The sequence below is a fragment of the Pseudoalteromonas sp. 4NS20-0020 genome (genome assembly GCF_057554385.1).
The window spans coordinates 346,029-461,371 of the sequence record NZ_BAAJMI010000005.1; the positions used below are offsets into that span (position 1 = coordinate 346,029).

A 115,343-nucleotide genomic window follows, 5' to 3' on the forward strand; every position below is an offset into this window, starting at 1 on the left:
TGATACAATTTCACAACAATGTTTACCTAAGCATGTTGCTATCATCATGGACGGGAACGGGCGTTGGGCGCAAGCTAGAAATAGGCCTCGTGTGTATGGGCACAAAAAAGGCGTGGACGCTGTTCGTCAATCTGTTCAGTTTTGTACTAAATTAGGCGTACAATCGTTAACCTTATTTGCATTTAGCAGTGAAAACTGGCGCCGCCCTGAAGACGAAGTAAATACGTTAATGGAGCTTTTTTTGTTTGTATTAACAAAAGAGGTTAAAAAGCTTCACAAAAACAATGTAAAACTAACCATCATTGGAGATCTATCTCGGTTTTCTGAAGGGTTGCAAAACAAAGTACATAGTGCGCAGCAACTGACAGAAAATAACACAGGGTTGTGTTTAAATGTGGCTGCCAATTATGGTGGCCGTTGGGATATGGCAAACGCGGCTAAACAACTCGCAATGCAAGTTGCAAGCGGTGACATAGACGCACAAGATATTACTGAAGAGCGTATTGCGCAGCATATGAGCATGGCCGATCAACCTGAACCCGATTTACTTATTCGAACGGGGGGCGATGTTCGCATTAGTAACTTTTTACTATGGCAAGCAGCTTACGCAGAACTTTACTTTACCGAAACACTTTGGCCTGATTTTAATGAAGCAGCATTTGCTGAGGCCATTGCGTGTTACGTTGCTAGAGAGCGACGATTTGGTTGTACGGGCGAACAAATAAAACAATTACTCGCTCAAACCTAAATAGATTAAGGGTCACAATTTTGTTAAAACAACGCATTTTAACCTCGCTAGTGTTAGCACCCGCAGCGCTCGCCTTGGTTTTTTATACACCATTGACGTTATTTAGTTACTTTGCCGCCGCCATCGTTTTAATAGGCGCTTGGGAGTGGTCAGCTTTTATGGGGCTATGCGACAAAATAAAAAGAGGCGCCTTTGTTGTGCTTGTTGCAGCTTTACTCGCTGTGCTCAATTTACACTGGCCGATAGAGTCGCTTTGGCAAAATGGTCAGCTAGTGGGCGATGCTAATTATTTATTTACTTTGGCGTTTGCATGGTGGATTGTTGCTAGTTACTTAGTATGGCGTTATCCAGCCATGGCAAAAGCGTGGAATGAAGGGCTAGTAATGCGTGGCATTGCAGGGCTTCTGACGTTAGTGCCGTTATGGCTTGCGCTCAATACGCTTCGTAGTGCGCAATACCTTGAATCTACTCACTTTGGCTCTATGCTGATTTTGGTTGTATTAGGTATTGTATGGAGCGCTGATATTGGTGCGTATTTTACAGGTAAAAGTTTTGGTAAACACAAGCTTATGCCAAAAGTAAGTCCAAATAAAACAATTGAAGGCCTTGCCGGTGGTATTGTTGCATCAGTATTATTTGTTATGGCGTTTTGTCATTTTACCGACGTGGATTTAGCCGTATGGCCGATTTACGCCATTATGACGGCATTTATAGCGCTATTTTCGGCAATTGGCGATTTACTTGAAAGTATGTTTAAACGTGAAGCAGGCCTTAAAGACAGTGGCAAATGCTTACCTGGGCATGGCGGTATTTTAGATCGCATTGACAGCTTAACAGCAGCCGCGCCTATGTTTGTAATGTGTTATGCATGGACTTTAAGTTTATGAGTCATAAGCAGCAGCTAGTTATTTTAGGTGCTACGGGGTCAATTGGTTTAAGTACACTTGATGTTGTAGCAAAAAACAGTGATTTGTTTGATGTATTTGCTTTAACAGCGGGTCAAAATGCAAAAAAAATGGCTGAGCTTTGTATTAAGCATTCACCCCTTTATGCTGTCATGGCAACACAAAGTGCAGCGGAAGAACTGTCATTGCATTTAAAGGGTACAGCGTGCCAAACTCTGATTATGCATTCACAACAGGCAATGAGTGATTTATGTGCGCACCCTGATGTAGATATAGTTATGTCTGCCATTGTTGGAGCCGCAGGCTTGTTACCTACACTCAGTGCGGTTGAAGCAGGTAAAAAAGTGTTGCTTGCGAATAAAGAATCGCTGGTTATGTCGGGCCAATTGTTCATTGATAAAGTTAAAAAGCACAAAGCAACGTTACTGCCAATCGACAGCGAACATAACGCTATTTTTCAGTGTCTACCTCACTCACTACAAAATGCTCAAAGCGATAAAAACCTGCAAGATAATGGTGTCAGTAAAATCTTACTTACCGGTTCAGGCGGTCCATTTTTAACGCGTGATATACGTACCTTAAAAGATGTGACCGTTAGTGAAGCGGTAGCTCATCCTAATTGGTCTATGGGTCAAAAAATCTCAGTAGACTCCGCAACTATGATGAACAAAGGCCTTGAGTTTATTGAAGCCAAGTGGCTATTTAACTGTAATAGCGATGATATTGACGTTGTTATTCATCCTCAAAGCATTATTCACTCAATGGTTCAGTATCATGATGGCTCAATTTTAGCGCAAATGGGTAACCCTGATATGCGTACGCCTATTGCCCATGCATTAGCGTTCCCAAAACGAATTGACGCAGGTGTTAAATCGCTTAATTTTTCTGATATTTGTGATTTTTCGTTCACCAAACCTGACTTTACCCGTTACCCTAATTTGCAACTTGCTATTGATGCATGTTCGGCGGGGCAGGGGGCAACAACGACCGTTAATGCTGCAAATGAGATAGCTGTTGCTGCATTTTTAAAAGGTAAAATTGGTTTTACAGATATTTATAAAATTAATGCACAAACCTTAGAGTCGGCTCAATACACCAACGTACAGAGTTTAGATGAAATATTGCAATGCGATGAGCTTGCACGTCTCAGCGCAACTCAGTTTATAAATAAAGTGGCTCATTAGTATGTTTGATTTTATTTGGAATCTTGGCTCATTTATTTTGGCATTAGGCATTTTAGTTACTGTGCATGAGTATGGCCATTTTTGGGTAGCACGAAAGGCCGGTGTTAAGGTGCTACGCTTTTCTATTGGTTTTGGTAAGCCCTTAATTAAATGGCACGATAAATACAATACAGAATATGTCATAGCAGCTATTCCACTAGGTGGATATGTCAAAATGCTTGATGAGCGTGTGGACGATGTTCCACCAAATCAGCGACATTTATCGTTTAACTCAAAGTCAGTACAGGCACGTATTGCCATTGTTGCAGCTGGGCCTATGGCAAATTTTTTGTTTGCTATTTTTGCGTTAGCGGTGATGTACATGGTGGGTGTGCAATCGGTAAAACCAGTCGTAGGCAGTATTACTGAAGGGAGCCGAGCAGAGCAAGCCGGGCTGATGCCAAGCCAACACATTATTAAAATTGGTGATGATAATATAACCACGTGGCAAGACGCGACGTTTGCTTTTATGTCGCGATTAGGTGAAGAGCGCGTAGAGATTACAGTTCGCGATGAAAACTTACAAACACGAGTCAAAACGCTCAATATTGATGGTTGGAAGCTCGACCAACAAGATGTTCCTCCACTAACCTCTTTGGGTATTGTCCCCTTTAGGCCACAAGCCACATTAACGGTTGCAGCGGTGACTAAAAATTCGGCAGCGGAACAAGCAAATTTGCAAGTTAACGATACTATTTTGGCTGTAAACGGTGAAACTATAAGCAATTGGCCGCAATTAGTTAATGTAATTACGCAATCGGCTAACAAATCTTTACAATTTAGTGTAAAAAGACAAGATAGTATAAAAAGCATAACAGTGACCCCACAAGGGCGTGTTGGCAACAATGGTATAGAACAAGGTTTTTTAGGTGTAGCACCTGTTGTTCAGCAATGGCCAGAGGGGTATGTACAATCCCGAAGTTTTGGACCGCTAGATAGTATTGTTCGCGGTACAAAAGAAACTTGGCGGTTGATTACGCTGAGTTTTGACATGATTGCTAATTTAATTACGGGTCAGGTTTCGGTTAAAAACTTAAGTGGTCCTGTTGGTATTGCAGTGGGAGCAGGGACTAGCGTAAGCTATGGTTTAGTTGCTTTTTTAAGCTTTTTAGCCCTGATAAGCGTTAACTTGGGCGTATTTAATTTATTACCTCTGCCAGTGCTTGATGGTGGACACTTAATGTATTACATAATTGAACTTTTTCGTAAAAAGCCGGTCTCTGAAAAGACACAAGAATTTGGTTTTAAAGTGGGAGCGTTGCTACTCATTTTTCTAACATGTTTCGCTTTGTTCAATGATGTATCGCGTTTGTAATTACAGCGCAACATTTACTAATTAGAACACGATTGTAACGCACCCGTATTTTAGGTGTTAAGCGGTAATACAGTTGTAAAGGATAAAGATAATAAAATGGCTATAAAAAAACATTTGGCAGTTTCAAGTTTATTGGGTGCAAGCTTTGCCGCCCTAGGCCAAACTTCCTTTATTGTTGAAGACTTGAAAGTTGAAGGCTTACAACGCGTAGCACTTGGTGCTGCATTGACTCATATTCCTATTAACGTAGGCGATAATGTAGATGACTACACAATTTCAAAAACAATAAAGTCACTTTATCGTTCTGGTCACTTCGACAACATCAAAGCATTACGTGATGGCAACAACGTTATTTTTAAAGTAACAGAGCGCCCAACAATTAGCTTTATTGAGTTTGAAGGCAATAAAGATATCAAAGATGAGCAACTTAACGAGTCGCTTGATCAACAAGATATTCGCCAAGGCGAACCATTAGATAAAACCGTAATTGATAATATTGAAAAAGGCTTAGTAGAGTTTTTCCATAGTATTGGTAAATACAATGCAACGGTTGATATCAGCGTTACTAAATTGCCACGTAACCGCGTAAAACTTAAATTGGAGTTTGATGAAGGTGATGCCGCGTCTATCCGCCAAATTAACTTAGTGGGTAATGAACTTTTTTCTAACGAGGAATTATTAAAACTTGCTGAGTCTCAGCAAGATTTACCTTGGTGGCAATTTATGGGTAGCGATCGCTACCAAAAACAAACCATTGAAGGTGATTTAGAAAAAATCCGCAGCTTTTATTTAGACCGTGGTTACTTACGTTTTAATATTGATTCGACGCAGGTATCGGTAAGCCCAGAGCGTGAATCTGTATATGTTACGGCCAACCTTACCGAAGGCGTTAAATACAAGGTTAAAGGCTTTGATTTTATTGGTGACTTACTCGGTCGTGAAGATTTAATTAAAAGCGTTATCCCACTCAGAGCTGGTGAGCTTTACAATGGTTCTGTTGTAACATCTTCAGAAGAGTTCATTAAAAGTTATTTAGCACGTTTTGGTTATGCAAATGCTGAAGTGCGCACAATTCCTGAAATTGATGACGAAAAGCAAGAAGTTCAGTTAACTTTATCCGTTAACCCAGGTAAGCGTGTTTATGTTCGTCGTATAATTGTTGGTGGTAACCAAAACACCGCTGACGAAGTATTGCGCCGCGAAATGACGCAGCTAGAAGGTGCATGGTTATCAAACCAAAACCTCGAACGTTCAAAGCTACAAATTCAACGTTTACCTTATATGGAAACTGTTGATTTTAATGTAGTCCCCGTGCCAGGTGTAGACGATCAAGTTGACGTAGATTTCACAGTAAAAGAACAATCTGCCGGTAGCTTTAATGCTGGCCTTGCTTATGGTTCATACCTAGGTCTACAGTTTAATATTGGTGTGACTGAATCTAACTTCTTAGGAACAGGTAACCAAATTGGTTTAAATTTAAATACTTCTACTGGCTCTGAAAGTGTCAGTTTATCGTATACCGACCCTTATTTTACACCAGATGGTGTTTCACAAGGCAGCAGTATTTTTTACCGAAACTACGACGCAAGTAAGTTTAGTCTTGTAGATTACAAATCAAAAAGTTATGGTTTAGGTACAAATATTGGTTTTCCGATTGATGCAATCAACCGGGTTAATTTTGGTGTTCGTTGGATAAAAGAAGAGCTGTCAGATATTGCCGAGTACGAGCAAACGCGTGTATTACGTGAGACATTTTTTGACCCTGAAAACCCTGATGCAGGCTTTGACTTTACCAAATATGAATTAAGTGTTGGTTGGTCACGTATAACGGTTAACCGTGGTTTATTCCCGACAGCGGGTTCACGCCAAACGTTAAATTTAACGGGAACTACACCAAACTCAGATTTAACTTACTTCAAGCTTAATTACGATTCACGCTTTTATTGGCCAATATCTAACGATCACCGCTGGGTTTTCTCAGCTCGTGCGGCGCTCGGTTATGGTAATGGTTATGGGTCAACAAATGGATACGATCAAACGCTTCCATTCCAAGAGTTCTTCCGTATTACGGAAATGGAACTACGTGGCTTTGACCGTAATACAATATTGCCACAAGCTGTGTCACGTATTGCAACGACGATTCCTGGGACACTAAACCCAGATGGTTCTACCTCAGGTCCTATCAATAGTGCGTCAGAGTTTGACCAGTTAATACCACAAGGTCGAATTGGTGGTAACGCCAAAGCGGTGGCGGGTATGGAGTTGATTGTTCCTACACCGTTTTTGGATGAAGAAAACACAAGTTCAGTGCGTACCAGTTTCTTTGTTGATGCTGCAAACGTATGGGACACAGAGTTTAGCGTAGACCGTTATCAAAACTTACTCGTAGATCAACGCAATAAGCTGGATGATTATTCAGATCCTATGCGTTTTAGAGTATCGACCGGTTTATCATTACAGTGGATCTCTCCAATGGGTCCAATGCTGATTAGTTTTGCGTATCCATTGCAAAAAGAAGAAGATGACGATACGAAGACCATCAGTTTTAATATTAGTAACACTTTCTAAAGGAGTTTTTTATGACTAAATTATTTAAATCAACGGCAGTGGCTGTTTTAGCAACGTTAATGATGGGTACTTCTGCTAGCGCTCTTGCGCATAAAGTAGGTGTTGTAGATATGCAAGAAATCTACAAGCAAATTCCTCAAATGGCTAAAATTGAGCAGTCACTACAAAGCGAGTTTGCTGAGCGTCGCCAAGAGCTTGAAAAGTTACAAGGTGATATTCGCTTTGAAGCTGAGAAGTTTAAGCGTGAGAGCACAACGATGAGCCAAGCTCAAAAAGATGCACTTCGTGATAAAATTCAAGGTATGCAAAAAAACCTTGCTGAAGTAGGTCGTCCTTTAGAGCAAGAAATCAAAGCTCGTCAAAACCAAGAGCTTGCAAAAGTTCAGGGCTTAATTATTAAAACAATTGAAGAGATTGCTAAAGACGGTGACTTTGATGAAGTTAAAGTAAAAGACACTACAATTTACTTCAACCCTAAAGAAGTAACAGACCTCTCATCTAAAGTAGTAACAGCTGTTAGCAAGAAATAATCACTCTATGCAAAATTATACGCTTTCGCAAATTGCGGAACTTCTAGGCGCCGAACTTCAGGGTGATGGCGCTTTAGAAATAACAAAAATAGCGACACTTGCAAATGCCCGTACTGGGCATATTGCATTTTTAGCGAACTCAAAATATCGTGTTCAACTTGAAGCCACTCAAGCCAGTGCTGTTATCGTTAACCAAGCAGATGCCGCGCATTTTAATGGTAATAAAGTGATTGTTTCAAATCCGTATGTCAGTTACGCAAAGCTTGCGCAATTTATGGATACAACACCACGTTCTGCCTCTTTGGGTATTCATCCAAGTGCAATAATTCACCCTAGTGCAAATATAAGTAAAAGTGCTGCTATAGGCGCTAATGCAGTTATAGAGGCTGGTGCAGTTGTTGGTGATAACGCGCAAATTGGTCCGAACAGTTTTATCGGAGAACGTGTTAAAATAGGTGCCGGGACAAAGCTTTGGCCTAGTGTGACTATTTACCATGACGTTGAAATTGGATCGGATTGTTTGTTCCAGGCAAATAGTGTTGTTGGTAGCGATGGGTTCGGTTATGCAAATGAGCGTGGGCAGTGGCTTAAAATTCCTCAGCTAGGCTCTGTGATCATAGGCGATAAAGTAGAAATAGGCGCCAGCACTACAATTGACCGGGGCGCACTTGATAATACAATTATTCATAGCAATGTGATTATTGATAATCAATGTCAAATAGCACACAACGTTGAAGTTAACTCGGGCACAGCAATTGCTGGCTGCTCTGTTCTTGCAGGTAGTGTTACCATAGGTAAAAACTGCCAAATTGGTGGTATGACTGCAATTAATGGTCACATGTCAGTATGTGATGGTGTTATAATTACGGGTATGAGCATGGTGACAAAATCAATCACCGAGCCCGGTATTTATTCATCAGGTATGCCCCATACAACTAACAAAGAATGGCGTAAATCAATTGCTCACTTGCGTAATCTATCAGACATGAAGTCTCGTTTGAAAGCGCTTGAAGCACTGGCTAAGTCATAAACGTTGAACACATAAAAGGATGCTATTTTGGCAAACGAATTAAATAGCCTTGATATTCAAGAAATCTTAGCTTTATTACCACACCGTTACCCGATGCTTTTAATTGATCGTGTTATTGATTTTACTCCGGGTAAGACATTGCATGCCATTAAAAATGTATCTATAAACGAGCCTATTTTTACTGGCCATTTTCCAAACCAGCCTATTTTCCCTGGTGTGCTAATATTAGAAGCTATGGCACAAGCTACAGGTCTTCTTGGTTTTAAAACAGTTGAAAATCGCAGCGAAGACGAGCTTTACTTATTTGCAGCAGTAGACAACGCTCGTTTTAAGCAACCGGTTGTGCCTGGTGATACATTGCATTTGCATGTAGAGTTTTTAAAAGAGCGCCGCAATATATGGAAGTTTGCTGCAGAGGCTAAAGTTGACGGCAAAGTAGTATGTAGTGCCGAAATTATGTGTGCGAGAAGAGAGTTTTAATAGTGATCCATTCTACAGCAATAATCGAACCTGGCGCTAAACTAGGCAACAATGTCTCAGTTGGTCCATATAGTTATATAGGCAATGATGTTGTTATCGGTGATAACTGTATTATTGAATCTCACGTTGTTGTTAAAGGACCGTCGACCATTGGTTCTGGAAATCATATTTTTCAATTTGCGTCTGTCGGTGAAGCTTGTCAAGACAAAAAATACAACAACGAACCCACTACATTAATCATTGGTGACAATAATGTTATCCGTGAGTGTGCAACCATTCACCGTGGTACCATTCAAGACCAAGGCGTAACAAAAATTGGTAGTAATAACTTATTTATGGCTTATACCCACGTGGCACATGATGCAGTGATAGGCGATAACGTAATTTTTGCTAATAATGCCAGTGTTGCAGGCCATGTTCATGTTGCTGATTGGGTTATTTTAGGTGGTAATTCAGGGGTTCATCAATTTTGTAAAATAGGGGCTCATGCGTTTATTGGCATGTACTCTGGTGTTAACAAAGATGTTCCACCATTTGTGACCACGATTGGTATGCCAGCAGGCCCTGCTGCAATCAATAAAGAAGGTATGAAACGCCGAGGCTTTGAAAGCGATGAAATAATGGCTGTTCGCCGAGCGTATAAAGCGTTTTATCGTAAGAGTTTAGGTGTTGATGAAGCAATTGAATCACTAAGTGAAGATGCGGCTAAATACCCTGCAGTACAAACTATGATAGATTTTGTTAAAAGCTCTGAGCGCGGGATCGTAAGATAAGCACTTTTTGTTTTTAAATAAACCACCTTAGAGAAATCGACGGTGGTTTTTTATTGCTTTTAAAATATTTTAATTCAGTATGCACTCAGCGAGGTAAGGTTAACCTTTGCGAAAATTTACTATATTTAAAGCACCGCTATGTTTCTTACGAAGTTAATTTTACCCCTCAGTTTTTTGTCTATCTTGGTTGCGTGTAGTAGCCAACCTGTCGTTACCACAGCTAATGGAGAGCGTACTCAGTTAGGGAAAGCCTCTTATTACGCTAATAAATACCATGGCCGCACAACGGCAAATGGCGAAACCTATAATCAAAACGCTGCCACTGCTGCACATTTAGAGTTAGATTTTGGTACTAAGGTAAAGGTAACTAACTTAGCTAACAATAAATCGGTAATCGTAAGAATAAACGATAGGGGCCCGTACGTTAGAGGGCGGGTTATTGATTTATCGTTAGGTATGTTTAAAAAAATAGCCGACCCTAAAGTCGGCGTTATTGATGTCTCAATCAGCGTATTAAAAACGGGTGGTTAGCGACACATACTCCTGATGTTTTTCGCTAAGCTCTTTGTGGCTACCTTGCGCTACAAGTTTGCCATTTTCTAGCCAAATAATGTTATCCATTTGCGCTAGAAGAGCAGGGTCGTGGGTAATTGTAAGTACGCTTGCGTCACTCATTACGTGCATAATGGCGTTCATTACGGTTTGCTTAGATTGGTTATCTAGCCCTTCAGTGGGTTCATCAAGTACTAAAATAGCTGGGTTTTGTAATAAAGCCTGCGCAATCGCTATACGCCTTGATTGTCCTTGGGATACGCTTCTGCCGCCTGTCCCTAAACGTGTTTTTAAACCCTCTTGTAGCTCATTAAACCAAGGCTCTAGCTGTGCAAGGTTAATGGCTTCAAGCATTTCTTCTTTTGTAGCGCTTGGCTTTGCATAACGCAAGTTTTCACTTAATGTACCATCAAAAATATGATGTTGCTGCGCTAATATATTTATAACGTTTGCTCGGCTGTCACTGCTAAGTGAGTGAAGGTCTTGCGCGTTATTATGGTCACCCAATGTAATACTACCTTGCTGAAGTGGCCATAAACCGGTTAGCAAATTAACTAAGGTGGTTTTACCGCTCCCGCTTCGACCTACAATGGCTACTTTTTGCCGCGATTTAAGCATAAAACTGACATTATTTAATGCGTTATGCTCATCGTATTTATAGCTAATGTTATTAAGCGTTAGCGCAATATTATTTTTATCAAACTGAGTATCAATTAAAGCGCTACAATTATTGCTCTGATCAGATGTTTTATCTTGGAGGGTAAATAACCGCTCTGCGGCTTTTAGTACATTAGGCAGCTCTATAAATGCATTGGGCAGTAGTAATACGCTTTCAAAGCTTGCTAATACAAAAAGCGTTAACATGGCAAGTTCTACGTTAACCATGGAATTAGTATAAACCAATGGGGCTATCGTCACTATGCTAGCTAACATGGCCATTTGTACTATTAGTAGAGTCAGTCCATCTGCATTTGCTAACGCCTTATGACGAACAAATAATTGTTGGTTGTACTGCTCGTTTAATCTATCGCATTTATTTAACTGCTCAGTACGGGCTTGATAAATACTAAGCTCTCTGAGGCCTGTTAAGGTATCTGATAATTCGGCCCGTAACTGTGCACTAAGGTGTGTTTCTTTGTGACTATTTTTTGTAAGTGAAGCACTTAAAAGCGCAGGTATGACAACGCCAATTAATAAAATTCCCATAAAGCAAATGAGTGCTACATTTGCATTATAAGCAGACATGAAAAGCAAAATGATTGGCACGCTTAACAAAGCAACCATCATGGGCATTAACACGTTCAAATAAAATTTATCGAGTGCGTCAACATCGTTCTGTAGTCGATTCAGTAAATCAGCGCTGCGGCTCATGGCTAAATCAACATTGTTGAGCTTACTGAGTGTTGCAAACATATTTACGCGAATTTCACTCAACAATAAAAAAGTCGCATTATGAGTAACTAAGCGCTCAGCATAACGAGAAGCCGTTCTTACGATAGCTAAAAAACGTATTGTGCCAGCGGGTGTAAAATAGTTCATTTGCACGCCAGCAATACCTGCAGCTGCCATAGATGCTAAAAACCAGCCTGAAATAGCCAGTAGGCCAACGTTCGCAAGCACCGTAATTGTTGCTAACAGCGTACCCAGTAGCATGGCTTTATAATGAGGGCGGCAGAGCTTTATCAATCTAATAAAGTTACTCATCGGAACCTCCTTGCTTAGCGGCATTTAGCAAATTATAAAACACGCCATGTTGAGTGCTTAGTTTTTCAAAGCTACCTTGCTCAGTGGCCTTACCCTGGTCCATTACAATAATATTGTCGGCGTGTTTTACAGTGTTTAATCTGTGTGCGATTACCAGTACTAAATTGTTTTTAGCGTACATATTAATGGCGTGTTGAATGTGTTGCTCTGTTTGGCTATCAAGGTGCGCTGTTGGCTCATCAAGCATTAATATAGGGGCGTTTTTTAAAAATGCCCGAGCAAGTGCAATACGTTGCTTTTGCCCTCCAGAGAGTCCTTCACCTTGCTCTCCTATTAACGTATCAAACCCAGAGGGTAGGGTATTTATAAACTCAAGGGCGCCTGCTTGTTGCGCTGCTTGCTCTAGCTCTTGCTGTGATGCGTCTGGTTTGGCTAATTTTATATTAGCGCCAATGCTATCGAAAAATAGTGTTGGGTTTTGTGGTATCCACGCAACTTGATTCTGTAGTTGGGTAATATCGTTTGCTGCTAATGGCAATCCGTTAATATAAATACAAGGTATTACTTGGGGGTGAAAACCCAGCAGGCAATCAAATAAAGTACTTTTCCCTGAGCCACTGTTACCCACAACTGCCACCAAGCCTTTTTTTGGTAGGCTTAAGGTGACATCGTGAATGCCTTCGTTACTGTCAGGGTAAATGTAGGTTAAATTTTTAATGTTTATTGAATCAATAGTATCAGACGTGGTGTATTCGGTTGTATTGTTAACTAGTTCAGTATCTTGATAGGGTAAGGGGGCATTTAAAATAGTCACCATGTCAGCAGCGGCGCTAATACCTTGCAAGCGAGCATGATAATGGCTTCCTAATTGACGAAGCGGTAAATAAAACTCGGGAGCTAAAAGCAGCACAACAAAGCCAGTAGAAAAATCAAGTGTGCCAAAAAAAAGCCTAAAACCAATAATTACAGCCACTAAAGCCACACTGATTGTAGCTAAAAACTCTAAGGCAAAAGATGATAAAAACGCAATTTTTAACACACCAAGCGTGGTATGCCTAAAGTCATCAGAAATTTTAGCTATTTGTTTTAATTCGGTTTGCGTTGCATTAAATAGTTTTAGCTGGGTTAATCCCTGTACTCTGTCAAAAAAGTAATTACCAAGAACAGCAAGTTGTTGCCAACGCTTTTGATTTAACGCTTCTGCTTTTGATCCAACTAAAATCATAAAAAAAGGGATAAGCGGAGCTGTTAATAAAAATATTAATCCCGCTTTATAATCGGTCGGAAAAATAACAACCAAGATTGCTAGTGGAATAAGGGCACTGTAAGCAACACCAGGCAGGTATTTAGCGTAATAGTCGTGAAGTTCTTCTACACCATTATGCAATGTATTTAAAGTTGCACCTTGACCGTGTTGCTCAATATAACTAGGGCCCAGCAAGCTTAATTTAGTTAACAGTGTTTGGCGCATAGCCGACTTTATTTTAAGGGCAGCAAAAGCACTTAGCCTTTCACTTAGCGCTAAAAAAATAGCGCGAAGCAAAACAATACCTGCTAATGGCCACAGCAAGTGAGTGACTTCACTTAAGCTACTACCTTCAAACATTACGTTATGAATAGCCTGAGCGAGTAAATATGCTCCGGCAATCATTAAAATAGCGTTAAAAGTACCCAGTGCAATACTGAGCTTTAACCATAATGAGGCAGGTTTACTTTGTGTTTTTAAAAAAGCGCGCAGTGTTTGTTGCTGCGCGCGATTTGGTCGGGGGTTAGTCGTCATTGTTGGTCGAGTTAGCCTCGTTCAATAAATCATGCATCGGTTGTTCATCATCAGCAATGCTGTTTTTATTTTGATGAAATTCGTACCACATTACATTTATTACCCCTAAGGTACAGGCTAAAAGTACACCTAAAATCCAAGCAAAATACCACATAGTTCAGTCTCCTTAGTAGCTGCCGTGAGTGTTAGTTTCAATTTCTTCTACGGTTACTCTGCGCCACATTTTTACATAACACCACGTGGTGTAGGCTAAAATTAATGGTACAAAAATGGCCACGGCTACAAGCATAATGTTAAGCGTTTTATGGCTCGAAACGGCATCCCAAATTGTTAAGCTAATATTTGGGTTGTTAATTGATGGCATAATAAATGGGAATAATGAAACGCCCGCCGTCATAATGACACCTACTAACATAAGTGCAGTCGAAATAAGCCCTAACGCTGGTTTATTGAGCTTTGAAAATACTAATGCACTCAATGCCATAGCAAACGCTAGAACAGGGAAGGTTACTGTCCATGCGCGCTCAGTGTAATTATTTAGCCAAGCGCCTTTTGCTGTGGTAACTACTTTAGCGAGCGGATCAGCATGGCCTTGAGTATCGCCCATAGACACAATTTGGTAGCCGCTTAAATTAGCCACCCAAAATCCGGCCGCGGCAAATAAAACAATAAATGCAATCAATGCATAACGTCCGTATTGGCCAGAGCGTTCTGCAACCGCATCTGCTGTGCGAAGTTGTAACCACATACCTGCATGTGCAATAAGCATAGCTATACTAATTAAACCAGCGAGGAGTGCAAATGGGTTTAACAAGCCAAAAAACGAACCTTGGTAACTTACACGTAATAAATTATCAATATTGAATGGTACACCTAAAAACAAGTTACCAAATGCTACACCAAATACTAAAGCCGGAATTGCGCTACCTGCAAATAATCCCCAATCCCAGTTATTACGCCAGCGCTTAGAATCAATTTTAGAGCGGTAATCAAAACCAAGAGGTCTAAAAAAGAGTGCAAATAGCACCAGCATCATGGCAAAGTAAAACCCCGAAAAAGCGGCCGCATACACCATTGGCCAAGCCGCAAATAATGCTCCGCCTGCGGTGATAAACCAAACTTGGTTACCATCCCAGTGTGCGCCAATTGTATTAATTACAGTGCGTCGTTCTAAATCTGTTTTACCAACTAGGCGAAGGAGCATAGCAACCCCCATGTCCATACCATCGGTAATTGCAAAGCCGATTAAAAGCACACCAATGATCAACCACCACAACATTTTTAATGTTTCATAATCAAAAATCATGATTATTCTCCTTTTGCTTGTGTGTTGTTTGGCAGCTCAAAATGGTATTTACCAGTATGTAATGAGCTTGGGCCTTTTTTAATAAAATGAATCATTAACCAGCCTTCAACAATGGCAAGGCCAGTGTAAAAAATGATGAAGCCCGTTAAGCTAATTAAAATGTCATTGACCGTTAATGACGACGTGGCTAAAAAAGTCGGTAGTATTTCAGAAATAGCCCAAGGTTGGCGTCCATATTCTGCAACGATCCAGCCAAATTCAATCGCAATCCATGGCAATGGAATACTTAACACTGTAGCCCAAAGTAACCAGCGTTTTTGCTCAATAATACGGTGTGCATTGTAGTAAAATGCTAATACAAACACAGCAAGCATAGCGACACCACACGCAACCATAATCCTAAACGACCAAAACATGGGGCCTACTTTTGGGAATGAATCTTTCACTGCTTTTTGAATTTGCTCTTCTGTGGCATCAACAACATCAGATGTATATCGTTTAAGCAACAAACCGTAGCCTAAGTCATCTTTTACTGCGTCAAATTTAGCAATGTTTTCAGGCGTATCTTCGCCGTTTCTTAGTTTAGTAAGATAGCCATAGGCAATCATGCCGTTACGAATACGTATTTCATGTTTTTTCTCTAAATCAGAAATACCCGTAACTTTTTCGTCAAATGAGCGTGTAGCAATAATGCCCAGTGCATAGGGTATTTTTACAGCGGCATGGGTTACTTGCTCTTCAGAGTCAGGAAAACCAAATGCAGTAAACGCAGCGGGCGCTTCTTCTGTGTGCCACTCGGCTTCAATAGTTGCTAATTTTACTTTTTGAATTTCGCCTACTTCATAGCCTGATTCATCACCAAGTAAAATAACACATAAAATTGAGGCTAAACCAAACCCTGAAGCCACTGAAAATGAACGTTTGGCAAATGCTAAATCGCGACCTTTTAGTATGTACCAACTACTTATACCTAAAACAAACATAGACGCGGCGACATAGCCTGCAGATACCGTGTGAATAAACTTAACCTGTGCAACAGGGTTAAATACCAGCTCTGCAAAGCTGGTCATTTCCATTCGCATAGTTTGGTAGTTAAATTCAGCACCTACTGGGTTTTGCATCCAACCATTAGCAATTAATATCCATAATGCTGATAAGTTTGTACCCAGTGCCATTAAAAAGGTAGCGCCTAAATGCTGACGTTTAGAAAGTCTATCCCATCCTAAGAAGAACATACCCACAAAGGTTGATTCTAAAAAGAATGCCATTAACCCTTCAATAGCCAGAGGAGCACCAAATACATCACCCACATAATGTGAGTAATAAGACCAGTTAGTGCCAAATTCAAACTCCATAGTGAGGCCTGTGGCAACACCAATGGCAAAGTTAATACCAAATAACTTACCCCAAAACTTAGTCATATCACGATAAATTTCGCGACCAGTCATAACATAAACTGATTCCATAATAACTAAGATCCAAGTCATACCTATTGTTAACGGTACAAATATGAAGTGAAAGAGTGCGGTAACAGCAAACTGTAGTCGCGATAGATCCACAAAGGTTTCATCTATCATTTTATGCTCCTTGAATGTGACGGATTAACTGGGCAATGAGTTATTGGCAGAGTTAATGATTGAATGAACTTTCAGTAATTACTGAAAGTTTGCAATATTATTCACAATTGCACAATGCTTGTCAATATATATTAGTAAAACTTAATATATAATTTATATGCTACATCAGTATTAAAAATAAACAACAATAGAGATTATATTTACAGTTAAAAAACGAGTTATTTAAAGCGTTTAAACACATACCAAAACGCGGTAAACTAAACTCATGACGCCCGATTAAAATATGAACTAAAAAGCAAATGACGAAAGAAAAAAAACAACTACGAATAGGTATAGTGGCAGGCGAACTGTCGGGCGATATTTTAGGCGAAGGCCTAATAAAAGCATTAAAAGTACATTTTCCAGATGCCACTTTTGAGGGGATTGCAGGACCAAAAATGCAAGCTCAAGGTTGTAAAACTCTATACGATATGGATGAGCTGTCTGTAATGGGCTTGGTTGAAGTACTCGGGCGTTTACCGCGTTTACTGAAAATTCGTAAACAATTGGTTCAACATTTTATAGATAACCCACCCGATGTATTTATTGGAATAGACGCCCCTGATTTTAATCTTCGCGTTGAAAAACCTTTAAAAGATGCAGGCATTAAAACAGTTCAATACGTAAGCCCTTCAGTTTGGGCATGGCGAGAAAAACGTATTCATACTATTAGCGCAGCTACTAACTTAGTACTTGCACTATTGCCGTTTGAAAAAGAATTTTACGACAAGCATCAAGTACCGTGTACGTTTGTAGGGCACACATTAGCAGACGATATAGCGCTTGAGCACGACGATAGCCAAGCACGTGCAAAACTAGGCTTAAGTCTTGATGACAAAGTACTGGCATTATTGCCAGGTAGCCGAGGCTCCGAAGTGGGCTTACTGAGTGAAACCTATATAAAAACAGCGCAGCAACTTCAAGCTCAAAACCCAGACCTTAAAATTGTGGTTCCACTGGTAAACGAAAAGCGCAAAGCGCAGTTTACTGATATTTTAAATGCTACAGCGCCTAGCCTTAATGTTAGCTTGCTAGATGGGCAATCTAAATTAGCAATGCAAGCGGCAGATGCCATTTTACTTGCGTCTGGCACAGCCACACTCGAAGGCATGCTGTATAAAAAGCCAATGGTTGTTGGGTATAAAATAAAACCATTAAGCTACTGGATTTTTAAAACCCTGTTTACCTTTAACATTAAATATTTTTCGTTGCCAAATTTATTGGCCGATGAAGAATTAGTGCCTGAATTTTTACAAAGCGACTGTAATGTTAAAAACTTAACTCAAGCACTTACCCCAATGCTAGAAACAGACAATAGACAATTAAAAGCACGTTTTTTAGAAATTCATGAAAACATTAGATTAAATGCCAGCGAGCAAGCAGCCAATGCTGTGGCGGAGTTAATACATGCAAATTGAACGACCCAATGTAACCTTAATTGCCGGTGTTGATGAAGTAGGGCGAGGCCCGCTTGTTGGCGATGTTGTTACCGCAGCAGTAATACTTGACCCAACTAAACCAATAGCGGGTCTAGCCGACTCTAAAAAATTAACAGACAAAAAGCGCCAAGCATTAGCCACAGAGATAAAAGAAAACGCATTATGTTATGCCTATGGCCGTTGTAGTCCATCAGAAATTGATGACTTAAACATTTTACACGCTACCATGCTTGCTATGAGCCGCGCTGTGGAAGGGTTAAGCACACAGCCTGAGTTTGTATTTATAGATGGTAACCGTTTACCAAAACTCACTATGCCTGCTCAAGCGGTTGTTAAAGGCGATAGCCTGGTTGCCGAAATATCAGCAGCCTCTATTTTAGCCAAAGTAGCGCGTGATGATGAAATGCTTGAACTTGATAAACGCCACCCGCAATACGGGTTTGCAGGGCATAAAGGTTACCCAACTAAAGCGCACTTTGCAGCACTTGAGCAGTACGGCGCAATAGATGAACATCGTAAAAGTTTTAAACCCGTGCAGCGTGTACTTATGCAAGCGAAAGGCGAGGCAAAATAATGGCAGCACCTGATTTTGTACATTTAAGGGTCCACTCAGACTTTTCGATGGTTGATGGCTTAGCTAAAACCAAGCCAATAGTCGCTAAGGCGCAAGAGCTAGAAATGCCCGCGATTGCTATTACCGATCAAATGAACTTTTGTGGATTAGTACGCTTTTATGGCGCGACCCATAATGCGGGTATAAAGCCGATTGTGGGTGCTGACTTTTGGCTGCGCAGCCCTGAATTTCCGGATGAGCCATGTCGCATTACAATTTTAGCTAAAGATAATGTGGGTTATAAAAATATAACGCTATTAATTTCTGAGGCGTATCAGCGTGGTCATGTATTCCATCGTCCAGTAATTGACAGAGAATGGTTAGCTAATCATAAAGAAGGATTAATTATTCTCTCGGGCGCAAAAGACGGTGATTTAGGTAAGGCATTATTAAAAAATAATCCGGGCGTTATAGAAAGCGTAATTAGCTTTTACAAGCAGCACTTTAGCGACCATTACTATTTAGAGCTTGTACGAACTAACCGCCCGCTTGAAGAAGATTACCTGCACATGGCGGTAGAGCTTGCAGCTAAAGAGCAGCTGCCCGTTGTTGCAACCAACGAAGTGGTATTTCTAAAACCTGAAAATTTTGAAGCGCACGAAATTCGTGTAGCTATATTTGATGGCTACACACTTGATGACAAACGCCGTCCAAAACGTTTCTCAGAAGAACAATACCTAAAAACGCCTGAGCAAATGGCTGAGCTATTTAGCGATATACCTGAAGCACTGCAAAATACGGTAGAAATAGCTAAGCGCTGTAATGTGACTGTAAAGTTAGGCGAATACTTTTTACCAGATTATCCAACAGGCTCTCTTAATATTGATGAGTTTTTGGTTAAAGTGTCAGAAGATGGCCTTGAAGAACGACTCCAGTTTTTGTTCCCTGACGAAGAAGATAGAAAAGTAAAACGTGTTGAGTACGATGAACGTTTAGCCGTAGAGCTTGGCGTAATCAACCAAATGGGTTTTCCGGGTTACTTCTTAATCGTAATGGAGTTTATTCAGTGGAGTAAAGATAACAATATTCCGGTTGGACCTGGTCGTGGTTCAGGTGCAGGTTCGTTAGTTGCGTACGCACTTAAAATTACCGATTTGGATCCGCTTGAGTTCGACTTGCTTTTTGAGCGATTTTTGAATCCAGAACGTGTATCAATGCCCGATTTCGACGTCGATTTTTGTATGGACAGACGCGACGAAGTAATTGATCACGTATCGGCATTGTATGGGCGTGATGCGGTATCACAAATTATTACTTTTGGTACTATGGCCGCAAAAGCGGTAATACGCGATGTAGGTCGTGTACTTGGTCATCCTTATGGTTTTGTTGATCGTATTTCGAAACTGATCCCAGGCGATCCGGGGATGACCCTTGCCAAAGCCTTTGAAGTAGAGCCGCGTTTGCAAGAAGCTTACGATGGTGACTCAGAGGTAAAAGATTTAATCGATATGTGTCGCATCCTAGAAGGGTGTACGCGTAATGCCGGTAAACATGCCGGTGGTGTTGTAATATCGCCGACCACCATTACCGACTTTGCTGCACTTTATTGTGACGATGAAGGTAAATTTCCGGTAACACAGTTTGATAAAAACGACGTAGAAACCGCGGGCCTTGTTAAGTTCGATTTCTTGGGTTTACGTACTTTGACCATTTTGCAGTGGGCAGTGGATATGACCAACGTGCGTATGCAGCGCGAAGGCAAAGACCCTGTTGATATAAACACTATTCCACTGGATGATAAAAAAAGCATAGAGCTATTACTGCGCGCCGAAACAACCGCGGTGTTTCAGCTAGAATCGCGCGGCATGAAAGATTTAGTACGCCGCCTTAAGCCCGATTGCTTTGAAGATATGATTGCATTAGTAGCCTTGTTCCGCCCAGGTCCATTGCAATCAGGCATGGTAGATAACTTTATCGACCGAAAACTGGGTAGAGAGGAAATTTCATACCCAGATGCGCAGTACCAACACGAAAGCTTAAAACCAATACTTGACCCCACTTACGGCATTATTTTGTATCAAGAACAAGTAATGCAAATAGCGCAGGTACTCGCAGGCTATACGCTGGGTGGTGCAGATATGTTACGCCGTGCAATGGGTAAGAAAAAACCTGAAGAAATGGCAAAGCAGCGTTCAACGTTTGAAGATGGCGCGCGTAATAATGGTATTGATGGCGAACTGGCGATAAAAATCTTCGACTTGGTAGAAAAATTCGCAGGTTATGGTTTTAATAAATCTCACTCAGCAGCGTATGCACTGGTTTCGTACCAAACGCTGTGGATGAAAACGCACCACCCAGCTGAGTTTATGGCTGCGGTAATGTCGGCCGATATGGATAACACCGACAAAATAGTAATTTTGGTAGATGAATGTGAAAACATGAAACTTACCTTATTACCGCCCGATGTAAACGCCGGTGAATTTAAGTTTACGGTAAACCTGCAAGGCGAAATTGTGTATGGTATTGGCGCAATTAAAGGTGTAGGTGAAGCGCCAGTAGACGCTATTTTAGAAGCGCGCGCAAAGGGCGGCCCGTTTAAGGATTTATTTGATTTTTGTGCTCGCGTTGACTTAAAACGTCTCAATAAACGTGTCACCGAAAAATTAATTTATGCCGGTGCACTTGATAAGCTTGGGCCAGAAAAAAACCAAGCAGGGCGTGCAACATTACTGGCAAGTTTAAAAGACGCTATGCGCGCGGCCGATCAGCACAACAAGGCAGAGCAACTTGGACAAAGCGATTTATTTGGTTTATTGGCTACTGAACCAGACGAAGTAGAGCAAGCCTTCATTAAGGCCACAGGTCTGACCGACAATGAATGGCTTGAAGGTGAAAAAGATACCCTAGGCCTTTATTTAACTGGGCATCCGATAAATCAGTATCGCAAGGAGCTTAGGTATTACACCAGCGGAAAGCTGGTGGATTTACAACCAACTAATCGTGATGTACTCTCTACTGCCGCTGGTCTAGTTATTTCAGCGCGGACCTTAATTAATAAAAAAGGCAACCGTTGGGGCTTAATAACTTTAGATGACAAGAGCGCCCGTATTGATGTACGCTTGTTTCCAGAACAGTTTGAAATGTACCAAGAAATGCTTCAAGTTAACAATATCTTGGTAATATCTGGACAGGTCAGCTTTGATAACTTCTCCGGTGGCATTACAATGACCGCCAGAGAAATAAACACCATTGCTCAAGCGCGTGAAAAACGTATTAAAGCGATTAAAATGACGCTGAACATGGTGCAAATCGAGGCAGGTTTCTTCGATAAATTACAAAAAGTACTCGAACCTTATAAAATGGGAACGTGTCCGATCAAGGTTTATTACCAACGCCCAGATGCGTTGGCGCAATTAACCCTAGGGATCGAATGGTGTGTCACGCCGAGCGACGACTTGATTCACAAGTTATCACTCATGGCGGCACAAGATGTAGAACTAGAATTTAACTGATTAGGTAGTTTAGAGCATGAGCCTCAATTATCTTGATTTTGAGCTTCCGATTGCAGAATTAGAAGCAAAAATTGAAGAATTACAAAGCATAAGCCGCGCTGGCGAATTAGACCTTGAGCTAGAAGAGGAAGTCAGCAAATTAAAAGAAAAAAGTGCTAAGCAAAAAGAGGAAATTTTCTCAAACTTAGGCGCTTGGCAAGTATCGCAGTTAGCGCGTCATCCGTTGCGTCCTTATACTCGAGATTATATCGAGCGTATTTTCACGGAATTTGACGAGTTTGCAGGCGATCGTACTTTTGCTAACGATCCGGCTATTTTAGGCGGTGTTGCACGTTTAGATGGCGAACCAGTGATGGTTATTGGCCAACAAAAAGGTCGCGATACAGCTGAAAAAATTAAACGCAACTTTGGTATGCCAAAACCAGAAGGCTACCGTAAAGCACTTCGCTTAATGGAAATGGCTGAGCGTTTTAAAATGCCAATAATGACCTTTATCGATACGCCAGGTGCATACCCTGGTGTTGGCGCTGAAGAGCGTGGTCAGTCTGAAGCAATTGCACGTAACCTTAAAGTAATGGCGGCGCTTAAAGTGCCAACTATTTGTACGGTTATTGGTGAGGGCGGCTCAGGTGGTGCATTAGCGATTGGTGTTGGTGACAGAGTTAATATGTTGCAATACAGCACGTACTCGGTAATTTCGCCAGAAGGCTGTGCTTCAATTTTATGGAAAAGCGCCGATAAAGCACCACTTGCTGCAGAAGCTATGGGCGTGACCGCTGAGCGCGTTAAAGAGTTAGATTTAATCAACAACTTAGTTGATGAGCCTTTAGGTGGTGCACATCGTAATTACGATGCGATGGCGCGTAACTTAAAAACCCGTTTAAAACGTGATTTAGCAGACTTACAAGCGCTTTCGCTTGAAGACATGCTTGATCAACGTTACAAACGTTTAATGTCGTTTGGTTACTGCTAATAAAGTAGCTATTACATTAAATGTTAAAAAAAGCCGCTTATGCGGCTTTTTTGTTTTAAAATACTTCTAACACAAATTTTATAGCGTATTGCATGCAATCATCAGCCATTTATCAACACGTTAAACACGCTCTAGAGCACTTTTTTAAGCAACAACAGTTTAATTTTACTGTGGCGCTTTCGGGTGGGGTCGACTCAGTTGTATTGTTACATGTAATGCACGTGCTAAAGCAAGAAATGCCAAAGCTAAAGATAAGTGCAATATACGTTAATCATGGCTTAAGCGAATACGCTAATGACTGGCAGGCTTTTTGCCAAAACCTATGCGTTGAGCTAGATATACCGTTTAATACCGCGCAGGTAACAATAAGCCGGCAAACACGAACAAGCCTTGAAGCGCAGGCACGTGAGGCACGTTATAAAGCACTTGATGAACTAAGCGCACCGCAAAGTGTTATTTTATTAGGCCAGCATTTAAACGACCAAATAGAAACGTTTTTACTGCGTTTAAAGCGTGGCTCGGGCTTAAAAGGGTTAGGCGCAATGCAAGCAATGCGTGAACTACAAAGCGGGCGAATATGCTACAGGCCGCTTTTAAACATTACGCGCAGTGATATAGAGCACTTTGCCACAGCGTTTAATATTGCGCACATTACTGATGACTCAAATACCGATGAGCGTTTTGATCGTAACTTTTTGCGTGCACGTGTAGTGCCTGAACTGGCTATGCGGTTTAAAGGTTTTGAACAGTGTGCTGGGCGCAGCATTGAGTTATTGCAGCAACAACAAGCGCTACTTGATGAGTACACTCAAATTGATCTAAGCCAAAGTCTAAATGACCAGCAAGCATTGTGTATTAGCCAAATAATTCATTATAGCGACGTGCGCATAACAAATGTGGTTCGTGCGTGGCTTAGCTTATTTACCCAAGTAATGCCATCTCAAAAGCAATTGTCACAAATTATTAATCAGGCAATAAACGCTCAGGCCGATGCTAAAATTCAAATTGACTTAGTTGATGGGCAGGTTAGGCGCCACCAAGGGTATTTATACTTTGTAACTCAAAAAAACATTGTGAATGATGATGAGTTAATCACTCATGAACTCACTCTCAACGATGGCCGCGTATTAACAAAGCAAAGTGGTGTAGGAATAAGAGCACCGCATGCCAATGAGCAGGTTTCAGTAAGATTTAATTATAACAGCGCTCGTATAAAGCCTCTTAAAAAGCCCGGAAGTAATAGCGTTAAGCACTGGTTTAAGGACGCAAAAGTAGCGCCTTGGCTTCGAAGTCAAGTGCCGCTTATTTTTTATAATGATGAACTAGTACAAGTGGTTGGTTATTTTATAAGTGAAAAACATTATGATGAAAATGGTGTTTATTGGGAGTGTAAATAAATGAGTAAACAGCCACATGTTGGATTATCGCTAGTCAATAAAGCGCCACTAGGCATACTATTAACAGCCCTAATAGCGATAGTTGCTAATGTGTTGCTTGATTTGAACATTGTCACTTTAGCGTATGCTATTTTGGGCGGTGCTGTATCAGCGGCTATATTAATGGCTTATTGGTTAGGTAAAGGCGGCATATTTTTTATATTAGGGGTGAGTTTACCACTCGTTTTAGTGTTATTTACGCCTCTTGATACCGTCGCATCCTTAATAAATTTAGTGAGTGGTTACTTTTTAGGTTTTTGTGTGGCACTGACAATTTATAAATTTTTACCTGCAAAGTCTATTAAGTAATAGGGCAAGGGTTTACATAAAAAAGGCTTAGCGGGGGAAGCTAAGCCTTTTAAAAAAGCCTTATAATCAATATGCTTTAGCGCAGTTTCTGCCAGACGCTTTTGCTTTGTACAAGCCTTTATCTGCGCGAGAAAAGATTTCTATATCGCAGTCATTACTCATTGCTAAGGTATAGCCAATACTAACCGTAACTTCATGCTTTGACATTAAGCTAGATTGCTTTACAAATTGCATTATACGTTCAGATACAACCTGATTAGTTTTGAATTCAGGGTCTTCTATTAGTATTGCGAATTCATCGCCACCGAACCTAAATACGGTATCTGTAGCGCGTATACTTGAATTTAATACTGTTGCAAATTCTTTAAGAGTATCGTCGCCAATTTTGTGGCCAAACTTGTCATTTACCTGCTTAAAATTATCTAGATCAAGTAACATTAAGCTGAAAGGGCGCTGATAGCGGCGACAATTTTCGAGCTTTTGAGATAAAATGTCATTAAATTGACTACGGTTATTCAAACCCGTTAATGAGTCTTTTGTCGCCAATTTAAGTACGCGGCTATACATCATCGCATTACGTAGTGGGTACACTAGCGCAGAGTGAAGCGAGCGTAACTTGCTTTCAATTGCTTTGCCTAAAGGGTATTTACTAAAGTATATAAGTTGCCCTAAGTGCTCTCTTCCAATCGTTAAGTCAAAAATATAGGGCGTGCTATTAGTATCGCTTTCAGACGTTTGTGCAGTGCCAAGCGTTGATTGAAACTGCAATCCCGTAAAGTTTAAAAGCTTTTTTGTAAATTTTGCGTATATGGCCAATACATCTTCAATAACTAAACTAGTCTGGAGCTCAGCGACTAACTCGTGTGTTGCCGTTGTTTCATTATTTGGTGTGTGTTCAGCCGAAAACGGCAAAAAGTCGCCGCGACCAGAGACACGTTGCGTCAAAATATGGACATTTTCCATTAAATTCTCCCCCGAGAGTGTTGCTTTACAAGTATTAAGCGATTTTTGTGCCATATTTTAAAATTAGCTTAAAAACAATTGCTTGCTATAGTTAAACTACATCCCCTAGTTTAATTGAAGCCGGAGGCCAAATTTGCAAAGTACTAATGCTCAATTTTTTGGCTTACTTGTCGCTGCGGTTATTTTTGTGTGGTTTTTTAAGCGCATCGGTTTGCCGCCAATTTTGGCGTACCTAGCAACAGGTGTTTTAGCTGGCAGCCATGGCGTTGGATGGCTTGAACATACGCACGAAATAGACTTTGTTGCAGAGCTTGGTATTGTATTTTTGCTTTTTAGCTTAGGGCTTGAGTTTTCAATATCTCGGTTAATGGCCATGCGTAATATTGTATTTGGCTTAGGGTCACTGCAGGTGATTGTAACAAGCTTAGTGCTTATTATAATTTTGTACTGTTTAAACTTTAGTTTGCTTACCAGCTTTACTATTGGTTCGATTATGGCGCTGTCTTCAACAGCGGTAGTTGTTAAGTTGCTCAAAGAAAGTGGGGAACTTAATCAGCGCAGAGGGCAATTAGCAATCGGTGTATTGTTGTTTCAAGACATTGCCGTAGTCCCTTTACTTATTATTCTTCCTTTATTTGCCACAAGCGATTCACAAACAATTGGGTGGGCGTTAGCATTTTCTCTAACTAAAGGGGCTTTTGTTTGCGTATTACTGTGGGCTATTGGTAAATGGTTACTGCCTAAAGTATTCAGCGAAATAGCCTTAGTGCGCACTGATGAGTTATTTGTACTTACTACGCTACTAGTTGCTTTGTTTGCGGGTTTACTAACCTATATGTTTGGCTTATCAATGGCGCTAGGTGCATTTTTGGCCGGGATGATGCTTGGTGAAAGTCATTACAGGCACCAGCTTGAAGCCGATATACGGCCATTTCGCGATATCTTAATGGGGCTGTTTTTTGTTACCGTAGGCATGCAGCTCGATTTACTCTATGTGTTTAGCAATGGTCTTATTATTGTTGGCGCATTATTTGGATTATTGGTTTTAAAAATAGCTGTGGTTGCCATCAGTGCACAACTTATGGGTGAGCGAAAGCAGGACTCATTAGCGTGTGGCATTATGCTGTGGCAAATGGGTGAGTTTGGTTTTGTATTAATTGCCTTGGGTAGGCAGCATCAATTATTAACCAGCGAACACATTTCATTTTTAATTGCCCTTGGTGTGTTATCGATGGCGTTAACACCATTTTTAATTGAAAAAACACCCTATATTTTAAGGCGTTTAGGGTTATTAAATAGCCCAAGCATTGCATGGGAAGGCGAGCCACAAGTAAGTGCACTTTACACAAACCATGTAGTCATCTGTGGTTTTTCGAGGGTAGGGCAAACTATAGCGCGCTTTTTAAAGCCAGAAGCTATTGAATATGTTGCTGTTGAAAGTAACCCCATACTTGTTCAAGAAGGTAAGGCTGCAGGTGAGCCTGTAATATTTGGCCACGTTAAACAAAAAGATATTTTAAAGTGTGCGGGCGTAGAGCGAGCGCGGTTGGTGATTATTACATTTACCGAGTTTGAACAAACACAAATAGTGATAGATGCAATAAAGCAAATAGCTCCAGAGGTAAAAATACTTATACGTACCCGAGACGATAGCCAGCTTGAAAAACTACGAGAGCTTGGTGTCACTGAAGTTGTACCAGAAACGCTTGAAGCAAGTTTAATGATAGTCTCGCATGTTTTGTCTATGTCGGGTGTACCCATGAGCCGAATTATTAGGCGAGTGAGTGATGAGCGAAGAAATCGTTATCAATTTTTGCAAAGTTTTTTTACAGGTGAGCATATAAACAACGATGAAAGTAATTCAGATAAATTAGAGTATTTGCATGTGGTTGCTCTGCCCGATAAAGCACATGCGGTTAATAAAAGTATAAATGAGCTTAATTTAGTAAAGCGCAAGGTATCTATTAAGGCATTACGACGCCAAGATCGAGAAATAGATGCCCCTTCAGATCAAATTATCTTGCTTGCCAACGATATACTCGTTTTGCAAGGTAAACCAAGGCGTGTGGAACGCGTAGAACATTTTTTATTAGACGGCATTGAATAAATTAATCGAGCCCTAAAAAAGCTCTTATTTCAGGTAGCTTAGCCATGCCGTCTTGATACCCTATTTCCATTAAGTGCTGGGTGTAGCGTTTTTCAAATAATAAGTAACTCGTTAAACTTGATTGAGAGTGCTTTTTAACACCAATAGTACGCAATAATACTTTTATCGCCCATGGCATATCGTTGTAATACTGCGCTGCAATAACATTAAAGTTTTGTGAGGGGTTAATAACAAAGCTATCTATTTGCTTTAGCTCTTGGTGTTTATCTCGTGCAGGTAAAAGCCCCAAAGTGCGGTTTATTCTATCTAAGCGTTCTAAATCTGACTGCATGGTGTCGGTAAATACACTATCAAGTAAGTGTCCAGCTACAGCAGAAAGCCCAGGATAATGCGCAGTATATCCCGGTAGATGCGGCTCTTTAGGTTCATCTACACCAATGATAAATATTTTTTCGGCACCCAAATGTATTGAAGGGCTAAGTGGCGATAGTTGATGTATAGAACCATCACCAAAGTAGTGGTTATGAATATTCACGCTTGGGAACACCATTGGAATAGCACTTGATGCCATTAAATGCTCAACATTAATGCGTGTTGGGCGGCCTTCTCGTTTAGCTCTTTGCCAAGCTGTTTGTGTATTTGACTGAAAAAAAGCGACTGAATCACCTGTGGTATAGCTTGAGGCTGTAATCGAAAGCGCTTCTAAATAGTTTCGGTGTAAATTACGCTCTATGCGATGCAGGTCTAAAATTTCGTTAAGTAAACCACGTAAAGGGCGGTTGTTAAGCAAGCTTGCTGGTGGGTGGTTAATATGCTCTGATTGAAAGCTAGTTAAAATATTACGCGCAATATGGCCAAATACACTTAAAAAATCACTTTTATACACCATTGAGGTCGAAAAGTTTTTCCAAACCGATTCTAATTTTCGCACTGCTAAGTGCGCACAAGAGGCATAACAAGCCAAGGCTGCAGAGTTTATTGCGCCTGCAGACGTACCATTTATTATTCTAAAAGGAAGAGGTGCCGTACGTGGCATACTATGCGCTAGCGCTTTTAAAACACCTACTTGATACGCCGCTCGAGCACCACCACCAGTGAGTAATAAGGCTGTTTTAGGTTTTTTGGGATCTATTTGCTTAATTTTCATATTGGTGGTTAAACTGTTCAACGTCTTTACTTTATTTATTAACTGTAAGTCTTTAAGCTAGAAGAATCAAAGGTTAACTGTTTATAGAGTTATAACTGTATAATTTAATGCTGAATTCAGCATGTCTAACTTAAGATAACTATTGATTTAATAAAAAACTCGAACAGAATGAATTTAATCCACTTAGCCCACTCTAAGTGATACCGCATTTTTTTTTATGGAGTTCGTATGTCAGACTCACCAGATGTTCAAAAACGCTCAACAAACAGTAACTTACTTTTTGCCATTATTACGCTAATTGTTGTTGCTTGTGTGGTTGCATTTGTATTACTCAAACCAAGTGACGAACCGGTTGCGCGCATAGAAGCAACAGAGCCCGTTAAAGAGCGGCCAATAATGGAACTTAAGCCATTAAATGAACCAGATATAATTGAGCCAGAAGAGCCAACAACAGTTGAACAGCCCGCAGAGCTCGAAGTGCCAGCGCAGCGCATAGTTGAACCCGAATCAGAAGTAGCTACGCTACCTGCCTTAAACGATAGTGATACTATGGTTGTTGCCAAAATTGACGAGTACCTAAGTGACTCTGTGATGAGCCTATTAGTCACTGATGATGTTATTCGTCGAGGTGTTGTTTTTATTGACAACTTAGCTCAAGGCAAAGTAGCTAAAAAACATAATCCTGTTATTAAACCCCAAGAAAGCTTTAGTGTTACCGAAGGGGATATTTTAACAATTGATCCAAATAGTTATGAGCGTTACACACCGTATGTAAAAATTTTTACTAGCATAAGTGCAGCGCAAGTAGTCCGTATGTTTGAAGAGTACCAGCCACTTATTAACGATGCATACACTGAAATTGGTTATGGCGATGACGAGTTTAAACAAACATTGAACGACGCTATCGATTTACTACTTGATACTCCGGAGCCTGAAGGCGCCTTACCACTTTTACGTGACTCAGTAACTTATCAGTATGCGTTTTCAGAGTGGGAGCAACTTCCTGCTGCTCAAAAACAGCTTTTACGCATGGGTCCAGACAACATGAAAAAAGTAAAAGCAGCACTTCGTAATATAAAAGCGCAATTAGAGAGCAAATAACAGTCACAAATTAAATTTAAAAGCCGCGATTGTATATGAAGTATGCAATCGCACCTTCTTTTTTGATTATCCCTTGAATAACACAGTAAAAGTAGAGATAATCTCTTCCGCGCCAACCAAGGCCCTCAATGGTAGTCTTATTGGTCCTCTCGCAACACTAGCAGGCGAACCTGGTCAGGCCCGGAAGGGAGCAGCCACAGTTTGTGACGTGTGTGCCGAGATGTGGCTGGTAAGACTGCCACCCAAATTCCTCATTTGGGTGACTACAGCTAATCAATTTAAAAAACTTTAACCAAATACACACAAGTTTATTTTCTGATATTCCGTATATTTCTGCCATATAGACAACACTTAGATATTGCGCAATAATGAAATAATACGTTAACGTTAACGCTACACATGTTAAATCAGATGCCCAAGGGTTGTTGTAATGTCTCAAAGAAGTAAGTGGGCACTAGCTATTTTATTAGGGTTAATAGGCGGGTTGGTTAACCTTTTACCCCTGTATTTTTTCGATAGTTCTGAATTTTTATTTGGACAATTTTTTGTTTTATGCAGCTTAGTATTCACTGGACTGCGTTATTCCTGCCTTACGCTCGCAATTGTCTCAAGCTTTTTACTCTATAGGTGGGGGCACTGTTGGCCCAGCATAGTTTATTTGTTGGAGCTTTTATGGCTTTATATTTTTTGTTTAAGACGCTCTAAACCTATTTTACCCTTAGGTGCCGTATTTTGGTTTTTAGTTGGGCTGCCTATCATTTGGGGTATAGGCCAGTTTGTAATGGATTTAGCATCGCTAACGCTTATTGTTGCAGTGTTTAAATACCTGGTAAATGCATTAATAAGCTTAGCACTCGTTGATTTGATGAGCATATTTGTTCCCTTTGCTAGTCGTGCTTATCAAGGACGCCCACTAGCCCGTATTCTTAGCTATGTTGTCAGCGTCATTATTGTTTTGGTTGTCCTTATTACAAGTGTTTTTTTAGTGAACGATCATCATTCACGCATAGAGTATGAGGTAAATGCTCAGCTTGAAGAAAAAGCGAAATCAATTAGCACACAGTTGAATGACTATTTACAGTTTCATAAAAACGCGGTGGTAATGAGCAGTGATGCCATAGGTGGTGGAATTACTATACAACAACAGTTAACGCAGTTAATGGATTTATACCCAGGTTTTACTACAAGCTTATATGCAATGCCAAATGGCTATGTAGCTAAAAGTATTCCCAGCACATTATTAGAAGGACTTAGTGAAGAAAAGCGCTTTGTAAACGACCGCCCTTATTTCTCTCAAGCTAAACAGTATCCTCAAGGTTATAGCAGTGGTGTGTTTCAGGGGCGTGGCCTTGGTAATGAACCTATAGTTGCACTTTCTGCGCCTATTTACAGAAATGATGAGTTTTATGGTGTAGTGGAAGGGTCGTTAAAGCTTGAACGTTTAGAGCAATATATACCGAATTTGTTTAACCAAACTGGTGAGCTAATTATACTCGATGCTGAGCAAAGGATTGTTTTTAGCTCATTAGCACAATTTGACATTTTGGCTGACTTTAAAACTTTAGATTTTACGATAAGTAACTTGGGCGATAATCAACTGTTCCGTTCTGTTAATAATGAAGTATTTCATACCAATCAGTATGTTGATACTGTTAGTAAATGGCAGGTCATCACGTTTTACAATCGTAAGCACTTAACAAAGGTAGTAGCAAGTGCTTGGTTACCAACAATATTATTTAGTGCAGTGTTGATATTTTTAGTGGTGTTGTTTATACATCATTTGTCTAACTTATTAGTTCAGCCAATTATTGGTTTAACTAATTTAATGCATGGTTTTGATAAATCAGAAAAACAACATTTTAATACAGAGTCTAGTTGGTACGAAGTACTGCAGCTACAAGAGCAGTTTAAGATGCTGGGAAGTGCGTTAAGGGACTCAATAGAGAGCTTACAAGCGTCTAATATTAAAAATCAGGATCTAAATAAACAGTTAAGCCAATTTAACCAGCAATTGGAAGTTAAAGTGGCAGAGCAAACAGATGAGCTAACAAAAGCAGTTAAATCTGCTAATGAAGCTAATAAAGCTAAGTCACAGTTTTTGGCCAATATGAGTCATGAACTGCGCACGCCTATGAACGGCATCTTAGGTATGGGTGAGGTATTGCTTCGTGATACCACCCTTACCGATGAGCAGCGTGACCTTCTTGAAACACAACAAAAAAGCTCAAAAAATTTACTACAAATATTAAATGATATTTTAGATTTTTCTAAAATTGAAGCTAACGCTATGCAAATAAGCCCCCGTGCTACTTTGCTTGCTCCGTTTATAGAAAATATACACTCGTTATTCTCACCCATTATTCATTCTAACAATGTTGAGTTTATTATTCAGCGCAGCCCAGACTTACCCGATTGCTTAAATGTAGATGACTTACGTTTAAATCAAATAATTATTAACTTATTGTCAAATGCACAAAAGTTTACTCAGGCTGGGTTTGTGCGTTTATCGTTTGATTACAAAGATGAGCAACTGACGGTAAGTGTGTCTGATAGCGGAATTGGGATTGAAAAAGAGCAGCAACTATTACTTTTTAGTGAGTTTACCCAAGCAGATGCTAGCGTAGCTCGTAAGTATGGCGGTACAGGGCTTGGGCTGGCTATTTGCCAAGGTTTGATTAAAAAAATGGAGGGTGAAATAACCCTCAATAGCGTGCCAGGTTTGGGCAGTACGATTAAGTTTTCGATACATGCACCTGAAGCGAAAATTGTCGATTTAGCAAAACGTGTACAAGAGCAATCTTTACCAGATTTGATCAATAAGCATATTTTGCTAGTAGAAGACAATCCGATAAATCGCCAAGTAATTGCAAAAATGCTAGAGCCAACAGCTGTTACTATTACAATGGCAAACGACGGTTTAGAAGCGCTTAAAACATTAAAAAGTAATGTGTTTGATTTAATTTTAATGGACTGTCAAATGCCTAATATGGACGGTTATGAATGTACTATACGCATTCGCGAAAATGAAATAGGGGAAGATAAAAGGGTTCCAATTATCGCTATTACAGCCAATGCATATGAAGAAGATAAGCAGCGTTGTTTAGATGTAGGTATGGATGACTTTATTTCAAAACCGGTTAACTCTCAGGGGTTATATAGTGTTATTGCTAATAACCTTACAAAGATAGGTTAAGTATAATTGATAAAGGCCAGACAAAATATGGCCTTTATGAATGGCGCTTTAATTTTATATAAAATCGAGAGTAAGCAGTAACCTAGGGCTACTCATAGTTGTCGGGATAGGGGGTGAGCGATGCACTAAACCTGCGCCTTCGTTTTCATCCCAGTATTCGCCTTTAAGCAGTGCAACATCGCCTTCGGTTAGCTGGTTAATATTATTTAGGCTATTAAATAAGCCAGACTCCTCATCAGGCTTACCTAAATTACCAGTACCGAGCTTTGAGCGGTTTACATCGCTGTGATTTAACCACTGCGTAGCAACACCTTGATAGGTAGTAACTAGCCGGCACGGAATTTTGTCTACATGAAAACGCGGGCACATAGGTTTATCTAATATTTTTAGCCTTAAACCGGCGCGTTTTAAATCAAACAGGCAGCAAAACATTTCAACCAACAGTGCGATATCTTCACACAGAGCTTTAACTTCATCGCGGTTATTATCTTCTGGCTTAAGCGCTTTTATTAATTGATCAAACGCATCATCGGGCGATACCGCAAGTTCAAGTGGCTTTAAAGCATTTGCGCTAATGAGTGTATTAACTGCATTTGTTAATGTTTGCTCAAGGTCTCTTTGCCAAATAACAATGTTAGTGTCTTGGTTATAAATTTGTGGCAATACATTGGCGTCACACTCTTTAGCTGCTTTTCGGTACAGCGGTTCCGCAGGCTTTATTTGCGCAGTTATTGGGGCTAGGGCATTCATTACTCTTCCTCCCAAATAGGAAACGGGTCGTTATAGGTTCTCCAAAAGTCTTTACCTTTAAGTACGGCATCTTCCGGGAGAAGGCAGTCATCAAGCGCTTTAATCATGGCTTTTTTATCTAACGACTGACCAATAAAAACAAGCTCTTGGCGCATGTCACCAAAGGGCTCTACCCATTTACTGTTTATATCAGCAAGTAGTTCGGGCTCTGTGGGCCAGTCTTTTTTAGGTATTGCTTTATAAAACATGCCTGCAAACCCGTAATGCGCTATACCGCCAGCTTGGCTCCACTGCGCGCAAAATAAAGGACGTGTTGCGAGCCAAAAATAACCTTTAGAACGAATAAGCTTGCCAAATTGCTCGGTGTTGTGCAAAAAGTTATAAAACTTTTCAGGGTTAAATGGGCGGCGCGCAGTGTAATTAAAACTGCCAATACCATACTCTTCGGTTTCGGGAATATGTTCACCACGCATTTCTTTAAGCCAACCCGGTGCTTGTTGGGCACGTTCAAAATTAAATAAGCCGGTGTTTAGCACTTGGTTAATATTAATATGCCCGTTTGATATAGGAATAATGTTAGCTTGAGTGTTAAGCGTATTTAAAATAGCAGTAAGTTTATTTAATTCATTGTTTGTAATTAAATCAGTTTTACTAATTAAAATAACATCAGCAAATTCAACTTGGTCAACAAGTAAGTCGGCAACGCTTCGCTCGTCGTCTTTACCTAACGATTCGCCAGTATCTTGTAAGTCGTTTGCTTGTTCGTAGTCGTTTAAAAAGTTAACGGCGTCAACCACAGTTACCATGGTATCGAGGGTGGCAACATCACCAAGTGAAACCCCGTTTTCGTCGGCAAAGGTAAATGTTTCGGCAACTGGGAGGGGCTCAGATATACCTGTAGATTCAATGACGAGGTAATCAAAACGCCCATCATTGGCAAGCTTGCCCACTTCAATAAGTAAGTCTTCTCGTAGGGTGCAGCAAATACAACCGTTACTCATCTCGACCAGTTTTTCGTTACTGTGATTGAGCGATACACCACTTTTAATTGTTGCGGCATCGATATTTATATCGCTCATATCGTTAACTATTACGGCGACTTTTTTTCCTTGCCTGTTATTAAGAATATGGCTAAGTACAGTAGTTTTACCAGCCCCCAAAAAACCTGATATCACTGTGACGGGCAGTTTATTTATCATTTAATAATCTTACTAAATTGTATTTTTAGATATGTTATATTATATCAATATTGTATTCCAGTAATGCTAATTAATTTATTCAAAGCTGAGTTGCCAATTTAGTGTGTTGCTTGAATACTCTTCATTCGAAAAATAAGGATGAATATGAAATTATTTACATTGCATGTGGTAATGATAGTCGTTATCATTTGCGTTGCCTTGTAATCATCTTCTCTGGATCAACATGTTTAACCAAAAATATTTGGCGCTCAGTATTGCTGCGTCTTTTTCTGCTTTTTCTAATGTGGCATTTGCCGAGCAAAATAACGAAATTGAAACAATTGAAGTAACAGGCCGCGCTCAGCAGTTTTACCTAGAAACCGAAAGTAAAATTGGGACTAAAACGGATTTAGATCTTATTAAATTACCGCAATCTGCACAGGTATTAACCGAGCAGCTTATTATTGACCAAGCCGCGCGCGATATTACCGATTTATACCGTTCAATAGCCGGGGTAAGTGAGTATAGTTATTCAGGCGTTACTTTTCGTGGTTTTAGAGACGATGCCAATGTATTTTACGATGGCGTCCGCGGCGACCCGTATTCGGGCTTTGGTGTACCACAATTATTTAATGTAGCGCGTGTAGAAGTATTAAAAGGCCCAGCCTCTGCGTTATATGGTGGTGGTGAGCCAGGCGGTATGATCAACTATGTGACTAAAAAGCCTTCGTACACGCAAAGCAAAGAGCTAAAGCTAACGCTTGGCAATTACAACACACGTGGTGCATCACTTGATATGACCGGCGGTTTAACCGACACCGTGGCGTATCGTATAGGTGGTTATTACGAGGAGCAAGACAGCTTTCGTAATAATGCAGATTCAAAAAACAGTGAGTTTACCGCTGGTTTATTATTTGATTTAACAGATTCAACCACACTCACTACAAGTGTTGACTACATCAAGCAAGACTTAGGGGGTAACCGTTTACGTGGTGTACCGGTAGGTGATAACGGTAATTTTTTAGTTGACCCTAGATACAACGCAAACGAATCATTTGACTATCAAGACATGGAAGCGTTAGTGCTGCAAGGTAAGCTAAAGCATTACTTTAATGATGATTTTTCTGTAAGTAGCACACTTCGTTACATGGATAACGAGCGTGACCAAGCTTACCATGAGTCGCAAAACTGGGTAGATGCAAACGGTGATGGTGAAGCAAACATTGATGACGAAACTATTAAACGCGAATACCGTAAGCAATACCGCGCCAACGAAGAAACAAGCTTAACCACCGACTTTGTTTATAGCTTTGAGCAAGGCCAATTAGCACACCAAGTATTATTTGGCGGCGACTACCACATAGTTGATACCGAGTACGATTACTTACGTGCCCGTTATGAAGCAGACGGTGTGGCTAACTTAAACATATTTGACTTAAATTACGGCGAAACCGACCCACGTACTTATAACCTGACAGACATGAACCGCGATGGTGTTGAAACCGACCGTTTTGGTGTTTACGTACAAGATGTTGTAAGCATTAACGAGCAATGGACCGTGATTGCCGGCCTGCGCTATGACCATTTTAAAGAGCTAAACAAAGAAACCGGTTACAGTTACTCAGATAACGATGTAACACCGCGCGTGGCTGTTACATACCAACCTGTTGAAAACACATCGGTATACATAAATTACTCAGAAAGCTTTAACCCCGCATCATCAGGCGATCAAGAAGATGTAGAGGGCGAGGGCAATTTAACCCCAGAAACCGGTAAACAAACCGAAATTGGTATGAAAAACCAATGGTTAGATGGCAAAATTATGAGCACCTTTGCTATTTACCAAATTAATAAAGAAAACGTGGTAATGAGCAACCCTGACGACACTGGCGCGGGTGATGGCATTGCAGCACTTTTAAATATTGGTGAGGTAGAAAGCCGTGGGTTTGAAACAACGCTGGTGGGCGATTTAACCGAATACTGGACGCTCACTGCTAACTACGCCTATAACGATACGCTAGTTGTTGAGGGAGTAACGGGCGATACTATTTCAAGCACCTACGGTGATGGCTCTCGCTTTGCTAATGCGCCGCGCCATCAGGCTGGTTTATGGTCGCGTTTTGCGCTTGATAGCATCGACTCGTCTATAGCATTTGGCGCAAATTACGTAAGCGAGCAAATAAGCCAAGATGGCCAAAAAGTTAAACCATTTACCGTATTCGACATGAGCTGGACTACCCGCTTTGACGATGTGTTATTAAGTGTAAATATTAATAATCTATTCGATAAAAAATACGCAGTAAGTGGCTTTAGTGAGCGTAACGGTCACTTCCCGGGCAGCCCACGAGAATTAGTAGGCCAAGTAACCTATAAATTTTAAAGCAATTTAAGCGCGAGCTTATCTCGCGCTTAATTTTTATCGCTATTAAAATTAGCGGCTTCTTGCGCTGTGTTAATAGCTGTAATAGGAAAGGGGATCACAATACCTTCTTGGTTATAGCGTTTATGTAGCGCTTTAATAAAAGCAGATTTAACCCAAAACCGATTAAAGTATTCTTTTGCGCGCAGCATTACGGTAAAGTTAATGCTTGAGTTATCAAAGGTGTGATACACCACAAAGGTATTGTAATCATCAACGCCCCACTCATGGTCAATCAGTACTTGGCGCGCAACTTCAAGCGTTACTTGTTCTACAAATTCTAGGTCTGAGCTGTAATGAACGCTTACATCAACAGGTACACTCAGCTCTTTTTCGGGGTAAAAGTAATTAATAATACGCGATTTAGAAAGCTGACTATTAGGAATAATAATCATATTATTTGGCAGCATTTTAACCCACGTAGAGCGCCAACCAATTTTTTCTACAAAGCCTTGCTCCTTTGACTCAAGCTCAATAAAATCACCTACGCGTATGGGTTTATCTATAACGAGCTGTACGCCCGAAAAAAAGTTTTCAAGAGTGGGTTGCAGAGCAAGTGCCACCGCCAATGACGTAATACCAAGAGATGCAATAATAGGTGTAATTGAAATACCCAATGTGCCTAATAAAACCAACAACCCTACTGAAAACAATGTAACGCGAATAACCCCCTTAATAATACTTTGAGAATTGAATATAACGGCTGATTGTTTAGCGTAGTGATTAACCGTGCCAATAATAAAGTGATTTAAAAAGAAAATAAGCGCAAGTAAAGCTAATACAATATTGATGCTGTTGAACGGAATTCGCTTCGCTAACTCGGGGTCAATAACGAATGTATCGTGCTCCAAAATGGTGATTAGCACAATAAATGTGCAAAGTGTGAGTGGTTTAGATATTGAATCAAGAAGTAGGGTATCGAATGTAAAAGTGGTTTTTGATGTCCACTTTTTTAACCAATACATTATAAAAAAACGAATAAAAAACAAGAGTATAGTTATGAGTAAAAGGTAAGCTACTGTACTCAACCAAGGGGTGTTGTTAATAACGTCAAGCGTATTTTTGAACATAACTTAAACCTAATAAATATATTTATATTTATTACAGCAAGTTATGTACCTATGTTTAGAATAAAAAAGGTGTATTGCCGAGACAAGCTCGGCAATAGTGGATTATATTTTTTTGGCCAACCACATTCCACCCAGTACCGAGGCAAAAAACAGCCAAAACTCCATTTTGAGTGACACTAATTGAACCAAGCCAGGGCCTGGACATATACCACTCAATCCCCACCCTAAACCAAACAAAACAGAGCCCGTAATTAATCTACGATCTACATTTTTTAGATTACTCAGGCTAAATGTTTCACCAAAAAATGGGCTGTCTTTTTTAGAAACCCAAAACCACGCCAACATCATTATTCCCATGGCTACCGCCATTACAATAATTAAACTGCCATCCCAGTTCTCGCCAAAGGTTAAAAAGTTGAGTACTTTATCAGGGTTAGTCATTCCACTAATAATAAGGCCTAAGCCGAAAATAAAGCCTAAAAACACCGATGTAATTGCTTTCATGTTTTATCCAATTAAGTTAGCAGTGATAACGGCAACAAGCATAAACACACATGTTGAAACCCAAGAGCGAGTAGAAAAACGCGACATGCCACACACGCCATGCCCGCTTGTACAACCATTAGCAAGTGAAGTACCTACACCCACTAAAAGTCCCGCTACAATAATTAACCAAGAGGGTATATTTAAATCGCCCTCTAATAGTTCAGGTGCAATAAATGAGGTAGCAACGCCGGCAATTAGTAAGCCTGCAATAAAGCATACTTTCCATACATTATCGGGTTTTAATGGGGTGAACAACGATTTAACTAATCCTGAAATACCTGCTACTTTGCCAAATAAAACCAGTAATAGTGCGCAGGCTATACCTATTAAAGCACCGCCTAAAGCGGCTGAAATGGGCGTAAATTCGGTTACCATTTTAAATTCCCCAAACAATAGATACACCAACACCAGACTGCTGCATTTCAATTGATAATTGTTGATTAGGCGCTAAAAAGTTTGCACCCGATACTTTTTTAGCTGGCGAGTAAAAAGCCATAGCGTTTAATTGTACTTTTTCGCTAACTTCATGACTAAAACCTGTTGTAAAATGCCACTCTTGTACACCCGGCGCTAAAATATTAAATAACACCTCAGACGATGGAATAGGCTGTTGCGTGAATGAAACACCAAAGCGAATTTTTTGTTTTGCAGTGCGCTGCCACTGATAGCCTAATTTATATATATCCATATCTTCCCAGCCAAACCCTGCACCTGCGCTTGCACCTAAAGGTGCAGACATTAAGTTACTCATTGGATTGGCAATGCTTTTAACTTCACTGTAGTTTATTTTTTGCCAATCAAATACAACCTGGTTTGTAGGCGTTAACTTATAAGCGGCACCAATTTGAATCGAGCTTGGTAAATCAAAGCCACCGTTTTCTGCGAATAAACCTTTATAGCTATCAAACTCTTCCATAGACACCGATGAGCGGTAACTGGCACCCCAGCTAAACGATGTGCCTACGGTTTGAGTTATACCCACTTGTACACCTAAACCTGTGCTGGTGTCGGTGCCATTATTTGTAAGCGCTTGGGGCGATTGCGAAAAAGGCGCAAAGTTTCCAAGGCCTGTCGCTTTAAACTGTTGAACAACATAAATAGGTGAAACCCCCACTTTTGTTTGCTCATTTAACTGATAGTTAATAGTTGGGCTAATAAACATCTGCTTTAAATCAACGCCAGTCGTGCCAGCATAAAATGTGCCTTCGGGTTCTGACTCGGCGTTGTAGTCGGTGTTCATGCCGCCATTGCCGTAAACTAATAAGCCAATATTTATTTTGTCATTGAGCTGGTGGCCAATGGCAAATTCAGGAATAGCAAATAACGTGTTATCACTTTTTTGGGTTTTTGCTTCAAGATAAAGCGCATTAGGATAAAACGTACCTACAGATGAAGCTGTGTATTTTCTATCAGGTGAAAATAACTCTAACCCAACTGAAATTTCAGTGTCATTTACATTAAAGCTAGCAGGATTATTTGCACCCGACATCAACTCTTCCGATATCGCAACACCCGCACCCGCCATGCCTTTGTGGGTCATGCCATAACCATGAGTAAAATACCCATTGGTAGCAAGTACGTTAAAAGAACCTAGGGTAAAGGTTAGGGCCAAACCAGATACTAACTTATTTTTCATTTTGACAGACATACGTAGTTGGAAAAGGCGGACAATAGCTAATTTTCTATATTCAAAAAAGGAATTTAAATCGATTACTTATAGTAAAAAGGAATATTAAGGGTGGGTAGTGAATCCAATATTTAGCGCAGTAACTTCTTAATCCTTGCATACAACTGTTGAATCAATCATTTAACTAAAAAACACAAAGCGGTGAAAGGGTTCACCGCTTTTTATTTTGCTAATTACATAGACTCAAGTGTTTTACCACGGGTTTCAGTAATGTATTTAGCCACAAAAAATATGCTAATAAGTGCCGATAACGCATAAAAGCCGTACGCACCTGCAAGGCCAATATTAGCGAGCATAATAGGGAAGGTCATGGTAATGGCGAAGTTAGCAATCCACTGTGCGCTTGCCGCAACAGCAAGCGCTGCACCACGAATTCGGTTATTAAACATTTCGCCTAATAACACCCACACAACAGGGCCCCAACTTAAGCCAAAAAATACCACAAATAAGTTAGCCATTATAAGCGCAAACGTCCCCATGTTATCGCTAAGTGCAAGCTTGCCTGCTTCATCAAGGCCTGCGCTGCCAAATATATAAGTAAGCGCACTTAAACTAACAAACATGCCTACACTGCCTACAAGCAATAGTGGTTTACGGCCAATTTTGTCAACAAGGGCAATAGCAATAAAAGTCGATACAACATTCGTGGTGCCCGCTAATACATTTATAAATAACGATTGCGACTCGTCAAACCCAGCGGCTTGCCAAAGCTCAGAGCCGTAATAAAACACCACGTTAATACCTACAAATTGCTGAAATACGCTAAGCGCAACACCCGCCCATACAATAGGGTGTACCTTTTTACTGCCATCAATAAATAAATCACGAATACTTGGCTTTTTATCACTGTGCAAGGAGCGTTTAACATCGCTTATTTGGGTATCTAGGTTGTTGTTAGATATTTTACTAAATACCGTTTTTGCATCGTCTACTTTACCTTGCGCCACTAAATAACGAGGCGACTCAGGAATAAACAACACCCCCACTAAAAATAGTATTGCAGGCACCAGCTCAGCCCAAAACATCCAGCGCCAAGCGGCTATATCAAACATTAAAATATTTTGCGCGCTGCCTGCTGCATCAGCAATTAAATAGTTACTTAAAAACGCAGCAAACAAACCCAATACAATAGCGAGTTGTTGAAGTGTAGCTAAACGACCTCGAAGGGCTGGTGGCGCAATCTCTGCAATATAAGCTGGCGCCAGTACTGATGCAGCACCAATACCTAAACCACCAAATAAGCGATAAAAAATAAATTCAGCCGAGCTTTCGCTAATGCCCGAGCCAAAGGCACTAATAGCAAAAATAATCGCGGTGATGATCATAATTGCACGGCGTCCGAACTTATCCGCCAGCGGCCCTGCTGCAAGCGCACCCACGGCGCACCCTAATAATACCGATGCCACATTAAAGCCCGTAGCTACTCCACTGGAATTAAAGGCATTACCGAGCGCCGACACTGTGCCGTTAATAACGCCCGAGTCAAAACCAAATAAAAAGCCACCAATAGCAGCCACTGCCGATATAAAAATTACATAAAAAAGAGAGCATGTGCCCAATGTGTGCGCCGAGCTATGACTGCTCGGCGAGATAGGTGATGTCATAATTGTGTGTCCTGGTTTTTATTATTGTGTACTTTACTAAATTGAGACGTGTGGTGCAGCGTATTTTAGACGAATTTTATCAGGGCTAACTCTCTCATAATCAATATTAAAATTATTGTTTAATACTTCTAATAGTCCTTTAATATCGCCCGTTTTAAACATGCCAGCTACTTGTACTTGTTTGAGACGGTCATCTTCTGAAAGCTCAAAATCTATATTTGTATAGCGGCTGATTTCAGCCATTGCTTCAGCAAGTGATTCACCTCTAAATATTAAGCTACCTTTGCGCCAAGATAATCTAGCGGCTACATCCATAGGATCAACTTTTTCGACCGCTTTAGCAATTTTACCTTTAAAGCTTAAATCAAGTTTTTCTCCCTTTGACACCGAAGTTGAACTATTTGATAAATACTGTCCTTGTTTATTAGTCCCCAGGGAAAGGTTGGGTAACGATTCGGCTTTTTGCTCTGCAACAAGGACTTTGCCATCTGTCACAATGAGTTCTATTTGCTTTTGACCTACTTCTACATTAAATGCAGTACCAACAGCCTGAATAACTTTATCACCAGCGATAACACTTAAAGGACGCATTTTATCGTGAGCTACGTCTATATGAATTTCGCCACGCAGTAAATTTATTACGCGAGAGTGTTGGGTATACCTCACTTGAACGAAGCTATTTGTGTTTAAGGTGATTTTGCTTTTATCAGAAAGCAGTATGTCCTTACTTTCACCTACGTCGGTTTGAAAATTAAGTTGTTTAGCAACCACTGCTGACTGATTAACTGGGTAAAAAAATGAAAAGTTAAACGCTTCTTGAAAAAGGCTAAGTGCAACCGCTAATAAAATAGAAGCAGCAGTTGCACCCAACCACATAGGGAGACGTTTTTGTTTTACTGGTGTTTGTGGAAATAAATCTGACAAACGACTGAGGTCGTCCATTTTATCCCACAGCTTTGCTACCTCAAGTAACACTTCTACATTTTTATAAGATTGTGCTAACCATTGCTTTAGCGCTTGCTCTTCAGATTTAGTCAATCCACGATCAAGTTTAGCCAGCCACTCACTGGCTTCATCAAGGCGCGAATCGTCGCTAGTGTTTCGCTCGTTTATGTGATGAATATTAGTCATTCCTACCTCCTGCATTTAGCTGGGAAGAAGTATTTGGTTGCTCATAAACACTTTTTTTAGATTGACGCATAAATTGCGTACAACGTTTCATGCCTGTTGCTATATGTTTTTCCACGGTACTTTCACTAAGGTTTAATTGAGCAGCAATTTCTCGCTGCGAATAACCATACACTTTTTTTAATACAAACACTTTGCGGCACTGCACAGGTAAAAGCCGTATGGCTTCACAAAAATTAGAAAACTCACTATCGGTTAGTGCTTTTTCATACATTTCGTCTTGCTGATGCTCCGCTAAGAGTTGCTCTAACGCTTCCATGTTGTCGATCCCATCGACTAGGCGTATATTGGCTTGCTTTTGGTAATCGAGCGCTAAATTTCGCGCCGTTTTATAAATAAAAGATTTTGGTGAGCTTATGTTTTCAGTGTTTTTAATCTGACAAATTCGCACATAAGTTTCTTGCACTATATCTTCAATTTCATGTGGAGGCACTATGCGTGCAACTACATTTGAGAGACTTTTGCGCGAGGCCAAATAGACCTTATAAAAAAGTGTGTCTTTCGTCATTTAGTGTGTGTCTCGTGTGTGTGTTTACGGCAATTATTGTTATTGTTTTGCCACTACAAACTAAGACGAATGGTAAGAAAAAATCCGCCATTAAATTTAAAAAATAAATCAGCATTTTATTTTTTAAATTTAATGTTCATTAACCGCACGGGGCATAAAGCTTGTAATGTAAAGGCGAAGTGTACTACAGTTTTTTTCATTACAAATACCTCACCAGGTACTGATTATTCATTTTAAAAACTTTAACTTTTTAATTAATAAGTAAAAAATGGCAATTTGGACTGTATTTTTAATCGTTTAAAAATACAAGTAAACGCGCTAACAATAAAAATAATCAAGGCAAAAACAAATTAGCATGGCAAGTCAAAAAAATAATTTATTTAAAAAAAATAAAAAATATTTATGGAGGAAAATAAAAAGTCACTCGTCTTTGTTCAGTGTATGGCCAAAAACTATACACAAGGAATATGTGCATTTGCCGCTTTGTTTACCAATTTATGTGCTGGTTTTTAGCTTATTCACCACCGAGGTAAAAGCGAGCCCTGTAAACGATAAAGCAGTGTTTAATATTCCCAGACAAAGGGCCGATTTATCGCTAATAAATTTTGCCGAGCAAGCCGATATTACTTTGCTTTTTCCGCTGGATAAAATTCAGCAGTTACAAACAAATACTATTGCTGGCGAGTATTCAATAATAAACGCATTACAGATTTTACTCGATGGCACAGGGTTGCAACCGCATGTTAGCGAAGATGGGCAAATATCTATTTTAATAGATCCAAGCTTCGAGAGAACTGACAACATGGCTAACTATAAAAAAAATGGCGTGTCGAGTGCTGTACTAGCTGTACTAAGCACAATGACAACGCTCCCTGCAGTAGCAGAGACAGCAGCACAAGAACCAGAAATAATTGAAGTACGCGGAATTAGAGGCTCGCTTGGCCGAGCTATGGATGCCAAAAGAGAAGCGGGTGGCGTGGTTGACTCCATTTCAGCTGAAGATATTGGTAAATTTCCTGACACAAATTTAGCTGAGTCTTTACAGCGTATTACAGGGGTTTCAATAGACCGTTCAGGCGGTGAAGGGCAGCTCATTACAGTACGTGGGTTTGGCCCTCAGTTTAATACAGTGCTTGTAAATGGACGCCAAATGGCCTCTGAAAATCAAAGCCGTGCGTTTAGTTTTGATACCATTGCATCAGAGCTGGTTAAAAGCTTAGACGTATTTAAAACCTCAACAGCCACAAAGCAGTCAGGTGGTATTGGTTCAACAGTCAATGTAAATACAGCGCGCCCATTTGCTATTAATGGCTTTAAAGTTGCGGGCAGTGTTAAGGGTATTTACGATGAAAATAGTGAAGAAACCACACCTGAGATATCTGGGTTAATCAGCAATACGTTTAATGATGACACACTGGGTGTGTTATTTGCTGTTTCTCGCCAAGAGCGCGAAACACGCTTAAACCAGGCGCAGGTAGATGGCTGGTTAGAAAATGTAGGCGTCCCAAACCCGCAAACTCAAAGCGGGCAAGCATACACCGGTAATATTTTTTCGCCGCGTAACTATGATCATAAAGTTACTACAGAAACACGTACACGTACTAATGCAAATTTAGTTATACAGTATGCACCCTCAGATGATTTAGTCATAACAGCTGATGGGCTTTATTCTGATTTCGATGTAGAAGCAGACACCACGTCATACGGGCATTGGTTTACAGCGCCAAACATAGAAGGCTTTGGCGGAGCTGCAGGCCCAACCGTAGACGAAAATGGTACTGTGGTTGATTTATATCAAGAGGTAGGCCTTGCTACTGATATGCATGCTAAAAAGTTTGATCGCTTAACAAGCTCTAGCGCATTAGGTTTAAACTTTGATTGGCATGTAAACGATAATTTAAATATGAAATTTGATTTAAGCCACTCAAAGGCTGAGCGTGAGGCTAATAACGGTGGTGGCGATCAGCTGTCCTTGATTGGCTATGCTAACCGAGTTCGATTTGAAGTAGATGGCGGCATACTACCTTACGCAAGTGAGTTTGCCTCTGCTAATCCCAATATTTACAGCGGTCAGCAAGAGCTTGACGGTGTTGCCTATAACCCTGCTGTTACGCCCGATGGCGTATCAAACCATTTAGATACCGCCAATAGCCGAGCACATGTAATGCTACGCCGTGGTTGGGCTGTAGAAGATACCGTGGATCAATTTCGCTGGGATAACATTTGGTATAACGATGGCACCTCTGGCCTAGTTTCGGTCAAATTTGGCGCTATGTATTCAACAGAAACTAAAAACCTTGATCGTTGGGACAACGAAGGTGTTGGTATTCACTGTACTTTTTGTGGTTACCCGGATGATCCAAGTATGGATGGCTTAGCGCAATTCGTATTTGACGCAGGGGATGACTTTTTAGGTGATGTAAGCGGCAGCGGTCGAATGCCAACGTCATGGCTTGCACACGATGGCGAGGCAAACTTTGCTTACCTTGAGCAAATAGCTGCGGCGAATGGTCAGCCTATTAGTTTTGACGCAGTTAAACGTAATAAGTCGTTTGAGATCACTGAAGATACGTTCTCGTTTTATACAGAGTTCGACTTTGAAGCTGAACTTGCAGGCATGCCTTTATACGCAACAGCGGGCTTTAGATACGAAAGCACTGATGTAAAAGTAAAGGGCACAGATGAGCCGGTTAGTGCATTAACCATTTTAGATAAAACAGAAATGCTCGCTAACTTTGGCGCTGTAGAAAATATTTCAGCAAGTTCAGATTACGAAGCGATTTTGCCTAACTTTAGTGTAAAGCTTGAAATAAGTGATGAGATAATAGCACGTGCTGCGGTATCACAAACAATTACACGGCCAACGCTCGATAGTATGTCGCCTGTAACAGTAATTGAAACAACTCGTCAAGGCGGCAATTTAACATCAAGCTCTGGTAACCCTGCGCTTGAGCCATTTACCTCTGATAATTTAGATTTATCATTAGAGTGGTATTACGCTGATGCCAGTTATTTATCTGCGGGTTACTTTAGAAAAAATGTTGCTAACTTCATTATTAATACGACCGAAGACTTAACTTTTGAGTTGTCTGATGGCGGATTGTTAACTGACCCCTCTACAGGTAACGATGTAGATAACCCTGATGCTGCCGACTCTACGGCTGTATTCACTAATACATTGCCCAATAATAGCGAATCGGCGATTGTTGATGGCTGGGAAGTCGCCTTACAACATAGTTTTGATAGTGGCTTTGGCTTTATGGTTAATGCAACATTTGTAGACAGCGATGCAGAGTTAGACTCTGCAGATATAACTCAAGTTTTTGCATTAACAGGCTTAAGCGACTCTTATAATGTGGTTGGCTTTTATGAGAATGGGCCATTTCAAGCGCGTTTAGCTTATAACTGGCGCGATAGCTTTGTACAGTCACTAACACAGCTAAATGGCGATGGTGTAACCATTGTAGAAGATTACGCACAACTTGATGCTAGCGGCAGCTATGACATTACCGAAAATGTATCGGTATTTTTTGAAGGTATTAACTTAACCGAAGAATACGTGCACAAGCGTGGTCGTTTTTCTAATCAATTATTGTTGGTTGAAGATAGCGGACGACGTTTTGCGTTAGGTATTCGCGGTAGTTTTTAACTTTAATTAATAAAGTGGCTTTTACAATTAGTAATAGCCACTTTTTCAATATGCCTTTATAGGTAACAAGTATGAACCAGCAAAATAAAAAAATAAAAACAGTGGTTGTCGTTGGTGGTGGTATAGCGGGCTGGCTAACAGCCGGACGATTAGCGGCGCACCACAAAAGTAATACCCCGGATGGCCTTAATGTTGTTCTCGTTGAGTCTCCAAATGTACCAATTATAGGTGTTGGGGAAGGTACTTGGCCTACCATGCGCAGTACATTAATAGCACTTGGTATTAGCGAAACTGATTTTATACGCGAGTGTGAAGCAAGCTTTAAGCAAGGTGCAAAATTCGCCAAGTGGGTGGATGGGAGCAATGATGATTTTTATTACCACCCATTAGTTTTGCCACAGGGCTTTTCAAAAACAGATATGGCAGGGCATTGGTTAAATAATGCCGCTGAGTCCACGTCTTTTTCAAATGCAGTGTGTTACCAAGAAGCTATTTGTGAGCAAGGGCTTGCCCCTAAAACAATTCGCACCCCAGAATATGCTGCTATAGCTAATTATGCCTACCACTTAGACTCGGCAAAATTTGCCGTTTTTTTACAAAAACATTGCACGCAGGAACTTGGTGTTAAACATATTTTGGCTGATGTAACACAGGTTAATAATGCTAAAAATGGCGATATTGCAAGTGTTACTACAAAGCAACAAGGTAAAATTAGCGGTGATTTATTTGTTGATTGCACCGGCTTTTCATCATTGTTATTAGGCGAGCATTATAGGGTTCCTTTTATGCCTTGCGATGATGTGCTGTTTATCGATACCGCCTTAGCAGTGCAAGTCCCTTATGAGAATGAAGATGAGAGCATTGCATCCCACACAATCTCAACAGCGCAAGAAGCAGGTTGGATATGGGATATAGGGTTACAACACCGCCGTGGTGTAGGTTACGTGTATTCGAGTAAATATAGTAGCGAAGCTGAAGCACGAGAAAAGCTCAAAGCGTATGTTGGCGATAAAATAGAGTCGTTAACAATTAGAAAAATCCCTATTAAAAGCGGCCACCGCTCACACTTTTGGCAGAACAACTGTGTTGCGGTTGGGCTTTCAGCTGGTTTTTTAGAGCCGCTTGAAGCCTCTGCATTGGTATTAGTTGAAATGTCAGCACAGATGATAAGCGAACAACTCCCCCAGACCCGCGATATTATGGATATTACCGCCAAACGCTTTAACGAGACGTTTACCTATAGGTGGGAAAAAATAATCGACTTTTTAAAACTGCATTATATTTTATCAAACCGTGACGATAACGCATTTTGGCGTGATAACAGAGACCCAAAAACGATTCCTCAAAGCTTACAAGATCTAATGAAGTTGTGGCAATACCGCGCTCCTGCTGATCACGACTTTACAAGTAATAATGAGGTGTTTCCAGCGGCCAGTTATCAATATGTTTTATACGGCATGGGCTTTAAAAGTGATTACAGCACAACTGCCTATATGCTTAAAGACACTGTTTTCGCTAAAAGTCAGTTTGATAAAAATAAGAGCATGATAAACCAAGCAGTCACTAACTTACCTAGTAACCGAGAGCTACTTAATAAAATTAAGCACCATGGTTTTAGTGCTATCTAGTTTAAAAAATTACACATAAAAACAATAAAGAGACACGCATGGAAAATTTAGTCGCATTAGAGCAAAGTGCTCATCAGCATATAAAAATAGATACACAAAAAGCACAATCACACGCTAAAAATCTTAATATGATCCCCGTAGTTATGGCGGAGCTTAGCCAAATTGCCGTTCAGCAGCCTATAGTTTTTGCAAAAAACTCAGAAACAGGCGAGTTTACACTCAATGCTTTATTAGGCTTTGAGCAACATGAGAACTTGTTTTATCAGCAATCACAGTGGCAGGGCGTATATTTACCGCTTCAGTTACAGCGTCAGCCATTTTTTGTTGGTGATACGCATTCGCAGCAGACGCAATACCCTGTGTGTATTAATTTAAACAGCCCTGCAGTAGTTGATAACTCTGCGCAAAGCGAAAATAATTTAGAACCAATTTATACCCAAAGCGCAGAAGAAAGTGGCTATTTTAAACAAATAAAGCAGTGTTTAGGGCATTTACTACAAGGCGAAATAGACAATAAAAAGTTAATTGATGCGTTGTTAAAGTATGAACTACTACAGCCATTATCGCTTGAAGTAACGTTTGAAAATAACAAAAAAACAAAGTTAAACGGCCTATACACTATTAATCAAGAAAAGCTCTCACAACTTAATAGTGATCAAATTACGCTTTTACATCAAAGTGCTTTATTACCTGCCATTTATACAGTAATAACCTCACTTGGTCAGATATACCCATTAATAGAGCGTAAAAATGCGGTGCTTAATTTAGCCGATGATTGATTTTACACTTAACAAAAATATGGTGTTACACATACACACTGTAGGGGAGGAAAAAAACCCAATAATTGTTATTGATGATTTTGTTAATAATGTAGATGCGCTAATTAATTTTGCTGTGTTTTCTGAAAATACGAGGGAAACATTTTACGCACAAGAAAGTGATTTTTATCCAGGAGTAAGAAAAGCAGCACCGCTTAGTTATATAGAGCAGCTAAAAGCACTGTCGCCAATTATTAATTCACACTTTAATATGGTAGATAAAAGCGAGTTTGATGTAATACTTTCTGCCTTTTCAATTGCATGCACTGAACCTGATAAACTCAGGCCAATACAAATGCTTCCCCATTTTGACACACCTAATATGAAGCAACTTGCTATGGTGCATTTTTTATGTGATGAAACACATGGGGGTACTTCATTTTATAAACATAAAGCCCTGGGGTATGAACGCATAACAAAAGAGCGACTTATCCCTTATAGGCAAGCTATAAAGCAACAAGCCATGGCACAAAAGCTTCATAAAAACCCACATTATATAAATGGCAGCACAGCTTTGTTTGAGCAAATTTTCAGTGTAGAGGCAAAGCTAAATCGGGTTGTTATATATCCAAGCAACTTATTGCATTCTGGTAATATAAATGCGGCTAACGGTTATGATCGCGATCCAATTAATGGGCGTTTAACTATTAGTAGCTTTGTGGTTCTGTGCTGACTATTAATGTGTTGTTTGCAGCGGGTAGACGCTAATTCATATATCTTAAAGTTATAAAAGGGGATTTATTGCCACCTCTTTTATAAAATAAAACACTTTAAATTTACCTAAAATGTTAACAAAAAGATGACAAAGATAAAATAATATTCTACTGTAAGATTGGCTGTGTATTTTTTGTTCTTCTTAGAGTGAGTGTAAAAATTAAGCTCTACTAAGTTGTATGTTTTCGCAATAAATATACATTTGTAATTTACCTAATTATTTTAATTTATAGGGATAATTTATGAAAAACATTTTAGTTATTACATTAGCAGCAACAGTGCTTTTAGGCTGTTCAGCAACAAGCAATATTTCACTGAAAGAAAAAGACCAAGCATATGCAAAGTACTTGTCTGAAGAAAACTTAGCAGGTGAAGATAAAATCAATAGCTTTAGGTTTAAAGGTTGGAAACCACTTTCTGATAAATTCTTAATTATTTCAGCGGCACATAAAAAAGATTATTTGATTGAAACCCAGGGCACTTGCCATGACCTAAATGAATCTCATGGAATTGAGTTAAACCGCTTTTCTAATTTTGTTATACATAAGGAAGGGGATTCAATTTCTACCATTGAACAACCTACAAAAAAATGTTTTATAAAATCGATTTACCCACTTACTGCTGGCCAAACAGAGCATTTAGAAAGTATTGGAAATCCTATCCAAAGTTGAATTTAATAACAACAATAATAGTTGACCTTTTAAGGTCAACTATTATTTAAGAAACGTTGAATAAACGCATTTTTAGTTCTAGATTTAAAATCAAAGCCATGCCAGGTTAATGTTACACCTCGTAAATACCTAAATCATAAATTCTTCAAAGTACTCTTTTTGTAATTCTATAGTCAGTGCTTTAGGGCGAATACCTTGTACTAAGCTGTAAACTTCATCCTTTGTGTAACCTGCTGAATTTAAAATAAGCGCAGCAACCAACCCTGTGCGGCCAGTGCCGCCTTTGCAATGTATGGCAATGGTTTGTTTTTGCTGTATGGCTTGTAATATGTCTGTTTTGTGTGTGTTCCAGCTTGATATAAAAGGCTGTTTGGGTGCTTCGTCGTCATTTATAGGTAAATGGAACCAAGTTATATCGTGCTTTTGGCACTCACTATTAATTGTTTGTACGTTGTTTTTTTCAAGCTCCTTTTGCGGCATAAGCGAAAGTAGCATGTGAGTGCCAGCGGCTTTTAATGTAGCGATTGAATCTGCTAGGTTTTGTGTTTTTGTACCAGGGCAAGGCGTAAAAATAATATTTGCGCCGTTATTGAGTGATAAAACATCGTATGGGTGCGCGCTCATGGTAAGTCCTTTATTTTTAATAAATTTACTTTTATACGCTCACTATAGCGTGTTTTAGTTACAAGTTTAAGATTGAATAATAAGCACAAATGCTAGATACTGTTTTTATATACAGTTGTGGCGATGTTATGAAAAAAGAATTACCAGCAAAATACTATTTAGCGCATTTTAGAGAGCTTATTGAGTTTGTAACAAGTAAATGTATGCATTTACTTGAGCCTAAACATAGTGAATTTATTAGTAAAATTAACCAACTAGATGAGCAAAGCCAATGCATGTTGGCGCGTGTGTATTCGCGCAAGCCTTATTTAGTGCAGGCGCAATCGCTTAATTATGAAGAAATAACTTCGCCGCATCAGGCTATTTATACGCTAAAAACAGCGGGTATTTTATATGAGCCAAACGCACAGCATTACAAGCAGCTTATAGCGCATTTAACCAAGCCCATGCTGGTGGAGTTACTCAGTAATTACAGTGAGCAAGTAAGCTTTAAAAAAAGCGCAGCTAAAGGGGAGTTGTTCACTATTGCGTGCCAATTTTTTAGTGAGCGCGAAGATGATTTAGCCCCTTTATATAGCCAATATGTGATAAATAACCGTGAAGATTATTACGAGTATTTTGAGTTTTTATTTGCAGGGCGCTTAAGTAGTGGCGATGTAAACCATCAAAACCGCTTTGTTATGCGCGATTTAGGGTTAACCGCTACCCGCGAAGGGCACAGCGAGAGCTTGTCGCGCTTTAATACACTCTCTGAGGCGCAATCTAATTATGTTTTAAATCGTTACCGTTTAGCGTTTAAAAATATCGGCAAAACAGCCGGTAATACAAAAGATGAAACCCTTGATGACAAAACCCCTTACAACGAGCTTGCGCATTTAGTATTGGCGCAACCGGCGCATGGCGCACAAGCGCACGACATTAAAAATAAACTGCTAGTTAGGCTGTATAAACAACTTAAAATTACCGATAGCGAACTTGCCTTTAGCCTACTTGAAGGCTGCACCGATTACGCCGAAGCACAAGAAATTCAAATAAGAGAGCAATACCGCCTAGGTAATAAAGCGTGGGTTAAAGCGCAGCTAGAGCAAATTATAGAAAACCCGCTCACCGACGATTTACTGTACTTTGCTGATGACTTTTTAATGCGTAAGTTTAATAAACAAACGCGTTCGCGCTTAAGCACCATGCTGGCCGATACCCAGTGTGTGCTTGAAATTGACGAAATTTACCGAGGCGATGTAGAGCAAGGCGTAAATGAGCATTACAGTGCAAAAGGGTTAACGGTTTTTAATACCGAAAACACCTTATGGCAAAGCTTGTTTGGCTTAGTATTTTGGCACGAGTTATTTATTGAATCGCCTTACCCGCCGTGTAATGAATTTGATATTTACCCGCAAGTTTTACAGCTTGGTAATTTTTATGAAGCACAAAGCACGCAAATTGATGCACGTTTAAAAAGCTGTAACACTAATCAGGCGCTGCTTAATTTGGTATGTAAGCATGCCGCACAGTATTTTGAGCAGCCCAATGGTTTATTTAGATGGCGCAGCAATTTATTAGAGCCACTAGAGGCACTTATTTTAAACAGCCCGCTTGAAGCGTTAATTGCGCACTTAACGGCTATGAGCAAACACTATTTACAGCTAAAAGACGGCTACCCCGACTTAATGGTTATTAATAATGGCCAAGTACATTTTGAAGAGGTAAAAGCCCCAGGCGATAAGCTTAGGCGCAACCAATTAACCACCATTGATAATTTAAAAAATGTGGGTTTTACAGTACATATTGCTGCAGTTAAGTGGTTTGTAGACCCTAACCGTATTTACAGCGTGGTTGATATAGAAACCACGGGTGGCTCAAAAGGCGGTAACCGCATTACCGAAATTGGCATTGTTAAAGTGCAGCACGGTAAAGTAATTGATACCTGGACGACACTTATTAATCCGCAGCGCCATATCCCAAGCTTTATTACTAAATTGACCGGCATAAGCGATAGCATGGTTTACAACGCACCTGTATTTGCCGATATAGCCAAGCCTCTACTAGATAAACTTGCAGGCAGTATTTTTGTAGCCCATAACGTGAACTTTGATTACGGTTTTATTAAAAAAGAATGCGAGGTTGCAGGGCACTTTTTTAAAATGCCCAAAATGTGCACTGTGGTTGAATCGCGCAGAGCGTTTAAAGGCTTAAAGTCGTATTCGCTTGGTAACCTTAGCGCGCATTTTAATTTAAACTTAACCAGCCATCACCGCGCATTGGCCGATGCTACCGCCACTGCCGAGCTGTTATTGCTGATCCAAAACAGTGAAACGCTAACGCAGTAAACGAGTAATTCATATTTAAGCTCATGAAACTTAAGTAATTAAGTAACGTTATTATAATTTTTTAATTATTTTTGGAATAAAGTGTTTTTGTAAATCGTCTTCTTTATGTCAATCCGACAAACTAGAGGACAAAACAATGACTAAATTAAATAAAATTGTAAGCGTAATGATGTTAAGCGGTGTGTGTACTTTTACAGGTGCAGTGCACGCCGCTGATATTGAACTATCTCAGTCAACGTCGGCGCAGCAACAAACATCTACATCTATTGCGCTTTCACAAAACGGTTTAACAGCCAGTGGTAGCAACGAGTCAAACGTATCTAACGATACACAAGTAACGGCTGATGATTCGCAAAACACTGATTCAACGGCGAATAACACGCAAACTCCAGCGCAAGAAAGTAGCGAGGCCGCAGAGCCTGCAAATACATTAGTTGCATCTGCCAGCTCATCTTTAAATAATGTATTAAATGCATCGGCCTCGTCTTTAAATACCTCAGGCAATACCACAGTCAATACAGCGCTTGATGCAACAGCGCAGTTAACCTCATCGGCAGGTAATTTAACAACCGCTGTGAGCCAGTCGTCATTACTTTCTGTTACCTCTGAGCAAGGCGCTCAGCCAGACACTACCGACACACCAGCCGATGCCTCTTTACTTTCAAATGTGGGCAGTGCTACCGATTCAGTTACACAAGCTGATGCAACAAATGCGCTTAATGCGGGTGAGCTTACAAACCAATTAGCAATTACTAATACGGCTGCAAACTCAGTGAGCTCTGCACTGCAAATGGGTGATGCAATTAATACCAGTAATGAAGTAGTAAGCAATGTTCAGCAATCTTTAATTGCCAGTGTGCAAGACAGTACGGTTAGTAGTTTACAAAGCACAGTACAACAAAGTGTTAGCGGGCAGGTGAGTGCAGCGGTTACTGATCAAATTAGTAACGATGTAGCACTTAGCACCGCAAGTGAAGTAGTAACCAACATTACTAACGATTTAGACCTAGGCCTTTAATACGCCAAGTGCTTGCACAAATGCCGAATGGGGAAACCTATTCGGCCTGTTGGAGAATAAATATGAAAGCAGTTATAACCGCCACATTGTGTGTTTTTAGTGCCCAAGCGGTGCTTGCTCAAACCAGCCACGTTAAAACAGCAGGGCAAAATAAACCCTTTAAACGTAGCTTTGAGCTAAATGCAGATGCAGACGTTGGGGTATTAAGTAACTCGGCGCTCTCTGTTCAGGAGCTTGATGATATTTCGTCGCAAAGCGACAGCGGCATAAAAACCGCAGCCGGTGTTAGTGCAAAATGGCAAGTAACCAAAAGCACTAAATTAACCTCAAGCTATAAGTTTGAACAACAAGACTACGATGAATTTGATCAATACGATTTAGACCTGCATCAATATGGTTTAGATGGCAGCTATAGCTTTAATAGCCATGAGCTAGGGGTTCGTTACGATGGTGCAAAAGCAAATGTAGATGGCGAACCATTTTTACATTTTAATCAAGCCAGCGCCTACTATGGCCATTTTTTAAACCCGCATACGTATTTGCGTATGAGTGTAAAAACCAAAGCTAAACGTTTTGCTACTGCAAAAGCACGTAATGCCGACGGCGTAGGCGGCGATGTAGCGCTTTATCATTTTATAAATAACGGCCAAACCATGCTAATGGCAACGCTAAGTGCCGATAAAGAAAACGCCGACGACAACCAATACGACTTTAACGGCTACGGTTTTACTACTAAAGTTACGCACAAATTTACGGCCTTTAATATGGCTAACAAAGTGGGGGCAGGCTGGCGTTATCAAAATAAAGATTACGATGAGCAAACAACGGATGATTTTTTTGAGCAAATACCGTCACGAGATGAGCACCGAAATATCGTTAATGCGTTTTATAACCTAGCTTTATTTGAGCACGTAACACTCATAGCCGAGGCTGAATATGGCGATTATCAATCAAAGCTTAGTAGCAATACCTATACGCAATCGGTTTTATCGGCATCAGTTAAAGTGCACTTTTAGGTGGGTAAATGGCACCATAACCAAAGGTGGTGTCTTTGCCTTGCTCGCCTAAATCTTTGGCCAGCAATGTAAGCTCGTTAAGTGCTTTGGTTTTATTATTACCATGCTTTAACAATAAACAACTTAATGCCGCGCTTACATGCGGCGCCGCCATTGACGTACCCGACTCCCTACCAAATTTTCCATTGCCTTGGCTTGTAACAACATTTACACCAAGGGCTGCAAAGTCTATGTAATCGCCTTTATTTGACCATCTATAAATTTGGTTTTGTGAATCAATAGCACTTACCGCTATCACGCTTTTATACGCACCTGGGTATAACGGCTGCGACGCCGGCCCTTGGTTACCTGCAGCAGCTACAATTAACACGTTTTGTTTTATTGCTGCAGTAATACTTGCTTCTAAAACTGCGTTATTTGGCCCCGTTAGGCTCATATTTATTACGGGTATTTTATTACTGACTAGCCAGTTAAGTGCCTCTACTATGGCAAATAATGTAGCCCCTTGAGCATATTCAGATTGCCTATAAAACACCTCGGCACTGTAAAGCTTGGCACTGCCTAAAAGCGGGCTAAGTTTTGCGCTTTTACCTGTAATTAGCCCTGCAATGGCGGTGCCGTGTAAATTTGGCGAGCTTAACCCTTGTGGTAAAAAGCTTTGCGTAGTGATATTTGCACCTTCAAAAGCACTGTGTTTGGTATTAATGGCGCTGTCGATCATGCCTATTTTTACGCGTTGTGTGCAGTAGGGCGCAATAGGCTTATTTTGCGTTACTTTAATGGTAGGCTCGTCTATTTGTGCTTGGTAAATGTGGTTTCGGTCAAGTATTGCAGACTCATCTAAGTTAAGCGCTTTTAATAACTCACTTTTAGAATTAACACCTTGAGGGACGTTAAAGCGCACTAAGCTCATATTAAGTGCGTTGTAATTTTTTACCGATACAATAGTCACATTTTGCTGCTGTAGGGTATTAAGTTGTTGGCTATTTGCCATTAATAACCATTGGCGCTCTATTGCTCTAAAGCCGTTTTCTAGCTCTACTTCAACAAATGCGGTGTTTTGACTATTTATATTAATGTTAAGCACATTAGGTAAACTGCTAATTGGCTCACTAATTTGCGCTTTTAGTTCATCAATCGACACTTGTGGTACAGGCACCGGAAGCGGCAGGCGTTGTGCGCGCTCTATTGTTTGTTCAATACGCTGCTCTATTGGGTTTAACTGCCCAAGCACTTGATCGACTTTGACTATATTGGCAGAACTCGTTGCGCTAAATATGCAAAGCGAAGCGGCTATGATGTGTTTAACGCGGACTTTTTTCATGTTCATAGTGGGTTACTTTTATTAAATTTATTATGCTAGTTAGTTAACGTTTAACACATAAAAATATTTCATTATTCAAATTATTTTGATTATTTGGGAATAAATGTTTTTTTGAATCGTCTTCTTTATAAAAGGGGTAAAAATCAATGAACGAAACATTAAAAACCTTATTGCCCATGCTTAGGCGTTTTGCCTATTCGCTAACGGGTAGTAAAGCAGATGCAGACGATGTAGTGCAAATAACAATTGAAAAACTATTAGTAAAAGGCATTCCGGATGACGTTGAGCCTGCTAAATGGGCGTTTAAAATTTGCCGCAATGTGTGGATAGACGAATACCGCTCACGCAAGGTAAGGCAAAATACGGCCCAGGCCGATATATTACCAGAGCCAATTACAAGTAATGAGCACCAAACACTCGAAAACAAACAAATGCTTAAAAATGTAAATACCGCACTTGGGCAATTACCCGAAGAGCAACGCGCCATCGTATCGCTGGTGGCAGTGCAGGGTATGGCCTATAAAGACGTAGCACATACACTCGATATACCTATAGGCAGTGTAATGAGTAAATTATCACGAGCACGCAGTACACTTTATAACTTAATAAAACCCGACTTTAAAAAGGAGCAAGTATGAACATTAACGACGAAACACTTAGCGCCTTTTTAGACTCAGAGCTAAGCGAGCACGAAATGGAACAAGTGCGTAAAGCCCTTGAAACCGATGATGAACTAGTAATGCGACTTGCAGAGCTAAGCGAAGTAGACATGCGAGTAAAAGAGCACGCCACAAGTATTGATGACGCCCCCCTTAGTGACTCATTAGCTAAAACGGTTGCAAAGCTTGATACAGCAACGACAAAAAACACGTCGAATAGCAATATAGTGGCGTTAACGCCTTGGCAAAAGGCTAAGCACTCGGCTAATAAAAGCTTAGCAATAGCTGCAAGTGTTGCCGTGGTATTTGGTATTGCAATGACTAGTTATTTACAACCCAATGAGTCGCAAAATTTAGTAGCCAGTAGCATAGCCTCAGCCCTTAATACACAGCTAAGTAGTGGAGAGTATGAGCAAATTGATGGCTCAGTATTTAGCGCGCAGCTTAGTTTTAAAAATCAGCAAGGCGAGCTTTGTAGGCAGTATGCACTAAGTTCAAACAACACAACGCAAACAAGTATTGCATGTAAAACGCAAAGCGGTTGGCAAATTAAAGCGCAAACAGCCACGCAGCAAAGTAATAATGGCGCGCAATATCAAGCGGCGTCTAATAACAGTGAGTTAGATGCTGTTATAGACAGCATGATCAGCGGCGCACCACTAGATAGAGTGCAAGAGCAGCAAGCAATTAGCGCAAAGTGGCAGTTAAACAAATAATAATGTGTATAAAACGAGGTGAATTATGAAAACATCTATTTTAATTATCAGTATTTTACTTATGGCGGGTTGTGCATCTAAACCTGATTACCGCGCCGCGAATAATGGCTCACAAGGTTACAGCGAGCAAAAAATTAGTAACGATCAATACCGCGTAGAGTTTAAAAGTGTGTCAAACAACGTAGCAGATGCCGGTGACTATGCATTGTTACGCGCGGCTGAACTTACCCAAGCGCAAGGCTACGACTGGTTTGTTGTAACGAATAAAGAAACCTTTGTTGAGTCTAAATCGCAAGCACCCGCGTCAACTATTAGTGCATCACACAGTCAGCAATATGAGCGAAGCTGCGGTTTATTAACTTGCGAAACACGCGCACGCCCAACAAGCAGTGTAGGCGTGCAGGTGAGCAACAATGATAAACGCAAAGAAGTACACACCCTGATTGATATTAAAATGGGCAAAGGCATTAAACCCAGCGACAATAGCTATAGCGCACAAGACTTAATTGAAAACTTAAGCAAAAAAGCACAAAAGTAAGCGCTTTGTAAAAGCACTTAGCGTGTTTTAGCTAGGTGCTTTTTTCGCGGTAAAAATCCAGTAACCAGCATAGTGCCCACAATAACAAATAAAGCGCCTAGTAACGTGTTTGGCCCAATTTGCTCATCTAAAATTAAATGTCCCCAAAAAATGCCAAATAGCGGAATTAAAAACGTGACCGTTAAAGCTGAGGTTGGGCCTATATCTTCAATAAGTTTAAAAAATAAAATATAAGCAAGCGCTGTACACACTATGCCAAGGGCTAAAACGCCAAGTATAACGTTGGTGGTTGGTACTTCACGCATTGGCATAAAAAGTATAAGGGGCAGTACCATAAAACTCGCTGCCCACATTGAGCCGTGTGCGTTATCAAACGGTGCAAGCTTTGGCGCATTTTTTGTGTAATGGGATGCAATGGCATAACAAAATGAAGCGCTTAGCGCTGCTACAATAGCAATAAGTGACTGAGTATTTAGTATAAGATGGTTTTGCCCAACTAAAATTGCCACACCTACTAAACCCAACAGCAAGCCTAAAACCATACTCTTAGTTGGCTTGGTTTTACTCCAGATAATACCCACAACTGCGCCCCAAATAGGCGTTGTAGAATTTAAAATAGATAACGTAGATGCGCTGATAGTTTGCGCGGCATAAGCAAAAAGTAAAAAAGGCAGGGCGGAGTTAAGAGCGCCAATTATAAAAAAGTGCTTTTTGTGTTTAGTAAACGCCAAGCGACGTTTTAAATACAGCGCAACTATAAATAGTGTGAGTGCCGCAAAGCCTACTCTAAATTCTATTAAGACTGCGGGCCCTAAACTAGTGGCGGCCATGCGCATAAATAAAAATGACGCGCCCCAAATTGCAGCCAGAAAAAATAATCGAAGTAAACTTGCTAAGCTCATGATAATATTTTAATTATACGAATAGAGTTATAGAATAACAGGCTTTACGAAGAGTGTAAGCCAGATTCGGTACTCGCATATTAAAAATAATAAAGGATTAGTTATGGTTAGGTGTTTACTGGCTACAGTAATTTTGGCTGTGAGTTTATTGAGTGGGTGTGGGTCGACCCCAGTTACTTTATACAGCGATAATACAATGAAGAAAAAAGAATATAACGGTATTAAAGCCTATAAAAATGGGCTGTACGAGCAAGCTTTTAATAATTTAAAAGAGCCTGCAGCACTAGGGTATAAAAGCGCACAATACACCCTAGCGTTTATGTTTTTAAAAGGTCAATATTTAGACCAATCAACCAAACTTGGCATGGGGTGGTTAGGTGTAGCTGCAGAAGCTGGCGTTGAAAATTGGTCACATCAATATGATACTTTCTATGCCGCTGCAACATTAGAAGAGAAGCAGCAAATAGATGCAATTGTTGCGCTCTACATTGAGCAGTTTGGTGTTAAAGCTCAAAACATGACTTGCCGAAGGTCAACATCAGCTAGAAGAACATTTGGCGAAATTAAAATTGATTGCACTAAACGTGACGGAGCGGTCACTGTGTATGAAGTAGACACAGTTGAATAGAGCTAGTTGTTAACTAGCTTCTTTTCAAAGTCACTTTTCACTATATCGAGCGCTTTTAAGACTTCTTCAGGCTCTACGTCGTGTTGCTCCAGTATCATAATTAAATCAACAGCGAGCTTAATATGCGTTGGCGCTTCCTCAAGAGGGTTGGTCATTTAAATTTTTCTTTTTAGATATTTGACTAATAGCCACATCAATAGCGGTTTGAACACGTTCTTCCATGTGTATGCGTTCAGCTTGTGGTAAATAAAACGCCATATCTACGTCGTAACGAATGTAACGAGGTGGCAGTTGGTTTAACACGGTACAGCAAAAGTCGGCCATAACGTCGTCGTCATATTTTTCGTCTAGTTTTCGTTTTATGATTTCTTCAACAACAATTTTTTCGTAATAGTTATGTATATCGTCGTGTAATCGCATGTTCCTACCGCTTTGTTATGTTCCATTTAAGTAAGTCTATACTAAGGATTGTTATAAATCGATAGCCGCTTTAAATAGTTGTTTATGCACATTGATTAAGCTGTCTAAATTACGTTGGTAACCGCCGCCTAAACCACACATAAGGGGAATGTTATGTTGCTTACAAAAATCAAGAACAAAAAGATCTCGTTCATAAACACCTGTAATAGATACATTTAATAAACCTAGCTCATCTTTTGTGTAAATGTCTGCGCCCGCGTTGTACAGAATAATATCTGGCTGGTGGATACTTACACACAGCGCAAGTGCGTGTTTTAATGTGTCGATATACTCATCGTCGCCAGATTTAGCAGGTAAAGAAAAGTCGTAATCAGATTGCTGTTTTAAACGCGGAAAGTTTTGCTCGCAATGAATTGAGCAAGTAATGATATTTTTATGGCTTTGCTGATTAATAATCTGCGCTGTGCCGTCGCCTTGGTGCACGTCGCAATCAAAAATCAGCACAGTTTTGGCTTTATAAGTATTTAATAAGTGTGTGGCCGCTATGGCTAAATCGTTAAATATACAAAAACCACTGCCGTAATCGCTATGGGCATGGTGATAACCACCGCTTAAATTGCAGGTTAGTCCGCTTTTTAAAGCCTCTTCTGCTGCTTGAATACTCCCACCGACAGACAGCAATGTTCGTTCAACTAATTGAGCCGAATAAGGAAAGCCCATCTTTTTTATCGCTTTATCAGATAAGTTCCCAGTTAAAAAATTATTAATATATTGCTCGCTATGACATAAGGCTAATTGCGAGGGGCGTGCCTTGGCGGGCTGCTTGAATGCGGTTGGTAAAAAGCCTAAATGTTCTATTTCGGTTTTAAGCCGTTGATATTTTTGAATTGGAAAGCGGTGCTTTTCGGGCAAAGGCAAATTTGAATAAAGAGGGTGGTAGTATAGCTGCATGGACAAAGCCCTAACGGAGTTGCTGTTTTTCTACTTGTTGTATTTTGTCTTCAGTGGCTGAAATGGCTTTTCTGCATCGACCTAAACGTGCGTGAGTACTTAATATTTCAAGGTTAAGCTTTTGAGCTTTTGCTGGGGATGCATTTTCCATTTGCATTTTACGCTCTTCTATCATCAGCATTAAGCGGCGTTCAAACTCATGGTTTTGTTTTAACTCGTCGTAAAGTTCATGAGAAGACTGCATCACTTTTTTTACAGCTTGCTTATAAACAGCTTGTTTTGGGCGAGGTTTATAGCGGCTTTTATTTTCTTTTTCCCAAATTGGTGTTGATTTAATGACATTAAATACGGCCTGGACTTGCGATGCAATTCGCTCTAGCGCGTAGGTATAAGCATGGCGGTGATCGCTTGGTGGTAAGCTTGCTACTTCTTCTTCTATTTCGTTTACGTAATCAACAAGGTTCATGCTTTTAGTTTGAAATACAGCGCGGTCAAATAGACTAGGTTGTGCTTGCATATAACGGTTTTTAGCAAACAATTTAGCTCTGTCAAATTGCTCTGCTTGTTGCTTAAGCGAAGTAACTTGCTGTTGTAGTTTTTCTAATGCATTCACTTGCATGCTAAAAATAAGCCTCGTAAATGAGTTTTAATGCTAAAAGTATAACCATGGTATTAAATACAGGGCGTATAAATTTACTGCCAAACCTAATTGCAGAGTGCGCACCAAACCAGGCTCCTAACATAATAAAAAAGCCCATTGTTATACCAAGCAAAAAGTTTACATGCCCTAATGCTACAAAGGTTATAAGAGAAATAAAGTTAGACACAAAGTTCATAGAGCGGGCTAAACCGCAATTAAGAAGCAAGTTCATTTTATAAAGCATGCCGTTAGACGCGGTCCAAAATGTGCCGGTGCCTGGGCCTGCTAATCCATCAAAAAAACCGAGTGCTAGGCCTTGGACCCACTGCTTTACTTTCATTGCATTGTTGAGTTTTGGCAACTCATCACCTTGTGTGGTGCTCAAATTTCCAAATAAGCTGTAGCAGGCAACAATAATAATAATAATTGGTAGCAACTTATTTAAAAAGTCGATGCTTAAATAATCAACAATAACCGTACCAAGTAGCGCGCCTATTGCGGTTGCGATAATTGATGCCAACCAAAACTTGGGGCTAAAAAGGTTTTTTTTGTAATAGGTAAAACTTGCTGTTAACGAACCAAAGCTCGCAGCGAGTTTATTAGTACCTAATGTTAGGTGCGGTGGTAAACCAGCTGTAAGTAATGCGGGCACGGTTAACATGCCACCGCCACCGGCTATTGCATCTATAAAGCCTGCTGCCAATGCAACAGCACATAAAATTGCCCAAGTTGTCGGGTCGAGTGCGAGTTCAAACATTAATAGTCTATTTGTCTTTTAAATGGTGGAAGGGTGTCGAGCATGGCTTTACCGTAGCGTTTGGTTACTAAACGCCTATCAAGAATAGTAATACAGCCTTCGTCACTCTCTTTTCGCAGCAGTCTACCACAGCTTTGTACCAATTTCTTAGCAGCATCTGGGACTGTAATAGTTAAAAACGGATTACCGCCTTTGCTTTGCACAAATTCTGCTTGCGCTTCTTCTATTGGAGAGGTAGGCACAGCAAAAGGGATTTTTGTGATAATGAGGTTCTCTAAATATTTACCAGGTAAATCAAGACCTTCTGAAAGGCTTTGCGTACCAAATAAAATACTACCTTTACCGCTATCAATATTTTGGCTGTGTTTTTTAAGCAGTGCTTCTCTCGACATCTCACCTTGTACTAATAAGTTAAAACCTTTTGTTCTAAGAAACTTTGCTACATGGTCCATTTGCCAGTACGAGGCAAACAAGACTAAGTTTGCCTTTTTAGTACTTATATACTGTGGCAAAGTGGTTGCTAAGTGATCGCTAAAGTCTTTATCGGTAGGTTCAACTTTAGACACAGGGATGCGTAATGTTGCCTGTTTTGGGTAATCAAAGGGCGAGGGAACCTTTATAAATTTAACGCCTTCCTCTTTTGCTAAACCACTTTCATAAGCAAAATGGTCAAACGAACCAAGTGCACTTAATGTGGCAGAACATAAAACAGCGCCGGCGCACTCGTTCCAAAGTTTGTCTTTTAGGTAGTAGCCTACTTCAATGGGGCAGTCGCTTAAAAGGTGGTCATGATGACTTTTATATTCAAGGCGTTTTATCCAACGTGCGTGGGGTATGCCTTCTCCTTTGTTGGCATAACTAAACCATAATTTATTTAGTTGCTCTAAGCGATTAATGTAGTGACCGCTTTCAGCAAGAATAGGATCGGCAACATAAGGTTTTATGTCGCCGTCGCTCACATCTTGTGTAAGGGTGTCGTGCATTTTATTTAAACAACGCAGTGCATCTTGTGTGGCTTCGCTTATATCTTTTGCTTTGCTGTGTAGCGACTTGGGGATTTCACCGTGTTCAAAACGGTATGTGTCGTCTTTTGAATATTCAAAGTCAGCATTATCAAGAATATCTCTTACTACTTTTAGGTCTTTATTTGCATCGTTTATACTATCGCAAAGCTTAAAGTTTTGACCTATGGCTCTTTGTCCTACTAGCACTTTTGCCATTTTTCCGCTGAATTTAGTGAGCTTATCGAGCCATTCTATTGTGCCTTTAATGGTTGCTGCAGCAGACGAAAAGTCGCGTGTTATATGGGCTAAATGGTGTGCTTCATCAATTACATAAATAGTGTTGTCTGGTTCGGGTAAAATTTTACCACCGCCTAAATCTAAATCAGCCAGTAGCAAAGAGTGATTAATAACCAATACATCCATTTGCATGAGTTGTTGGCGAGCTAATTGAAATGGGCAAGTCAAATGCGCTTTCATTTGACGTTGGCAAGCATGCTTGTCGCAAGCAATTAAATTCCAAACTCTGTCGGGAATTGTATCTGCCCAGCTATCTCTATCGCCTTGCCATTTTTTATTTACGTAAGCATCGTACAGCCCTTGCAAGCATTTGCTTTCCATATCACTTAATGGAGAGGTAAGCGTTGGCATAAAGTCCATTTGAGTTTGGCTATCACCATTAACAGCATTATGTAGTTTATGGGCGCAAATATAACGGTGGCGTCCTTTAACTAAATCAAACTTAAAGTCGAGCCCAGAATGTGTTTTAAAAAAAGGCAGTTCTTTTGCGATTAATTGCTCTTGTAATGCCACGGTAGCCGTAGAAATTACTAGCTTCTTTTTTTGTGCCAATGCTAAAGGCAAGGCCCCCAAACAATAAGCAAGTGACTTACCGGTACCTGTGCCAGCTTCTATGACGCAAATTCGTTGTTTTTTGTGATACTCACCAGCCAATGTTTTTGCAATTTCTGCAACAAGGTAATTTTGACTGCTGCGCGGCCTATAATCATTCAGGTTTTTAGCCACATGCTGATGCACTTGCCTAATAGTTTTTTTTAGAGAGTCAGAAAGCATGGAATGATTTGCCTAAAGTATGTATATAATTACAGTGTGTATATTAAGTGGGATCGTGCATTGACACAAGCAATCTATCAGGGCTTTATTTTATCAAGGCAACAATATTCGTCTAAACATAGTGAGGGGATCACACTATGCTATTGGCTTGCATCCGATCACGGCCCAATTAAAGTTGTTATTGAAAATCAGCAAGCTGTGTTTTTTATTTCACAAGAACAACAGCAACATGCCCAGCAGTTATTAGATAGCGCACGTATAAGTGTTAATTTTAAAACAATTGAAATGAGTCACTTTAACGGCAAAGCCTGTGTTGCCTGCTATTTTAACAATACCAGCAGTCTTTATAAGGCACGAACATTATTTGAAAACACCATAACTATTTACGAGGGTGATATTCGCCACAGCGATCGCTTTTTAATGGAGCGCTTTATTAGAGGTGGTGTTTGGGTTACTGGAGATGTTAGTCAAAAAAACGGCTTTTTACTTATACAAAACGCAAAGTTGAAAGCAAATACAGATTACACACCCAAGCTTAAGTCGCTGTCATTAGATATTGAATGTGACGGGGAAGGCGTGCTGTTTTCAATAGGTCTTGTTGGTAATGGACTTGATTGCGTTTTAATGATTGGCGAACCACACAATCATAGTGAACAAATCAACATTGACTGGTGTTTAGATGAGCTTGAGTTACTTACAAAGTTACATATTTATTTAAGTAGTAATGATCCCGACATTATTATTGGGTGGAATGTAATAGAGTTTGATTTTACAGTACTTAATGCCCGTGCCGAAGCGCTTGGAATTTCCCTTAAATTGGGCAGAGATAGCCAACCAATTAATATCAATACGGGGCACTATACTCGCCTTACGTTGCCGGGAAGATGTGTTGTTGATGGAATTGACACTTTAAAAAATGCGACTTATCACTTTGATAATTACTCTTTAGGGAACATTGCCGAAAAAGTATTAGGTGAAGCCAAGCTAATTCAATCAGACAACCGGTTAGGCGAAATTATTCGTCAATTTAATGAAGATAAACTGACTCTAGCGGCTTACAACCGCCAAGACTGTATTCTAGTTAATCGTATTTTCACAAAATTAAATTTATATGAGTTTGCAATTGTTCGCACACAGTTAACAGGTCTAGAGCTTGAGCGAATGGGGGGCTCTGTAGCTGCTTTTACTAATTTATATTTACCCTTGCTGCACCGCAGTGGTTATGTAGCCCCTAATTTAGGGGACCATGGTTTGTCTTTTGACAGCCCTGGTGGTTACGTGATGGACTCATTGCCTGGGCTTTATAAAAATATTCTGGTTTTAGATTTTAAAAGTTTATACCCCTCTATTATGCGCACTTTTTGTATTGACCCTCTAGGATTAATAAAAGGGTTAAATGCCCCTAATGATGCAATACAAGGCTTTAATAATGCAGTGTTTTCTCGTAGTGAGCATCATTTACCAAAGCTAATTGAATACCTAACTAAAACCCGCCAAAACGCCAAAGACACCAACCAACCAATGTTATCGCAAGCAATTAAAATTATTATGAACAGCTTATATGGTGTACTTGGTTCCAAGGGATGTCGATTTTATGATCCTCGTTTATCAAGTTCTATTACACTGCGCGGCCATGAAATTATGCAAACGACGCGTAAATGGATGGAGGAGCTTGGGTACAGTGTTATTTATGGTGATACAGACTCAATTTTTGTAAAAGTGGATGAGAGCTTAACTGCCCAATGCTGCAATAAAATTGGTAATGAATTGATGACTCATATTAATCATCAGTGGGAGCGGCATATAGCGAAGCATTTTAATTTAAAAAGCTATTTAGAAATTGAATTTGAAACCCATTACAGTCCCTTTTTTATGCCTACAATTCGCGATAAAAAAACGGGCTCTAAAAAACGTTACGTTGGTAAAATAGTAAAAGGTGATGAATCTAAAATCGTCTTTAAAGGTATGGAAACCGTGAGAAGTGATTGGACTGAATTTGCCCAAGAGTTTCAAAAAGAGCTATTTGAGGCTTTGTTTGATTCACAGTTTGAAATTGCCCAACTTGACGAAATAGTAAAAGATTATACTAAGCGACTTTTTGCCGGTGAGTTTGATCAAAAGCTTGTTTACAAAAAACGCCTTGGTAGAAATCTAAACGATTACGAAAAAAATATTCCACCACATGTACAAGCGGTAAAAAAACACAAGGCAGAACATCCTGACTTTGAAGTAAGGCGCGGGCAAATTATAGAGTATGTTTATGCGATGTCAGGGGCAGAAATATTTAATGGAAAAAATGCACTTAATTACCCATTATACCAACAGAGACAGCTGGTTCCGATATCTGCAGCAATATTTGATGCCTTAGTGATAGATAATAAAAAAAACAACCTCGGTCAGCTTTTTCTGCCTGATTTTTAAGCTCTTTGCTTATTAAATTTGCGTTGAACTACAAAACTTACAAAAGTAAATATTTTAATTTGAAGTGAAAAAAGCAACAAACTGTTAATGCACTAAATTTAGATTGTGTATTTATTTGTTAATTAACAATAGTTTAAGATTTATTTTTTTTTGATGTAATTTACGTTTAGCTCTTTTTAGTAATTAATTATTAACGCAACGTTAATTCCTTGTTGACCTTGCTCTTTCACTAGTATTATCATTGAAGGCACAGTGATTGGGGTACTCAATACGTTTTGTACCGCTAGACTGAAAAAATTATAATTAATAAATGTATTCCTGGGAGAATCAAATGTTAAATAACAAAGTTTCAAAAGCAGTTCGCTTAGCGATCGCTTTTGGCGCAGCATCTACAGCTGCATTTTCAGCAAGTTCTTTTGCTGCAGAAGAAGATTCTGCAGAAAAAGTTGAGCGTATTGAAGTAACTGGTTCACGTATCAAACGTGTTGATATGGCTGGTGATTTACCAGTAACAGTTATCGACCGTACTGCAATCGAGCTTAGTGGTGAAACTTCAGTAGCTGATTTATTACGTAATACTACATTTAACAGTCTGGGTTCGTTCCGTCCGCAGTCTGGTAGTTCTGCTCAGGGCGCTACTACGGTAAGCTTACGTGGTTTAGGTTCTGACCGTTCTCTAGTTTTAGTAGATGGCCGTCGTTTACCTAAGTCAACTCTTACTGGTTCAAGCCAGGATTTGAACTCAATCCCAATGGCAGCTGTTGAGCGTGTTGAAATCCTTACTGATGGTGCTTCTGCACTTTACGGTTCAGATGCTATCGGTGGTGTAATTAACGTAATTTTACGTAAAGACTTTAATGGTGCAGAAGTTACTTTAGGTTCTGGCCGTATTGAGCATGAAGGCGGCGACCGTGAAAATGGTTCTGTACTTTTCGGTGCTTCTTCAGACAACTCTCGTGTACTTGCTGGTGCATCTTGGAGTGGTCGTGACATTGTTTACGCTCGTGACTTCCCATGGTACAGCCCAGGTGGTTCAGTTTATTCAAACAACTTCACAACATTCACAACTACAGATGGTGAAAGAGCAAGTAATTTTGATTTCTTCTCTCCAGAAGCTACATGTGAAGGCGTAGGTAATGAAAACTTCTACCGCATTGGCGCACGTTGTGGTTTTAACTTCGCAGCAGTATCTGCTGATGAAGCGTCAATCAAAAACCGCTCAGCTTTCGTTAAAGCTACATACGATGTGAACGATGACTGGAGTATTTACACAGACATCAACATCGCACAAACTAAATCATTTGGTCGTTACGCACCTGGTCTTGATACAACAGCTTACGATTCATCACCTGATACAGTATTTATCAGTGCAGATAGCCCTAACAACCCAACTAACCCTAACAGCCCAATCTACGATGCTTCTCTAGAAATGGAACAGCAAGGTCTAGATTTCTGGCATCGTTTTGCTGCGTTAGGTAATCGTGACAACAATTTATCTACAGAGCTTAAAGATATCGGTTTTGGCGCTAAAGGTATGATTGGTGATGTTTCTGTTGAAACAGGTGTTCGCAAAACAATTAACGAAAGCCATAACGTAGGTACAGGTTACATCCTTCGTAGTATTGCTCGTCAATACATCAACGACGGTACTTACATGCTTAACGACCCGTTCGGTGCATCTGAAGAAGTTAGAGGCGCAATGACGGTAACTACTTCACGTACAGGTAAGTTTAACCAAGAAGAGTTTTATGCAAATGCTGCGTTTGACCTTATGGAAACTGACGCTGGTGCAATTCAAGCATTCGTAGGTTTTGAATACCGTTCAGAAGATTATGCTGACGTATATGATTCACTTTCTGCAGCAGGCCAAGTAGGTGGTTCTTCAGGTAGCAGTGCAGGTGGTGCACGTTCAGTTCGTGGTTTATTCTTTGAAACATTAGTTCCAGTAACTGAAGAGTTTGAGCTTAACTTTGCCGGTCGTTACGATGATTACTCTGACTATGGTTCAGATTTCTCACCTAAAGTGTCAGCACGTTACAACCCAATTGATGACCTAGTACTTCGTGCATCATGGGGTAAAGGTTTCCGCGCTCCTTCATTACCAGACCTAACTCAACAGCCTTCTGAATCAGCTGATTCAGTTTCTGATGAAGCTACATGTTTGGCAATTGGTGAAGCTGCAAATTGTTCTTCACAAATCAATGCTACAGTTATTGCTAACCCTGACTTAGGTTCAGAGCAGTCTGATCAATACTCACTAGGTGTTGTTTACCAAGTAACAGATGCTATTTCTGTAGAACTTGATTACTACAACATTGAAATCACTAACCGAATCCGTGCTTTCGGAGCTCAAGCTATCATTGATGCACGTTTACGTGGTGACTCTGTGCCAGATGCGTTCACTGTATCTCGTTCACCAAACGGTGCGATTACTAGTCTTGTTCGCGGTTTTGGTAACGATGGTAGCTTAGAAACTTCAGGTATCGATTTTAAAGCTAACTCAATGTTTGAATTTGGTGATGCTGGTACTTTAAGAACTAACTTCAACCTATCTCATATTGTAGATTACAGCACAGATGGCGGTCGTAACTTCGTTGATGATCCAGGTGTACCGCAAATGCGTTTAAACCTATCTAACGTTTACTCTATTTCTGATTTTGATTTCACTTGGAATCTAAACCTTATTGATAGCCAGTGTGAAGACATTACTGCAGACGGTGAGTGTGAAGGTCACATTCCTTCATGGGTAACTCATGATTTACAAGTAGCGTACAACACACCTTGGAACGGTAAAGTGAGCTTCGGTGCACAAAATGCATTTGGCAAGCAGCCACCACTTTTCGGATACGATGGTCGTGACTACAACTTTAACCTTTACTCAGGTTTTGGTCGTACAATGTACTTAAACTTTAAACAGTCTTTCTAAGTTTTTAGTTTAGATATTACAAAGAGTGACTCTTGAGTCACTCTTTTTTTTGGAGAAAATAAAATGCACTGGGATCATTACTGGGACCTTACAAAAGCTTTATCTAGTTTTGGTGATGCAAATACAGCCCTAGGTTACCCAGAAGAAGTGTTAAACTTTTGGGATGACGTTGTATTAGAAAAAGGAGAAGGTGCTGTTTATCTTGATTTAGCAACCGGTAAGGGAGCTTTAGCAATCTGGCTACAATGCCTTTTAAAAAGAAAAAACTTATCTGGCTCGGTGTATGGCTGCGACTTAGCAAACATTGATGAGTTAAAAATTACCAGTGATGTTGACGAAATTAATAGTGCTATTAATAAAGTTAAGTTTCAGTTTAATACTTCATTAGAAAATCTACCTTATCCAAATGAGTATTTTGATATATTAGTTAGCCAATTCGGTTTTGAGTATTCTAATTGGTCACACTCTTTAAATGAGGCACGTAGAGTGCTTAATAAAGATGGTGAAATTATATTAATGATGCATCACCCTGATTCAGTTATAACCAACGATTGCAAAAGCGGTTTGAAAATACTTAATTGGATGTTGGAAAACAACATATTAAATGAACTTGAAAGCTTAGTAACTTTGAAGCTTCAAGGTCATATTGAGTTATTTCAGACACAAAATAAAGAAGTGATTCAAAAAATTCAGAGCTTAAATATATCCAATGATGAAGAAAAGCTCTGGTTTGCAGATATAATGTCTAAAGTATCAAAGATAATGCTAAATATTGATCAAACGAGTAAAACAAAATTAAATAGCTTACAAAATGCTTTAAGACAACAAATTGAAAGGTTATTAGATCAAACTTCTGTTGCATTTAGTGAAGATGAAATTTACGAAAAATTTGAAGCTGCAAAGCTTAAAAATATGAAAATGTCTATTGCAGCATTCAATGTAAATAATGAACTGTTTTGTTGGCAAATAAAAATTTCTCCAAAGGAAATGTAGCTTTAATTTAGTTAACAGTTTATATCAATTTTGCTTTTAAAAAAGTTGAGAGTTTTTTAGTTATTTTGTGTATTAATTTTAGTAATAGCAATTTCTTATTTTTTAAATCTTTATTCTTTGTCATAGTTATTTTAAATTAAAGTATCTATACTTATTTTGTTATGTTTATAAATTTAAAGAGATATAAATGAAAGAAGTTCGAGCTTTTATAAAGACTGCATCCTTAACTGAACTTGAAAAAGCACAACAATTAGTTACTGATGCAATTTCAAAATATACCCAACAGCAAAAAGCAAAACAGGAAGTTTTGGATCTTTTAAAAGAAAAAGGACTTACGTTAGAAGATTTACAAGACACATCCGCAGATAAGCGCACTAAAGTTAAAGCTAAATATCGCATTGAAGTTGATGGTGAAATCATTGAGTGGACTGGCCGTGGCCGCCGCCCAAAAGCGTTTGAAAATGTTGATTTACAAAAACACCTAGCTTAACAATATAAAAGAGAGGCGCAGCTTCTCTTTTTATTTCCTGTCAATAATTTAAATAAAGCTAAAAAACGTCATCCGTTATTAGATAAAGTATTCTTATTCAAATCCAATTATTTTCCCATGAGCTATAAACTTAGACCCTATCAGCAAGAGGCTGTTGAACGCACCGTTGTTCATTTTAGAAAAACCAATGATCCCGCAGTTATTGTGTTGCCAACAGGTGCAGGTAAAAGTTTAGTCATCGCTGAGCTTGCCCGTATAGCTAAACAAAAAATATTGGTCCTTGCTCATGTTAAAGAACTTGTAGAGCAAAATTCACAAAAATATAAAAGTTTTGGTTTAGAGGCGAGTATATTCTCCGCAGGTTTAAAAGAAAAATCTTTAACCCATCAAGTCACTTTTGCTAGTGTGCAGTCACTTTCACGTAATTTGGATAAACTCAATGAGCATTATTCTTTACTTATCATTGATGAATGCCACAGGGTGAATGGTGATAAAAAAAGCCAATACGGTAAAGTTATAAGTGCATTACAGTCGTATAACCCGCATTTAAAAATATTGGGTTTAACGGCTACGCCTTATCGTTTAGGCATGGGGTGGATATACCATCACCATTATCATGGTTTTGTTAAAGGTACTACAGAAAGCCCATTTAAATGCTGTATATTTGAATTACCGCTTAGGTACATGATTAAAAATAACTATTTAACCCCACCAAATGAAGTTGATGCTGCGATTAACCATTACGATTTTTCGTCTCTAGAGACGAATGTGTTTGGTCAATACACTGCCAATGATATGAACGCGCTTTTAAAAAGTAACGAGCGAGCAACTCAGGCTATTCTGAAACAAGTGATTGAATATAGCGAACAGCGCAAAGGTGTGATGGTTTTTGCGGCAACAGTTATGCACGCCCAAGAAATATTAAGCTACTTACCAGCAGCCCAAAGCGCGCTAATTACAGGCGATACGCCTAATATTGAACGCGATAAAATCATTTCTGCGTTTAAAAGTAAAACGTTAAAGTATTTGGTTAATGTTTCTGTGTTAACAACCGGCTTTGATGCGCCACATGTAGATTTTATTGCTATCTTGCGTCCTACAGAGTCTGTAAGCTTATACCAACAAATTGTAGGTCGGGGCTTACGATTATCAGAATCTAAAACCGATTGCTTAGTGATTGATTATGCCGGAAATGGTTTTAATTTATTTCACCCTGAAGTAGGGGATAAAAAAGGCGACAGCGATAATGAACCTGTACAAGTACTTTGTCCAGGTTGTGGGTTTGCTAATATATTTTGGGGTAAAACGAACTCTGCTGGCAAAGTTGTTGAGCATTTTGGTAGACGTTGCCAAGGGTTATTAGAAGATGATGAAGGTAGCAAAGAGCAGTGCGATTATCGTTTTAGATTTAAAGAGTGTGAGGAATGTGGTGCGCAAAACGATATTGCTGCTCGAAAATGCCACGACTGCGGCGCTATAATGGCTGATCCTGACGACAAGTTGCGTAATGCGCTAAACTTAAAAGATGCATTAGTGCTTCGTTGTAGTGGGCTAACAGTAACTCAACTTAAAGACGAGCTAATCAAAGTTACTTATTTTGACGAAGACGGCACTAGTTGTGATGAAGTTTATAACCTTGCCAGTAAAGGAGGTCAGTTTATCTTTAATAAACAATTTGGCAAACGGCTTGCGCATGGACAAAAACCAACAGACTTTAAAGCAGCAGAACAGGTAATTAAAGCGCAGTTAGACTTGGTGCCCCCTGACTTTGTGATTGCGCGAAAAAGTAAAAAATATGGTTGGAAAGTAGCAGATAAGCTATTTGGTTATAAGGGGAGTTTTAGAAAGGCAAATCAGTTAAGTCGTTAAACTTAACTGATTTTTAATATATTAAGCGGCGTCTTCGTCCATTAATCCCCAGCCGTCACCGTAACCGTTATAGCCATTCGCTATACTTTCTAGGTACTGTTCAGCTTGGCCTAGTAATGTGTGCTCTGGTACCATTTGTACATGAGTGATTACTTCCCAAACGCCAGTGTCTTTGCATTTTTCGACGTCAGCGGTTTGTACTAATGCATCAGAAACAATATCTTTAGCAAACTTATCAGCATCGGCTTGTTGCTCAAATAAAATGAAAAAGTCGATTTGCTGCATTTTGCTTAAATCGACGCCTGCAGCGGCTATTTCGGCTAACAGCTGGCCGTTTTCGTCATCTGGAAATTGCATTAAAAACTCATCTAAAAATAATTTTGTGTTCGTTGGCACTATTGTAACTAAAATATTGTCTTAACGCGTACTAATTTTATCTTCTTCACATTTCATATTTAAACTGAGTTTGTCATTAAGTTAATGTGTTGCTCATTATGGCTATGTTAATATGCGCCACATTAGCTCGTTTTAAGTAGTATATAAGAGTAAGGATATTTGCTTGTTTATTAAGTTTTTACGTTGCATGTGCATTACCATTGTTTTTATGACTGCAAATTCCTATGCGGCAGAAAGAGTCATCGAAGACTACAAAATTAAAGGCATAAATGGTGATTTAGAAAAAAACGTAGCGCTATACCTAAAGCAGCTTAAAGGTGAAAAACCAACAAGAACCCTTCAACGTTATGCTAAAAGCCAGGTACAAAACAGCATAAAAGCACTGGGTTACTACAGCCCAACAGTTGAGGTTGAATTTGATAAAGACGATAGTGAACTCGTTGTAAAAATTGAGCGTGGTCCTGCAACACGGATAGACGCCATTAATATTACATTAAATGGTGAAGGGAAGAACGATAAACAATTACAAACCCTTATTAAAAATACCAATTTAAAACAGGGTGATGTGCTAAACCATGGTGACTATGAGTCAGCGTATAAAAAAATAGAATCTATGCTTTTGGAGCTTGGCTACTTTGATGCTAAATGGCCTGCCCGCAAATTGGAAGTTTCAATTAAAAAAAATAGTGCCGTTGTCACGTTTGTGATTAACACCGGTGTGCGTTATCAATATGGCAGTATTGAAATTACCAGTGATACGCCAGCTGAAAAATATATTCGTTCTTTGTCACCATTTACTCAGGGACAACCTTATAAGTCAACTTACATAGCCGACTATAACCTTGAGCTTTCGAGCACACCTTATTTTGCTAGTGTGCGTGTTTATGCTGATATTACAGCGCGCAAAAACGCCCAAGTTCCTATCAAAGTTGAGGTTGTACCTAAACCTGCAAATAGCTTTGAAATTGGCGGCGGTGTGTCTGAAAGTGAGCCTAGGTTTCGTTTTAAGTGGAGTAAACCTTGGATCACAGAGGATGGCCATTACCTTGATACAAATATGAATATTGCCGAAAAGCAGCAAGATCTCTCTATGGCATACACCGTTCCTGTAGACGACCCTAATGATGATTTATGGCGTTTTTCTGTAGGTTATAAATTAGAAGACGAACTTGCAGATGATGTCTACAGTGAGATATTAACTGCACAATTACAACGGCAGTGGCTTACAGAAGAAAAATGGGTAAGAACAGCGTTTTTACGCAGAGATCAAGAGACGTATCGTCTGGGCGATGATCCAGAAGAGTCGACTGAAATGTTAATGCCCGGGATTAGTTATGCTCGCAAAAGTTTAAAAGGCGGAACGACTCCTTATTGGGGCGAGCAATGGCTTATATCAGCAGAGTTTGGCCTAGATGATGCGCTTTCCAGCACGAATTTATTGAGGGTTCAATTACAGCATGCATGGCTTCGTACATACCTTAATAAGCATTTAGTTTTTCTTAAGGCAAACATTGGCGCAATGCTAGTTGATGACATAAATAATGTACCGTATTCACTGCGGTTTTATGCCGGCGGTGATCAAAGCGTTCGTGGTTTTGCTTATCAGTCAATTTCGCCAGAAAATGATGATGGTGAACTAATAGGGGGTAAATATTTGCTTGCTGGCACTATGGAGTACAACTATCAGTTTGCTCAAAATTGGCGTGCAGCATTATTTGTTGATGGTGGTACTGCTACGAATGATTTTTCAGATGAATTTGAAGTGGGTGCTGGTTTTGGTTTTCGATATTTAACGCCTGTGGGCCCTGTACGAATAGATCACGCTTGGGGCTTAACTAAAGATAGCAAAAGTACCCGTTTGAGTATTACCATAGGGCCAGAAATTTAATGCCAATACTAAAAAAAATAACAGCCACAGTAAGTGCAATTTTAGTTTCGCTAATTATTAGCGTATTTTGTTTATTATTTACTGCACCCGGTAATCAATTTATTGCCTATACGGCAAATAAAGTTGTTGATGGATTACACATAGAAATTAAAGATGGCCGCTTTATTTATAACGATGCGTTTAATGTTCGTTTTAAAAATAATGGTTTAGATTTTAATGCCCAGCAATTAAAAATCGATTTATTTTGGTGGCAGTGTAATGGTATCTGTGTTGATAATTTAAGCGCTAAATCTATTAAATTAACCTTGCCAAAAACAGTTGAAGCAGAAGATGAAACACCCTCTGAGCCCCTTGAAAAAATTACTTTACCTTTTAATGTTTCAATAAAAAATATAGCGGTTAATGAGTTTACATTAAACCACCCTAGTGCAGATGTGAGCGTTAATAACTTTAAACTATCAGCTAAAGCTGAAGGTTCAAAACTCACAGTAAAAAGCTTAAATATCCCGAGTATACTTGTTGCTTTAAAAGAGCAAGAACAACCTGCCAAGGCGCAAACTGCTCAAAGCAACAAAGCTGCACTTACGCAATTACCAGCACTTCCTGATATTAAATTTACATCACCTATTGATTTGGCCATTGAAGCCCTTGATATCGCAAAGGTAAAAATTGAGCAGGGCGATGCGCAGCATAATATCGAAAACATTTCGCTGCAATTAAGTGTAGAAGATGCCGTGATTAATTTGCAGTCGCTTTCAGCTACCTATGAGCAGTGGCAGCTTAATACCCAATTAGATGCAGAGCTTTTAGGTAACTTGCCTGTAAAAGGCTTAGTGACTTTAAAAAGTGACGAGCACCAAGCAAACTTAGAGTTAAACGGTGATTTAGCTGGCTTAACTATACATTTAGAAACGAGTGGCCAATATCCGCTCACGTTAACAGCGAATGCTAATTTAAAGCAAAAAAATTACCCATTTGAGCTAAGCGGCAAAATTAACCAATGGCTTATTGATGCGCAAAGTAATGAGCTTAAAGTTAAAAATGTAAGCCTTAAAGCAACTGGTAATGCTGATGACTACCAACTCAACTTACAGGCAAACAGCCAATTAGGTGCTTATCCGGCTCTTAATCTTAATACTCAGCTGACTGGTGGTTTAACTCAAGCCGTGCTTAAAACATTAAGTATTAAAGCTAATGAAAGTAGTGCGATTATAAAAGCTAATGTTGATTGGCAACAGGGCATTAAAGCGAGTTTTAACGGCTCGCTTTCAAACCTAAAAGCGCAGTATTTGACAGATGCTGCAACTAGCGATGTTTCAGGGCAATTTAAAGGTTCATTCAATGCTGCAGAAGGCTCGTGGCAACTACAAATGGATGATACTAAGCTAAGCGGATTATTAAACGAGGTACCCCTTGAGTTTGCGTCAAACTTTCAGCTTGATGATGCATTAAAAGCCAATATCGACAGCCTTTATTTAAGTAGTGGCACGAATAAATTAGTACTTAGCGGCCAAGTTGACGATACATGGAAAGTCGACGGTAAAATAACACTTAAAAGTAATAAAGAGGCAAATATGCCTTTTATTGCTGATGGCAACGCTGATTTAAAAGTAAGAGGGCAGAGGCTAACACCTTCTGTCGATTTAGCGTTAATACTTGATAGCTTCATTTTTAATGAAATCAATATAAATAAACTGACGGTAAAAGGGCACTTAGATACAGCCGCTGATTGGCAAACTGACGTATCGTTAAGTGTTGGCTCGGCGCTTGTGGCTGATGAGCAAATTAATAGTGTAAAAGTTGATATTAGCGGCGATAAAACAGATCACCAACTTACAGCAGCTGTAGATGCCGAGCAGGGTAGTGCAGAGCTTGAAGTAAATGGCAAAATTAGTAACGCTACCTGGAATGGTGAGTTTAGTAATGTAACGCTAAGCGACAAAAAGTTAAGCTTTAGCAACACTAAAAATATTGCTGTTATGTTTAACTCTCAAAACGGTAATTTTAATGTAAGTGCGCACTGCTGGGCTTCTCAGCAAAGCGAGCTTTGTATAGACACGCTAGCTCAATCTAAAGCGCTAGGCCAGTTAAATGCTAAGTTAAACAATTTAGCGCTTGAAGAGCTTAAACACTTTTTACCCGATAACATTCGCACCCGTGGTGATATAAAAGGTAATGTGGCGCTCAATTGGAATGCAGGCGCTCTTAAAACATTACGCGCAAGTTTAAATGCAAGTGACTTGACCACTGTTTTAACCTCAGAAGAAGATCGCTTTAAATTACCGATAGAAACACTCAGTGTTAGTGCTTTTTCAGACTCTCAAAAGGGGCAGCTCGAAGCTAATATAGAGTCAAGCGTACTAGGTAAAATTGATACATACATTAATATTGACGACATACAAAATACGCAGGCGCTTAATGGCACTATTAATATTGATAAAATATTACTTTCAGACTTACAACCATTTCTTGAAACTCTTGAGCAATTAAAAGGTGATATTAGCGGTAAGGTCGCACTTGCGGGTACGTTAAAAGATCCACTATTAAATGGTGAGCTAAACGTAAACGATATAAACCTTGAGGGTGAACAGCTTCCTATTGCGCTACAAAAATCAAATATAAACATATTATTTGATAAAACGACCGCCACAATAGAAGGCAATATAAACGACAATCAAGGTGGCAATGTAAAGCTAAACGGTGATGTTGATTGGCAAGGTGAACAACCTGAAGTAAATGTAAATGTGAAAGGCGAGCAGTTTTTTGTGCGCGCACAGCAAGGCGTTACTTTTAAAATATCGCCAGATTTAAAAATAGGGTTAGCCAATAATGCACTTAAATTAGCGGGTGAAGTAGTTGTACCTTATGGTCGTATTACGATTGAAGAGCTTCCAGAAGGTGCTGTGCAGGTTAGTGACGATGAAATTATTGTTGATCAAAAAAATGAAACCAACGAAAAGGTACCATTTGACTACGACATAGACTTAAATGTGATCGTTAAAAATGACGTTAAAGTAGAGTCGTTCGGATTAGAGTCTAAAGTGGATGGTGATTTAGCGATTAAAATGAGTCAAGGTGTTCCAATTATTGCAACGGGTGAGCTTAATTTAATAAATGGCACTTATTTAGCATTTGGCCAAGATTTAATTATAAGAACTGGCCAAGTGGGCTTTAGTGGCTCCATTGAACATCCCTATTTGAATATTAAAGCAATCAGAAACCCAGCTAATACAGCAAATGGTGTTATAGCTGGTGTTACGCTTACGGGAAATGTTAAAGAACCCACTCTAAAGCTGTTCTCTGAGCCTGCAATGGATCAGGCGCAAACCTTAGCATACTTACTCAATGGACAGCCCCTAGGAGAGGGGGAGGGAGCATCAAGCAACGCTATGCTTGCCCAGTTATTACTTTCTCAAGGGGTTAGTAGAAGTGAAGGGGTTGTGTCAAAGGTAGGTGAAACGTTTGGTCTTTCTGATGTTAGCTTAAGTTCGTCAGGAAGTGGTGACAGCACTAAGGTAGAAATTTCAGGCTATGTTGCGCCTAGCTTGCAAGTTAAATACAGCGTTGGGGTATTTGAGTCACTTAGTGAAGTGGCCATTCGTTACCAGTTATTGTCGCAACTCTATATAGAGGTAACCAGTGGTTTATACCAAAATGTTGATGTGCTCTATAAATTTGATTGGGACTGAACTATAAGCTCTACAGCCTGATGAACTGTCAGGTTGAATTTGCAGCAGCCTGTTTGGTAGTTGAGCAAGGAAGAGCCTATGTATTATGGTTATCACCTAGAAATTGGCGATAACCTCGCATTAATGTCAAACAGACCCTAGGCAAGTTAGATTGCTCAAAGCTACTTTTAAATAATAAAAATAAAAGGTTGAATATGAAAACACGTTTTTCAATTTATGTAATGGCTCTTTTGCTGAGCGGCTGCGCGACAACGACTAACAATAAATCCGTTATAAATATACAAACACCACTTAGTGCCAATGATGTAATAAAAAATGCAACTGCAGATGAGTGGCAAGTAGTTGATCCTCAAAATATTTTAAAAATAACCTTACCTACTGGTTCGGCTTACATAGCATTAAATCCACAACTAGCCCCAAACCACACGCAACATATTAAAACGTTGGCGCAAGAAGGCTTTTATAAAAACACCCGTGTTTATCGTTTTGTAGAAGGGTTTGTAGCACAAGGCGGCGACAGTTCAGGGAATAAAAAAATACAAACAGCGAATAAAACGGTACCTGCAGAGTTTTATTTACCAACATCGCAACCACTAAAAATTACCGAGTTAAAAGGCGATGGATACGCGCCTGTTACGGGGTTTTTAAATGGTTTTGCTGTTGCGCAAAACCAAACACAGACTCAAACATGGCAAGTGCATTGCAATGGTGTATTTGCAATGGCACGCGCTAATGATATAAACAGCGCAAGTACTGAGTTTTTTGTCACTATTGGGCAAGGCCCACGTTACCTTGATAAAAACATTACCGTGTTTGGAAGAGTGCTTGAAGGTATGGAACACTTTAATCGTTTGCAGCGTTTACCCACTGAGGGACTGGCGTTTAATCCAATAACGAATATTGAAGTGTTGGCTGATGTTAATAGCGATGCAACAGTATTCAAGGTAATGAAGACAAACTCAGCATCTTTCAAGCAACTGATAGATGCACGTAAAAGCCGAACGGAACCCTGGTTTGTCCAATCGTATAATTACGTTGATGTATGTGGTATGCCTATCCCAACAAAGCGTGTTATCTAAACATTAAAAAAGGAGCTGAGGCTCCTTTTTTAATGTTTATGTTTGAGTGTTTAACGTATTTACTGACGATTAATCTTAACGGCAAACGGTGTTTCGTTATAATGCGTAGAACGGTATGGGTTTATGTCTAATCCGCCTCGGCGTGTATAACGTGCATACACTTCAAGCTCTTTAATGTTGAGTTGCGTGGTTAAGTCACTATAAATGCGCTCTACACATTGCTCATGAAACTCGTTATGTGTTCTAAACGATATTAAATAACGTAGCAGCGATTCACGACATATCTTCTCGCCTGTGTATCTTATAATAATGCTCGCCCAATCTGGTTGAGACGTTATTAAGCAATTAGATTTTAGCAAATGGCTATTGAGTGTTTCGGTCACTATTTCATCGCTATGTGCTTTAAGTGAATAGGCATCAATATCATAGTTATCTATTTCAATATCTAAATCATCAATGCATTCCCCAGGCAGCGCAGTACAGGGTAAACAGTTAAAATCGTCCGCTTTGTATAGGGTTACTTGTACCGGACTATTAACTGCGCCTGATAAGTCATCGATTAAATGTTGCTTAACTGTGTTTATGCTCTCAAAACGAGTTTGATTAAAGCTGTTTAAATAAAGTTTAAACGATTTAGACTCAATAATGTGGCTGCTTTGGCATGCAAAAGTAAATAAGGCGACAGCCACTTGCGGTTTACCTTTGGCGTTTAACCAAGAAAGTTCGTAACCTGTCCAAATATCTTGGCCTTTAAATGGCAGTTCGGCTTCATCAATATTTAAAGCATCACGATTTAGCTTGCGCGCAATTGGGAAAAGCAAGCTTGGCGTATAGTCGTCTACATACTCAGTAGATTGTCCTAATACACTGCCTTTAAGGTCTGGAGAGTTGCTGTAATCTGTCATGTTTGCTCTTAAATAGTTACAATGTGCGCATTATATCTAATTTAATTGAGTTTCACAGTATGTCTGTAGCATTGCATTTAGAACAACTTCACCATCAATTTAGCGAAAATACCCTCAAAAACACTGCTAAGTACCCACTTATAGCACACGATGAACAATGGCCGAGTCCGTGTGAGCTAGGCGAGGTTGACGAGCAAGGAAATATTCAATGGCAAGGCGTATGTCAGCAGCCAGCAGGCTCATTAAACAATTTAGCTAAGGCATTAGAGCTTGAGTTTCCAACAGCGTTAAGCGAACTTTATGGGCACATGTACGGTGGTAGCGTATTGGCAATTATTGACGGACATCAAATTGAACTGTTGCAAGCATGGAATAGCGACGACTTCGATATGCTTCAACAAAACATCACTGGTCATGTTTTAATGAAACGAAAGCTAAAACAACCCGAAACTGTGTTTATTGGTTTAACAGATAAAGAAGATTTACTGGTCAGTGTGTTAATTCATACCGGAGAGGTGTGTCTAGAGCACGTCGGTAAAAAAACGCACCATGTACTTGCACCAAATATAGAGTCGTTTTTAAAAGCGCTTGAAGTATAAAACGTCATTAATAAATCAGCTTAGCAAGATCGCTGAGCTGATTTAAAAAGTCATTAGAGAGGCTATTGAAAATCCCACGACACATTAGAGACTAAACCACACGGTTCACACCTAAAATCAAATAGCCCAAACCAAGGTTCATCTAGTTTCCAATCGCTATTACAGCTTGGACATTTACGCTCAAGCTCAGAGGCTTTATCCACACCACCAACTCGATATAAGTAGTAGTAAACCGGCTTTTTAGTTAAAAAACTAATGCGTTTGGTGATATCTTTTCCGCGGCGATATAAATCACTTTTAGTACTGGATATTTCCTCAAGGGCAGGAAACTCACAGCGTGTTGCGCCATTAATTTGTATTTGATCGCATGCTTGCCAATCTTCTTGCCACTTAATTAGCGTTTTGTAATCACCATTGGCAATAGCAGGGATGCGAAATAGAGGCACAGGTAAAAAGTCGTCGCCACAATAAAGAGGGCTACAGGTATGCACATAAGTAGTATATAAAATGTAACTTGACGGCTCAGTGCAGCAATCCGCTCCATTAGAGTGAATATCTTGGCCAATCACTTTTACTTTTGGGGCCAATAAACCTGCGTTATGGAGTTTTTCAATGCTGTGTTTAACAAAAGGGCTATTATTTAGCGGGTGCATAGCGTCTTCAGTTGGGCACATAACACGGGTTATGAAAAAGCCGTCTTTTAAAACGGTGGGGAACTCTTCCCCCATTATTTGGCCATTAAAGCGAAGCGCATTTACTAAGCGGTTTATGGCTTGTTCGGCTTGTTCTAGGGTGGTGTCTTGGTAGCAATCAAATGTTAAATCAACAACAAACATTTATAGTCTCAAATTATTTTTGTTCTAGCAGTGCAAGTAATTGATCAAGTTTTTGCTCAATTCTGTCTAGTTGGCTTGCTTTTAGCTCAGTGTTTTCTGGCTGCTGGGAAGTTTTAATAAAGTTATTTATAGAATCCGGGTTATTTTTGTATTGGCTCACAGCTGCAATAATCATTGGCATTGGAACCGGTTGCGCTAAGCGACTTTTCGTTAATGCGACTGTGGGTGTTTTGCCTTCATCTAAAAGGACTTGAATTGCATCAAATACAACTGAATTCATTATATTTATAACTCTTAAATTAAATAAAGCGCAGCATACACATGCTGCGCGGGTGCTATGGTAGCAATAAAACGGGTATGCTACATTAAATAACCTAATACTTAGGTTAAAAACTTATTTCTAATAACTTACCTCAACGCTAACTTGCGTAAATAATCCTGAGACAAGTCAAAAATCGATCAGTAAATTGGCCCTGCTCCATTAAACATCGTCATGGATTAGTAATTTTGAAGGCTTTAACATAGCCATCTAGCTAAATAATGCTATTTGCCTTGGCGAAGACGAACATCTAACTCATCAATCACTTCACTCCAGGCGCCATCTTCAGCAAGCGATTCCGCTAAAAAGTGTTGCTGTGCTTCATCCCAAAATGCTGCATCTTGAAGCAGTGTTGTGTCTTTTAACTCATGTGAAGCAATAAATTGATCTATTTGAGATTCTGAATTTGGTAAACCAAGTTGTGCAAATAATGTATGAATATCGTGTTTTGTAGTATCCATGTTACGACTCCTTTAAATAAACAATAAATTACCTTAAGGCCCAACAGTACATTGTGCTAGCTAAACTCAAGCTGAATTGTCGGTTAATTACTTTAGGTATATAGTAAAGTTAAGTTCTGAATAATAAATTGCCTAAACCGCTGTTAGCGCTTTATAAAGGATAGTAAAAATAAATAACACTTTGATATTATTTCTCTCTTTAAGCGGGCAATACGGCGTAATATCCAGTTCTTAGATTAAATATACTCGTAAATGCAGTTATTCGCGTATAGCTTTAGTATTTGAGCTCTGATTATATTTACGGCTAAAACAATAAAGGACATACAATGAGTATAACCGCACAAGAAGAAACGTTCAGCGTACAATACATTGAAGCAGAAGATATAAGCACTGCCGCAAGTTTAATTTATCAGGCATACCATGATGACCCTGTACTAAAAACAATGCTAGGTTATGATGGAAAAAATAAAGCCGTTTACGAAAAAAAGTTACGTGCATTAATACGTGAAGAACTCAGTAGTTTTTGGCAAGAAAAGCAACCACTAATAGGGCTTTATCGCAGTGGCAAATTAAAAGCAGTGGCCTGTATGTTTGATTCTTTAAGTCAACTTCAAGCTCAGCGTTATTGGCATTGGCGCTTAAAATTAATGCTGAGTGCGGGTTACTTACAAACTAACCAGTTAATAGAAAAAGAACAAACGATTAGAGATACACTAAAAGAAAAAGGCCGTTATTACTTTTTAGCTTTTATTGCAGTAGATCCTCATTTTCATGGTCAAGGGTTTGGTCGGTATTTACTTAGAGGGCTTGATGAGCTGGTAAAGGCAAATAGTGAGTCTTCTGGATTGGCAGTATTTGTAACGCGTAGTGAGCATACAGAACTTTTTAAATCTGAAGGATTTTTGACTTTTAAACAGCTTACGTTTAACCAAGTCGCTGGTGAGTTACTATTTAAAAGTGCATTGGGTTAAAAGCGTAACCCGAAGTGTGTAAGTTAATGCGCCCAATCGGACATGTGTCCGTGCGATATATCTTACATTAACGTGAGAGTAATCAGTTAAAGGTGGCCAATTGGTCGCCTTTTTTTATTTAAGTGCATGTTTAATATTAATTTATTGATTTTTTAATTTTTATGACAAAGAATTATTTTGTCTCACATACTACTTCCTCCTCTCGTTTACTCTAAACTTTACCTTGTCAAGAAGACATAGCTTAATGAATAAGCTACTGCCATGGATAAGGAATAGGCAAAATAGCAGATGCTAGCAGGATGCAAAAAGGACAAGTTAACAAGGACAGCAAGGATGAATAGGAAGTGCAAGACGCACTAAGTGGCAGGAGCTACTTCAAGGATATAAAGGATTAAAGCTGCAGGACGCAGCCACGTACTAGGTTGCACGTGAATGCTTGGAAAGCAAAGGGACAACGCAGGAAGCACAAAGTGGCAGGGCGCTACTTCAAAGGATTAACATGGATGATGCTATAGATTTAGCCAAGCGTTAGTTTACGCGGGTTTGCCAAGGTGGCGATGGATATTGCATGAGGCAATGTGAGGGTAAACAAGGTTGTTTACTCGTTCAGGGGATGAAAAAATGGATCATAGATAGTGGATATCTAGCAGGAAGCAGTCCAATTGGGGCGTAACTTTAGTTACGCCTTAGTTTTTTGTACCACACAATTGCAATAATTTTATACATTAAAAGCATAAGAACACTTAGATTTTGTGTGGTGGAACGACAACACTTTTTAAAAACTCATTTTCCATAATAAGCATTCCCTGATACGCATTTTCACCGTCACTTGAAAACTCAAATGAAAACTCACTTTTTATTCCTGGTTTACCACTTTTTAGAAAACCAAAACGGCGCTTAGTGCACGCAACACTCATTAGTTGCACATTTAATTGTTCGCATTGACGTTTAGCATGAACATTAGCCGCTTCGGCGACTTTTCTATTTAGCCAAAACAAATAAATAACACTACCAATTAATATAAACGTCCATAAACTTGCCATTTAAGAGAATAACCTTCCAATTGCACGAGCGAGGGCTTCGCTTCGATCTTCTTTTCGTAATAAACCTAATAGGTGAGGTCGAATGGTCGGTATTGCAACTAAGTCAGCAAAAATACTTGGAAAAAGCGCCTCTATTTTCTGATGTTGAGCACAATTATCCATAAATATATGCAATCGTTCAGGGTCTTCCAACTGAACAAAGCAACGCCCAGCAATTGTTAAAAGTACGTCAGAGTCGCTTTTAAGAGCTGAATTCAATGTTGCATCAACAAGCTGCGCGCACAAACCTTGTGCCTGACCTTTAGACATTGAGCGTAGTGCAGCGGTTAACGCTATAGTATCACTATTATTAATAGCTGTTTGACCCTGCGCGAGTAAAAGCTCACTCAGTGTTGGTGGTATTGCAACATGTTCAAGCATTGCACTTAGTGGCTGCAATACTTCAAGGGGTAAATGCGCCCAGGCTTTTTGTAAGTTACTTAAGTTTTGATCGTTATCTAGGCGCAGCGCAAAATCAGCAATGCCTTGTAGTGCAACACTTTGCCAATTATCAAAGCCTAACTTTGCACTAAAATATAGCTGAGCGTATTCGTAATATTGTGAAGCAGGTTGCTTTAGTAACACTTTAACTTGCGCGTTAAATGCAGCCAGTTTATTTGCATTAGGCGTAAACACATAAGGATTGTTATCAAGCTTGCCATCTGCTTTTTCACCTGTAATTTCAGTGCCAAGAGCTTGAATAACCATATCGGCAAAGTGATCACGACTTGCACTAACTAATTTACTTTGCTCATCTAGCGGAAATTTTAAAAACCACACATAGGGCTCTTTGCTCGCTTTGGCATCCCAGAACTGAATTGCTAGCCACGCATGACCAGCAAGCGGATAAGGGTAAGGTACTTGGGCTTGTTCAATAGCTAAAAACTGTTGTTTATCGAGTTTAGTAATGTGCCTGCCAATATCAAAAGCCCGCCATTGCGTGCCAGCACCATCTAAAAGTTGGCCTAAGGTTGCTATTTGATCACTCATTGTTTTCCCGGTCGTTTTTAACTGCAAAATTGCGCTAATTATACGCCATAGCGAGCTTTGTGGGAACAGGGTATAATTGCTGCATAACTTATAAAGAGGGTGGTTATGTTCCAACAGAGCCAAGCTTATTTAGTGCAATTAAAAGCGCTATTACAAAAGCATCAACTTTGGCAATGTGAGCCAATTTCAGCAGAGGCACTAAATTCTAGTGTTCCCTTTTGTCACGATTCGATGGCGTTTGAGCAGTGGCTACAGTTTGTCTTTATTGAAAAAATGCAGCATTTGATCACTTATAATCAACCATTACCGCGAAACTTTGCAATTGCCCCCATGGCGCAAATGACCTTGATTAATAAATCAGGTGGAAATGAAATTATAGAGGTGCTGACACAGCTAGATGCACTATTAGGAGAACCGCATGAGTGAGCGCCTAGCGCCTACTGAATACGGCGAACTCGATATTTTGTATCAAGACGAAAACTTTGTAGCCATTAATAAACCGTCAGGGCTATTAGTACATCGCTCCTTTTTAGATAAACATGAAACTCAATTTGCGATGCAAATGTTGCGCGATCAGTTAGGGCAGCACGTTTTTCCAGTTCACAGGCTAGATAGACCTACGTCGGGTGTGCTGCTATTTGCTTTAAGCTCTGAAGCCGCGCGTGATATGAATCAGTTATTCATTGAAGGTACTATTGCTAAGCGATATTTAGCTCTAGTGCGCGGATTTGCCCCTGATTCGGTTTTTTTAGATAAGCCTTTAAAAGAAGAGCTTGATAAAATTGCCGATAAATTTGCAGATCAGAATAAAGCACCTCAAGAGGCGCAAACTCAGTTTAATTGTTTGTATCAAGCTGCATTACCTATTCCAATAGGCAAATACCCAACGGTTAGGTACTCATTAGTTGAGTGTTTTCCTAAGACAGGGCGCAAGCATCAGATTCGCCGGCATTTAAAACATTTATCATTACCAATAATTGGTGATGTTAATCATGGCGACAATCAACATAACCAATTTTTTAGGGATCATTTTGAATTACGACGCTTAATGCTGTTTGCAACTGAGCTGAGTTTTGTGCACCCTTACACCAACAAAGCAATAACGATTAAAGCGCCACTAGGTCATGATATGCTACAGATTTGTGAGCAACTTGGTTGGCCAAACGAAGAGAAGGATTATTAATGGCACATATTAGTATTTTTGTGGGCACTGTAAATGGTGGTGCTGAACGTTTAAGTGATGATATAGCTGCAACTATTAAGCAGGCGGGTCATAGCGCAGCGGTCATCACAGAGGCTTCGCTTGACGATATTAAAAACGCATCAAACATATTAATTGTTACCTCAACGACAGGACAGGGTGACGTGCCAAGTAACCTAGCTGGCTTATATTATGCGCTTAATAGTAGTTTTCCTATGCTTACAGATAAGCCATTTGGAGTGGTGGCTATGGGCGACAGAAGCTATGGTGATACTTTTTGCGGTGCAGGTCGAAGCTTTGATGAACTATTACGTGATTTACAAGCAAAACCTGTCGGTAACCGTTTAGAAATTGACGCGTGTGAAGATTTTGAGCCTTGGCCAGTGACAGAGCCTTGGTTAAAAACATGGCTTGAAAAGCTCTCAGGTTAATTTTTATATACCAATAAAAAGGAGCGCATGCGCTCCTTTTTTGTTAGCTGAAATTAACTACTTCTTACATCCACTTTAAGCTTTAATTTTTGCCCCGGTTGCAAGTACTTTTGACCTGCTAAATTATTCCATTTGATAATTTCGCTTACCGTTAAATTAAACTTAGACGCAATACGCGCAAGTGAATCGCCTCTTCGTACTTTGTACGTAATCGTGCGATTAGTGCTTTTTGGTGCGCTGGTGGTTTTATTTTGTGATTTATACACTGTGAGCTTTTGATTTAAGCGTAGCACAGCGCTTTTTTTAAGTTTATTCCACTTTGCCAATTCATCCATGGTCACATCGTATTCGCGGCTGATATCCCATAAGGTATCGCCACTTTTTACGGTATGCGAAAGCTTAGTGCGTGATGTTTTATTTGCAGCCATACGCATTTGCTTTGGTAAGTGCTCGCTATTTATTGCACCATCGGTTAACGGGACTAGTAGCTCTTGCCCAATGCGTATCGTATTTGAATTAAGCTTGTTCAAAGATCTAATTGCGCTGGTGCTAGTGGTAAACTTTTTAGCAATTACAGATAAGCTGTCGCCGCTTTTTACCACGTATCGTTGCCAGCGAAGCCTATTTTTAATATCAGTATTGGCAAGCTTTTCAGAAAACTGCTGCGCTTTATCAATAGGTAAAAGCAAAGAGTGGGGGCCATTTGGGTCTGTAGCCCAACGGTTAAACCCAGGGTTTAATCTGTAAAGCTCTGTTAATGTCATGTCGGCCATTTCGGCGGCAAGTGCTAGGTCTATTTGTGAGCCTACATCAACTACTTCTACTACTTGGGCGTTGATAATGGGTTTCCACGTTACATTAAATTCATCCGAACGTTTTAATAAGTCAGCTAGTGCCAGTAGCTTTGGTACGTAAGCCGTGGTTTCTCTTGGTAAATCTAATGACCAAAAATCGGTAGGTAAATGCTTTTTACGATTTTTTTTAATTGCGCGCATCAGCCGCCCTTCACCGGAGTTATAGGCGGCTATAGCATTGAGCCAATCACCTTCAAGTGTTTTGTGAAGATAAGATAAGTAATCTAGCGCTGCACGGGTAGATTGCACAATATCTCGGCGGCCGTCGTACCACCAGTTTTGTTTTAAATCAAAGCGCTCACCCGTTTGTGGCATAAATTGCCAAATACCCGAGGCGGTTCTGTGAGAGTAGCCAAAGGGATCAAAAGCGCTTTCTACAATAGGAAGGAGCGCAATTTCGATTGGCATCTCGCGTTTTTCCACTTCTTCAACAATAAAGTGAAGGTAAGGCTCTGCACGCTTTGAAATACGGTCTAAATAACGTTGATGCTTCGCATAATAATTTCGCTCGGTCACAACAGGGCGGTTTTGAGGAACATTAATCGACAATTGGTAACGAATACGCTCCCATACATCGTCAAATACCGGCGCATCTTGTTCATCGCTATCTAGTTGTTGATATTGCGCGTTTACCATTAATGCATTGTTAATATCATTTGGGCTTGCACCTTCAAGCTTATTATTAGCTTGATTTGCGACCTGAGGGTCTGATTCTAAGGTAGTCAATGTTTGACAACCACTTAGCGCAAGCGCCAAGGTTATTATAAGAGGAGATTTATTCATAAATACCAATACATCGGGTAAAAAACTCGGCAAATGTTACCTTTAATAAACTAACATTACCACTTTATGACAATTACAGCAGTTAGTAGAAAGTGTTCATGTATTTCAAGTTAATGATTTAAAATAATAAACTTATATGCGCTAAAAATTATCTTTGAACTTTCTCAGAGCAGCAAAGTTATGCCAAGGTTCATTGTTTTTTGTAACCGAGATAAATTCTTTAGGTACTTCCTCTATGATGGTTGGAATGTCGCTGCGCATAAACGGGTTTATTTTAAGCTCTTGGCTTATAGTGGTTGGCAGTGAAATTTTATCTTCTTTCCTTAACTCATCTACCAGCTCACTGTGTGCAAGTAACGATGGATTACGAGGCTCAACAGCTTTAGCAAAAGTTAAATTAGCTTGTGTATATTCGTGGGTGCAAAACACTTTACACCCTGCTGGTAGCGTTTTTAATTTGTTTAGAGAATGCCACATTTGTTCACTCGTACCCTCAAATAAACGTCCACAGCCACCACTGAATAATGTATCACCAGTAAATGCCATGTTGTCATTCACAAAACAAATGTGATCAAGTGTATGCCCAGGAGTTGTGAGCACTTTAAAGTTGATGCCTAAAACTTCAATACTATCGCTATCAACCAGTGTATGCGTCACTCCTTTAAAGGGGCTATTTTTAGGCCCATAAACCTTTATTGTTGGGTCATCTTTTACTAGCTGCGCAACGCCATCGGTATGATCGTAATGATGATGGGTAATTAAAATGCCACCCAGTGTTAAGTTTTCTGCTGCGAGATGAGCTAGCACAGGCTCAGCCTGCCCAGGATCAACGACCCATGCTTCAGCGTTGCCTTCAGTGGTTAAACACCAAATGTAATTATCTGAAAAGGCTTTAATTGCTTTGACTTGCACCATGTTAAATTGCTCTATAAAGTGACACTTAACGCATAGTATAACGAGCTCATAAAATGAAACCAGCCCTTAGTTTTCAAGAAGGACCCAAACCACTGTCGTGGCAGCAGTTCCCTCACGGGGATTATTTGCAAGCTGATATTGAACGTAAAATGCAATATTGGCTACCACGCATGTTTGGTTACCATATGCTTAAGTTAGGTAACTTAAGCGGTGAGTTAAATACAAGTTTAAGTACTATTAAGCACCAGGTGTGTGTCGCTGAGCCCGGACCATACACAGGGGTAGTGGCAGATATAGATGAATTACCTTTTTACGAACATAGTGTTGACGCGTGTATTTTAAGCCATTGTTTAGAGTACCACTCTGACCCACATCACATTTTACGCGAAGCTCATCGAACACTCATACCTGGCGGTTACGTTCTAATTACCGGGTTTAATCCGCTCAGCTTGTGTGGGTTGGCTCAAATGTTGCCGTTTAGCGGGCAAAAGTTACCATGGACAGGACGATTTTTTACCCCAGCAAGGGTAAAGGATTGGCTGAATTTATTGGGTTTTGAAATTGTAAGTGACGAGCGGTTCATTTATTCATCACTAGCTAGGGGAAACAGGTTATCACGGTTTGAATTTTGGCGAGCATTTGCCAAGCAGTATTTAAAACCTATGGGCAGTGTTTATATGCTGGTGGCTCGAAAACGCGTTGCGCCCCTTACACCCATAAAGCCTAAGTGGCACGCACGGCCACAATTTGTGCCTGTAAAAGGGGCGGGGCTTAGGCAAACTTCAAAGCAGCATTACAAAACGTGCGACCAAAAAAGTGATAACCATTAGCATCAAGTAAATTAAGGCTGGTAGCCCACATCTTCGAGTAAATCTGTGCTGCCAGCTGCATCACGAGCTAAATCGTCGACAATTTCGTTGTACTTATGGCCGCTATGACCTTTAACCCACTTCCAATTTACTGTGTGTTTGCTGCAAGCTGCATCTAGGCGTTTCCATAAGTCCACATTTTTAACTGGCTTTTTAGCTGACGTTATCCAGCCGCGTTTTTTCCAGTTTGAAATCCATGACTCGATACCTTGTTTTACGTATTGACTATCGGTAGTAAGGTTTACAACACAAGCACGGTTAAGTGATTCAAGTGCCACTATAGCCGCAAGCATTTCCATGCGATTGTTTGTAGTGAGCTTATAGCCTTGGCTTAATTTTTTTTCATGGGCGTCATAAATCATAAAAATACCATAACCACCGGGGCCTGGATTACCTAAACATGAGCCATCGGTGTAAATCTCTACGGTTTTTTGCACTGTTTTACCTTGATCTTATGTACAATAAAGTGATTATAGAAAGATACCAGAGTCAGGCTTAATTCGATATGGCACGCAGACAAATAGTTTTAGATACAGAAACAACCGGCATCGACCCTAAACAAGGGCACAGAATTATAGAGATTGGTTGTGTAGAGTTAGTAAATCGTCGTTTAACGGGTAATAACTTTCATGTTTATATTAATCCGCAACGTAGCATAGAAGAAGAAGCGATTGACGTTCACGGTATTACCAATGAGTTTTTACGCGACAAACCGCTTTACCGCGATATTGCACAAGAGTTTTTTGATTATATAAAAGGTGCTGAACTTGTAATTCATAATGCCCCGTTCGATGTGGGCCACATGGATAATGAATTTGCATTGCTTAATCAAGGTTTTCCAAATACGCATGATTACTGTCAAGTTCTCGACACGCTTAAAATGGCGCGTGACTTGCATCCAGGACAAAAGAATAACCTTGATGCGTTATGCCGACGTTACGACATAGATAACGCTAAACGTACCTTGCACGGGGCCTTACTGGATTCTGAAATTTTAGCTGATGTTTATCTTGCCATGACAGGCGGACAAACAAAGTTAAACTTAAATCAAAATAAAGATGATGGTAGTGAGCAACAGCAAGGCGGCATAAGACGTTTAAACAGTGAAAGAGCGCCATTGGTAGTATTACGCGCTACAGATGAAGAGCAAAGCGCACACGAAGCCAGATTGGATCTTGTAAATAAAGAAGGCGGCCAATGCCTATGGCGCGCTGAATAAGGCCTTATAATGAGAATAATGTATTTTGTAACCGTGTTATGTGCACTCAGTTTGTTATCAGGTAACGCATATAGCGCAGAGCAAGTTGAAGTTTTAAAACGGGATGGCCTACAAAATGAAATCCCCTTACTCGACAACCGCTTTCGGATTGACAGCCAAATAGACGAAATCACATTACTCTTTTTCAGAAAACCAGGGACACCTGCCGTTATTTTAGTTAGGCCTGATGGTAGTAAGTATTTTGCCACCAACGCAGTTAGGGATACTAATATTGAATGGTTTGACGAACTTAGTTATGACCTTGTCACCATAAAAAAACCAATGCCAGGTCCTTGGCAAGTTATAGGGAGTATTTTACCAGATAGCAGAATTGTTGTACTGGGTGAAATATCACTACAGGCAGAGCCATTACCTCCCATGCTTTTTAGAGGCGAAACGATAAAAGTAACTGGCCAAATTTTAAATGATGGTGAACCCATTAACGCTAATCTATTTAGAGATGTGGTTAGTCTTAATGTTGACTTTGTAAGTACGAATAACGATAGCTTTGCAAACTTTGGCGCAGGTACACAAGAAGTCGCCGAATTTAAAGACGACGGGCGTGGATTTGATGAACGTCCAAAAGACGGTGTATTTACCGGTGAGTTTAAACTTGTGTTCCCTGAAGGTGAGTGGACCCCAGAGCTTTACATTTCTACTCCTTTACTGCAACGCAGAATCGTGCAAGACACCATTATTGTTCACGAACCCCCCTTTGGTTTTAGTATCGCGCTTGCAGATAAAAATATTGATGAACATAAATTAACGATCACAACAGACAACAAAATAGTTAAACCAGAGACCGTTATTTTTCAGGGTAAGATTTATTACCCTAATAACGAAGAGCAAATGTTTACTATAAACGCTGCGCCAGGTGAGACAAGAGAGTTAATAATTAAAAACTATGACTGGGGGCGCTACAGTGTCGAACTGTCTGTATTTGGTACTAATAACAACGGCCGTGAATTTATGGCCACTTTACCAACCTATAAATTTGAAATAGCCCGGCCAATAGAAGCGGTACCAGAAGTTGACCCTGCAACAATAGTTGAAGCCGAGCAAGCCACCCCCATTGAGCCGGAAGAAGAAAAAATGGCCACATCCACCATTGTGGGCTTAATAATCGGCGGTAATATTTTAATTATACTGCTTGGCTGGTTAGCTATTCGAATATTTGTGCAAAAAAAACCGATTAAAATTAAACTATCGTTACCTTTTTTAAATAAAAAGAAACACGCGAATCAAGATGCGGACTACACAGAAAAAAATCAAGTAGACAAAAATGGTTCAAAAAATGACAAATCAGGTGAAATTTTAAACCTTTCGATGTCAGATGACTAAAAAACCTGTAAAAAAACAAAAAAGCCCTTGACGAAATAGGGGCTGGTTCGTATTATTCACGCCGCTGTCAGGGAGACCTAAACAGCAACGAAAATGCGGAGTGGTAGTTCAGTTGGTTAGAATACCGGCCTGTCACGCCGGGGGTCGCGGGTTCGAGTCCCGTCCACTCCGCCAATAAGAAAAAATAACAGTTTAAATACGCGCTGGAGTGGTAGTTCAGTTGGTTAGAATACCGGCCTGTCACGCCGGGGGTCGCGGGTTCGAGTCCCGTCCACTCCGCCAACTATTTAAACAACGTTATATTACAAAATTTGTATGCTGGAGTGGTAGTTCAGTTGGTTAGAATACCGGCCTGTCACGCCGGGGGTCGCGGGTTCGAGTCCCGTCCACTCCGCCAACAAATTAAGTAATGACAAGTAAAAAGATATCTCTGCGGAGTGGTAGTTCAGTTGGTTAGAATACCGGCCTGTCACGCCGGGGGTCGCGGGTTCGAGTCCCGTCCACTCCGCCATTTGATATCGTAACAAAATTAGTAAGTGCATTACCCCATGCACATACCACTGCGGAGTGGTAGTTCAGTTGGTTAGAATACCGGCCTGTCACGCCGGGGGTCGCGGGTTCGAGTCCCGTCCACTCCGCCACTTGTTATTTCCTCAATAACAAGGTTTTAAAGATTGATTTTCTTATCATCAAATCATTTATAAATTTTATAATCACCGATACTTATCAAACTATTAAAAAAAATTAATAAATAATCACTTTTATTTATTTTTTGTATCTTAAATAATACTTTTAAATATAAACATGTATTTGCCTTAAATAGGCTTATAACACCACTGTTGATGCTATTTTTCGTTATCAGATAAAATCCTCTATTTAATTTTTTTACCGCCAAAAATTGCCTCAGAGCTAATTAAGTTGTTTTATACCAATCCGCAATAATACTTAATCATTTCGCGGGGCTAAACGTGTCGGTACCTGCGTTAAAAAATTCTCATTTAGAACAATTAAATAGTAAATTTTTTACCTAGCTATTAACACGTTTTCCCAGCCTCAAAATAGCTCATTTAATTAAGCGAGTTGGTATTAGTTTATTTATAAAAATGAGTAAGTACTTTTAGCTAACACAGTAATCAAATCAATAAGTTTGCCTCTTTACTTTGTAGGCTTATAATAAAACCTTAGTTTATAAGGATATTTTATGATTGAAGTTATTGGTTTAAATAAGCAATTTTCCAACAATGTAGTTTTTAAAAATTATAACCAGGTTTTTTCAGATCAAAAACTCTGCATAGAAGCACCTAATGGCCACGGTAAAACCACCTTACTTATGATGCTAGCAGGACTTGATAAACCGCAAAGTGGCTCACTTTTGTTTGCGGGGAGGGAGCTGAATGAGCCCACAAAAACAGTGGCCATAGCCAGTGACCGTATTACGTTACCTGATTTTTTAACAGCCCATCAAATTATTGACTTGTCTGTTAGTGCTATCGACTGCCCGTGGCCACATGAGCTGGTTAAAGGGTTTAGCTTTACGGCATTTTTAAATACGCGTTTTGATGCTTTGTCCTCGGGTAACCAAAAAAAGTGTCAGCTAATATTAGCGCTAATGCGAAAGTCACCGTATTTACTACTTGATGAGCCAAGTGCTGCGCTTGATCAAACAAGCATTGAGCACCTTTTACAATTACTCGATGTTTATTTAAATGATAAGCCTAATGGGCAAATTATTATTACTTGCCATGAGCCGGCTGTATTTATTGAGCATGGCTTTAAGTGTGTTTCGCTATGAGTTTCGCGAGCGTGAAAGGCAAGCTTGAGCAGTATCGTGCATTTATGAGTTATCGGTACCTAGCATACACGTTTGAGCTTAAGCAGCTGCTACTGCAGTTAAAAAGCTTTGGTTTGATATTTTTAGTGGTGTTGGGTTCATCTATTTTAGGCTTGGTGTTGTTGCTCTTTTTGGGCCTAGGGAAAATTATAGATAGTACAGATGCACCTGCATATGGTGCCCAAATGGCCTTGTTTTATTTGTTATTGCAAAGTGTGATGTTAAGCGCGATTAAGTCGGCAATTAAAAATAGCAAGCAACGGCTATTTCAACACACAATAGCTTGTCCTAGCTGGCTGAACATAGCAGATATTAAATTATTACTTATTAGTAATGGCTGGCTTATAGCGAGTCTGTTGATAGCGCTTGATTTAACCTGGGCTCAGTGGATAAAAGTACCGCATTTTTTTGTTTTTATGTTTATACAGTTAGGTTTAGGCATTGTTTGTTTATACAAACCTAGCGCGCTCGTTTATGGATTTACTTTAAGTACTTTATTTTTGTTTACTCCTTTTGAGTTATCGCCGCTAATTTATCATTTGGGTTTTGCAATTATCTTTCTTTTAAGCGCATCTATACCTGTCATTAATATAAATGGAATGACGAGTGCTCGGTCTTTATTTAGCTTTTGGTTTTGTTACTTCATAAACCATAGTTGGACATTAGTATGGCGTATATCGTTGCTTTTGTGTGTATTTATGGCATCGGCTGAGTTATTAGAAAAGCGGCCAGATCTTGTGAATATAATAGGCGGTGTGGCGGTTGCTTTTATTGTACTTTTTAGCAGCTCATTACAATTTGATTGTACTAAAGTTCATGGACAACATCGGTTGTTTTTTAAAATGAATCAAAACGCGCGAGCGTTTTATATTAGCCAGTTTATGCCCAGTATGCTTTTGTTTTTAGGAGCCTTTTTAGCCTATAGCATTACGTTTGAGAGATTAAACAGCACTTTGCTAAACCTGGGGTTTGTGTGGGGTTTATTGCAGGTTTATTTTGCACAAAAAAAACCAGCGCATTATGCGCTGGTTTGGATTATTTCTAACGTTGGGTTGCTTGCTTTACTAAACTAGTTAAGCGGCATCCACTTTTGTAATAACGCTATCACGCGCTGCTTTACCTGCAAGCAAATCAGCAGGGTCAAAATCGTCTACGTTGATTACGTCTAAACGAGCTTGCTCTACAGCAGCTAGCTTATCGGCCTCGGCTTGGCTTAAAATACCTGCTTCAAGACCCATTTGCGCTACTTTATCAAGTTGGAAGAACGGTAGTTTCACACCTTTCTCTTTACATACTCTTTCAAATAATGGCTCAACTTCAAGTACGTCTTTAAGCGTTTGCTCCTGACGACCTACAAGATTAAGAGGCTCATTTGTTAAGTATACATAACTTGCTAAACGGTTACGTGTTTCGCTAGGAACTTGTAAGATTTGAGCTAGTTTATGCTCTAACTTATCAGTCGGTTTACGTACCGGGCGACCAAACGGGAACAATAACACTTTTAATACGCCACGAAGTGGTGCAGAAGGCATATTGTTAATTAAGTCAGCAAGCGCACGTTGACAGTGGTAAAGGTGATCCTGACAGCTCCATTGAACAAGCGCAAAATCTTCTTTTTTACGGCCTTCGTCGTTGTAACGCTTAAGCGTTGCAGATACTAAGTAAAGGTAGCTAAGTAAGTCACCTAAACGTGCAGAAATACGCTCTTTACGTTTAAGAGAGCCACCAAATACAGCCATGCTAATATCTGACATAAGTGCTAAAGAAGCACTAAAGCGCGACGCTATACGGTAAAACTCAGCTGTTTCGTCATGGTAAGGCACACTTGTAAAGCGAGCACCTGTAAGGGCTAGCCATTTAGTACGCACTAGGTTTGACATAGTAAAGCCTATATGACCCATTAGCGCTTTATCAAATACGTTAAGCGCTTCTTCGCGGTCTTCAATTTCGCACGCACCTAGCTCGGTTAGTACAAACGGATGACAGCGAATCGCACCCTGACCGTAAATAATCATATTACGGGTCAGGATGTTTGCACCTTCAACGGTTATGGCAATAGGTGCACCTTGATAGCCACGACCTAAATAGTTATTTGGACCAAGCATGATCCCTTTACCGCCAAGAACGTCCATTGCATGGATTGTTGCATCGCGCATTTGTTCGGTTAAGTGATATTTAATAATCGCTGATACAACAGATGGTTTTTCACCTAAGTCAACCGCACCAGTCGACATACTTACTGCAGCATCTGAGCTGTATGCGTAACCGGCAAGTTTAGCCATTGATTCTTCAACACCTTCCATTTTACCAATCGGTAAACGGAACTGACGACGAATACGGCTGTATGCACCCGTAGCGGTTGCAATCATTTTAATGCCGCCGGCAGAGTTAGACGGTAATGTAATTGCACGGCCTACCGATAAACACTCAACTAGCATGCGCCAGCCTTGGCCAGCCATATCTGGCCCACCAATAATGTAATCAAGAGGTACAAAAATGTCTTTACCGCGAGTAGGACCATTTTGGAATGGTACGTTAAGCGGGAAGTGACGACGACCAATTTCTACTCCAGGAGTATCTGTTGGGATCAATGCACAGGTAATACCTGGCTCTTTTACATCACTTAATAAGCCATCTGGATCTTGTAATTTAAATGCAAGACCAAGCACCGTTGCCACAGGCGCAAGCGTGATATAGCGCTTGTTCCACGTTAGGCTTATACCGACAACTTCTTCACCGTTCCATTGTCCTTTACACACAACACCGTAATCAGGGATTGAACTTGCGTCAGAGCCAGCTTCTGGTGATGTTAATGCAAAACATGGAATTTCTTGACCGCTAGCTAAGCGCGGTAGGTAATGGTCTTTTTGCTCTTTTGTACCATAGTGTTGTAATAATTCACCTGGACCTAACGAGTTTGGAACACCAACAATTGACGAAAGTAATGTTGATTTACTTGTTAGTTTTTGAAGTACACAAGACTGAGCAAACGCAGAAAACTCTAAACCGCCGTATTCTTTTTTAATGATCATGGCAAAAAATTTATTGTCTTTGAGGTATTGCCATACATCTTGCGGTAAATCAGTTAGCTCGTGAGTTGCTTCCCAATCATCTAGCATGCTACATACTACTTCAACAGGGCCATCTATAAAGGCTTGCTCTTCAATAGTAAGTTTAGGCACAGGGTATTGGTGTAGCTTCTTCCAATCAGGGTTACCGCAAAATAAATCAGCTTCCCACCAAGTTGTACCCGCATCGATAGCTGACTTTTCAGTGTCAGACATGCTCGGTGTTACTTTTTTGAATACCGTAAAGATAGGTTTGATGATGTATTGCTGGCGAATACCAGTAACTGAAAGAGGCACTGCGATGATCAAAAAGATCAACCAGCTAATTAAACCAAAAGCACCTGCGAAGGTACCGATTAATAATGTTGCAGCAGAAACACCAAGTGCTGTGTTCCAACTCGCTCTGTGGTAAATCGCAGTGCACAGCAGCACGATTAAACCGAGTGTAAATATGAGTGTCATTTTAATTCCTTAATAGAGGTCAGACCACCTCATTTAGAGTAGCGCTAGTCAGCTCAAGTTTCAAGTAAATTAGCGTGTAAAATTATAGTAAAAAGTCAGAAGTTTTGCTTTACAAAATACCTTTTAAGGGGACGGATAGTGCTTTTTGCCATACACATTATGTTTTTTATTAATTCAGAGCGTTAAAAATTTATAATTCAGGTAGCCATAATGATTTTTTTAAGTAAATATGCAACTAATTTAGAAAATTTTTTTTGTAAAATGTACTGCTATTTATCCGTACTTTTTAAGGGCTTTTTTATAAATGTGTGAATTACTTGGTATGTCTGCCAATGTGCCTACTGATATATGTTTCAGTTTTGCAGGGCTATTAGAGCGTGGTGGTAATACGGGGCCACACAAAGATGGATGGGGTATTACGTTTTATGAGGGAAAAGGCTGTCGAACTTTTAAAGACCCAGAACCAAGCTACCAATCAGAAATTGCTAAGCTTGTTAAAGCCTATCCTATAAAAAGTGTGTCGGTTATTAGCCATATACGTCAAGGTAATCGCGGGCGAGTATGCCTTGAAAATACCCACCCGTTTACGCGTGAGCTGTGGGGGCGAGAAATAACCTATGCACACAATGGGCAGCTTTCAAACTATCACGATTTAAAACCCGAATATTATCGTCCAGTGGGTAACACTGACAGTGAACTCGCTTTTTGTTGGTTGCTTGATAAAATTCGTGAAAAATACCCTAAACGACCTTCTAATATGGCGTCTGTTTTTAGATACGCTGCCAAGCTTTCTCACACGCTGCGTGAAAAGGGCGTATTTAATATGTTGTTGACCGATGGCGTATTTGTTTTAGCGTACTGCACAAATAACTTACATTACATAACGCGCCGTGCGCCTTTTGGTAAAGCTACATTAATTGATGCCGATATGGTTGTTGATTTTCAAAAAGAGACAACCCCAAACGATGTGGTAACTGTCATTGCAACAAGGCCGCTTACTAACGACGAGCGTTGGCAGAAAATGGAGCCAGGAGAGTTTTCGTTATTTAAAATGGGTGAGCTTATATAGTTCACCCATTTTGCAAATAAATCGTTAGCTAGTTCGCTTGAAGGTTTTTAGTGTGCTCAGCTGTTGCGGTTGGGGCGGTCACAGTAAACGAGTTCATTTGAACTTCAAACTGCTCAGTCCCTTTTTCACCTTTCCACATGCGCACAAGCATGTAATCCATTTCAGGTGCAAACCAAGCGAGGGCTTGTCGCTTGTCGGTATCGTATAAACGTTTTACTTTAATTGCCTCTATGTTACCTATAGGCAAAGAAATCATCTCTGTGCCTACCACTTCAAAGTTATAATCCCGACGGTTACCTTTTTTATCAACAAGCGGAAACGAGAAGTTGGTTTCGCCTTTCTTTAACCCTTCACGAACCTGAACTTGATACGAAATGGCATCTTGAAAATCATCAGTCCACTCGCATTTTAGCGGGTACTCACTGTTACTGCTGGTAACAATTTCATTCTCTTTGTCAAAATCAATTTGATAGTTTTTATCAGGACCTGTTCCTTTACGTACCATTGAATAATGATCAGGAGACACCTTACCGTCTTTAAACGTAAATTTAGAGGTTTCTTTACGCGAGTCAGAAAAAATCATCCACTCAATGTCACTGTGGTAGGTTAATTCATAATTTTCATCATCAAGCTTTTTAAGAGAACGAACTGCCGTGCCGTGATTGCTGCCTTTACGCAAAATATCATACTTGGCTTCGTATTGAGTCAATTCGCCTGCAATAAGGCTTGTTGGAAGTAAAGCGCCCGCACATAGCATTAGGGCGCTTATTTTTTTATTGTGGGTAGTGCGCGCCGTGTGCAGGAAGTTGTTTTTTGTCAAGAACCGCATAATCTGCTTCCATAGTAAGTCTTTGTTCACTGAACCATTTGACCACCAAAGGATAAATTATATGCTCTTGTTCGTGCACGCGTTTTGCTAATGTGTCTGCTGTATCATCCTTGAGTACAGGTATTTGCGCTTGAAGAATGACCGGACCACCGTCTAATTCTTCAGTTACAAAGTGAACACTTACGCCATGAACATCGTCTTTTGCATCAATTGCTCTTTGGTGGGTATTCAGCCCCTGGTACTTAGGCAACAAAGATGGATGAATGTTCAACATTTTTCCAATATATTTTTGCACTAAGCTAGGTGTAAGAATACGCATAAACCCAGCTAATACAACTAGATTTGGTTCAAAAGAGTCAATAACGTTCATTAACTGCGCGTCGTAGGCCTCGCGCGAGTCAAAATCTTTATGACTGAGTACTTGCGTTGCAATGCCTGCATTTTTAGCTCGTTCTAGGCCATATGCGTCTGCTTTATTGCTAATAACAGCCGCAATATGTCCGTTTATCTCGCCACGTTCACAGGCATCAATGATGGCTTGTAAATTAGAGCCACTGCCTGAAATTAAAACTACTAGACGAGTAGGTGCCATTACTTAGCACCACCTACGATGTCTACTTGCTCTTCGCCTGGTGCCGCATCTTGGATTTCGCCAAGGTGCCAAGCGTTTTCACCTAAATCTTTAAGCATAGTTAAGCTTTGCTCAAGTTTATCGGCAGGAACAACCAAAACCATGCCTACACCACAGTTAAATGTGCGGTACATCTCATGCGTAGTAATGTTACCGTTTTCTTGTAACCAGTTAAAAACACTTGGCCACTGCCAACTGTCGCCTTTAACCACAGCTTTAGCTGATGCAGGTAATACGCGTGGAATATTTTCCCAAAAGCCACCGCCAGTAATGTGCGAAAGGGCATGCACGTCAACGTGCTTAAATAACTCAAGTAAAGGTTTAACGTAAATACGTGTAGGCTCTAATAAATGCTCGCCTAATGTTTTACCATCAATTACTTGATTGGTGTCGGCGTTAGATACCTCAAGTACTTTACGAATTAAAGAAAAACCATTTGAGTGTGGGCCACTAGAGGCAAGGGCAATAAGCTGATCGCCTGCAGCTACTTTAGTACCATCAATGATTTTTGATTTTTCAACCACACCGGTACAAAAGCCTGCCATGTCGTAGTCTTCACCATCATACATACCTGGCATTTCTGCTGTTTCGCCACCAATTAGGGCACAACCTGAAATTTCACACCCTTTACCAATACCTGTTACTACGTCGGCTGCTGTGTCTATGTCTAGTTTACCCGTTGCGTAGTAATCTAGAAAAAACAGGGGTTCAGCACCTTGAACAATTAAATCGTTTACACACATAGCTACTAGGTCAATACCTACGGTATCGTGCTTTTTAAGGTCAATTGCCATACGCAATTTAGTACCCACGCCATCAGTACCCGCTACTAATACAGGTTGTTTATAACCTTCAGGAATTTCGCAAAGTGCGCCAAAACCACCAATTCCGCCCATCACTTCAGGACGACGGGTTTTTTTAACTACGCCTTTAATACGCTCAACAAGTGCATTACCAGCGTCGATATCTACGCCCGCGTCTTTATAGCTAAGAGACTGTTTTTGTTCGCTCACAGGTTTTCCTCAAAATAGTTGTTTTGGGTTGCTTAGAAACGCGCGTATTTTACAACAATTGCATCTGCGCGGCTAGCGTAAATATAGGTTTGAAATAATTAACAAGGACACTTGTCCTCTGTTTGTTGTTTAAATAAACAAAAAAAACGCCCGTTGGCGTTTTTTTAGTATTAAAAGCGTTAAATTAACCGCTATGCTTTGGCGGTTAGTATCGCTCTAAGTGGAGCAGGGTAGCCTTCAATGGTTTTACTGGTGTCGGTTGGGTCTAAAAAATCAACTAACGATTCGTTTTCCATCCAATCGGTTTTGCGTTGTTCATCAAGCGTGGTCATTGCGCAATCTTTTATTTGCACATCTTTAAAGCCAACGCGCTCCATCCACAGTTTTAATGCAGCAGTACTTGGAATAAACCACACATTGCGCATTTTTGCGTAGCGGTCGGTAGGCACGAGTACTGTATTTTCGTCGCCTTCAATAACTAAGGTTTCAAGCACTAACTCGCCGCCCGGGCGAAGCTGCGCTTTTAACTGCGCTAAAAAATCAATTGGTGAACGACGATGATAAAGCACCCCCATTGAAAATACCGTATCAAAGGCTTTAAGCTCTGGCAGGGCTTCTACACCTAATGGTAATAAATGCACGTTTTCGTCGGGGTTGAAGTGTTTAATTGCCTGAAACTGGCACAAAAATAAGTCAGAAGGATCAATACCCACTACAAACTCGGCGCCTTCTCCGCGCATGCGCCATAAATGATAGCCAGAGCCACAACCAATATCTAACACTGTACGGCCTTTTAATGGCTCAATATGTGGAAGGAGGCGATCCCATTTCCAATCACTGCGCCATTCGGTGTTTATTTCAATACCGTGCACACTGAATGGGCCTTTTCGCCAAGGCATCATGCGCTTTAATAAGTGTGTAGTTTGCTTTTGTTGGCCTTCACTCATTTCCCCTGGTGCGCCAATTTCTACTTTAGTGGCTATATCAACGTGAGTTGTGTTTATTTCAGGCAAATTTTTAAGCACTTTTTGCCATTGTGGTAAATCACCATGGCTTGCCTCTAACTGCCAATGTTTTAATTGGGCAGGTAGCGTTTCTAGCCAGTGGCTAAGTGGGCTTTGTGCAATTGCAGCGTAAAATTGGTTAAACCATTGAGACATAAATTACTCTTTTTATTTAATTGCTACCATTGAGCAAAAATTAAAACATTGATACCACACTTGTGTTTGGCTAAAGCCAATATCACTTAACCTATTAATATGTGTGCTGAGTGTATCGGGGCGCATAACGTTTTCTATTGCTGTGCGCTTCTGGCTTATTTCAAGCTCAGAGTAGCCATTATGACGCTTAAAATCATGATGCAAGTCAATCAGTAAATTATCGCACTGCTCGTTTTCGGCTTTAATTTTTTCACTAAGTAGTAATACACCACCGGGCTTTAAGTTAGCGTAAATTTTTTCAAGCACAGCTTGGCGCTGTGCATGGGGTATAAACTGCAGTGTAAAGTTCATTGCTACAACCGATGCGTTTTGAATTTCAAGCTCGTTAATATCGCCAAGGGTAACAGTAACCGGCACGTCCGATTTAAACCCTTGTAAATGCACCTTACAACGCTTAACCATGGCTTGTGAGTTATCTACTGCAATAATGTTGCAATTATCGGTGCGAATATTACGGCGCATGCTCAGCGTAACCGCGCCCAATGAGCAGCCTAGGTCATACAAGTTAGAATTACTTTGAGCGTATTGGCCCGCTAATTTACCCATAGTGCTTACAATGGTGGCATAACCAGGCACTGATCGCTGAATCATATCAGGGAATACTTCAACCACATTTTGGTCAAAGCTGAAATCTTTTACTTGTTGCTCAGAGGCGTAAATACTGTCTTTTATGGTCACGAAGGCAGTCTCTTTAAAAATAATAAGGTTATTTTAACATTTTATGCTGGATAGTCAGTGATAAATTCAGTAGGTTGGCTAGAATTATGAATAATAAGTACAAAAGAGAACGTTAAATGAGCAAAAGTAAAGTTATTAGCACCGACGATATACTAGCAACGCTTTGTCACTCTGTGACAGGGGTACTTTCATCAGCAAGCGGTAACGAAATAAGTTACTCGGCCATGGTTCAAAAAATAACACGCACCTGCATGCGACCAGACATTGGTTGCTTTGTATTGTTTGATGGCGGCTTTACAGGGCTTGTTGTAACCAACTTTACATCGCAGGCTGCAATGGAAATCTACGGCGACTACATGCGCAACATGGGTATGCCAGAAGAAGAAATTGCACATAGTCACTTGTCAGACGATGTTTCAAACGTAATGGGCGAGTTAATGAACCAAATAGTAGGTGACTTTACTTCTAAGGTTCGCGAGCAATTACATACCTCTATTACGCAAAATCAGCCAAAAATGATGGCGATTAATAAACAAGTGCAAATTTCGGTAGATACCACAATGGATCGCCCACAAGCACGACGTGTTACTTTTACTACACGTAATCAAAATATTTTTTACCTAGAACTGGCAATGGATAAAACAGAGTTTATTAAACTACACGATTTTGACATTATTGAAGCCATTGACCCTGACGACATTATTGAAAACGAAGCAAAGCAAAAAGCTGAAAAAGCGCAGGCTAAAAAAGAGCCCGTGCAAGATGATGCCGATGACGACTTTATGGCTGAGTTAGGGCTTTAATGTTATGTAGGTTGGGTAGAGCGAAGCGAAACCCAATACGCTTTTGAGCTGTCAGTTTAAAGCTTTCAGCGATCAGTAGAAAAGTTACCAAAGAGAACGCGATGTTAAATCGCGTTTTTTATTTAAATGACTAGCTAATTGTGAAAGTCACATCGATTTCTAAAACGCTTACTTTTATTATCAGAAAGTGATTTTTCTATATGTTCAGCTCTTTGTAACATATCATTAAAGAACTTTTCCGTGGATATATTATTCCTAGGAGAAACAAAGTAGCTGCCTTGTAGCTGTAAAAGAAATTTGATTGAGTCCTCGAGAGCAATTGAATGTTCAACATTTTCAATATAGTTTCTATACATTTCCTCCATCTCTTTTTTTTGTTCTTTTGATTGTTCAAGCAATTTTTTATGTTTATCTATGTTTAAAGATGCAAAGTTAGGAAAAGAGACTTCTAATTTCGCACAGACTAAGCTGTGTTGGTCATATGCATCAGTAAGGTTATCAATCGATTTTGCAAATAAAGCTCTAATATTCATTTTTACTTCAGCTAATTTCATTCTTTCTTCATGTGCTCTAGATGCTTTTGCATTTGAAAGCATTTTAAAACTTAGATAGACAGCGAAGATACTTATGATTAAAAAAAGTAGTGGGTATATTTCAATCACAAATTCTAGAAAAAGTCCTAAATCTCTTAAACCCATTTTTAATTCCTTAAATTGTTTAGCACATAAAGTTGACTACTAACTCTTTTGGATAAGGTTGTATTTAATAGAGCCTTAGCCATAAGGATTCTCTCCCATCGCCACCACCACACAAAAAATCCGTAAGTCTAACTCTAGCTGGTGGTATTGTGGCTCCATGTGGCAACACAGCTTATAAAAGCTTTTGTTGTGGTCTTTTTCTTTAAAATGGGCTAGTTCGTGCACAACCAGCGCTTTTAATAATGGCTCGGGGGAGCGCAGTAAATCGCTGTTTATTGCTAAATCGTGTTTACGGGTTTTACCTTGCATACGGTAGGTGTGTGTACCCAATGCGTTAGTTACCATGTCGCCTTGTTTTTTAAACGCCGCGCGACCAAACGGTGGCGCATTTTTTAAATACTGCTTTTTAAGTTCTGTTGCGTAGCTGTAAAGCAGTTTGTCGCTAGTAATAGTATGTGCATCTGGGTATTTTTTAAGTAAGTAGTCACATACCTTATTGTTACTAATAAGACTTAATACTTGCTCAACAATATTTGCAGGGTAGCCTGTAAAGTAACGGGCGTATTCACTCATTTTTATGTCTCTATATTTTTGTTTTAATTTTAAAACAGGGCGTGCTGCTGCGCTTCTTTTTCGCCGCTGAACGGGTTGAGTACTGGGTGATTATACCCAAGATCTTTACAAAATTGACGTGCAAGTAGTGGCGACTCACGATTATCGGCTGTATGAAAAAACACATAAGGGGATTTACCCTCATCAAGCCATTGTTTTACTTTACTCAGCCACGGTTTATAAAAGGCTTGATAGTCGTTTTGTAAATCAGCGATTACAAATCGGGCCATAGGCTGCGAGCCAGTAGCTATTGCATGCACTGGTAAGTGAGGTTTTTTTTGTTGGGCGTCTATTAGCGCTTCGGTGGTTGGCTTTACTGCAAAAAGCGCTCGTGTATCCATTGAAATACGATTTATGTTATTAGCCATTAATAGTTGGTTGAGTGCTACCTCGGCTTCGCCTTTTTTGAAAAATTCAATATGACGAACCTCTATACCGTAAGTAAGTTCTTTGGGGAGCAAGCTGATAAATTGCGCCAGTTTGGGTAAATCGTTCGGGCCAAATGCTTTGGGTAATTGCAGCATTATTTGCCCTGTTTTTTCAAGTAAAGGAGCAAATAATGTAAGCCAGTCGGTAAGCTCTTTTTGCACGTTGCTAAGCGCTAGCTCGTGGCTAAAACGACGATGGAATTTAAAGGTAAATCTAAAATTGTCAGGTACGCTTTGCGCCCAGCGCAAAACAGTACTAGGTGATGGGTCGGCGTAAAAGCTGGTGTTACCTTCTACCGAATTAAAATGCTGTGCGTATTGGCTTAGCATGTCGGCGTTTTTACATTGGCTTGAAAATAAATTGCCTTTCCATGCACTGCTAGACCACTGAGGGCATCCAATATATAACATAAGAAATAGCTGATAAATTACATCGTGGCGCCAGTGTAGCAAATACCAACAGCGCCTGCTTTAAATTAACACCAACACACCAAACACGCCTAGCATCTTCAACCTACTTGGGTATAATGCAGGGCTTAATTTGAATATTCTTAGATTGCTTACGGCTTTATTTGAAGTGTGGTAGCTCTTTTTTAAATTATGCGCCTATAAAAACAAATAATTTTTACCGTTGAAGCCTTTTATCTGACAGGAAAACTATGCGCTCTATATACTGCGGACAGCTAAATAAAACTCACGTAGATCAAGAAGTTGAACTATGTGGCTGGATCAACAAACGACGTGACCTTGGTGGACTTATCTTTGTCGATTTACGCGATAGAGAAGGTTTAGTACAAGTTGTATTCGATCCAGAAGTTGAAGGACTCATGGATACAGCGAACAAGCTTCGCCAAGAATTTTGTGTTCAGTTAAAAGGGGTTGTACGTGCTCGCCCAGAAAGCCAAGTAAATAAAGACATGGCAACAGGCGAAGTGGAAATTTTAGGCACCGAGCTTACAATTATCAACCGCTCAGAGCCATTGCCGCTTGATTTTAACCAAACAAACTCTGAAGAGCGCCGCTTAAAGTACCGCTACTTAGACCTTCGTCGCTTAGAAATGAGCGACCGCATTAAATTACGTGCTAAAGCAAGCAGCTTTGTTCGTCGCTTTTTAGATGAAAACGGCTTTTTAGATATCGAAACACCGGTACTTACAAAAGCAACGCCAGAAGGTGCACGCGATTACTTAGTACCAAGCCGTGTGCATAAAGGCAGCTTTTACGCATTACCGCAATCGCCACAATTATTTAAACAATTGTTGATGATGTCAGGTTTTGACCGTTACTACCAAATTGTTAAATGTTTCCGTGATGAAGATTTACGTGCCGATCGCCAACCTGAATTTACTCAAATAGATTTAGAAACCTCGTTCATGAGCTCGGATCAAGTTCGTGGTATGACTGAAAAAATGATCCGTGAAATGTGGCAATCGTTACTCAACGTTGACTTAGGCGACTTCCCGATTATGCCTTACTCTGAGGCAATGAGCTTATATGGTTCTGATAAGCCAGACTTACGTAACCCAATGAAATTAGTAGACGTTGCTGATTTAGTAAAAGATGTTGAGTTTAAGGTATTCTCAGGCCCTGCAAACGACGAAAAAGGCCGTGTTGCTGTATTAACAGTACCTGGTGGCGCTAAGCTTTCGCGTAAGCAACTTGATGATTACACTAAGTTTATTGGTATTTACGGTGCTAAAGGCTTAGCATGGATGAAAGTAAACGACCGTGATGCAGGCGCTGAAGGCGTGCAATCGCCAATCGCTAAATTCTTAAACGAAGATGTGATCACACAGTTACTTGAGCGTACTAATGCACAAACTGGCGATATCATTCTATTCGGTGCAGATAAGCGCAACACAGTAAATGAAGCCATGGGTGCACTACGCCTTAAAATTGGTGTAGATCTAGAAATCACTAATCTTAACAGTTGGGCACCACTTTGGGTTGTAGACTTCCCAATGTTTGAAGAAGACGACGAAGGCACATTACACGCTGTGCACCATCCGTTCACTGCACCAAAAGATATTAGCGCAAGTGAGCTTGAAGCAAACCCTGCAGCGGCTATCTCAGATGCCTACGATATGGTATTAAACGGCTACGAGGTGGGCGGTGGCTCGGTACGTATACATAATGCAGATATGCAAGAAGCAGCATTTAGAATTTTAGGAATTGATGCACAAGAGCAACAAGACAAATTTGGCTTTTTACTTGATGCCCTTAAATACGGTACACCGCCACATGCAGGTTTAGCATTTGGTCTAGACCGTTTAGTTATGCTTTTATGCGGAACAGATAACATTCGTGACGTTATTGCTTTCCCTAAAACTACACAAGCGTCTTGTTTATTAACCGACGCGCCAAGTAAAGCGAACAATGATTCGTTAACTGAGCTTTCAATCAGTGTGGTAGAAAAATCAGCCGCTAGCGAAGAGTAATTTGAGCTGAGTTTACAGCATTGAATTTAAAACCCTTAAGTTGTTTGCTTAAGGGTTTTTTTGTGGTTAAATTTAGCGCAGATTATAATTTAACCACTATGAAAAGGAATTCCCATGTCAATTAATCTCACTTTATTTGGCGAGTTTTTAACATTTTTCATCTTATTTTGTATTCCTATTTTTGCGCTTATTAGCTACAAAATTGGCAAGCGAAAAAGCACCAGCCCAGGTGTTTTAGCTTTTGTAGGCGGGTGCTTAGCATTATTTCCATTATTTGGGCTTATTTATATTGCAGTGCTTGCGCTAAGAAAAGATTTGCCAGAGAGAGGCGACTACAGCCATTGATAATTGTGAAGAGGAAAGCGTTAAGTAAAAAGTGTAACTAAAACATTAGAAGCAAAGACGATGCCTAAGCTTCTAAACGTTACATGCGTTGTTTAATTATCGGCTAGGACCATTTTTATTGCGTGCACTGGCTAGTTGCCTAGCAATTGCTAGTAACGCCGGCGAAATATCGTCAGCGCCATTTTTAATTAAAGCAGTAACATCACCAGATGAAAACAGCCCATCACGCGGTGATTTAATTCCTAATTCACGAACAAAGTCCTTTGTTTTACCTGTACTGCCGGTTTCAATAAACTTAAATATAATCCGTTCATTGTTGTTTTTAGCGGGTGTTTTTAATGTGCTAATTTCATCATTAATTAAGGCTAACTTTTCTTCTAGAATTTCAATGCGCTGTTCAATGGTGCTGTATGATTTCATGTATTGGATCTTTTACTGAGTATATTGGAACAATTGCCTCTATTATCGCACAATTTTGCGTTTGCGGCTGTTAGTCTTTTTCAACATTTATTAACTTGCAATTTAAATGTAAATAAATTTGGTATAACCACACAGACTACTATTACTTTTAAGGCTGTCATTAATAGTATAAAACGCCTAAACTAACCCGCATTAATTATAATAAACAATACGTTAAGTAATATGCATAAAACACTTTTTTACCTCACACTTCTTTTCACATGTGTAAGCTCCTATGCCAGCGAAACATATATTACAGACATTAGCCGTGATCGTGAGATCCCAATTAGCATTTCGTTGCCAACAAATAACGTTAAATGCAGCAAACAAAATAAATGCCCAGTTGCCTTTATTAATGCAGGGTATGGTATGGGTCACAATAGCTATACTTTTGCCAGTGATGAATTTAACAAACAAGGCTATTTAGCCATTGCAGTGGGCCATGAACTAAAAACAGATCCTATGTTAAATGTGCATCCACCTTATATGGCAACTCGCATGGAGAACTGGCACCGCGGTGTGGTCACCCTTAAGTTTTTAGTCAATAAATTAGCAGCCAAATACACAGAGTATGATTTTTCAAAGCTCACTTTATTTGGTCATTCTAATGGTGGAGATATTTCAGCCTTGTATGCTGCAATGTATCCTGATGAAGTCAGTGATTTAATTACGCTTGATCATCGCCGCATGTTACTGCCTCGTAATAAAGATATTCGTGTACTTACCCTTAGAGGTATTGATTACCCGGCAGATGTCGGTGTGCTTTTAAGCGAAAAAGAGTTGAGTGAGTTTCCGGTTACTCAATTACGTATAGAAAAATCGCGCCATAACGATATGTATGATGGTGGTCCTGACTGGCTGGTAAACAAAATGAGAAAAACGATAAATGAATTTTTGATATATTAACTATCATCTTGGATGGATATATATTTTTAAAAGGAGTTAATAAACAATGAAGTATTTAGTGAAAGGAAACATCGTTTTTTTAATTTTTATTATGTCGATGTTTTATGTTAAGGCAAGTGAACCTGATTCGACAACTGGGTTGCATGTAATAATTGATATTAAATCAAATGGCGACCTTATTGTTACTGAGCAATTTGATATAAATGCTGGTGGTTATATATTTAAACACGGTATTTATAGGCGTATTCCATTATTACTTGAGGGTCAGTACGGTGGTAAATACTTAGCTGGTTTTAAAATGCTAGATGCTCAGTTAAACAATGCGCAAACACCTTACGAAGCCACTATCTCAAATGGAAAAGCAGTTATTAAAGTGGGTGATTCTGCAAAAAAATTGGAGCATGGGCCTGCTAAATTTGTTATTTCTTATCAGTTATCAAATGAAATTCGATTTTTTAAGCATTATGATGAGCTTTACTTTAATGCAATTCCTCACCATTGGGTAACAACAATAGAAAAATCAACGGTTGTTGTTAATCTACCAGAGCAATCAAAAGCATTAAAATGGAAAGCGTATACAGGCCAATACTCAGAGACCGCCCAAGATTATCTTGATGAAAACCCTAAGCCGAATCAGGTTAAATTTACTGCAATAAGTGAATTAGGTCGAGGTCAGGGAATGACCGTTGTTGTAGCCCTTCCAAAAGGCATAATAGATGAATCTTCGGTATCTTACTTTATATTTTTATTAGGTTGGTTAGAATGGGTTTTGCTAATCACGTTTGTAGTTACAGTGGGAAGCTTTGTTTATTGGTCATGGCGTAAGGTTGGGGTATACCCTGATGAAAGCATTATTGCCCCAGATGTAATGAATATTCCCAAAGAAGTTACTCCTGCAATCATTAATTACATATTAAATCACGCAGTAATCATAGGCAGCAGCACGGCAGAGTTGGTTGCAGCCAGCACTAACTTGGCTATTAAAGGCTATCTGGATATATCGTATGAATCTCATCCATGCGATAGTGCTATTAAAGAAGGCTCTTACTATACCCACATATTAACACTATCGCTCAAGGATAGTCTCACTGACACTTCTTTACCAAAAAGTGAGCAGTGCATTCTTGATTGGGTAATAAAGCAGGGAGGTAGCTATCAAATTTCTCGTAAAAATAGAAAACTAAATAAAAAACTTCTTAGCCAGTTCTCTGGTGCGTTAAGTAAAGACTTAAAATCGACAAGTATTTTTACATGGAATATTAAATACACTTTATTAACATTAGCACTGTCGTGTTTTTTTGTTGGCTTACAATTATTATTGGGGGTTTCAGATTGGAGTGACATTTTTTATGGCCCTCTTGTTTTGCTTGTCACTTTTCCTGTTGCGATATTATGGTTGGGTATTTACGAGAGTTTATTCGAGGAAAAAGATGAGAATAATGAGCCACAGTGGGAAAAGAAGGGCTTAATGGTATGTGTTACATGGCTCCCTTGGATGTGGTTTTTATGTAGTTTTTTACCTTTGTTATCGATATCTGTGGCTTTTTTACTGCTGTTTTTCCTAACAGCATTAACTTTGAATCGTGGACCTACTCAATACGGCAAGCCATTACTCTCAAGCGCAAAGCAAATAAAAGAATACATATCAGCTAAAAAAAAGCCTGAAGAGGATAATTTGCTTACTATAGCCGTATATGAGCAACTTCTACCTTATGCGGTTTCGCTTGAGTTACAAGATGAGTGGTCGGAGCGATTTGATGATGCGCTGAGGCTTAAAAGAGCACAATTTAGAAAACTGAAAAAACGTCAAAAAATAAAAGTATCTGAATCTCTTAACCCATATAGATATAAATCTACATGGTTCTTAGGTAATTTTTCAGACCAGACAGAGTTCCTTAGCTGTATAGACAGTATGAGTTACTCAGCCCTAGGGGCTTCAGCGGTTGCATCCTCTATGTCCAGTTCAGGCTTTTCCGGTGGTGGTGGTTTCTCCGGAGGT

General features: G+C 39.8%; 101 protein-coding genes, 5 tRNA genes and 1 other RNA gene (2 of these 107 cut by a window edge). 62 read left to right on the top strand and 45 right to left on the bottom strand.

What is annotated here, in order from left to right; translation table 11 throughout:
• The 10 genes from uppS to AC27JL_RS14835 form a co-directional block, all read left to right on the top strand.
• Positions 1–748 carry the 3' portion of an undecaprenyl pyrophosphate synthase gene (gene uppS, locus AC27JL_RS14790; RefSeq protein ID WP_008126663.1) on the top strand. Its footprint begins 32 nt before the window's first position, so only the last 748 of its 780 coding nucleotides appear in the window; its start codon lies beyond the left edge, outside the window; its stop codon occupies positions 746–748.
• 20 nt (positions 749–768) lie between these two features.
• On the top strand, positions 769–1,635 hold the full coding sequence (locus AC27JL_RS14795) for a phosphatidate cytidylyltransferase (RefSeq protein WP_487195930.1): 867 nt from the start codon (positions 769–771) through the stop codon (positions 1,633–1,635).
• Positions 1,632–2,837 (top strand): 1-deoxy-D-xylulose-5-phosphate reductoisomerase, encoded by a 1,206-nt coding sequence (gene ispC, locus AC27JL_RS14800; RefSeq protein WP_305400633.1) that lies wholly within the window; start codon positions 1,632–1,634, stop codon positions 2,835–2,837. The genes AC27JL_RS14795 and ispC overlap by 4 nt, the downstream gene beginning before the upstream one ends.
• A gap of 1 nt (position 2,838) precedes the next feature.
• The gene (gene rseP / locus AC27JL_RS14805; protein WP_487195931.1) at positions 2,839–4,191 is read left to right on the top strand and encodes a sigma E protease regulator RseP; all 1,353 of its coding nucleotides are present in this window, start codon (positions 2,839–2,841) and stop codon (positions 4,189–4,191) included.
• 96 nt (positions 4,192–4,287) lie between these two features.
• Positions 4,288–6,759 (top strand): outer membrane protein assembly factor BamA, encoded by a 2,472-nt coding sequence (gene bamA / locus AC27JL_RS14810; RefSeq protein ID WP_010557176.1) that lies wholly within the window; start codon positions 4,288–4,290, stop codon positions 6,757–6,759.
• An 11-nt stretch (positions 6,760–6,770) separates the two neighbouring features.
• Complete coding sequence (locus AC27JL_RS14815; RefSeq protein WP_006793627.1) at positions 6,771–7,289, top strand: OmpH/Skp family outer membrane protein; 519 nt, start codon at positions 6,771–6,773, stop codon at positions 7,287–7,289.
• Positions 7,290–7,296: 7 nt separating this feature from the next.
• A complete protein-coding gene (gene lpxD, locus AC27JL_RS14820; RefSeq protein WP_487195932.1) occupies positions 7,297–8,319 on the top strand; it encodes a UDP-3-O-(3-hydroxymyristoyl)glucosamine N-acyltransferase in 1,023 nt (340 codons plus the stop codon).
• Between the two features lie 27 nt (positions 8,320–8,346).
• Complete coding sequence (gene fabZ, locus AC27JL_RS14825; RefSeq protein WP_006793625.1) at positions 8,347–8,799, top strand: 3-hydroxyacyl-ACP dehydratase FabZ; 453 nt, start codon at positions 8,347–8,349, stop codon at positions 8,797–8,799.
• Positions 8,800–8,801: 2 nt separating this feature from the next.
• The gene (lpxA, locus tag AC27JL_RS14830; RefSeq protein ID WP_008126674.1) at positions 8,802–9,572 is read left to right on the top strand and encodes an acyl-ACP--UDP-N-acetylglucosamine O-acyltransferase; all 771 of its coding nucleotides are present in this window, start codon (positions 8,802–8,804) and stop codon (positions 9,570–9,572) included.
• Positions 9,573–9,710: 138 nt separating this feature from the next.
• Positions 9,711–10,103, top strand: coding sequence for a septal ring lytic transglycosylase RlpA family protein (locus AC27JL_RS14835; protein WP_487195933.1), 393 nt, complete (start codon positions 9,711–9,713; stop codon positions 10,101–10,103).
• On the opposite strand, the gene cydC is transcribed toward AC27JL_RS14835, so the two are convergent.
• Genes cydC through AC27JL_RS14860 form a run of 5 tightly spaced genes read right to left on the bottom strand, consistent with a single transcriptional unit; the run spans position 10,086 to position 16,491 of the window.
• Positions 10,086–11,828: a thiol reductant ABC exporter subunit CydC gene (gene cydC, locus AC27JL_RS14840; RefSeq protein ID WP_487195934.1), complete on the bottom strand. Its 1,743-nt coding sequence runs from the start codon at positions 11,826–11,828 to the stop codon at positions 10,086–10,088. The genes AC27JL_RS14835 and cydC overlap by 18 nt on opposite strands.
• Positions 11,821–13,608, bottom strand: a complete 1,788-nt coding sequence (gene cydD / locus AC27JL_RS14845) for a thiol reductant ABC exporter subunit CydD (RefSeq protein WP_487195935.1) — start codon at positions 13,606–13,608, stop codon at positions 11,821–11,823. The genes cydC and cydD overlap by 8 nt, the downstream gene beginning before the upstream one ends.
• Entirely contained in the window at positions 13,598–13,762 is a 165-nt protein-coding gene (cydX, locus tag AC27JL_RS14850; protein WP_006793620.1) for a cytochrome bd-I oxidase subunit CydX, read from the bottom strand. The genes cydD and cydX overlap by 11 nt, the downstream gene beginning before the upstream one ends.
• Before the next feature lie 12 nt (positions 13,763–13,774).
• Positions 13,775–14,914: a cytochrome d ubiquinol oxidase subunit II gene (gene cydB, locus AC27JL_RS14855; RefSeq protein ID WP_305400497.1), complete on the bottom strand. Its 1,140-nt coding sequence runs from the start codon at positions 14,912–14,914 to the stop codon at positions 13,775–13,777.
• Between the two features lie 2 nt (positions 14,915–14,916).
• Positions 14,917–16,491, bottom strand: a complete 1,575-nt coding sequence (locus tag AC27JL_RS14860; protein ID WP_008126684.1) for a cytochrome ubiquinol oxidase subunit I — start codon at positions 16,489–16,491, stop codon at positions 14,917–14,919.
• Positions 16,492–16,790: 299 nt separating this feature from the next.
• On the opposite strand from AC27JL_RS14860, the gene lpxB reads away from it, so the two are divergent.
• The 6 genes from lpxB (at position 16,791) to AC27JL_RS14890 (ending at position 24,752) form a co-directional block, all read left to right on the top strand.
• Positions 16,791–17,948 carry a lipid-A-disaccharide synthase gene (gene lpxB / locus AC27JL_RS14865; RefSeq protein WP_305400499.1) on the top strand — a complete coding sequence of 386 codons (1,158 nt, stop codon included), beginning with the start codon at positions 16,791–16,793 and terminating at the stop codon, positions 17,946–17,948.
• Entirely contained in the window at positions 17,938–18,543 is a 606-nt protein-coding gene (gene rnhB, locus AC27JL_RS14870; protein WP_010557170.1) for a ribonuclease HII, read from the top strand. The genes lpxB and rnhB overlap by 11 nt, the downstream gene beginning before the upstream one ends.
• Positions 18,543–22,034 carry a DNA polymerase III subunit alpha gene (dnaE, locus tag AC27JL_RS14875; protein ID WP_487195936.1) on the top strand — a complete coding sequence of 1,164 codons (3,492 nt, stop codon included), beginning with the start codon at positions 18,543–18,545 and terminating at the stop codon, positions 22,032–22,034. The genes rnhB and dnaE overlap by 1 nt, the downstream gene beginning before the upstream one ends.
• Positions 22,035–22,050: 16 nt before the next feature.
• Positions 22,051–23,007: an acetyl-CoA carboxylase carboxyl transferase subunit alpha gene (accA, locus tag AC27JL_RS14880; protein ID WP_006793614.1), complete on the top strand. Its 957-nt coding sequence runs from the start codon at positions 22,051–22,053 to the stop codon at positions 23,005–23,007.
• Positions 23,008–23,099: 92 nt separating this feature from the next.
• Positions 23,100–24,404, top strand: a complete 1,305-nt coding sequence (tilS, locus tag AC27JL_RS14885; protein ID WP_487195937.1) for a tRNA lysidine(34) synthetase TilS — start codon at positions 23,100–23,102, stop codon at positions 24,402–24,404.
• Positions 24,405–24,752, top strand: coding sequence for a hypothetical protein (locus tag AC27JL_RS14890; protein WP_487195938.1), 348 nt, complete (start codon positions 24,405–24,407; stop codon positions 24,750–24,752).
• A 66-nt stretch (positions 24,753–24,818) separates the two neighbouring features.
• Here AC27JL_RS14890 and AC27JL_RS14895 read toward each other — a convergent pair whose 3' ends face one another.
• Positions 24,819–25,715 carry a GGDEF domain-containing protein gene (locus AC27JL_RS14895; protein ID WP_006793611.1) on the bottom strand — a complete coding sequence of 299 codons (897 nt, stop codon included), beginning with the start codon at positions 25,713–25,715 and terminating at the stop codon, positions 24,819–24,821.
• Positions 25,716–25,848: 133 nt separating this feature from the next.
• Here AC27JL_RS14895 and AC27JL_RS14900 point away from each other — a divergent pair, with 133 nt between their 5' ends.
• Positions 25,849–27,822, top strand: coding sequence for a monovalent cation:proton antiporter family protein (locus AC27JL_RS14900; protein WP_006793610.1), 1,974 nt, complete (start codon positions 25,849–25,851; stop codon positions 27,820–27,822).
• A 1-nt stretch (position 27,823) separates the two neighbouring features.
• Here the strand turns inward: AC27JL_RS14900 and AC27JL_RS14905 are convergent, their stop codons facing one another.
• Positions 27,824–28,969: a patatin-like phospholipase family protein gene (locus AC27JL_RS14905; protein WP_487195996.1), complete on the bottom strand. Its 1,146-nt coding sequence runs from the start codon at positions 28,967–28,969 to the stop codon at positions 27,824–27,826.
• Positions 28,970–29,197: 228 nt separating this feature from the next.
• Here AC27JL_RS14905 and AC27JL_RS14910 point away from each other — a divergent pair, with 228 nt between their 5' ends.
• From AC27JL_RS14910 to AC27JL_RS14920, 3 genes are all read left to right on the top strand, one after another.
• Entirely contained in the window at positions 29,198–30,070 is an 873-nt protein-coding gene (locus AC27JL_RS14910) for a DUF3014 domain-containing protein (RefSeq protein ID WP_487195939.1), read from the top strand.
• Positions 30,071–30,208: 138 nt separating this feature from the next.
• Positions 30,209–30,305: signal recognition particle sRNA small type (ffs, locus tag AC27JL_RS14915), an RNA gene on the top strand.
• A gap of 195 nt (positions 30,306–30,500) precedes the next feature.
• Positions 30,501–33,263, top strand: coding sequence for a response regulator (locus AC27JL_RS14920; protein ID WP_487195940.1), 2,763 nt, complete (start codon positions 30,501–30,503; stop codon positions 33,261–33,263).
• 54 nt (positions 33,264–33,317) lie between these two features.
• Here the strand turns inward: AC27JL_RS14920 and AC27JL_RS14925 are convergent, their stop codons facing one another.
• Entirely contained in the window at positions 33,318–34,013 is a 696-nt protein-coding gene (locus AC27JL_RS14925) for a DUF1826 domain-containing protein (protein ID WP_487195941.1), read from the bottom strand.
• Complete coding sequence (gene zigA / locus AC27JL_RS14930) at positions 34,013–35,212, bottom strand: zinc metallochaperone GTPase ZigA (RefSeq protein ID WP_487195942.1); 1,200 nt, start codon at positions 35,210–35,212, stop codon at positions 34,013–34,015. Before zigA ends, AC27JL_RS14925 begins: the two co-directional genes overlap by 1 nt.
• Positions 35,213–35,435: 223 nt before the next feature.
• Between zigA and AC27JL_RS14935 the strand changes: the two genes are divergently transcribed.
• On the top strand, positions 35,436–37,571 hold the full coding sequence (locus AC27JL_RS14935; RefSeq protein WP_487195943.1) for a TonB-dependent siderophore receptor: 2,136 nt from the start codon (positions 35,436–35,438) through the stop codon (positions 37,569–37,571).
• A gap of 29 nt (positions 37,572–37,600) precedes the next feature.
• On the opposite strand, the gene AC27JL_RS14940 is transcribed toward AC27JL_RS14935, so the two are convergent.
• From AC27JL_RS14940 to AC27JL_RS14970, 7 genes are all read right to left on the bottom strand, one after another.
• Positions 37,601–38,680, bottom strand: a complete 1,080-nt coding sequence (locus tag AC27JL_RS14940) for a mechanosensitive ion channel family protein (RefSeq protein ID WP_487195944.1) — start codon at positions 38,678–38,680, stop codon at positions 37,601–37,603.
• Between the two features lie 102 nt (positions 38,681–38,782).
• Positions 38,783–39,184: a DUF6691 family protein gene (locus AC27JL_RS14945; protein WP_039038104.1), complete on the bottom strand. Its 402-nt coding sequence runs from the start codon at positions 39,182–39,184 to the stop codon at positions 38,783–38,785.
• Positions 39,185–39,187: 3 nt separating this feature from the next.
• Positions 39,188–39,601: a YeeE/YedE family protein gene (locus AC27JL_RS14950; protein ID WP_039038103.1), complete on the bottom strand. Its 414-nt coding sequence runs from the start codon at positions 39,599–39,601 to the stop codon at positions 39,188–39,190.
• Between the two features lies 1 nt (position 39,602).
• Positions 39,603–40,862 carry an OmpP1/FadL family transporter gene (locus AC27JL_RS14955; RefSeq protein WP_487195945.1) on the bottom strand — a complete coding sequence of 420 codons (1,260 nt, stop codon included), beginning with the start codon at positions 40,860–40,862 and terminating at the stop codon, positions 39,603–39,605.
• 224 nt (positions 40,863–41,086) lie between these two features.
• A complete protein-coding gene (locus AC27JL_RS14960) occupies positions 41,087–42,517 on the bottom strand; it encodes a sugar porter family MFS transporter (protein WP_487195946.1) in 1,431 nt (476 codons plus the stop codon).
• A 36-nt stretch (positions 42,518–42,553) separates the two neighbouring features.
• Positions 42,554–43,648 carry a FecR family protein gene (locus tag AC27JL_RS14965; protein ID WP_487195947.1) on the bottom strand — a complete coding sequence of 365 codons (1,095 nt, stop codon included), beginning with the start codon at positions 43,646–43,648 and terminating at the stop codon, positions 42,554–42,556.
• Entirely contained in the window at positions 43,641–44,213 is a 573-nt protein-coding gene (locus AC27JL_RS14970) for an RNA polymerase sigma factor (protein ID WP_033025389.1), read from the bottom strand. The genes AC27JL_RS14965 and AC27JL_RS14970 overlap by 8 nt, the downstream gene beginning before the upstream one ends.
• A gap of 355 nt (positions 44,214–44,568) precedes the next feature.
• Here AC27JL_RS14970 and AC27JL_RS14975 point away from each other — a divergent pair, with 355 nt between their 5' ends.
• The 5 genes from AC27JL_RS14975 (at position 44,569) to AC27JL_RS14995 (ending at position 51,693) form a co-directional block, all read left to right on the top strand.
• A complete protein-coding gene (locus AC27JL_RS14975; RefSeq protein ID WP_487195948.1) occupies positions 44,569–47,862 on the top strand; it encodes a TonB-dependent receptor in 3,294 nt (1,097 codons plus the stop codon).
• Positions 47,863–47,933: 71 nt separating this feature from the next.
• The gene (locus AC27JL_RS14980; protein ID WP_487195949.1) at positions 47,934–49,490 is read left to right on the top strand and encodes a tryptophan halogenase family protein; all 1,557 of its coding nucleotides are present in this window, start codon (positions 47,934–47,936) and stop codon (positions 49,488–49,490) included.
• Between the two features lie 38 nt (positions 49,491–49,528).
• Entirely contained in the window at positions 49,529–50,269 is a 741-nt protein-coding gene (locus AC27JL_RS14985) for a SapC family protein (RefSeq protein ID WP_058429470.1), read from the top strand.
• Complete coding sequence (locus AC27JL_RS14990) at positions 50,262–50,981, top strand: DUF6445 family protein (RefSeq protein WP_487195950.1); 720 nt, start codon at positions 50,262–50,264, stop codon at positions 50,979–50,981. Before AC27JL_RS14985 ends, AC27JL_RS14990 begins: the two co-directional genes overlap by 8 nt.
• Before the next feature lie 283 nt (positions 50,982–51,264).
• Positions 51,265–51,693, top strand: a complete 429-nt coding sequence (locus AC27JL_RS14995) for a DUF6491 family protein (protein WP_010557150.1) — start codon at positions 51,265–51,267, stop codon at positions 51,691–51,693.
• 129 nt (positions 51,694–51,822) lie between these two features.
• Here the strand turns inward: AC27JL_RS14995 and AC27JL_RS15000 are convergent, their stop codons facing one another.
• Positions 51,823–52,317, bottom strand: a complete 495-nt coding sequence (locus AC27JL_RS15000; protein ID WP_487195951.1) for a phosphatase domain-containing putative toxin — start codon at positions 52,315–52,317, stop codon at positions 51,823–51,825.
• 89 nt (positions 52,318–52,406) lie between these two features.
• Here AC27JL_RS15000 and AC27JL_RS15005 point away from each other — a divergent pair, with 89 nt between their 5' ends.
• From AC27JL_RS15005 to AC27JL_RS15015, 3 genes are all read left to right on the top strand, one after another.
• The gene (locus AC27JL_RS15005; RefSeq protein ID WP_487195952.1) at positions 52,407–54,644 is read left to right on the top strand and encodes an exonuclease domain-containing protein; all 2,238 of its coding nucleotides are present in this window, start codon (positions 52,407–52,409) and stop codon (positions 54,642–54,644) included.
• Between the two features lie 136 nt (positions 54,645–54,780).
• Positions 54,781–55,662 (top strand): hypothetical protein, encoded by an 882-nt coding sequence (locus tag AC27JL_RS15010; RefSeq protein WP_487195953.1) that lies wholly within the window; start codon positions 54,781–54,783, stop codon positions 55,660–55,662.
• Positions 55,663–55,724: 62 nt separating this feature from the next.
• Positions 55,725–56,678, top strand: coding sequence for a hypothetical protein (locus tag AC27JL_RS15015; protein ID WP_487195954.1), 954 nt, complete (start codon positions 55,725–55,727; stop codon positions 56,676–56,678).
• On the opposite strand, the gene AC27JL_RS15020 is transcribed toward AC27JL_RS15015, so the two are convergent.
• Positions 56,662–58,008, bottom strand: a complete 1,347-nt coding sequence (locus AC27JL_RS15020) for a S8 family serine peptidase (protein WP_487195955.1) — start codon at positions 58,006–58,008, stop codon at positions 56,662–56,664. The two genes, AC27JL_RS15015 and AC27JL_RS15020, sit on opposite strands and share 17 nt — an antisense overlap.
• A 140-nt stretch (positions 58,009–58,148) precedes the next feature.
• Between AC27JL_RS15020 and AC27JL_RS15025 the strand changes: the two genes are divergently transcribed.
• From AC27JL_RS15025 to AC27JL_RS15035, 3 genes are read left to right on the top strand one after another with little or no spacing between them, the layout of a single operon-like run.
• Positions 58,149–58,640 carry an RNA polymerase sigma factor gene (locus AC27JL_RS15025; RefSeq protein ID WP_039038091.1) on the top strand — a complete coding sequence of 164 codons (492 nt, stop codon included), beginning with the start codon at positions 58,149–58,151 and terminating at the stop codon, positions 58,638–58,640.
• Positions 58,637–59,377 carry an anti-sigma factor family protein gene (locus AC27JL_RS15030; protein ID WP_487195956.1) on the top strand — a complete coding sequence of 247 codons (741 nt, stop codon included), beginning with the start codon at positions 58,637–58,639 and terminating at the stop codon, positions 59,375–59,377. Before AC27JL_RS15025 ends, AC27JL_RS15030 begins: the two co-directional genes overlap by 4 nt.
• Before the next feature lie 25 nt (positions 59,378–59,402).
• A complete protein-coding gene (locus AC27JL_RS15035; RefSeq protein WP_487195957.1) occupies positions 59,403–59,915 on the top strand; it encodes a CC0125/CC1285 family lipoprotein in 513 nt (170 codons plus the stop codon).
• Positions 59,916–59,932: 17 nt separating this feature from the next.
• Here the strand turns inward: AC27JL_RS15035 and AC27JL_RS15040 are convergent, their stop codons facing one another.
• On the bottom strand, positions 59,933–60,817 hold the full coding sequence (locus AC27JL_RS15040; protein WP_487195958.1) for a DMT family transporter: 885 nt from the start codon (positions 60,815–60,817) through the stop codon (positions 59,933–59,935).
• 103 nt (positions 60,818–60,920) lie between these two features.
• Between AC27JL_RS15040 and AC27JL_RS15045 the strand changes: the two genes are divergently transcribed.
• A complete protein-coding gene (locus AC27JL_RS15045) occupies positions 60,921–61,445 on the top strand; it encodes an SEL1-like repeat protein (protein WP_487195959.1) in 525 nt (174 codons plus the stop codon).
• Positions 61,446–61,447: 2 nt separating this feature from the next.
• Here the strand turns inward: AC27JL_RS15045 and AC27JL_RS15050 are convergent, their stop codons facing one another.
• The 6 genes from AC27JL_RS15050 to dinG are packed head-to-tail and all read right to left on the bottom strand — an operon-like array spanning position 61,448 to position 66,288.
• Positions 61,448–61,600: a YbaM family protein gene (locus tag AC27JL_RS15050; protein WP_006793581.1), complete on the bottom strand. Its 153-nt coding sequence runs from the start codon at positions 61,598–61,600 to the stop codon at positions 61,448–61,450.
• Entirely contained in the window at positions 61,584–61,865 is a 282-nt protein-coding gene (locus AC27JL_RS15055) for a late competence development ComFB family protein (protein ID WP_006793580.1), read from the bottom strand. The genes AC27JL_RS15050 and AC27JL_RS15055 overlap by 17 nt, the downstream gene beginning before the upstream one ends.
• Before the next feature lie 51 nt (positions 61,866–61,916).
• On the bottom strand, positions 61,917–62,816 hold the full coding sequence (locus AC27JL_RS15060; RefSeq protein ID WP_487195960.1) for a histone deacetylase family protein: 900 nt from the start codon (positions 62,814–62,816) through the stop codon (positions 61,917–61,919).
• A gap of 10 nt (positions 62,817–62,826) precedes the next feature.
• Positions 62,827–63,435: a primosomal replication protein gene (locus AC27JL_RS15065; protein WP_008129307.1), complete on the bottom strand. Its 609-nt coding sequence runs from the start codon at positions 63,433–63,435 to the stop codon at positions 62,827–62,829.
• A gap of 1 nt (position 63,436) precedes the next feature.
• The gene (locus AC27JL_RS15070; protein WP_008129308.1) at positions 63,437–64,213 is read right to left on the bottom strand and encodes a TSUP family transporter; all 777 of its coding nucleotides are present in this window, start codon (positions 64,211–64,213) and stop codon (positions 63,437–63,439) included.
• The gene (gene dinG / locus AC27JL_RS15075; RefSeq protein WP_487195961.1) at positions 64,213–66,288 is read right to left on the bottom strand and encodes an ATP-dependent DNA helicase DinG; all 2,076 of its coding nucleotides are present in this window, start codon (positions 66,286–66,288) and stop codon (positions 64,213–64,215) included. Before dinG ends, AC27JL_RS15070 begins: the two co-directional genes overlap by 1 nt.
• Positions 66,289–66,348: 60 nt before the next feature.
• Here dinG and AC27JL_RS15080 point away from each other — a divergent pair, with 60 nt between their 5' ends.
• The 5 genes from AC27JL_RS15080 (at position 66,349) to radD (ending at position 74,987) form a co-directional block, all read left to right on the top strand.
• Entirely contained in the window at positions 66,349–68,709 is a 2,361-nt protein-coding gene (locus tag AC27JL_RS15080) for a DNA polymerase II (RefSeq protein WP_487195962.1), read from the top strand.
• A gap of 331 nt (positions 68,710–69,040) precedes the next feature.
• Entirely contained in the window at positions 69,041–71,635 is a 2,595-nt protein-coding gene (locus AC27JL_RS15085; RefSeq protein ID WP_082652822.1) for a TonB-dependent receptor, read from the top strand.
• A 63-nt stretch (positions 71,636–71,698) separates the two neighbouring features.
• Positions 71,699–72,628, top strand: coding sequence for a class I SAM-dependent methyltransferase (locus tag AC27JL_RS15090; protein ID WP_487195963.1), 930 nt, complete (start codon positions 71,699–71,701; stop codon positions 72,626–72,628).
• Between the two features lie 187 nt (positions 72,629–72,815).
• The gene (locus AC27JL_RS15095; RefSeq protein ID WP_006794071.1) at positions 72,816–73,118 is read left to right on the top strand and encodes an H-NS family nucleoid-associated regulatory protein; all 303 of its coding nucleotides are present in this window, start codon (positions 72,816–72,818) and stop codon (positions 73,116–73,118) included.
• 117 nt (positions 73,119–73,235) lie between these two features.
• Entirely contained in the window at positions 73,236–74,987 is a 1,752-nt protein-coding gene (gene radD, locus AC27JL_RS15100; RefSeq protein ID WP_487195964.1) for a DNA repair helicase RadD, read from the top strand.
• Positions 74,988–75,008: 21 nt separating this feature from the next.
• On the opposite strand, the gene AC27JL_RS15105 is transcribed toward radD, so the two are convergent.
• Positions 75,009–75,344 carry a ribonuclease E inhibitor RraB gene (locus AC27JL_RS15105; RefSeq protein WP_008129315.1) on the bottom strand — a complete coding sequence of 112 codons (336 nt, stop codon included), beginning with the start codon at positions 75,342–75,344 and terminating at the stop codon, positions 75,009–75,011.
• Positions 75,345–75,546: 202 nt separating this feature from the next.
• Between AC27JL_RS15105 and AC27JL_RS15110 the strand changes: the two genes are divergently transcribed.
• The 3 genes from AC27JL_RS15110 (at position 75,547) to AC27JL_RS15120 (ending at position 82,039) form a co-directional block, all read left to right on the top strand.
• Positions 75,547–77,271: an autotransporter assembly complex protein TamA gene (locus tag AC27JL_RS15110; RefSeq protein ID WP_487195965.1), complete on the top strand. Its 1,725-nt coding sequence runs from the start codon at positions 75,547–75,549 to the stop codon at positions 77,269–77,271.
• A complete protein-coding gene (gene tamB / locus AC27JL_RS15115) occupies positions 77,271–80,960 on the top strand; it encodes an autotransporter assembly complex protein TamB (RefSeq protein ID WP_487195967.1) in 3,690 nt (1,229 codons plus the stop codon). Before AC27JL_RS15110 ends, tamB begins: the two co-directional genes overlap by 1 nt.
• Before the next feature lie 194 nt (positions 80,961–81,154).
• Positions 81,155–82,039 (top strand): peptidylprolyl isomerase, encoded by an 885-nt coding sequence (locus AC27JL_RS15120; RefSeq protein ID WP_487195968.1) that lies wholly within the window; start codon positions 81,155–81,157, stop codon positions 82,037–82,039.
• 59 nt (positions 82,040–82,098) lie between these two features.
• Here AC27JL_RS15120 and queF read toward each other — a convergent pair whose 3' ends face one another.
• Positions 82,099–82,944, bottom strand: a complete 846-nt coding sequence (gene queF, locus AC27JL_RS15125) for an NADPH-dependent 7-cyano-7-deazaguanine reductase QueF (protein ID WP_006794065.1) — start codon at positions 82,942–82,944, stop codon at positions 82,099–82,101.
• A 59-nt stretch (positions 82,945–83,003) separates the two neighbouring features.
• On the opposite strand from queF, the gene syd reads away from it, so the two are divergent.
• Positions 83,004–83,543, top strand: a complete 540-nt coding sequence (gene syd / locus AC27JL_RS15130) for a SecY-interacting protein (protein WP_487195969.1) — start codon at positions 83,004–83,006, stop codon at positions 83,541–83,543.
• A gap of 62 nt (positions 83,544–83,605) precedes the next feature.
• On the opposite strand, the gene AC27JL_RS15135 is transcribed toward syd, so the two are convergent.
• From AC27JL_RS15135 to AC27JL_RS15145, 3 genes are all read right to left on the bottom strand, one after another.
• Positions 83,606–84,379: a Zn-ribbon-containing protein gene (locus AC27JL_RS15135; RefSeq protein WP_006794063.1), complete on the bottom strand. Its 774-nt coding sequence runs from the start codon at positions 84,377–84,379 to the stop codon at positions 83,606–83,608.
• A gap of 13 nt (positions 84,380–84,392) precedes the next feature.
• A complete protein-coding gene (locus AC27JL_RS15140) occupies positions 84,393–84,659 on the bottom strand; it encodes a hypothetical protein (protein WP_039038077.1) in 267 nt (88 codons plus the stop codon).
• A 263-nt stretch (positions 84,660–84,922) separates the two neighbouring features.
• The gene (locus AC27JL_RS15145; protein WP_006794061.1) at positions 84,923–85,159 is read right to left on the bottom strand and encodes a DUF2789 domain-containing protein; all 237 of its coding nucleotides are present in this window, start codon (positions 85,157–85,159) and stop codon (positions 84,923–84,925) included.
• Positions 85,160–85,485: 326 nt separating this feature from the next.
• Between AC27JL_RS15145 and AC27JL_RS15150 the strand changes: the two genes are divergently transcribed.
• A complete protein-coding gene (locus AC27JL_RS15150; RefSeq protein WP_271479584.1) occupies positions 85,486–86,130 on the top strand; it encodes a GNAT family N-acetyltransferase in 645 nt (214 codons plus the stop codon).
• Between the two features lie 743 nt (positions 86,131–86,873).
• Here the strand turns inward: AC27JL_RS15150 and AC27JL_RS15155 are convergent.
• Complete coding sequence (locus tag AC27JL_RS15155; protein WP_010557125.1) at positions 86,874–87,173, bottom strand: DUF3301 domain-containing protein; 300 nt, start codon at positions 87,171–87,173, stop codon at positions 86,874–86,876.
• Positions 87,174–88,202: a DUF3549 family protein gene (locus AC27JL_RS15160; protein ID WP_276755157.1), complete on the bottom strand. Its 1,029-nt coding sequence runs from the start codon at positions 88,200–88,202 to the stop codon at positions 87,174–87,176.
• A gap of 105 nt (positions 88,203–88,307) precedes the next feature.
• Here AC27JL_RS15160 and AC27JL_RS15165 point away from each other — a divergent pair, with 105 nt between their 5' ends.
• From AC27JL_RS15165 to AC27JL_RS15175, 3 genes are read left to right on the top strand one after another with little or no spacing between them, the layout of a single operon-like run.
• Positions 88,308–88,628: a YqcC family protein gene (locus tag AC27JL_RS15165; protein WP_487195970.1), complete on the top strand. Its 321-nt coding sequence runs from the start codon at positions 88,308–88,310 to the stop codon at positions 88,626–88,628.
• On the top strand, positions 88,621–89,385 hold the full coding sequence (gene truC, locus AC27JL_RS15170; RefSeq protein WP_243531094.1) for a tRNA pseudouridine(65) synthase TruC: 765 nt from the start codon (positions 88,621–88,623) through the stop codon (positions 89,383–89,385). Before AC27JL_RS15165 ends, truC begins: the two co-directional genes overlap by 8 nt.
• On the top strand, positions 89,385–89,834 hold the full coding sequence (locus AC27JL_RS15175; protein WP_487195971.1) for a flavodoxin: 450 nt from the start codon (positions 89,385–89,387) through the stop codon (positions 89,832–89,834). Before truC ends, AC27JL_RS15175 begins: the two co-directional genes overlap by 1 nt.
• 53 nt (positions 89,835–89,887) lie before the next feature.
• On the opposite strand, the gene AC27JL_RS15180 is transcribed toward AC27JL_RS15175, so the two are convergent.
• Positions 89,888–91,471 (bottom strand): LysM peptidoglycan-binding domain-containing protein, encoded by a 1,584-nt coding sequence (locus tag AC27JL_RS15180; RefSeq protein ID WP_058429446.1) that lies wholly within the window; start codon positions 91,469–91,471, stop codon positions 89,888–89,890.
• Between the two features lie 141 nt (positions 91,472–91,612).
• Positions 91,613–92,386: a hydroxyacylglutathione hydrolase gene (gene gloB / locus AC27JL_RS15185; RefSeq protein WP_487195972.1), complete on the bottom strand. Its 774-nt coding sequence runs from the start codon at positions 92,384–92,386 to the stop codon at positions 91,613–91,615.
• Positions 92,387–92,439: 53 nt separating this feature from the next.
• On the opposite strand from gloB, the gene AC27JL_RS15190 reads away from it, so the two are divergent.
• The gene (locus AC27JL_RS15190) at positions 92,440–93,216 is read left to right on the top strand and encodes a class I SAM-dependent methyltransferase (RefSeq protein WP_006794052.1); all 777 of its coding nucleotides are present in this window, start codon (positions 92,440–92,442) and stop codon (positions 93,214–93,216) included.
• An 11-nt stretch (positions 93,217–93,227) separates the two neighbouring features.
• Here the strand turns inward: AC27JL_RS15190 and rnhA are convergent, their stop codons facing one another.
• A complete protein-coding gene (rnhA, locus tag AC27JL_RS15195; RefSeq protein ID WP_006794051.1) occupies positions 93,228–93,692 on the bottom strand; it encodes a ribonuclease HI in 465 nt (154 codons plus the stop codon).
• 68 nt (positions 93,693–93,760) lie between these two features.
• Here rnhA and dnaQ point away from each other — a divergent pair, with 68 nt between their 5' ends.
• The 9 genes from dnaQ (at position 93,761) to AC27JL_RS15240 (ending at position 98,758) form a co-directional block, all read left to right on the top strand.
• Positions 93,761–94,474 (top strand): DNA polymerase III subunit epsilon, encoded by a 714-nt coding sequence (dnaQ, locus tag AC27JL_RS15200; protein WP_006794050.1) that lies wholly within the window; start codon positions 93,761–93,763, stop codon positions 94,472–94,474.
• Positions 94,475–94,483: 9 nt separating this feature from the next.
• The gene (locus tag AC27JL_RS15205; protein ID WP_487195973.1) at positions 94,484–95,854 is read left to right on the top strand and encodes a TIGR03503 family protein; all 1,371 of its coding nucleotides are present in this window, start codon (positions 94,484–94,486) and stop codon (positions 95,852–95,854) included.
• Between the two features lie 97 nt (positions 95,855–95,951).
• Positions 95,952–96,028, top strand: a tRNA-Asp gene (locus AC27JL_RS15210).
• Between the two features lie 31 nt (positions 96,029–96,059).
• Positions 96,060–96,136: transfer RNA gene (locus AC27JL_RS15215), tRNA-Asp, on the top strand.
• 38 nt (positions 96,137–96,174) lie between these two features.
• Positions 96,175–96,251: transfer RNA gene (locus tag AC27JL_RS15220), tRNA-Asp, on the top strand.
• Positions 96,252–96,288: 37 nt separating this feature from the next.
• Positions 96,289–96,365: transfer RNA gene (locus AC27JL_RS15225), tRNA-Asp, on the top strand.
• 53 nt (positions 96,366–96,418) lie between these two features.
• Positions 96,419–96,495 (top strand) — tRNA-Asp (locus AC27JL_RS15230).
• Positions 96,496–97,055: 560 nt separating this feature from the next.
• Positions 97,056–97,646 carry an ABC transporter ATP-binding protein gene (locus AC27JL_RS15235; RefSeq protein WP_138741084.1) on the top strand — a complete coding sequence of 197 codons (591 nt, stop codon included), beginning with the start codon at positions 97,056–97,058 and terminating at the stop codon, positions 97,644–97,646.
• Positions 97,643–98,758, top strand: a complete 1,116-nt coding sequence (locus AC27JL_RS15240; RefSeq protein ID WP_487195974.1) for a DUF6136 family protein — start codon at positions 97,643–97,645, stop codon at positions 98,756–98,758. Before AC27JL_RS15235 ends, AC27JL_RS15240 begins: the two co-directional genes overlap by 4 nt.
• Here the strand turns inward: AC27JL_RS15240 and fadE are convergent, their stop codons facing one another.
• Positions 98,759–101,215, bottom strand: coding sequence for an acyl-CoA dehydrogenase FadE (gene fadE, locus AC27JL_RS15245; protein WP_006794046.1), 2,457 nt, complete (start codon positions 101,213–101,215; stop codon positions 98,759–98,761). It lies immediately after the preceding gene.
• 304 nt (positions 101,216–101,519) lie between these two features.
• Here fadE and AC27JL_RS15250 point away from each other — a divergent pair, with 304 nt between their 5' ends.
• A complete protein-coding gene (locus AC27JL_RS15250) occupies positions 101,520–102,284 on the top strand; it encodes a class II glutamine amidotransferase (protein ID WP_008132190.1) in 765 nt (254 codons plus the stop codon).
• A 28-nt stretch (positions 102,285–102,312) separates the two neighbouring features.
• Here AC27JL_RS15250 and AC27JL_RS15255 read toward each other — a convergent pair whose 3' ends face one another.
• The 5 genes from AC27JL_RS15255 to cmoA all read right to left on the bottom strand — a co-directional run bounded on the left by AC27JL_RS15255 (position 102,313) and on the right by cmoA (position 106,655).
• Positions 102,313–103,041: a DUF3108 domain-containing protein gene (locus AC27JL_RS15255; RefSeq protein WP_487195975.1), complete on the bottom strand. Its 729-nt coding sequence runs from the start codon at positions 103,039–103,041 to the stop codon at positions 102,313–102,315.
• A 16-nt stretch (positions 103,042–103,057) separates the two neighbouring features.
• Positions 103,058–103,705: a phosphoribosylglycinamide formyltransferase gene (gene purN, locus AC27JL_RS15260; protein WP_006794043.1), complete on the bottom strand. Its 648-nt coding sequence runs from the start codon at positions 103,703–103,705 to the stop codon at positions 103,058–103,060.
• On the bottom strand, positions 103,705–104,757 hold the full coding sequence (purM, locus tag AC27JL_RS15265) for a phosphoribosylformylglycinamidine cyclo-ligase (RefSeq protein ID WP_006794042.1): 1,053 nt from the start codon (positions 104,755–104,757) through the stop codon (positions 103,705–103,707). The genes purN and purM overlap by 1 nt, the downstream gene beginning before the upstream one ends.
• Positions 104,758–104,948: 191 nt before the next feature.
• Complete coding sequence (gene cmoB / locus AC27JL_RS15270; RefSeq protein WP_305401683.1) at positions 104,949–105,917, bottom strand: tRNA 5-methoxyuridine(34)/uridine 5-oxyacetic acid(34) synthase CmoB; 969 nt, start codon at positions 105,915–105,917, stop codon at positions 104,949–104,951.
• A gap of 12 nt (positions 105,918–105,929) precedes the next feature.
• Entirely contained in the window at positions 105,930–106,655 is a 726-nt protein-coding gene (cmoA, locus tag AC27JL_RS15275; protein WP_487195976.1) for a carboxy-S-adenosyl-L-methionine synthase CmoA, read from the bottom strand.
• Between the two features lie 116 nt (positions 106,656–106,771).
• On the opposite strand from cmoA, the gene AC27JL_RS15280 reads away from it, so the two are divergent.
• Positions 106,772–107,458, top strand: coding sequence for a DUF3334 family protein (locus AC27JL_RS15280; protein ID WP_006794039.1), 687 nt, complete (start codon positions 106,772–106,774; stop codon positions 107,456–107,458).
• Positions 107,459–107,592: 134 nt separating this feature from the next.
• On the opposite strand, the gene AC27JL_RS15285 is transcribed toward AC27JL_RS15280, so the two are convergent.
• From AC27JL_RS15285 to AC27JL_RS15295, 3 genes are all read right to left on the bottom strand, one after another.
• On the bottom strand, positions 107,593–108,156 hold the full coding sequence (locus tag AC27JL_RS15285) for a hypothetical protein (RefSeq protein ID WP_487195977.1): 564 nt from the start codon (positions 108,154–108,156) through the stop codon (positions 107,593–107,595).
• A 75-nt stretch (positions 108,157–108,231) separates the two neighbouring features.
• Positions 108,232–108,729 carry a M48 metallopeptidase family protein gene (locus AC27JL_RS15290; RefSeq protein ID WP_487195978.1) on the bottom strand — a complete coding sequence of 166 codons (498 nt, stop codon included), beginning with the start codon at positions 108,727–108,729 and terminating at the stop codon, positions 108,232–108,234.
• A gap of 29 nt (positions 108,730–108,758) precedes the next feature.
• Positions 108,759–109,607 (bottom strand): DUF72 domain-containing protein, encoded by an 849-nt coding sequence (locus AC27JL_RS15295; protein ID WP_487195979.1) that lies wholly within the window; start codon positions 109,605–109,607, stop codon positions 108,759–108,761.
• Between the two features lie 248 nt (positions 109,608–109,855).
• Here AC27JL_RS15295 and aspS point away from each other — a divergent pair, with 248 nt between their 5' ends.
• Complete coding sequence (gene aspS, locus AC27JL_RS15300; RefSeq protein WP_487195980.1) at positions 109,856–111,634, top strand: aspartate--tRNA ligase; 1,779 nt, start codon at positions 109,856–109,858, stop codon at positions 111,632–111,634.
• Between the two features lie 114 nt (positions 111,635–111,748).
• A complete protein-coding gene (locus AC27JL_RS15305) occupies positions 111,749–111,979 on the top strand; it encodes a hypothetical protein (protein WP_010557107.1) in 231 nt (76 codons plus the stop codon).
• Between the two features lie 96 nt (positions 111,980–112,075).
• Here the strand turns inward: AC27JL_RS15305 and AC27JL_RS15310 are convergent, their stop codons facing one another.
• Entirely contained in the window at positions 112,076–112,399 is a 324-nt protein-coding gene (locus tag AC27JL_RS15310; protein WP_006794033.1) for a hypothetical protein, read from the bottom strand.
• Positions 112,400–112,621: 222 nt separating this feature from the next.
• On the opposite strand from AC27JL_RS15310, the gene AC27JL_RS15315 reads away from it, so the two are divergent.
• Together AC27JL_RS15315 and AC27JL_RS15320 are read left to right on the top strand one after the other, a co-directional pair.
• Complete coding sequence (locus AC27JL_RS15315) at positions 112,622–113,344, top strand: alpha/beta fold hydrolase (protein WP_487195981.1); 723 nt, start codon at positions 112,622–112,624, stop codon at positions 113,342–113,344.
• A gap of 46 nt (positions 113,345–113,390) precedes the next feature.
• A protein-coding gene (locus AC27JL_RS15320) for a DUF2207 domain-containing protein (protein WP_487195982.1) crosses the window boundary here: on the top strand, positions 113,391–115,343 show its 5' portion. Its footprint extends 33 nt past the window's final position; 1,953 of the gene's 1,986 nt are visible here — the first part of the coding sequence; it begins with the start codon at positions 113,391–113,393; the stop codon falls past the right edge of the window.

Coding starts and splice junctions, on each gene's coding strand:
- dnaQ (WP_006794050.1), top strand. CDS start 93,761: ATGGCACGCAGACAAATAGTTTTAGATACAGAAACAACCGGCATCGAC.
- gloB (WP_487195972.1), bottom strand. CDS start 92,386: ATGGTGCAAGTCAAAGCAATTAAAGCCTTTTCAGATAATTACATTTGG.
- AC27JL_RS15045 (WP_487195959.1), top strand. CDS start 60,921: ATGGTTAGGTGTTTACTGGCTACAGTAATTTTGGCTGTGAGTTTATTG.
- AC27JL_RS14955 (WP_487195945.1), bottom strand. CDS start 40,862: ATGAAAAATAAGTTAGTATCTGGTTTGGCCCTAACCTTTACCCTAGGT.
- AC27JL_RS15295 (WP_487195979.1), bottom strand. CDS start 109,607: ATGTTATATATTGGATGCCCTCAGTGGTCTAGCAGTGCATGGAAAGGC.
- AC27JL_RS14995 (WP_010557150.1), top strand. CDS start 51,265: ATGAAAAACATTTTAGTTATTACATTAGCAGCAACAGTGCTTTTAGGC.
- AC27JL_RS14965 (WP_487195947.1), bottom strand. CDS start 43,648: ATGACTAATATTCATCACATAAACGAGCGAAACACTAGCGACGATTCG.
- AC27JL_RS14925 (WP_487195941.1), bottom strand. CDS start 34,013: ATGAATGCCCTAGCCCCAATAACTGCGCAAATAAAGCCTGCGGAACCG.
- AC27JL_RS15135 (WP_006794063.1), bottom strand. CDS start 84,379: ATGTTTGTTGTTGATTTAACATTTGATTGCTACCAAGACACCACCCTA.
- AC27JL_RS15205 (WP_487195973.1), top strand. CDS start 94,484: ATGAGAATAATGTATTTTGTAACCGTGTTATGTGCACTCAGTTTGTTA.
- AC27JL_RS15050 (WP_006793581.1), bottom strand. CDS start 61,600: ATGACCAACCCTCTTGAGGAAGCGCCAACGCATATTAAGCTCGCTGTT.
- AC27JL_RS15175 (WP_487195971.1), top strand. CDS start 89,385: ATGGCACATATTAGTATTTTTGTGGGCACTGTAAATGGTGGTGCTGAA.
- AC27JL_RS15150 (WP_271479584.1), top strand. CDS start 85,486: ATGAGTATAACCGCACAAGAAGAAACGTTCAGCGTACAATACATTGAA.
- tamB (WP_487195967.1), top strand. CDS start 77,271: ATGCCAATACTAAAAAAAATAACAGCCACAGTAAGTGCAATTTTAGTT.
- AC27JL_RS14895 (WP_006793611.1), bottom strand. CDS start 25,715: ATGGAAAATGTCCATATTTTGACGCAACGTGTCTCTGGTCGCGGCGAC.
- AC27JL_RS15000 (WP_487195951.1), bottom strand. CDS start 52,317: ATGAGCGCGCACCCATACGATGTTTTATCACTCAATAACGGCGCAAAT.
- rnhB (WP_010557170.1), top strand. CDS start 17,938: ATGCAAATTGAACGACCCAATGTAACCTTAATTGCCGGTGTTGATGAA.
- AC27JL_RS14985 (WP_058429470.1), top strand. CDS start 49,529: ATGGAAAATTTAGTCGCATTAGAGCAAAGTGCTCATCAGCATATAAAA.
- AC27JL_RS14950 (WP_039038103.1), bottom strand. CDS start 39,601: ATGGTAACCGAATTTACGCCCATTTCAGCCGCTTTAGGCGGTGCTTTA.
- AC27JL_RS14975 (WP_487195948.1), top strand. CDS start 44,569: ATGGCAAGTCAAAAAAATAATTTATTTAAAAAAAATAAAAAATATTTA.
- lpxB (WP_305400499.1), top strand. CDS start 16,791: ATGACGAAAGAAAAAAAACAACTACGAATAGGTATAGTGGCAGGCGAA.
- AC27JL_RS15165 (WP_487195970.1), top strand. CDS start 88,308: ATGTTCCAACAGAGCCAAGCTTATTTAGTGCAATTAAAAGCGCTATTA.
- AC27JL_RS14890 (WP_487195938.1), top strand. CDS start 24,405: ATGAGTAAACAGCCACATGTTGGATTATCGCTAGTCAATAAAGCGCCA.
- AC27JL_RS14945 (WP_039038104.1), bottom strand. CDS start 39,184: ATGAAAGCAATTACATCGGTGTTTTTAGGCTTTATTTTCGGCTTAGGC.
- AC27JL_RS15190 (WP_006794052.1), top strand. CDS start 92,440: ATGAAACCAGCCCTTAGTTTTCAAGAAGGACCCAAACCACTGTCGTGG.
- cmoB (WP_305401683.1), bottom strand. CDS start 105,917: ATGTCTCAATGGTTTAACCAATTTTACGCTGCAATTGCACAAAGCCCA.
- AC27JL_RS15120 (WP_487195968.1), top strand. CDS start 81,155: ATGAAAACACGTTTTTCAATTTATGTAATGGCTCTTTTGCTGAGCGGC.
- AC27JL_RS15065 (WP_008129307.1), bottom strand. CDS start 63,435: ATGCAAGTGAATGCATTAGAAAAACTACAACAGCAAGTTACTTCGCTT.
- AC27JL_RS15310 (WP_006794033.1), bottom strand. CDS start 112,399: ATGAAATCATACAGCACCATTGAACAGCGCATTGAAATTCTAGAAGAA.
- AC27JL_RS15005 (WP_487195952.1), top strand. CDS start 52,407: ATGCTAGATACTGTTTTTATATACAGTTGTGGCGATGTTATGAAAAAA.
- AC27JL_RS15010 (WP_487195953.1), top strand. CDS start 54,781: ATGACTAAATTAAATAAAATTGTAAGCGTAATGATGTTAAGCGGTGTG.
- AC27JL_RS14940 (WP_487195944.1), bottom strand. CDS start 38,680: ATGTTCAAAAATACGCTTGACGTTATTAACAACACCCCTTGGTTGAGT.
- cydD (WP_487195935.1), bottom strand. CDS start 13,608: ATGACGACTAACCCCCGACCAAATCGCGCGCAGCAACAAACACTGCGC.
- truC (WP_243531094.1), top strand. CDS start 88,621: ATGAGTGAGCGCCTAGCGCCTACTGAATACGGCGAACTCGATATTTTG.
- AC27JL_RS15060 (WP_487195960.1), bottom strand. CDS start 62,816: ATGCAGCTATACTACCACCCTCTTTATTCAAATTTGCCTTTGCCCGAA.
- AC27JL_RS15035 (WP_487195957.1), top strand. CDS start 59,403: ATGAAAACATCTATTTTAATTATCAGTATTTTACTTATGGCGGGTTGT.
- radD (WP_487195964.1), top strand. CDS start 73,236: ATGAGCTATAAACTTAGACCCTATCAGCAAGAGGCTGTTGAACGCACC.
- AC27JL_RS15020 (WP_487195955.1), bottom strand. CDS start 58,008: ATGAACATGAAAAAAGTCCGCGTTAAACACATCATAGCCGCTTCGCTT.
- AC27JL_RS14815 (WP_006793627.1), top strand. CDS start 6,771: ATGACTAAATTATTTAAATCAACGGCAGTGGCTGTTTTAGCAACGTTA.
- bamA (WP_010557176.1), top strand. CDS start 4,288: ATGGCTATAAAAAAACATTTGGCAGTTTCAAGTTTATTGGGTGCAAGC.
- AC27JL_RS15090 (WP_487195963.1), top strand. CDS start 71,699: ATGCACTGGGATCATTACTGGGACCTTACAAAAGCTTTATCTAGTTTT.
- AC27JL_RS15250 (WP_008132190.1), top strand. CDS start 101,520: ATGTGTGAATTACTTGGTATGTCTGCCAATGTGCCTACTGATATATGT.
- AC27JL_RS15025 (WP_039038091.1), top strand. CDS start 58,149: ATGAACGAAACATTAAAAACCTTATTGCCCATGCTTAGGCGTTTTGCC.
- cydX (WP_006793620.1), bottom strand. CDS start 13,762: ATGTGGTATTTTGCTTGGATTTTAGGTGTACTTTTAGCCTGTACCTTA.
- syd (WP_487195969.1), top strand. CDS start 83,004: ATGTCTGTAGCATTGCATTTAGAACAACTTCACCATCAATTTAGCGAA.
- aspS (WP_487195980.1), top strand. CDS start 109,856: ATGCGCTCTATATACTGCGGACAGCTAAATAAAACTCACGTAGATCAA.
- fadE (WP_006794046.1), bottom strand. CDS start 101,215: ATGACACTCATATTTACACTCGGTTTAATCGTGCTGCTGTGCACTGCG.
- AC27JL_RS15285 (WP_487195977.1), bottom strand. CDS start 108,156: ATGGGTTTAAGAGATTTAGGACTTTTTCTAGAATTTGTGATTGAAATA.
- AC27JL_RS15085 (WP_082652822.1), top strand. CDS start 69,041: ATGTTAAATAACAAAGTTTCAAAAGCAGTTCGCTTAGCGATCGCTTTT.
- AC27JL_RS15255 (WP_487195975.1), bottom strand. CDS start 103,041: ATGCTATGTGCGGGCGCTTTACTTCCAACAAGCCTTATTGCAGGCGAA.
- dinG (WP_487195961.1), bottom strand. CDS start 66,288: ATGCTTTCTGACTCTCTAAAAAAAACTATTAGGCAAGTGCATCAGCAT.
- ispC (WP_305400633.1), top strand. CDS start 1,632: ATGAGTCATAAGCAGCAGCTAGTTATTTTAGGTGCTACGGGGTCAATT.
- AC27JL_RS15235 (WP_138741084.1), top strand. CDS start 97,056: ATGATTGAAGTTATTGGTTTAAATAAGCAATTTTCCAACAATGTAGTT.
- AC27JL_RS14935 (WP_487195943.1), top strand. CDS start 35,436: ATGTTTAACCAAAAATATTTGGCGCTCAGTATTGCTGCGTCTTTTTCT.
- AC27JL_RS15040 (WP_487195958.1), bottom strand. CDS start 60,817: ATGAGCTTAGCAAGTTTACTTCGATTATTTTTTCTGGCTGCAATTTGG.
- AC27JL_RS15180 (WP_058429446.1), bottom strand. CDS start 91,471: ATGAATAAATCTCCTCTTATAATAACCTTGGCGCTTGCGCTAAGTGGT.
- AC27JL_RS15145 (WP_006794061.1), bottom strand. CDS start 85,159: ATGGATACTACAAAACACGATATTCATACATTATTTGCACAACTTGGT.
- cydB (WP_305400497.1), bottom strand. CDS start 14,914: ATGATTTTTGATTATGAAACATTAAAAATGTTGTGGTGGTTGATCATT.
- AC27JL_RS15290 (WP_487195978.1), bottom strand. CDS start 108,729: ATGAGTGAATACGCCCGTTACTTTACAGGCTACCCTGCAAATATTGTT.
- AC27JL_RS15140 (WP_039038077.1), bottom strand. CDS start 84,659: ATGAATTCAGTTGTATTTGATGCAATTCAAGTCCTTTTAGATGAAGGC.
- AC27JL_RS15305 (WP_010557107.1), top strand. CDS start 111,749: ATGTCAATTAATCTCACTTTATTTGGCGAGTTTTTAACATTTTTCATC.
- purN (WP_006794043.1), bottom strand. CDS start 103,705: ATGGCACCTACTCGTCTAGTAGTTTTAATTTCAGGCAGTGGCTCTAAT.
- AC27JL_RS15055 (WP_006793580.1), bottom strand. CDS start 61,865: ATGCGATTACACGACGATATACATAACTATTACGAAAAAATTGTTGTT.
- AC27JL_RS14970 (WP_033025389.1), bottom strand. CDS start 44,213: ATGACGAAAGACACACTTTTTTATAAGGTCTATTTGGCCTCGCGCAAA.
- AC27JL_RS15155 (WP_010557125.1), bottom strand. CDS start 87,173: ATGGCAAGTTTATGGACGTTTATATTAATTGGTAGTGTTATTTATTTG.
- AC27JL_RS15030 (WP_487195956.1), top strand. CDS start 58,637: ATGAACATTAACGACGAAACACTTAGCGCCTTTTTAGACTCAGAGCTA.
- AC27JL_RS14835 (WP_487195933.1), top strand. CDS start 9,711: ATGTTTCTTACGAAGTTAATTTTACCCCTCAGTTTTTTGTCTATCTTG.
- accA (WP_006793614.1), top strand. CDS start 22,051: ATGAGCCTCAATTATCTTGATTTTGAGCTTCCGATTGCAGAATTAGAA.
- AC27JL_RS15280 (WP_006794039.1), top strand. CDS start 106,772: ATGAGCAAAAGTAAAGTTATTAGCACCGACGATATACTAGCAACGCTT.
- AC27JL_RS14960 (WP_487195946.1), bottom strand. CDS start 42,517: ATGACATCACCTATCTCGCCGAGCAGTCATAGCTCGGCGCACACATTG.
- AC27JL_RS15095 (WP_006794071.1), top strand. CDS start 72,816: ATGAAAGAAGTTCGAGCTTTTATAAAGACTGCATCCTTAACTGAACTT.
- dnaE (WP_487195936.1), top strand. CDS start 18,543: ATGGCAGCACCTGATTTTGTACATTTAAGGGTCCACTCAGACTTTTCG.
- AC27JL_RS15105 (WP_008129315.1), bottom strand. CDS start 75,344: ATGCAATTTCCAGATGACGAAAACGGCCAGCTGTTAGCCGAAATAGCC.
- AC27JL_RS15240 (WP_487195974.1), top strand. CDS start 97,643: ATGAGTTTCGCGAGCGTGAAAGGCAAGCTTGAGCAGTATCGTGCATTT.
- rseP (WP_487195931.1), top strand. CDS start 2,839: ATGTTTGATTTTATTTGGAATCTTGGCTCATTTATTTTGGCATTAGGC.
- AC27JL_RS14910 (WP_487195939.1), top strand. CDS start 29,198: ATGTCAGACTCACCAGATGTTCAAAAACGCTCAACAAACAGTAACTTA.
- AC27JL_RS14905 (WP_487195996.1), bottom strand. CDS start 28,969: ATGAAAATTAAGCAAATAGATCCCAAAAAACCTAAAACAGCCTTATTA.
- AC27JL_RS15160 (WP_276755157.1), bottom strand. CDS start 88,202: ATGAGTGATCAAATAGCAACCTTAGGCCAACTTTTAGATGGTGCTGGC.
- lpxD (WP_487195932.1), top strand. CDS start 7,297: ATGCAAAATTATACGCTTTCGCAAATTGCGGAACTTCTAGGCGCCGAA.
- zigA (WP_487195942.1), bottom strand. CDS start 35,212: ATGATAAATAAACTGCCCGTCACAGTGATATCAGGTTTTTTGGGGGCT.
- AC27JL_RS15070 (WP_008129308.1), bottom strand. CDS start 64,213: ATGTTTGAACTCGCACTCGACCCGACAACTTGGGCAATTTTATGTGCT.
- tilS (WP_487195937.1), top strand. CDS start 23,100: ATGCAATCATCAGCCATTTATCAACACGTTAAACACGCTCTAGAGCAC.
- AC27JL_RS14920 (WP_487195940.1), top strand. CDS start 30,501: ATGTCTCAAAGAAGTAAGTGGGCACTAGCTATTTTATTAGGGTTAATA.
- AC27JL_RS14990 (WP_487195950.1), top strand. CDS start 50,262: ATGATTGATTTTACACTTAACAAAAATATGGTGTTACACATACACACT.
- queF (WP_006794065.1), bottom strand. CDS start 82,944: ATGACAGATTACAGCAACTCTCCAGACCTTAAAGGCAGTGTATTAGGA.
- cydC (WP_487195934.1), bottom strand. CDS start 11,828: ATGAGTAACTTTATTAGATTGATAAAGCTCTGCCGCCCTCATTATAAA.
- AC27JL_RS14860 (WP_008126684.1), bottom strand. CDS start 16,491: ATGATAGATGAAACCTTTGTGGATCTATCGCGACTACAGTTTGCTGTT.
- AC27JL_RS15315 (WP_487195981.1), top strand. CDS start 112,622: ATGCATAAAACACTTTTTTACCTCACACTTCTTTTCACATGTGTAAGC.
- AC27JL_RS14980 (WP_487195949.1), top strand. CDS start 47,934: ATGAACCAGCAAAATAAAAAAATAAAAACAGTGGTTGTCGTTGGTGGT.
- AC27JL_RS15015 (WP_487195954.1), top strand. CDS start 55,725: ATGAAAGCAGTTATAACCGCCACATTGTGTGTTTTTAGTGCCCAAGCG.